The sequence below is a fragment of the Streptomyces sp. CB03238 genome, assembly GCF_002099185.1.
Lineage (GTDB): Bacteria > Actinomycetota > Actinomycetes > Streptomycetales > Streptomycetaceae > Streptomyces.
Map to the genome: position 1 here is coordinate 1 of NZ_NBCN01000020.1, position 115343 is coordinate 115343.

65 protein-coding genes, 1 tRNA gene and 2 pseudogenes (1 of these 68 running past the window's edge) are annotated in these 115343 nt (G+C 72.0%); 57 read left to right on the forward strand and 11 right to left on the reverse strand.

The genetic code is table 11. The features are described from left to right. From BKD26_RS29445 to BKD26_RS29495, 11 genes and pseudogenes are all read left to right on the forward strand, one after another. Positions 1-1993: pseudogene (locus tag BKD26_RS29445) on the forward strand (hypothetical protein); the annotation flags it as partial. Positions 1994-2013: 20 nt separating this feature from the next. Then, positions 2014-2304 (forward strand): hypothetical protein, encoded by a 291-nt coding sequence (locus BKD26_RS29450; protein ID WP_084904419.1) that lies wholly within the window; start codon positions 2014-2016, stop codon positions 2302-2304. Positions 2305-3149: 845 nt separating this feature from the next. Next, positions 3150-3378: pseudogene (locus BKD26_RS29455) on the forward strand (MmcQ/YjbR family DNA-binding protein); the annotation flags it as partial. Positions 3379-3586: 208 nt separating this feature from the next. Then, the gene (locus BKD26_RS29460) at positions 3587-5206 is read left to right on the forward strand and encodes an extracellular solute-binding protein (protein ID WP_084904422.1); all 1620 of its coding nucleotides are present in this window, start codon (positions 3587-3589) and stop codon (positions 5204-5206) included. A gap of 71 nt (positions 5207-5277) precedes the next feature. Next, positions 5278-6177: a sugar ABC transporter permease gene (locus BKD26_RS29465; RefSeq protein WP_084904425.1), complete on the forward strand. Its 900-nt coding sequence runs from the start codon at positions 5278-5280 to the stop codon at positions 6175-6177. Further along, the gene (locus BKD26_RS29470) at positions 6161-7084 is read left to right on the forward strand and encodes a carbohydrate ABC transporter permease (RefSeq protein ID WP_179166753.1); all 924 of its coding nucleotides are present in this window, start codon (positions 6161-6163) and stop codon (positions 7082-7084) included. Before BKD26_RS29465 ends, BKD26_RS29470 begins: the two co-directional genes overlap by 17 nt. 193 nt (positions 7085-7277) lie before the next feature. Next, entirely contained in the window at positions 7278-10535 is a 3258-nt protein-coding gene (locus BKD26_RS29475; protein WP_206603733.1) for a DUF11 domain-containing protein, read from the forward strand. Between the two features lie 125 nt (positions 10536-10660). Further along, the gene (locus tag BKD26_RS29480) at positions 10661-11344 is read left to right on the forward strand and encodes an SUMF1/EgtB/PvdO family nonheme iron enzyme (RefSeq protein WP_206603734.1); all 684 of its coding nucleotides are present in this window, start codon (positions 10661-10663) and stop codon (positions 11342-11344) included. Positions 11345-11355: 11 nt separating this feature from the next. Further along, the gene (locus BKD26_RS29485) at positions 11356-12105 is read left to right on the forward strand and encodes a hypothetical protein (protein ID WP_084904428.1); all 750 of its coding nucleotides are present in this window, start codon (positions 11356-11358) and stop codon (positions 12103-12105) included. 43 nt (positions 12106-12148) lie between these two features. Further along, positions 12149-14296, forward strand: a complete 2148-nt coding sequence (locus BKD26_RS29490; RefSeq protein ID WP_084904431.1) for a glycoside hydrolase family 36 protein — start codon at positions 12149-12151, stop codon at positions 14294-14296. Further along, positions 14293-16470 (forward strand): family 78 glycoside hydrolase catalytic domain, encoded by a 2178-nt coding sequence (locus BKD26_RS29495; RefSeq protein ID WP_084904434.1) that lies wholly within the window; start codon positions 14293-14295, stop codon positions 16468-16470. Before BKD26_RS29490 ends, BKD26_RS29495 begins: the two co-directional genes overlap by 4 nt. A 9-nt stretch (positions 16471-16479) precedes the next feature. Here the strand turns inward: BKD26_RS29495 and BKD26_RS40580 are convergent, their stop codons facing one another. Beyond that, entirely contained in the window at positions 16480-16644 is a 165-nt protein-coding gene (locus BKD26_RS40580) for a hypothetical protein (protein WP_179166754.1), read from the reverse strand. Between the two features lie 70 nt (positions 16645-16714). On the opposite strand from BKD26_RS40580, the gene BKD26_RS29500 reads away from it, so the two are divergent. Next, positions 16715-17413, forward strand: coding sequence for an AraC family transcriptional regulator (locus tag BKD26_RS29500; RefSeq protein ID WP_179166755.1), 699 nt, complete (start codon positions 16715-16717; stop codon positions 17411-17413). 194 nt (positions 17414-17607) lie between these two features. On the opposite strand, the gene BKD26_RS29505 is transcribed toward BKD26_RS29500, so the two are convergent. After that, positions 17608-18369: a phytanoyl-CoA dioxygenase family protein gene (locus BKD26_RS29505; RefSeq protein WP_084904440.1), complete on the reverse strand. Its 762-nt coding sequence runs from the start codon at positions 18367-18369 to the stop codon at positions 17608-17610. Positions 18370-18483: 114 nt separating this feature from the next. Between BKD26_RS29505 and BKD26_RS29510 the strand changes: the two genes are divergently transcribed. Then, complete coding sequence (locus BKD26_RS29510; RefSeq protein WP_084904443.1) at positions 18484-19386, forward strand: AraC family transcriptional regulator; 903 nt, start codon at positions 18484-18486, stop codon at positions 19384-19386. 50 nt (positions 19387-19436) lie between these two features. Here BKD26_RS29510 and BKD26_RS29515 read toward each other — a convergent pair whose 3' ends face one another. Beyond that, complete coding sequence (locus BKD26_RS29515) at positions 19437-22595, reverse strand: alpha-L-rhamnosidase (RefSeq protein ID WP_241518903.1); 3159 nt, start codon at positions 22593-22595, stop codon at positions 19437-19439. Between the two features lie 405 nt (positions 22596-23000). Here BKD26_RS29515 and BKD26_RS29520 point away from each other — a divergent pair, with 405 nt between their 5' ends. Continuing rightward, positions 23001-23978: a phytanoyl-CoA dioxygenase family protein gene (locus tag BKD26_RS29520; RefSeq protein ID WP_084904446.1), complete on the forward strand. Its 978-nt coding sequence runs from the start codon at positions 23001-23003 to the stop codon at positions 23976-23978. 214 nt (positions 23979-24192) lie between these two features. Next, complete coding sequence (locus tag BKD26_RS29525; protein ID WP_084904449.1) at positions 24193-26313, forward strand: CehA/McbA family metallohydrolase; 2121 nt, start codon at positions 24193-24195, stop codon at positions 26311-26313. Positions 26314-26399: 86 nt separating this feature from the next. Here BKD26_RS29525 and BKD26_RS29530 read toward each other — a convergent pair. Beyond that, positions 26400-26472, reverse strand: a tRNA-Pro gene (locus BKD26_RS29530). Positions 26473-27628: 1156 nt separating this feature from the next. Continuing rightward, positions 27629-28600 carry a WYL domain-containing protein gene (locus BKD26_RS29535; protein ID WP_084904452.1) on the reverse strand — a complete coding sequence of 324 codons (972 nt, stop codon included), beginning with the start codon at positions 28598-28600 and terminating at the stop codon, positions 27629-27631. A 62-nt stretch (positions 28601-28662) separates the two neighbouring features. On the opposite strand from BKD26_RS29535, the gene BKD26_RS29540 reads away from it, so the two are divergent. The 6 genes from BKD26_RS29540 (at position 28663) to BKD26_RS29575 (ending at position 38159) form a co-directional block, all read left to right on the forward strand. Beyond that, on the forward strand, positions 28663-30165 hold the full coding sequence (locus BKD26_RS29540; RefSeq protein ID WP_084904454.1) for an MFS transporter: 1503 nt from the start codon (positions 28663-28665) through the stop codon (positions 30163-30165). 149 nt (positions 30166-30314) lie between these two features. After that, complete coding sequence (locus BKD26_RS29545) at positions 30315-31136, forward strand: VOC family protein (protein ID WP_084904457.1); 822 nt, start codon at positions 30315-30317, stop codon at positions 31134-31136. A gap of 74 nt (positions 31137-31210) precedes the next feature. Continuing rightward, on the forward strand, positions 31211-32176 hold the full coding sequence (locus BKD26_RS29550; protein WP_084904460.1) for a Gfo/Idh/MocA family oxidoreductase: 966 nt from the start codon (positions 31211-31213) through the stop codon (positions 32174-32176). Positions 32177-32192: 16 nt separating this feature from the next. Further along, positions 32193-33029: an aldo/keto reductase gene (locus BKD26_RS29555; RefSeq protein WP_206603735.1), complete on the forward strand. Its 837-nt coding sequence runs from the start codon at positions 32193-32195 to the stop codon at positions 33027-33029. A 281-nt stretch (positions 33030-33310) separates the two neighbouring features. Then, complete coding sequence (locus BKD26_RS29560) at positions 33311-33970, forward strand: NADP oxidoreductase (RefSeq protein WP_347105798.1); 660 nt, start codon at positions 33311-33313, stop codon at positions 33968-33970. Positions 33971-35666: 1696 nt separating this feature from the next. Continuing rightward, on the forward strand, positions 35667-38159 hold the full coding sequence (locus BKD26_RS29575; protein WP_107418033.1) for a penicillin acylase family protein: 2493 nt from the start codon (positions 35667-35669) through the stop codon (positions 38157-38159). 75 nt (positions 38160-38234) lie between these two features. Here BKD26_RS29575 and BKD26_RS29580 read toward each other — a convergent pair whose 3' ends face one another. Next, entirely contained in the window at positions 38235-38882 is a 648-nt protein-coding gene (locus BKD26_RS29580; RefSeq protein WP_143662727.1) for a 2OG-Fe(II) oxygenase, read from the reverse strand. Positions 38883-39099: 217 nt separating this feature from the next. On the opposite strand from BKD26_RS29580, the gene BKD26_RS29585 reads away from it, so the two are divergent. Further along, entirely contained in the window at positions 39100-39495 is a 396-nt protein-coding gene (locus BKD26_RS29585; RefSeq protein ID WP_084904472.1) for a VOC family protein, read from the forward strand. A 21-nt stretch (positions 39496-39516) separates the two neighbouring features. Next, complete coding sequence (locus tag BKD26_RS29590; RefSeq protein ID WP_084904474.1) at positions 39517-40329, forward strand: thioesterase domain-containing protein; 813 nt, start codon at positions 39517-39519, stop codon at positions 40327-40329. Here the strand turns inward: BKD26_RS29590 and BKD26_RS29595 are convergent. Further along, a complete protein-coding gene (locus BKD26_RS29595) occupies positions 40280-41533 on the reverse strand; it encodes a cytochrome P450 (protein WP_206603736.1) in 1254 nt (417 codons plus the stop codon). The genes BKD26_RS29590 and BKD26_RS29595 overlap by 50 nt on opposite strands. Before the next feature lie 186 nt (positions 41534-41719). Here BKD26_RS29595 and BKD26_RS29600 point away from each other — a divergent pair, with 186 nt between their 5' ends. The 22 genes from BKD26_RS29600 to BKD26_RS29705 all read left to right on the forward strand — a co-directional run bounded on the left by BKD26_RS29600 (position 41720) and on the right by BKD26_RS29705 (position 95319). Continuing rightward, a complete protein-coding gene (locus BKD26_RS29600) occupies positions 41720-48157 on the forward strand; it encodes a non-ribosomal peptide synthetase (protein ID WP_084904480.1) in 6438 nt (2145 codons plus the stop codon). Further along, positions 48154-51462 carry a non-ribosomal peptide synthetase gene (locus BKD26_RS29605; protein WP_084904483.1) on the forward strand — a complete coding sequence of 1103 codons (3309 nt, stop codon included), beginning with the start codon at positions 48154-48156 and terminating at the stop codon, positions 51460-51462. Before BKD26_RS29600 ends, BKD26_RS29605 begins: the two co-directional genes overlap by 4 nt. After that, positions 51459-56897 carry an SDR family NAD(P)-dependent oxidoreductase gene (locus BKD26_RS29610; protein ID WP_084904486.1) on the forward strand — a complete coding sequence of 1813 codons (5439 nt, stop codon included), beginning with the start codon at positions 51459-51461 and terminating at the stop codon, positions 56895-56897. The genes BKD26_RS29605 and BKD26_RS29610 overlap by 4 nt, the downstream gene beginning before the upstream one ends. Next, positions 56894-58813, forward strand: a complete 1920-nt coding sequence (locus BKD26_RS29615) for a condensation domain-containing protein (RefSeq protein WP_179166756.1) — start codon at positions 56894-56896, stop codon at positions 58811-58813. Before BKD26_RS29610 ends, BKD26_RS29615 begins: the two co-directional genes overlap by 4 nt. Positions 58814-58845: 32 nt before the next feature. Next, positions 58846-67002, forward strand: coding sequence for a non-ribosomal peptide synthetase (locus BKD26_RS41655; RefSeq protein ID WP_241518908.1), 8157 nt, complete (start codon positions 58846-58848; stop codon positions 67000-67002). Next, the gene (locus tag BKD26_RS29625; RefSeq protein WP_084904494.1) at positions 66999-68816 is read left to right on the forward strand and encodes a condensation domain-containing protein; all 1818 of its coding nucleotides are present in this window, start codon (positions 66999-67001) and stop codon (positions 68814-68816) included. The genes BKD26_RS41655 and BKD26_RS29625 overlap by 4 nt, the downstream gene beginning before the upstream one ends. Further along, positions 68813-69775, forward strand: coding sequence for an NAD-dependent epimerase/dehydratase family protein (locus BKD26_RS29630; protein WP_084904497.1), 963 nt, complete (start codon positions 68813-68815; stop codon positions 69773-69775). The genes BKD26_RS29625 and BKD26_RS29630 overlap by 4 nt, the downstream gene beginning before the upstream one ends. Beyond that, positions 69768-71342: a glycosyltransferase family 2 protein gene (locus BKD26_RS29635; protein ID WP_084904500.1), complete on the forward strand. Its 1575-nt coding sequence runs from the start codon at positions 69768-69770 to the stop codon at positions 71340-71342. Before BKD26_RS29630 ends, BKD26_RS29635 begins: the two co-directional genes overlap by 8 nt. Positions 71343-71346: 4 nt before the next feature. Further along, on the forward strand, positions 71347-73257 hold the full coding sequence (gene asnB / locus BKD26_RS29640) for an asparagine synthase (glutamine-hydrolyzing) (protein ID WP_084904503.1): 1911 nt from the start codon (positions 71347-71349) through the stop codon (positions 73255-73257). Continuing rightward, positions 73250-81163 (forward strand): non-ribosomal peptide synthetase, encoded by a 7914-nt coding sequence (locus tag BKD26_RS29645; RefSeq protein ID WP_084904506.1) that lies wholly within the window; start codon positions 73250-73252, stop codon positions 81161-81163. Before asnB ends, BKD26_RS29645 begins: the two co-directional genes overlap by 8 nt. Next, entirely contained in the window at positions 81144-83687 is a 2544-nt protein-coding gene (locus BKD26_RS29650; protein ID WP_084904507.1) for an AMP-binding protein, read from the forward strand. Before BKD26_RS29645 ends, BKD26_RS29650 begins: the two co-directional genes overlap by 20 nt. After that, positions 83684-84745, forward strand: coding sequence for a TauD/TfdA family dioxygenase (locus BKD26_RS29655; protein ID WP_241518904.1), 1062 nt, complete (start codon positions 83684-83686; stop codon positions 84743-84745). Before BKD26_RS29650 ends, BKD26_RS29655 begins: the two co-directional genes overlap by 4 nt. Then, positions 84742-86154, forward strand: a complete 1413-nt coding sequence (locus BKD26_RS29660; protein ID WP_084904510.1) for a hypothetical protein — start codon at positions 84742-84744, stop codon at positions 86152-86154. The genes BKD26_RS29655 and BKD26_RS29660 overlap by 4 nt, the downstream gene beginning before the upstream one ends. Beyond that, entirely contained in the window at positions 86151-86762 is a 612-nt protein-coding gene (locus tag BKD26_RS42130; RefSeq protein WP_084904513.1) for an MbtH family NRPS accessory protein, read from the forward strand. The genes BKD26_RS29660 and BKD26_RS42130 overlap by 4 nt, the downstream gene beginning before the upstream one ends. Next, a complete protein-coding gene (locus BKD26_RS29670; RefSeq protein WP_084904516.1) occupies positions 86759-87913 on the forward strand; it encodes a glycosyltransferase family 9 protein in 1155 nt (384 codons plus the stop codon). The genes BKD26_RS42130 and BKD26_RS29670 overlap by 4 nt, the downstream gene beginning before the upstream one ends. Continuing rightward, a complete protein-coding gene (locus tag BKD26_RS29675) occupies positions 87910-89538 on the forward strand; it encodes a carbamoyltransferase C-terminal domain-containing protein (protein WP_084904519.1) in 1629 nt (542 codons plus the stop codon). The genes BKD26_RS29670 and BKD26_RS29675 overlap by 4 nt, the downstream gene beginning before the upstream one ends. After that, positions 89535-89798, forward strand: a complete 264-nt coding sequence (locus BKD26_RS29680; protein ID WP_084904522.1) for an acyl carrier protein — start codon at positions 89535-89537, stop codon at positions 89796-89798. The genes BKD26_RS29675 and BKD26_RS29680 overlap by 4 nt, the downstream gene beginning before the upstream one ends. Next, entirely contained in the window at positions 89795-91291 is a 1497-nt protein-coding gene (rfaE2, locus tag BKD26_RS29685) for a D-glycero-beta-D-manno-heptose 1-phosphate adenylyltransferase (protein ID WP_084904525.1), read from the forward strand. Before BKD26_RS29680 ends, rfaE2 begins: the two co-directional genes overlap by 4 nt. Continuing rightward, positions 91288-92559 (forward strand): coproporphyrinogen-III oxidase family protein, encoded by a 1272-nt coding sequence (locus BKD26_RS40940; protein WP_084904528.1) that lies wholly within the window; start codon positions 91288-91290, stop codon positions 92557-92559. Before rfaE2 ends, BKD26_RS40940 begins: the two co-directional genes overlap by 4 nt. 65 nt (positions 92560-92624) lie before the next feature. After that, positions 92625-93173 (forward strand): ankyrin repeat domain-containing protein, encoded by a 549-nt coding sequence (locus tag BKD26_RS29695; RefSeq protein ID WP_206603738.1) that lies wholly within the window; start codon positions 92625-92627, stop codon positions 93171-93173. Then, positions 93170-93967, forward strand: a complete 798-nt coding sequence (locus BKD26_RS29700; protein WP_179166757.1) for an SDR family oxidoreductase — start codon at positions 93170-93172, stop codon at positions 93965-93967. The genes BKD26_RS29695 and BKD26_RS29700 overlap by 4 nt, the downstream gene beginning before the upstream one ends. After that, entirely contained in the window at positions 93964-95319 is a 1356-nt protein-coding gene (locus BKD26_RS29705) for a condensation domain-containing protein (RefSeq protein WP_084904534.1), read from the forward strand. The genes BKD26_RS29700 and BKD26_RS29705 overlap by 4 nt, the downstream gene beginning before the upstream one ends. Before the next feature lie 18 nt (positions 95320-95337). On the opposite strand, the gene BKD26_RS29710 is transcribed toward BKD26_RS29705, so the two are convergent. Then, complete coding sequence (locus BKD26_RS29710) at positions 95338-97110, reverse strand: non-ribosomal peptide synthetase (RefSeq protein WP_084904537.1); 1773 nt, start codon at positions 97108-97110, stop codon at positions 95338-95340. Between the two features lie 281 nt (positions 97111-97391). On the opposite strand from BKD26_RS29710, the gene BKD26_RS29715 reads away from it, so the two are divergent. From BKD26_RS29715 to BKD26_RS29760, 10 genes are all read left to right on the forward strand, one after another. Further along, on the forward strand, positions 97392-98336 hold the full coding sequence (locus BKD26_RS29715) for an aspartyl/asparaginyl beta-hydroxylase domain-containing protein (protein WP_084904540.1): 945 nt from the start codon (positions 97392-97394) through the stop codon (positions 98334-98336). Further along, the gene (locus BKD26_RS29720; RefSeq protein WP_084904543.1) at positions 98326-100257 is read left to right on the forward strand and encodes a condensation domain-containing protein; all 1932 of its coding nucleotides are present in this window, start codon (positions 98326-98328) and stop codon (positions 100255-100257) included. Before BKD26_RS29715 ends, BKD26_RS29720 begins: the two co-directional genes overlap by 11 nt. Then, positions 100254-101501 carry a non-ribosomal peptide synthetase gene (locus tag BKD26_RS29725; protein ID WP_084904545.1) on the forward strand — a complete coding sequence of 416 codons (1248 nt, stop codon included), beginning with the start codon at positions 100254-100256 and terminating at the stop codon, positions 101499-101501. Before BKD26_RS29720 ends, BKD26_RS29725 begins: the two co-directional genes overlap by 4 nt. Further along, positions 101498-101764, forward strand: coding sequence for an acyl carrier protein (locus tag BKD26_RS29730; protein ID WP_084904548.1), 267 nt, complete (start codon positions 101498-101500; stop codon positions 101762-101764). The genes BKD26_RS29725 and BKD26_RS29730 overlap by 4 nt, the downstream gene beginning before the upstream one ends. Positions 101765-101767: 3 nt before the next feature. Continuing rightward, positions 101768-103363 (forward strand): AMP-binding protein, encoded by a 1596-nt coding sequence (locus BKD26_RS29735; RefSeq protein ID WP_084904551.1) that lies wholly within the window; start codon positions 101768-101770, stop codon positions 103361-103363. Beyond that, positions 103360-104139, forward strand: a complete 780-nt coding sequence (locus BKD26_RS29740; protein ID WP_084904553.1) for a thioesterase domain-containing protein — start codon at positions 103360-103362, stop codon at positions 104137-104139. Before BKD26_RS29735 ends, BKD26_RS29740 begins: the two co-directional genes overlap by 4 nt. A gap of 67 nt (positions 104140-104206) precedes the next feature. Then, positions 104207-104785, forward strand: a complete 579-nt coding sequence (locus BKD26_RS29745; RefSeq protein ID WP_084904556.1) for a biotin transporter BioY — start codon at positions 104207-104209, stop codon at positions 104783-104785. Between the two features lie 6 nt (positions 104786-104791). Next, positions 104792-105472 (forward strand): ATP-binding cassette domain-containing protein, encoded by a 681-nt coding sequence (locus tag BKD26_RS29750; RefSeq protein ID WP_084904559.1) that lies wholly within the window; start codon positions 104792-104794, stop codon positions 105470-105472. Continuing rightward, positions 105466-106065, forward strand: coding sequence for an energy-coupling factor transporter transmembrane protein EcfT (locus tag BKD26_RS29755; RefSeq protein ID WP_084904562.1), 600 nt, complete (start codon positions 105466-105468; stop codon positions 106063-106065). The genes BKD26_RS29750 and BKD26_RS29755 overlap by 7 nt, the downstream gene beginning before the upstream one ends. A gap of 115 nt (positions 106066-106180) precedes the next feature. Continuing rightward, positions 106181-106663: a hypothetical protein gene (locus BKD26_RS29760; protein ID WP_084904564.1), complete on the forward strand. Its 483-nt coding sequence runs from the start codon at positions 106181-106183 to the stop codon at positions 106661-106663. Between the two features lie 92 nt (positions 106664-106755). Here BKD26_RS29760 and gmd read toward each other — a convergent pair whose 3' ends face one another. Next, entirely contained in the window at positions 106756-107829 is a 1074-nt protein-coding gene (gene gmd / locus BKD26_RS29765) for a GDP-mannose 4,6-dehydratase (RefSeq protein WP_084904567.1), read from the reverse strand. Positions 107830-108040: 211 nt separating this feature from the next. Between gmd and BKD26_RS29770 the strand changes: the two genes are divergently transcribed. Further along, complete coding sequence (locus BKD26_RS29770) at positions 108041-111259, forward strand: AMP-binding protein (RefSeq protein ID WP_084904570.1); 3219 nt, start codon at positions 108041-108043, stop codon at positions 111257-111259. Here BKD26_RS29770 and BKD26_RS29775 read toward each other — a convergent pair. Both BKD26_RS29775 and BKD26_RS29780 read right to left on the reverse strand, forming a co-directional pair. Next, a complete protein-coding gene (locus BKD26_RS29775) occupies positions 111196-112875 on the reverse strand; it encodes an amidohydrolase (RefSeq protein WP_107418030.1) in 1680 nt (559 codons plus the stop codon). The two genes, BKD26_RS29770 and BKD26_RS29775, sit on opposite strands and share 64 nt — an antisense overlap. Continuing rightward, positions 112869-114134, reverse strand: coding sequence for a cytochrome P450 (locus tag BKD26_RS29780; protein WP_084904573.1), 1266 nt, complete (start codon positions 114132-114134; stop codon positions 112869-112871). The genes BKD26_RS29775 and BKD26_RS29780 overlap by 7 nt, the downstream gene beginning before the upstream one ends. A 352-nt stretch (positions 114135-114486) precedes the next feature. Between BKD26_RS29780 and bioB the strand changes: the two genes are divergently transcribed. After that, on the forward strand, positions 114487-115343 hold the 5' portion of the coding sequence (gene bioB / locus BKD26_RS29785) for a biotin synthase BioB (protein ID WP_084904575.1). 319 nt of this gene lie beyond the right edge of the window; 857 of the gene's 1176 nt are visible here — the first part of the coding sequence; it begins with the start codon at positions 114487-114489; its stop codon lies beyond the right edge, outside the window.

Sequence of the window (115343 nt, forward strand, 5' to 3'; positions counted from 1 at the left end):
GGCGGCTGCCGAGGCCACCGCGCACGCGGCACGCGCCAACGCCGCCGCCAACAAGGCCGAGGCGGCCGCCTTCGCGGCGAACGCCGCGGCGACCAAGGCCGAGGCCGAGGCCGCCGCCACCCGCGCCGCCGCGCAGCGGGCCAACGCCCGGGCGGCGGAGGCCACCGCGCAGGAGGCCCGGGCCGGAATCGCCGCCCACGAGGCGTCCCGGCTGGCCGGGATGGCCGCCGTGCACGCCAACCAGGCCCTCCAGGCGGCCAACCGCACCCGCGACGAGGCCGACGGCGCCACCCGTGAGGCGGCAATGGCCCGCCTCCAGTCCACGATCGCGGTCCAGGCCGCCACGTCGGCCCGTACCACCGCGGCCGGCATCGCCGACCCGGCCAACACCGCCATCCTGCTCACCGCGCCGTTCACCGGCACGGACGTCGACGCCGACTTCGCCGTCGAGGTCGCCAAGGCCGCCCAGGCGATGGGCCAGGCCGAGGTGACCAAGGCCGAGGCGAGGGCCGCGGAGGCGGTCAAGGCGGCCGAGGCCGCCGAGGCCGCGGCCAAGCGGGCCAACGCCCAGGTGGCTCCGGCCTTCAAGGCGGCGGCAGCCGCCGCCCGTTCCTCCGCCGACGCGGCACGCTCCTCGGCCGCGGCGATGAAGTCCGCCGCCCAGGCCGCAGAGGACGGCGCCAAGGCACGGGCCGCCGCGGCACGCGCCAACGAGGCGGACGCCCAGGCCCAGGCCGATGCCAAGCTCGCCCGCTCGGCCGCCAACCAGGCGTTCGCGGACGCGGCCGCCGCCCGCAACGCCGCCACCCAGGCCGAGGCCGAGGCGGCTCGCGCCCGGGGCGCCGCCGCCGACGCCGAGAACCAGGCGGCCGCCGCCAACAGCGCCGCGAGCCTGGCCGAGAAGGAGGCGAGCGTCGCCCAGGGCGCCGCCGCCCAGGCGGAGAAGGACGCCGCCGACGCGAACACGTTCGCCGAGTCCGCCGAGAAGCACGCCACCTCCGCCGAAACGGCCGCCAAGAACGCCGGCACCTACGCCAAGGAGGCCGACGAGGCCGCCAAGAAGGCCGAGGAGTACCAGCGCGAGCTGGAGCGCAAGGAGCGCGAGGAAGCCGCCAGGGGCGGGAAGGACGTCTCCGGCGGCGACCTGACGGAGGCGCAGCGCAAGGCGCTCGAAGCTGCCGGCATCAGCGTCGCGGAATTCGAGGCGGCCAGGGCACTGGCGCAGAAGGACCTGCTCGACTACCTGAAGGAGAACGGCGGCGAGCTCCTCGTCGAACTGTTCGCCGAGGACATCAAAGAGTGCTGGGACGACCCCGACGTCGGCATCTGCATCTGGGCCATCATCCAGAACCTCGGCCCGGTCAAGGCTCTCAAGATCGCCAGCAAGCTGCCCAAGATCGCGAAGGCAATTGCGGGGATCGACGAATTCCTCGACAAGACGGCCAAGGCGAGGAAACTCGTCGACAAGGGCGAGAAGATCATCGAGCGGGCCCAGGCCGTCCTCTGCCCCACCAAGCCCAAGCCCAAGTCCGCCCAGAGGGCGGCCTTCATGGCGGCCCCTGCCTCCGGCGGGGGAGGATTCGACGGTTGGGACGGCTGGGACGGCTGGGACGACTGCGAGTTCATTCCCACCGGCCAGAACCTCCCCGAAGGCGGCATCGAAGTCGCCCTCGACACGCTCGCGCTGAGGAACCTCCGGGACTACCACTTCGAGGGCGGACGGATGGTCACCGACAAGAAGGGGCTGTTCAACTCCGACCTCACTCTCGGGGACCTGAAGGACATCTTCAACGGGGCGATCACCGACCAGGGAGGGTGGAAGCACGCGAGCGGCGGCTCCGCCTACCGTGAGAAGAACGTCTGCCTCGACCCCAAGAAGAAGTTCGGCAAGTCTTCCAGGCAGAGCGGAGAGCAGGAGACCCACTGCCTCACGATCGTGGTGAGTGTGCACGGAGACCTGGTCACGATGTACCCCATCCTTCCGACGAGCTGAGACGAGAGAGGAGACCCGGCATGGGTCTGGGAATGCGGCGATTGAACCGCGCGCAGGACGTCGTCGAGCAGTTCGACGACGACGCGGAGGACACCTTCCTCGCGCTGTGCGGCCGAGCGCCGGACACCAGTCTGCGGCGGGGCATCTCGCCGTACGACCTGACCATGTTCAACACCCCCCAGCTGGAGCGCCTCGTCGTCGAACTCGAAGAGCTGCCGGAGAACGAGAAGACCCCTGTGGTGAGACGGGTCATCGAGGAGGCCCACGAGGCGATCCGTCGCTCGGGCTACCTGTTGTTCATCGGGGACTGAATCGCTGCGCGCGGAGGGTCCGGCAGCTTTCGCTGCCGGACCCTCCTTCCTGTGAGGGAGTAGATGTAGGCAGCGGCCCCTTCGCCGATGGCGGGATCCGCCAAGAAAATGTCCCACGGAAAAGGGGAGGGCAAGCGTGGCTGAAGGGGCAAGAAGGACGGACGGCCGTGTACACCTGCCGTATCGTGAAGTCGACGTCGCTGTGGTCGCCGCCCGCCCGTGAGGCCTGGAGGTCGAATCGGAACACAATGCCCGTGGCTTCGTCGACAACACCAAGAGCCCGGCGTGGCCGTCCCGCGACCAGCATGCTCCGGTCGGCACCGTCCTGCGACGTTCTGGCGCGACTCCTTCCGGGCGGGTGCCGCCTTCCGGTGGGCGCGGTTCATCGCGACCGGAGACCGGCGAGTGCGAGGCAGTCGGCCAGGCCGCGCGGCACCGGCCCGACACCTGGGCGAAGCTGACGGCGAAGGACGCCTGCGGATTCGTCGACTCGTGGCCGGTGGGCTGGGCCGCGGTCGTTGGGGAAGCGCATGCTGCGGAGATCCGGGCTCGGTGGGGGTCCCGGTCCTGACCGGTCCGTCGCCGGCGTCGCCGCAGTCCCTTCCTCAGTTTCGATGCCTCCCTATAGACCAGCTCGAGGACATGTTGAGCAGCGCAGCGACTTCAGAAGTGTCCAGGAGGACGGGCTCGACGCCTACAGCGCCTGCGCGACGAGTTGAAGGGAAGGGGCGCATGTCGGCCACAGGAATCTCGACTCCCCGGAAGACTCGCCCGCTTCCGCTCTTTGCGAAAGGGCGCGCACCGTGATAGTGGACGCACCGAGGAGCTGGATGGCACCTGCGATCTCGGTCGCGGTGCGCTGCCCGAAGGAGGAGCGCGATGAACTGGTTCTCGCCGAGCCGCACAAGTTCTGGATCACCGACCATGAGGCATCCTTCGCCTGGGTGCGCGTCCGGCTCGCGGCGCTCGACGACGTGGAGGAGCTGCGTGCGATCCTGACGGACTCCTGGCGTCAGGGCGGCCACGCCGAGGCTCTTGGAGCAGCATCCCGAGCTGCGTGTGACAGAGAAATAGTCCATCTGCCTTGCGGTCCTGTTGCTCCATTCGCGACAGCTAACGCAGGGTCTGCCCATGTCCTTCGAGGGGGACGAGGGGTCGTGACCCTCGCCGCCGTGGCGAACCCGTGAACGTCGGTCAGATGAGGGACCGTTCCCTCACGCGGCCCGCCAACTGCGCCTGCAGCAACGGCTTTGTGTGAATTCGGTCACTGTATTGACAGTGGATGGAGCGCGGACCTAGGTTCACGTCCAGCCAATTGAAACGTTCCAGAGCGTCGTTGGGCACCACTCCCGGACCGCACAGTCGCGGGGCCAAGAAAGGTGTACACATGCTCAGATTGGGTTTGAGCGAACGATCACGCAGCGGATTCCTGCGGTCGCGAGGTTCGGCCGCGGTGCGCCTGACCGCAACCACCGCAGCCCTGGCGTTGGGCCTGACCGCCTGCGGTTCCGGCGGGGACGATTCGTCGTCCGGGGATACCGTGACCATCACCCTGGAGGGCCCGAACCAGTGGAGCGAGAGCGGTTCGTCGTTCGGTAAGCCGTGGGAGGACCTCGTCGCATCCTTCCAGAAGGCGGAGCCGAATATCAAGGTCAAGACTGTCGTGCTGCCGCTGAACAGCTTCGCGCAGACGATCTCCACGCACCTTGCCGCCGGTACCGCACCAGAGTTGGTGTTCAGTCAGGTACCCCACAAGCCGCACATGGTGCACGCCCTCGACGAGTACCTCGCGAAACCCAACCCCTACATCAGGTCCGGACCGGGTAGCGAGAAGTGGGCCGACGCCTTCCGCAAGCGCTACTACGGCCTCGAGAATCCGGCGCTCCGCAACGCTGAGGGCAAGCTTGAGTTCGTGCCCTTCAACCTGGCCGGGACCGGGTTGTTCTACAACAAGGAGGCGTTCGACAAGGCCGGAGTGACGGGGCCGTTCAAGACCTTCGAGGACTTCATCGATGGGTGCGCCAAGCTGAAGGGAGCCGGCTACACACCGCTCGCGATGGACCGGTCCGACCTGGGCCCCGATTGGACGATGACCGCGATCAGCGGGATGTTGCTCGACAAGCACGTCGATCGGCTCAACGTCTACACGGCGGACGGCAAGCCCGGAAAGGCGACGTCGGCGACGGGCGAACCCGTCGTCACCAACAAGTCGCTCGCCAAGGCCGTGCTCTCCGGCGATCTGACGCCGAAGACGCCCGAGGCCGTCGAGTCGCTCAAGCTCCTCAAGAAGGTGTGGGACTCCTGCGTCGACAAGCAGTGGTCGGGCAACACCGAGGGGCTCAACGGTGCCGTGGTCGGACTGCGTGACTTCGCGGCCGGCAAGGCCGGCATGGCGTGGGGCGTCAACTTCGGTGTCACCTCCTTGCAGGACGTGAAGTTCGACTTCGCCAGCATGCCGTTCCCACAGATCACCAAGGAGTCCACGCCGCTCGCCAATGGCGCTCCGGCGAGATTCGGGGCCGGTGTCGGCGGCACCAACTACATGATTCCGTCGACCGTCAAGGGCAAGAAGCTCGAAGCCGCCGTGAAGTTCCTGCAGTTCGTCAGTTCGCCGGAGAACGTGCAGCCCTGGCTGAAGGCCACCGGTGGCATCCCCGCGGTCGAGGGCGCTTCCGGCGCCGACGAGACGAAGATGTTCGCCGAGGGCAGCTGGGGCGAACCGGTCCCCCTGGTCATGCCCATCGGGCCGCCGGGTGTGACCAGGCTCAGCCTCGTCGATGGCTGGCTGCTGGGCACGAAGTCACTGCCGGAGCAGCAGCGTTACCTCCAGGACCTGTGGATCAAGGGGCAACGCCAGGCCGTCAAGGACGGCACGTGGGGGAACGAGCCTTGGGCGAAGTAGAGACCGGCGGAAACAGCGGGCGGGCGACTCGGCCGGTACAGGACGAGGCGCGACACTCGGAAGGGGGAGTGATGGCGAGGGGCTGGAAACGCTTTCCCTGGTTTGCCTATCTGGCCCTCATACCACTCTTCGCGACGCTGGCCGTGTTCGCCTACTACCCGGCGGCAAGCGGGATCTGGCACTCGTTCTACGAATGGCGGCCGGGCTTCGACTCGCCCTTCGTCGGACTGGACAACTACAGGGCCATGCTGGACGACGACCTGTGGTGGCGGTCGTTCCGCAATCTCGGCGTCATCTTCGTCTTCGGTATCACCGTGGCGTGGGCGATTCCGCTGCTCGCGGCCGAGCTCATCATCAGCCTGAAGAGCAAGCGAGCTCAGTTCTTCTTCCGCACCGCCCTGATCGCGCCCATGGCGTTTCCCGGAGTCGTCACGGTCCTGCTCTGGGCAGCGATGTACGAACCCAACAACGGCGTCATCAATCGCGTACTGCGAGCCGTCGGACTTGACGCTCTGGCACAGAACTGGGTGGGCGATCCGCAGTTCGCGCTGCTGTCGCTGCTGTTCATCGGTTTCCCGTTCGTCGCCGGACTTCCGTTCCTGGTGTTTCTCACCACCCTGCAGAACGTTCCGGCCGAGGTGTTCGAGGCGGCCGCCCTCGACGGCTGCGGCCGGCTGCGGCGGCTCTTCGCGATCGACCTTCCGCTGATGGCGAGCCAGCTCAAACTGCTGGTGTTCCTGGCGACGATCAACGTCCTGCAATACGGCTTCGCGGCGTACCTGCTCACCGGAGGCGGACCCGACAACGCGACCGAGGTGCCGGTGCTCCGCATGCTCGGAGTGGCGTTCCAGGGCAGCGAGTGGGGCTATGCCGCCGCGCTGTCCACCACGCTGTTCGTCATGACGATCCTCCTGAGCATCATCATCGTGTTCGTCAGAAGAGAGGACCGGGCCGATGTCCGTCGACTCTGAGGTCCAGCTCCGCCTGCACAGCGCCCCGGACCGGAGTGAACCGGGGCGAACCGCGGCGGGGCCGGCCACGTCGCGCGGACGTCGGCGCGGCAACCAGCTCGCGATCAAAGGCGTGCTCAGTGTCATCGCGTTCGTCGGGCTCTTCCCGTTCCTCTTCATGCTCATGACGTCGCTGAAGACCAACCAGCAGTACTACGAGTCGTGGTGGTTGCCCAGCCTGCCGTTCCACTTCGACAACTACGCCAGGGCCTGGGAGCAGATCCAGCCGTACCTGGTCACCTCAGTGGTCGTGGCAATCGCCTCCAGTGTCGGAGCGCTCGCGCTGTGCATGGTGGCGGCGTTCGTCTTCGCCCGTTACGAATTCTTCGGAAGGAACGTGCTCTTCGGGCTGGTCGCGGTGCTGCTCATGGTGCCGGGCATCTCCAGTCTGATCCCGATGTTCGTGCTCATGCGCGACATGGGGCTGCTCAACACCCGCATCGTGCTCGTCATCCCGCACCTCGTAGGCGGCGCGGTGCTCGGAACCCTGCTGATGAAGACGTTTGTCGAGCAGCTGCCGCAGGAGCTCTTCGACGCCGCGCGCGTGGACGGCGCCGGCGGGCTGCGGATGTTCTTCTCCATCATGGTTCCGTTGTCGCTCCCCGTCGTCGGAACCGTCGCGTTGGTGACCGTGATCGGCGTGTGGAACGACTTCTTCTGGCCCTTGCTCACCGTCACTGAGAACGATCTGCGCACCGTGTCGGCGGGTCTGCAGTTCTTCCAGACTCAGCACGCGACGGAATACGGTCCGCTGTTCGCGGGATACGCCATCGCGAGCATCCCGCTGCTGTTGCTCTTCGTGTTCCTGTCCAAGCATTTCCTCGCCGGAATGCAGGGCGGGCTTGCGGGCGGCGGCACCGGAAAGTAGACCCCGGCCTCGGCTGATCAGACAGCCGAGTGGGCTGCGGAACTGTCCGCGACGCCCGGCTCGATGGGCCGCTCGTCCAGCCAGGGAGGTGCCCGCACCGAAGGTGTCGCGGCGTCGCGCCGGCCGAACGGCCACCCCCGCCGGCCTCGCGGCCAAGACAGCTCCAGCCGGCCTGAAACGAAAGGACCGCACCATGGGCACCAACGGCATCGGACGAAGGCAATTCCTACAGTTCGGCGCTATCGGCACGGTCGCCGTGCTCGGCAGCGGTTTCTTCCGGGTCACACCGGCCGGTGCCGCGGAGCGCGCTGACACCGGGCCCTGGGAGTTCGATTCGGCTCGTGGCTTGTTCATCCAGCCGATCACCACCACCGGCACAGCGGTGGGGTGGGAATTCAACAAGGACGGCGACGCCGAAGGATGGACGGCGGCGAAAGGCCTGGCGCCGTTCGTCGTGCGCGGCGGCACACTCAGCACCAGCGTCAACGGCTTCGACCCCTACATGACCGCGCCGCCGTTGAACCTCAACGGCATCCGCGACCGCATCCTCCGGTTCCGGATGCGGGCGACCGCCGGTGAGAGCATCTCGGTCTACTTCGCCACCGACAAGTCCCCGACGCTCGGCGTGGACAAGCTGATCGAGATACCGATCAAGGCCGACGGCGCGTTCCACGAGTACACGGTGGATCTCGCGGCGAAGAACGCGCTGTGGCAGCAGGGAACGGTGCGGGTGTTCCGCCTGGACCGGGAGCCGCCGGGCGCCGACGGCGCCCAGATCGAGTTCGACTACATCCGTATCGAACAACTCGGGGCCAGGATCGCGGTCGCGCCACTGATCGTACGGCCGGGCTCGGTTCGCCCCGGCGAAGAGGTCACCCTGGCCGTCCAGCTGTCCAACGTCGGCGGCGAACCGTCCACGGCCTTCCCCGCGAAGATCACGCTGCCGAGCGGGGTGTCCCTCGTCACCGGTGGCGCGACCCAGCAGGCTCCCGTCATCGCACCCGACGGCAAGGCTCAACTGCTGTGGACGGCGCGCCCGACGGTCGACGTACCCGGCGTGGCCACGTTCGACATGGAGGTACCCGGCAGCCGCCAGCAGTTCGGCGCGATCCTGCCCATCGTCCCGGTGCCGCCCCCGTCCGCGCACTGGTGGCCCAGCGGTGTGCATGTCTTCCAGGACCAAGCAGGGCATGTGCACCTGCAGAACAAGAACGTCCGTGCGATCATCGTTCGCGGATCCGGCGGTTATACGCAGCTCCTCCTCGACGTCCGGACGGGCCAGGAGTGGAAGCGGATGGCGACGTCGCAGCCGCTCAGTTACCTCGTCGGTCCGGCAGCCGACGGCGTCCGGCTGATGCCGATCGTCCCGGACACCGCTCAACTGGCAGCTGACGATGTCGTCTTGACGGGGCAGGTGACGGACGCCGACGGCGTGCGATGGTCCTCGCAACTGCGGCTCGCCGTCAGGCCCGTGTCCGACGACGCCGGCTCAGCCGCGCGCGCCGTCCAGGCCACGTACTCGATCACGCCCGATCGTCAGGCGAGACTGCTCGCCTTCGGCGGCCCCTCGCTCACCGCCGGCGAGGGCAGCTTCGGCAAACCCAAACACATGGGGCTCTTCCCCGGGCTGGAATGGCTCGTCGCGGGAGAGAGATCGTCGAGCACCCTCGATGTCTGGCCACCGGACAACCTCCGTATCGCACCGCATCCGTTGAGGATCACGGTCCCGGTGATGGCGATCTCCGGCGGCGGGTCCACCGTGTCGGTCGCCTGGGACACGAACCAGCAGTGGGACGGCCAGAACCGGTACCCCAGCGCACGGTTCGCCTCACCGAACTGGCTCGCCGGGCAGGCCAACCATCTGCTCTCGCTGTTCGTCCCGGCCGTTCCCCACCCGGTCCCGGAGAACGCGCCATGGGCGACGGCACCCTATTCCGCCGCGGCCGGCCGGCCGCTGTCCGTCAAGGCCGATTTCATCGTCAACCCCTCCGACGACGTCCTCACCGCCGTCGAGGACTGGTACTCGCTGCATGGCGTCCCCCAGCCCGGCACGATGCCATTCAGCTGGGAGGACGAGCTCGCCCTCGTCCGGCACGCCTACCTCAAGTCCTTCTGGGATCCGGAGGTCAAGGGGTGGGCGGCGTGGTCCGGTCAAAAGGCACTGCAATACGTACCGTACGGGGTGAACCTGCATATCGCCGGACTGTTGACCACGGACGCCAACGAGCGCACGGCCGTGTTCAACAGGGTGCACGAATTCGTCGTCAGCGTCCTCACCAACAACGGTCGCAGCGCGCTCGGCAACACGGACGGCACGTACAGCGGCTGGTTCCACGCGCCGTTCTACCTCGGCAACCTCGAAGGCGCCATCACCGAGTTCGAGAAGAACAGGGACGCCAGAATTCGCACGCAACTGCCCTCCGGCGGCTGGGCCTTCAACCCCAAGGAGGCGGAGGACGAGATCCTGGGTGAACGCGGAACCGAGATCATGGGCGTCTCGACCGTCCACGCCCAGGGCCTCCTGCGCTATGCCCGGCTCACCGGAGACGCCGTCGCCCATCAGGCGGGTATGCGGGCTCTCCACTTCATCGAACAGTTCAACGTGCCACGCGCCGTGGGTGTCTGGGAAATGCCCATCCACACGCCGACGCTGCTGGGCTCCGCGTACGGCATCGGTGCCTACACCGAGGCGTACCGGCTCACCGGCGAGACCCGGTACCTGAACCGGGCCGTCTACTGGGCGCGGACCGGACTGCCGTTCCTGTACGCGTGGTCGGCGCCCGACCGGCCGTACATGCCGTACGCGTCCATCTCCGACTACGGCGCGACGATGTTCACCATCCCGTGGTTCGGCCGACCGGTGCAGTGGGTGGGCCTGGTGTACGCCTACTTCCTGCTCAGTCTCCTCGACGCCACCGCCGACCCGAGCTGCACCAAGCCGTTCCACCTGCCGGCCGACATCGGCGGGTTCCCCTGGCGCCGGATGGCCGAGGCCATCGTGATCAGCGCGCTGCACCAGCAGCGGACCACCGAGCCGTACAAGGGCGGCTACCCGGACAGCTGGCTCCTGGTCCCGAACACACCGGTGAAGGACTTCGACCTCAACCCCGACGACATCCTCAAACCCATGGTCATGCTTCTCGGCCACCCCGTCGACGTGCAGACCGCGCTGATCCACCCGAACACCCGGATCTCCACCGCCGCCGACGTGCTCGGCGCCGAGCGCACAACATCGAGGCTGACCGCCAGGCTGGGGTTCTTCCCGGGGCACGTGTCGCAGCTTCTCATCACCGGGATACCCACCCCGCGTTCGGTCCAGGTCGACGGTCGCGGTCTCGGCCCGGTCACCGACCTCGACGCCGCACCGGAAGGGTTCAAGCACGTCGCGAACGGCACCACGTTCATCAAGATGCGCCACGCCCAGCAGTCGACGCTGACCATCGACTACTAGAGCGGGCGAACGAGACCCGAGCGTGCCGGAGGTGCGACCGCCGCCTGGGACGCCCTACCCCTCCGGCCTTATGGACCGGACGCGAAGGACCGAACCCTGTGGGTCACCGTACGAGGAGGAGCACTGTGCCGAGCAGCGAGTTGGAGCTGGATCTGGTCCCCATCCCGCCGGGAACCGCGCAGACCGGGACGCTGAGCACGCAGGTCGAGGCCCTGGCCGAGCGTTTCGGAGTGCACCCGTCCTGGTTCGACGGCGAACTGCCCGGCGCCCGGATCGAGCTGCCCGCGTACGACATCGGCCGCACGCCCGTCACCAACGAGCAGTGGGCGATCTTCGTCGCAGACGGCGGCGGCAGGGCACCCGACTGGTGGCAAGGACCCACCCCGCCGGAGGACTTGGCCGACCACCCCGTCACCCACGTCAACCTGCACGACGCCCAGGCCTTCGCCACCTGGGCCGGTGTGCGCCTGCCGTCGGCGGCGGAATGGGAGCGCGCCGCGCGGGCCGACGCACACCGCGTCTTCCCGTGGGGCGACGAGATGGAGCCGTCGCACGCCCACTACGGCGCCGATGGGACCGCCCCGGTGGGATCGCTGCCGGCCGGAGCCAGCCCGTTCGGTGTCCTGGACCTGTCCGGCAACGTCGCCGAATGGACCGCCGACCAACCCGACCCCGCGACCGCGATCGTCAAGGGCGGCAGCTGGGTGACGACGGTGCCGGCCAACCTGCGGGTGGCCGCGGTCGGGCAGTCGGGCTGGGCGCTGAACCGCACGGACTACATCGGCTTCCGCGTCGCGCGAAGCCGCTGAGGAGTGAAACGATGAAGTTCGAGCCCATCGCAGGGACCATGAGCGCCTGGCTGAGCGAGGTGCCCGCCTTTCCCGGTGCCCGCTTCTCGCTCGCTTTTCCGGAGGCCATCGGCGATGCCGCATCCGCCGTCTGGTACACGACGCTGGTGCCGAAGTGGGAGCAGCAGGAGGCCCGTACATGGCGGGCCACCGGACGCCGACCCGGCGAGCTGGCCTACGAGATGACGGTCGACCTGTCCTTGGACGACGCCGTCGTGGTGTCGTACACCTTGGAGAACGAGAGCGACCGCCACTGGGAGAACGCACTGGCCTTCAACTGCCTGTCCTGCGGCGGTGCCCGGGACGTCAGGGACCACGACTGCGAACGGCACTTCACCGGCATCGCCGGCGAACCCGTGCCCCTGCTCTCCGTCCCGCGCCGGCACAGCACCCGACCCACCGTGCAGTTCTACTCGACCGCCGGCGCGCCCCCCGCGACGGACCTGCCGTTCGTCTCCGCCTTCCACGCCACGCCCGATGTCGTCCTCGACCCGTGGGTGGCGGTGTGCAGCCGCGACGGCAGCCGGACCGTCGCCACCGTCGGCCGTCCGGCGGCGTTCCTCTTCCACAACAGGGAGTACTCCTGCATCCACGCGGCCAGCGGCTTCGGGGCCATCGCGCCGGGAGGGTCCGCCACCGCGGGCAACGACATGTTCTTCCTCGACGCGCCGCCGGCCGACGCGCTGACCCGCATTCGCTCCTCGCTGGAGGTGGGGGTATGAGACTCCCGGTGACGGGTCGCGGCGCCACCCTGGGGCGGCGGCCGTGACGCGCCCCGAGCTCGACGCCGACGGGTCGCTTCTGCTGCTCAGTACCGCCGGCGTGGTGCACGCGGTCGACATCGCCGGTACGGCGCGGCAGGTCGCGTTCGGCCCGAGCCACCGGCTCGGCGCCGAGGAACTCAAGTCGGTGCGCGGCGGCCGGCTCGGCGCCGAGGTCGAACTGCAGCTGGCCGGGGACGACCGCCCGCTCCCTCAGCACGGCAGCCGGTGGACGGGCTGCGGCAGCACAGAGAGCACCACGGTCCAAAGCCACCGGGCCGAACGCCTGGGGGACGGTGGCCTGCACGTGGTCCTCAGCGCGTCGGGCGACCAGGGTCTGGAGATGGACCTGCACTTCCTGGCGAGGCCGGGTTCCTCCTGCCTGACCCGGTGGACAAGCGTCCGCGCGACCGAGGTGCCGCTGACCGTCGACCACGTCAGCAGCGGCATGCTGCGCGGCCTGGCGGCGCACGGCGACTTCGACGCCCTGTGGCTGCACACCTACGACGGTGGCTGGTGCTGGGAGGGGACCCTGCGGTCGCGGCCGGTGACGGACATCGCGCTGTACCCGGAGTCCTGTATCAACGCCTGGTCGGTGGAGACGACCGGTTCCTGGTCGTCGAAGCATGTGCTGCCGTTCTACGTGCTCGAGGACCGCGCGGCGGGCATCTCGTACGGTATGCAGGTCGACGCCTCCGCCGGCTGGCGCATGGAGGTCGGCGCCGACTCCGGCACCGTCTACACGCAGGCCGGCGGCCCCAACTACGCCGGTGGACACTGGCGCCATGTGCTGGGCAGGGGCGAGCAGTTGGAGACGGTGCCGGTCGTGGTCGGTGCCGTGGAGGGTGACCGCGCGGAGGTGGTCGACGCCTTTCACCGGCACCGCTGGCTGCACCAGGCACCGCGGGAACCGCGTCGCGGCGTCGTCTACAACGAGTACCACGCGACGATGAACACGCTCGACGCCTCCACCGTCGCGGCCCAGACGGCCGCGCTGACCGGCACAGGCGTCGAGACCTTCGTCCTGGACGCCGGGTGGTACTCACCGCAGACGCCCGAGGGGGAGATCGCCACCTGGTGGACCCTGGCGGGGGACTGGACGCACGACGAGAGCCGCTTCCCCGCGGGTATGAAAGCCCTGGCGGGAGACCTGAGCGACGCCGGGCTCGTACCGGGCATCTGGCTCGAACCCGAGGTCGCCGGGGTCGCCTCGCGCCTCGTGGCCGAGCACCCGGACTGGCTGCTGCAGCGCGACGGCCGGCCGCTGCTCGACGCGGGCCGGGCGTTCCTCGATCTGCGGCAGCCACAGGTCCGCGACCACCTGGCCGGCGTGCTGGACGGGCTCGTCGACCACGGTTACGCGTACGTCAAGTTCGATTACAACACCGAGGTCGTACCGGGACCGGATGCGATGCCGCACGGACCGGGGCAAGGCGCGCTGGAGCTTGCCGCGGGCTGGCAGGCGGTGCTCGACGGGCTGCGCGCCCGGCATCCGCACGTCGTACTGGAGAACTGCGCGAGCGGCGGCGGGCGTACGAGCTACGGCCTGCTGTCGCGCACGCATCTCGGCAGCGTCAGCGATCACGGCCACTGGAACGGTGGCTGGCGCAGCTTCCCCAACGTGTTGCGTGCGGTGCTGGACGTACTGCACCCGTCGCAGGCCGTCAGCTGGGCCGTGCTCGAGCCGGACCTGAGCCTCGCCGAGACGCGCTACCGACTGGTCACAGGGCTGCTCGGGCGCATGACCCTGAGTGGGCCCGTGGACCGCCTCGACGAGGACCAACGGGCGCTGATGGTCGAGGCGGTGGCCTTCGCGAACGCCTCGGCCGACCTGCTCGCGAAGGCGTCGGTGCGCCGGCACGGCCCCGAGCAGCCGCCGCATCGCACCGAGGCGCTGACGGCTCTGGAGGTCTTCTCCCCGGCCGGCTGCCTGCTCGGGGTGTGGCGGCAGGACACCGAGGACGACCGGTTGCGGGTGCGCCCGCACGGGCTGCGCGAAGGACAGCGCCACCACGTCCAGACCTTCCCGGCGGGAGCGGCACCGCGGGAACTGGTGGGCGGCAGTGAGCTCACGCTCCACCTTCCCGACCGGTTCGACGCCGTCGCCGTCGCCGTACGACCTGTCGACACGGACTGCCGGGAGGCGACATGACGCACCTGTGGACCAATGGCGCGCCTGAGATCGACGCGCACGTGGGCATCCGCGCGGTGGTCGACCTGCCGGAGCGGCGCCGTCTCGTCGTGCGCTTCTCCGCCTCGTGGTGGGCGGTGCTGCACGTCGACGGCGAGCCCGTCGCCGAAGGACCGCCACGCGCCCCCGCCGGCCACCCGGAGCACGTGGAGATGGCGCTCGACCTCGGTCCCGGTCCGCACGTGTTGGCGTTCCACGTCGTGCACCCGGGCGTGCCGACCGAACAGGCGGCGGTCGTGGCGCCGCACCTGTGGGTCGAGGCCGAGGGACACCCCGACCTCGACTGGCGGGCAGCGCCGCTGCGGGCGTTCCGGCCGAGGGTCCGCCGCGTCAACGACAACCTCGGTTTCGTCGAGTGGTGCGACATGCGCGAGCTGCCGGCGTGGACAGGCCCCGGCACCGCCGCCGACACGTGGGCGCCCGCCGTATCGGTGCCCGGCCTGCCGGTCCCCGCTCCCGACATGGGCCCACCGGTGTCCCTCACGCCCCTCACCGCCGTACGGGTGGCGCGGGGGGAGTTCGTCGAGCGCCTGCTGCTTCCCGAGGACGACCCGGCCGCCACGGTGTTCGCCCGGCAGTTGGCGCCGGACGGGCAGGTGCCCGCGCAGGGGGTGTGGGCGCGCTTCGACCTCGGCCGCGTCCGGCTCGGGCGCCCGAGTGCCGAGATCAGCGCGCCCCCGGGCGCCACCGTCGATCTGCTCTACAGCGAGGACCTCGTCGATGGCCGGGTCACGCCCTGGATCTCGATGAGCAACGGCCTGTCGGCGAACCTCGACCATTACGTCGCCGCAGGCGGGCAGCAGCGGCTGGGGCCGGTGACTCCCCGCGCCGGGCGCTGGGTCGAGGTGCACGTGCTGGCCGAGGGCTCGCCGGTCCATATCGGGGAGTTGCGCTTCGACGAGCGCAGCAGCGCCCCCGCCGACCCGGTCGGCAGCCTGGCGACCGGCTCTCCCGGGCTCGATCGCATCTGGCAGGTCGGCGTCGACACGCTGCGGGCCTGCTCCGAGGACGCCCTGGTCGACTGCCCGGTCCGCGAGCGCGGCCAGTGGCTGGGCGATGCCGTGGTGGGCATGGAGATCGCCGCCGTCTCGCACGGGGATCTGCGGATCGTGGAGCGCTCGCTGCGGATGGCGGCCGCCTGTGCCGATGACGACGGGTTCGTGGCCGGTCAGGGGCCCGGCGCCGTCCGGCACCTCGCGTCGTACTCCGCGCTGTGGCCGGGGGCGGTGCTGCGGCATGCCGCGCTTTCCGGCAGCCGCAAGCTGCTCGGCGAGCTGGCACCGGCCGCGGCACGCAACGCCGCGGCGTTCTGCGCCCGCCTCGGTCCCCGGGGGATCGAGGGGCCTCTGCCGTGGCCGTTCGTGGACTGGGGCGCCGCCGACGACGGCCTGTCGATCTCGCTGCAGGCCCTCGACGGACTGGACGCCTCAGCCCGCTGGCTGCGCGAGGTGGGACACAGCGCCACCGCGGCCGTCGACGAGGCCGCCGCGGCGCTGCGCGAGACGCTGACTCGTCGCACGTCCGCCGAACCGCTCGGCTACCACGCGGCGTCCCTGGCGCTCCGCGCCGGAGTCCTGCCGTCGAGCGCCGAGCCGGCCGCCGTGCAGCTGGTGCTCGACCACCTCGACTCCTGCTTCCCCCTCGACGCCACCGGACCACGGCTGTCCAGCCACCTCGCCACGGGCGAGCGCTTCGTGACGCCGTACTTCCTGCACTTCTCGCTCATCGAGCCGGCCCGTCGTGGCCGGGCACATGAGGTGCTCGAACGGATCGAGGAGCTCTACGGCTGGCTGCTCGGCCAGGGAGCCACGACATGGTGGGAGAACTTCGACCCCCGGTGGAGCCGGTGCCACCAGTGGTCCGGAACCCCGACGTGGCTGCTGTCGCGAATGCTGCTCGGACTCTGGGTGGAGCCCGACGGCGGGCTGCGCCTTGAGTTGCTCGCCGGCGAGCGGACGGGGGCCTCCGGTCAACTGCCGCTTCCCGGCGGGGGAGTGGTGGAGGTGTCGTGGCGGCGGGACGACAAGGCGATACGCTGGTCGGCTCGTCCCACCGGACATGTGGAGCTGCGCCAGGGCGGTCTCGTGCACACGCTGGAGCCCGGCGCGCAGTTGAACCTCGTCCTGCCGATGTGACCCTCCGTCTCACACGTCCGCGGCGCCGTGCGCCTGGGCGATGACATCGGACGCACGGTTGCCGGACAATCCGCTCATGGTCAGTGGGGCGCCGTTCCCGGTCGTGAGCCAGGCGAACATGTACCAGTTCCAGCCCGGCCGGCGGCTGCGGCACGCGCGGGTCGAGTCACGCATGGTCCTCCTGTGCCGGAGAGGAGGCGGCCAGGTCTGGGTCAACGGACAGCGACATGTGATGAGGGCCGGCGTGCTTCTCGTCCTGCCGTGGGGGCGGTCGATCCGGTATGCCGCCGACGTGCCGGACCCGTTCCTGCTCGTCGGCGCGCATCTCGTACCCGAGCACGACCCCGGGCACCGGGTGGTGGCCGATGTTCCGCACGACCGCGACCACCCGCTCACGGGATGCGGGTGGCGGCGCGACGGCACGATCCTTTCCGGTGGCTCGGTCGTGGTCTCCTCCGCCGAGGAACGCCCGCGGTTGGTGGATGTCTCCTTGTACGCGGTCGAGGTGTTCCGGCGGGGCGTGCCGGACGAGGGGCTGATGCGGGCGCTCGGGACGCTGGTCCTCCATGAGCTGTCGGAGACGCTCGGAGCGGCCGGGCCCTTGTACGGGGCGCTCGTCCCCGACGATCTGCGTCGCGTGCTGCGGTACGTCGACCAGGAGCTGCACCGTCAGCTCACGATCGGCGAGCTGGCCGGCGTGGCGGGCTGTGGCGTCGCGACGCTCACGCGCCGGTTCCGCCGGCACCTCGACACCTCGCCGATGGGCTGGGTCGCCGCACGGCGCATCGCCCGGGCACAGGAGCTGCTGCGCACGAGCGGCCTCACGGTCGGTCAGATCGCCCGGCGGTGCGGCGTGGCCGACCCGTACTACTTCTCCCGCCTGTTCAGGCAGCACGTCGGTCAGTCACCACGGGAGTGGCGAAGCGCCCAGCACGTCCTGTGACCGGCTCCGGACTCCCGGGCCTTCCACCACCCACGGCCGAGCCTGCAGCCGAGTCGGAATGCGCGACGGCGCAGGCCCGGCCGAGGTCGTGCTGGTCCGGTGGGCCGGCGGCAGGGCCGGTGACGGGGATGGCACGGGTGCTTCAGCGGGCAACGCGCGGGAAGGGGGCACCTCAACAGGACGGCGCCCCAAGGTTATTCTGACCGGGACCCCGCGGCGGCCGACGTCAGCGGAGGGAAGAGGTCGCCGTCGAGGCGGTCGCCGGGCAGGAGGCCGACGCCGTCCGTGACCGGGTGCGGACGGCCGTCGTAGACCGTGTCCGCGTCCATATAGATCACGACGTGCGCGAGCCGTGCCGCGTCCGTGCGGTTGGGCAGGGCCATGTGCCCGGTGTAGCTGTTGTGGAAGGTGATGTCCCCCGCGCGCAGCGGGACGGTGACCCGCTCGCTCCACCGCAGTTCGGGGTCGATCTCGAACAAGTCCCCCTCCTTGTGCAGGTCCTGGGGCCGCAGCCCCGTGTGGGTGTGGGAGCCGGGCAGGAAGGTCATGCAGCCGCTCTCGGCCGGTACGTCGACCAGCGCGACCCAGGCGGACAGCGCGTGCCGGCAGGTCCGGTGCGGCCAGTACGGGTGGTCCTGGTGGAACTCGGTCGCGGTCTCGTGGTGCGGCGGCTTGACGAGCACCTGGTCGTGCCACAGACGCAGGGGCACACCGGCCAGCTGATGCGCCGGCGCCGAGAGCTTCGGGTGCAGGGTGAGCGCGCGCAACACCGCGCTTGTGCGCCAGACGTTGACGTACTGCCTGAAGGGCCGCATCTCCGGGCCGGTCGACGATGCGCCGGGCAGTTCGGCGGCGGCGCGGGCGTAGCCGGCGGCCTCGGCCGCCGAGAGGACTCCGGGCACGCGCACGAAACCGTGCCGCCGGTAGTGCTCCACGCTCTCTTCGGAAAGCTCCATCGTGCTCCTCACGTCATCGGCCCCTGCAGGGGGTCTCAGCGATACCCCTCATGCTGGTCGCCCCGGTGGCAGCGGGGCTAGCCAACGACTCGCACGAGGTAGCACGATACTGATGTGCCGTACCAAGACACCCAGTTCGACGGCCGGTTGCAGGGCACCGGCCTGTTCCCCGCCCAAGTTCCGGTGCACACTGGCCGGCACCGGCTGACCGGCAACGTGCCCGGACACAGCCACGACTTCTTGGAGATCGCCCTCGTCGTCTCCGGGCGGGGGCGGCACCTGACCGCGGCCGGGGGCCGGCCGCTCGCCGCCGGGGACGTCATCGTGCTCCGGCCGGGGCCTTGGCACAGCTACGTGTACTGCACCGGTCTCACTGTGGTCAACTGCTGCTTCGCGGCCGAGCTGCTCCGCGCCGACCTCGCCTGGATCCGCACCGAACCGGCCGTCAACCACCTGCTGTGGGGCGGGCCGAGCGCGCCGGGCAACGCCGGGGTCTACGGCTTCCGGCTCGATGCCGGACACCACACGCGGTGCCTGTCGCTCCTCGGTGAACTGGCCGCGGCGGCCGGGCACGACGGCCCGGTCCACAGAATCGGTGTCCTCGGCCGCCTCGCGGTCTTCCTCGACGCTCTCGCCGCGGCGGCACCGCGGGCACCCGCCCCGACCGCCCATGCGGACGCACCCTCCGCCCACCCGCTCGTACTCGGCGCCGTACGGCTGCTGGAGTCCGATCTCGCACAGGCCTGGACCCCGGCCCGGCTCGCCGCCGAACTCGCGGTCAGCACGGGCCATCTCACCCGGATGTTCACCAGCCACATCGGGCTCCCGCCGATGGCCTACCTCGCCCGCGCGCGGGCGGAGAGCGCGGCGGCGCTGCTGCGGGGCACCACACAGCCCGTGGCGCGCGTCGGCGCCGCGGTCGGCTGGCCCGACCCGAACTACTTCTCCCGCCGTTTCCGGACGCACTACGGCCTCAGCCCGACCGCCTACCGCGCGGCGGGAGATGACGCGGGATGACGGGATGAGACGCGCGCTGCACCGCTACGGTGCCGGGGCCGTCGCGACGCTCATCGAGCGAGTTGTCCGGTACTGAACAGGTGACAGCCCGAACCGGCGGCGAAGACCGCGCAGCCGTCGTCCATCCGCAGGAACTCCGTGTCGCCGGCACTGACATCCGCCGCGGCACGGGCGGGGACCCACACCTCGGCGGCGGTACCCACCGGCAGGCCGAGACGGAGAGTGAAGGAGCCGCCGCCCGCCTCCCAGCGGGTGGTGACCGGGCCGTAGAGCGAGTCGAAGCGGGCGCGCGCCGCCGTCACCGTACCGCCGGGGCGGGGGCGGACGACCAGGCGCCGGAAGCCGGGCGCGGTGGGCGCGATGCCGGCGATGGTGGCGTACATCCACGCGCCGACCGCGCCGTAGGCGTAGTGGTTGAAGGAGTTCATCCCCGCGTCCTGGAAGCCGCCGTCCTCCCTTATGGAGTCCCAGTGCTCCCACATGGTGGTGGCGCCGCGGGCGATCTGGTAGCCCCAGCCGGGGAACGACTCCTGGAGCAGCAGCCGGTACGCCACGTCCGTGCGCCCCGCGGCAGTGAGGGCCCCGAGCAGCCGCGGCGTGCCGAGGAAGCCCGTCGACAGGTGCCCGTCCCGCGCCTCGATCAGCTCCACCAGGCGGTCCGCGGCCCGGCCACGCTCCGGATCCGGCAACAGATCCATGGACAGGGCGAGTACGTACGCGGTCTGGGTGTCGCCCGTGATACGGGCGCCGTCCTGCGAGACGTAGGCCGCGCAGAAGGCGCCGCGGACGGCGGCGGAGAGCTTCTCGTAGGGGGCCGGGTCGTCACCGAGAGCCCGCGCCATGCGGGCGACGAGGTGGGCGCTGTGGGCGAAGAAGGCGGTGGCGAGGACGTCCTTGGGCGTCTCGTCGCGCATGTTGAGCCAGTCACCGTAGCCCGTGGCGGGACGCAGGTAACCGTCGCTGTGCCGGTGCAGGTAGTCCAGCCAGCGCTTGGCCGGCTCCCATGCCTCCTGGAGGACCCGGGTGTCCCCGTACGCCTGGTACAGCGCCCATGGCACGGAGACACCGGCATCGCCCCAGCCCGCCGTGCCCGCGCCCAGCATGCCGATCTGCGGCGCCACATCGGGGAACGCGCCGTCCGCCCGCTGGGCGTCGTACAGGTCCCGCAGCCACTTGGTGAGGAAGCGCGCCGACTCCATGACGTAGGCCGCGGTGGGGGCGAAGACGCTGATGTCCCCGGACCAGCCGAGCCGCTCGTCGCGGGCCGGGGTGTCGGTGGGGACGGACAGGAAGTTTCCGCGCTGGCCCCAGGTGATGTTGGAGTGCAGCTGGTTGAGCATCGGGACGTCGGTCTCGAAGTCCATGGTGAACGGGGCCGAGGTGTGCATGACCCGGCCGGTCACCGCGTCCAGGGGCGGCACCCCGGGGTAGCCGGTCACCTCTGCGTAGCGAAAGCCGTGGAACGTGAAGCGCGGCTCGTAGACCTCCACCGAGCCGCCTTTGAGGGTGTAGGTGTCGGTGGCCCGGGCCGACCGCAGGTTGGCGGTGTGGAGCGTGCCGTCCGGGTTGAGTGCCTCCGCGTGGCGCAGCCGCACCACCGTGCCCGCCGCGCCGGAGACCTTCAACCGCACCGAACCGACCATGTTCTGGCCCAGATCGAAGACGAAGACCCCTGGGGCGACTTCGGTGACCTGCCGGGCGGGGAGCTCGCCCGCCACCCGGACCGGGGCATCGGCCTGGGCCACGATCGCGGGTGGTGTGGTGACCGCCGCAGATTCCGCCGGCTGCCATCCGGAGTCGTCGAAGCCGGGCTGTGTCCAGCCGTCCGTCTCCCGCCGGGCGTCGTAGTCCTCGCCCCCGATCAGGTCCGCGGAGACCAGCGGGCCCGCCGCCGCCCGCCACTCCTGGTCCGACACGATCCGCTCGGTTGAGCCGTCGGTATACGTCACCTCCAACTGCGCCAGCAGCGACGGGCGTTCGCCGTAGTGGTGCCGGCCGAAGGAGGCGATGGTGCCCGCGTACCAGCCGTCCGCCAGGTGAAATCCGAGCGTGTTGGCCGCGCCGCCGCGCAGCAGGTCGGTGACGTCGTAGGTCTGGTACTGCACCCGCCTGCGGTAGTCGGTCCAGCCCGGGGCCAGCTCGTCGGCGCCGACGCGGCGGCCGTTGAGGTGCGCCTCGTACAGGCCGAGGGCGGTGGCATACAGTCGGGCGCGGGCGATCTGTTTCGGGGGGAGGCGGAACTCGCGCCGCAGCTGGAAGGCGGGGGATGCGGCGGGGGCCACCGCCCCTCGCGGGGCCACACCCCAGGGGGCCCACTCGTCGGCGGCCGCCCAGGCGCTGTCGTCGAAGTCGGGGCCTGACCAGTCACCCGCGGGTTCGCTACCGGTGGTCTTCCACGTACGGCCTGTCCGCACGCGGCGTACTGCGTCGGCGGTGGTGAACTTCAGCACTCCGAGGAGGCCGGCCTCCCCGGATCCGGTGCTGCTCGTGTCGACGCGGACTGCTACGGCGGTGCGTCCCGGCCGCAGCTGGGCGGTGACCTCGGCCACGGCTGGACGGCGCCAGTTCTCCGCGGTGGGATCGGCGACCGTGTGCAGGACCTGGGTGCCGCCGACGTAGGCGGTCAGGCCGCCGTCGGCGGCGAGCACCAGACAGGCCCGGCGGACACCTGCCGGTACGTCGACGACGACGCGGAACCAGCGGATCGCGGCTGAGGCTCCGGTCTCTGCCAGGCCCCGCGCGCTGCTGCCCGCCAGGCGTATCCACTGGGCCCCTCCCAGGGTCGGCACCCCTGGCAGCGGGGCCGCTGCTGCCGCGTCCACGAGGGCCGCTGGGGCGCCGATCCAGCGGCCGGTCCAGTCCGAGCCGTCCATGAGTCCGGTCTCCCACCAGGAGGGTTCGCTCCATTCGCTTGCCACACCGTCCGCGTCCCAGACCCGCACCGACCAGTGGTATCGGGTGCGGGGGGCAAGCGCGGGACCGGCGTAGGGAACCAGCACCGACTGGTCGGATGTCACCCGTGAACTGTCCCAGATGTCACGGTTGTTGATCCGCTCGGCGCTGGTCGCGACGTGTATCCGGTAAGCGCTCTGCGCCTGATCCGGTCGGTCGGAGAGCAGCTGCCAGCTCAGCCGCGGCCGTTCCGTATCGAGCCCGAGAGGGCATGTGGTGTACTCGATGGTGGGCTTGACGACGTGCAGAACCCCCACGGGAGTGCCCCTCTCGGACGACATCGCCGACAGCACGGATGGTGAATCGTTTCAGGCACGCTAGGAGGGGGCGCTGCGACGCGTCAACCCGGCGAACCCCGAAGTCCTCGAGCGGCCGCGCGTCCGGAAAGCCGTCACAGGCAATGGAGTTGACGCGACCGGAGGCTTCTCGGCGGGAGCCTCCTCGGCCGGAGCCGGCAGGTGTTGCAGCGGAGCGAGGCTGAGGACGCCTGCGGCCTGCCGAGCCGCGGCCTCCCGAGCCGCGGCCTGCCGACCGGTGCGTCACGCTCGGGGCGGCCGGTGAGCTGTGGCGCGGCCCAGAGTCGAGAGCGCCGATCAGATCGTCCATGAACGGAGCGTTTTCCACATGGCGCGGCGAGGAGGCGAGTTCCTAGCCTGTGGGCCATGAGCGAAACCATGTCTTCGGTTCCGGTGAAGGTCCAAGCCGCTGATCTGACGCCGTTCGAGGAATCCACCGCACTCCTCGACCGCCCTGACGAGCTGCGGGCCCGAGCCGAGCGCGACGGGTATCTGTTCTTCCGTGGACTGCTCGATCCGGAGCCGCTTCTGCAGCTACGCTCCACAGTCCTCGACGTACTGTCGGAGCATGGTCTACGGGCACCGGATGCCGATCCGCTCGACGGGAAACTGGATCTCGCCCGGCTCAACCAGCTGCCCGCCGACCAGATGCGGGTCGATATCGGCGTCACCGCGGAGCTCTACGCCGCCATGCAGAGGCTGCCCGAGCTGCATCGGCTGCCGCACCAGCCGGCGCTCCTGGACCTCTATCGCAAGCTCTTCGGCACCGACGACGTGTTCGTCCATCCGCGTCACATCATGCGCGCCATGACGGCGCACCCGTCGACGGGCGCGACCCCACCCCATCAGGACTTCCCGCTCGTTCAGGGCAGTACCGAAACGTGGACCTGCTGGTTTCCCGTGGGGGACTGCGGTCTTGCGAGCGGTCCGCTCGTCATCCTGCGTGGTTCCCACCGGCAGGGCCGCCTGCCGGTGGGAACCGGGGACAGTGACGGCTACTGGACCAACTGGGGTGCGCAGTTGTGCGCGCATGAGACCAACTGGGTCGGCGGCGACTTCGCCGTGGGCGACGTGGTGACCTTTCCCAGCCTCACGGTCCATCAGTCGTTGCCCGCAGTGGTCCGCGACGAGGTCCGCATCTCCATGGACGTCCGCTACCAGCGCGGCGACGACGTGATCGAAGCCCGCTCACTGACGAACCATGCGGAGCGTTCCTGGGACGAGATCTACCAGGGATGGTCAAGCGAGAACGCGGACTTGATGTACTACTGGAACCCGGATCGGCTCTCGTACATCCCGTGGGACGAATCGCTTCTCGAGCCGGGCGCCCGCAGAATCTGCTGACCAACAGCCCCGGATGCACGGTCGGTTGGCCGCTCCGTCCGGCTGTTGCTCGGGGTCGCTCCCCGCGCCTTCGCGGTTGCCCGCGCCGGTGCTGGAGGTGCAGGGGCCGGAGGGCTGAGACGCGGGAAGCCCTCCGCCTCGTACGCGGGCTGTCATCCGCCGACGCAGACGCCGCTCAACAGGCCGGTCCTCGCGCGGACATCATCGAGTTGCCGTGATCTCACAGGTCACGCTCGGCAAGAGAGGGACCGCCATGTGCTGCGACGACGAGCTGCCCCCCGCGGTCGGCGAGGCGCTGGCGCGCTACCGCGCGCTGCTCGCCGAATCTCCGCTGGACTGGGGGGCCGAAGCGCCCGACGTCATGCTGGACGTCCTTGATCTGGCCCGCCGCTGGGGTGTGCCGGCGCTCGGCCCGGTCCTCGCCGCCATGGGGGAGGACCGGCGCGTCGACCGCGCCGCCGCTCTCCGGCTGCTGGTGACCGCGGACGCGCCGCTGCCTCCCGGTGTCGTCGTCGTCGACGTCCTGACCGGGACCGTGCGGTACGGCGAACCGCTGCACGTGCTTGACGGCTCTCGCGGCCCCGCGACCTGGTGCCCCGGAGGTGTGCTGGTGGTCGTCGTGAACGACATGCCCCACGCGGTCGATGTCAGGGGCGCGGCCCGTGCGTGGACGGTGGCAGCCGGTGCGGTCGGCCGGATGGAGCTGGAGCCGGAGCCGGGGCTCGCGTCGCTGCGCGCCGGTACGGTGACGGTCGACCTGTCGGCCGCCGTGCGCCGCGTGCCTCCGGCCGTGCTGGAGCTCTCGGCCACCACGCCCGTCCGATGGAGCGTCGTCGACGCGGCGGGGCAGCCGTGGGCGCCCACCGGAGGCCGGCTGAAGTACGACGTCCACGACCGGCCGTTCTTCCACGCGCAGGAAGCGACGCTCGAGGTGCCGGCCGGTGTGGTGCGGGTGACGGCGGCGCGGGGTGCGCAGTACACCTCGGTCTCGGAGCGGGCCGAGCTGCACACCGGCGGCACGACACGGCTGCGCCTCGAGCCGGAGCGCTGGTGGGACGGCGACGGCGGCGGCTGGACCGGCGCGGACCTGCACGTGCACGCGAACTACTCGGGTGACCAGGTGGTCTCGCTGCACGACGCGGTCCTCATGCAGCAGGGCGAGGGGCTGGATCTGATGGGACTGGTCGCCGGCAACTGGCACGGCGACGAGATCTACGACCAGGCGCTCGTGGAGAGCCGGCTGGGCCGTCCGCTGCGGCACGAGCACGGCACGACAGCCTTCGGGGTCGAGTTCCGCAACGACCTGCTGGGCCACTTCCACGCCACGGGCGGGCACACCTCACCCGCTCGCTGGGCGACGGGGCACGAGGGCAGCTCGCACCCTTGGGACTGGCCCGCGAACGCGGAGACGGCGGCCGAGCTGCGGGCGGGAGGCGCGGCCATCGGCTACTGCCACCCCGTGGTCCGCCCGTTCCCCCCGGATGCCGAGTCGGCGCCGGATCATCTCTTCGACTGGGTGATCCGGTCGGTGGAGGCGCGGGAGCTGGTGGTGGACGCCGCGCTTGGCCTGGTCGACAGCATCGACCTGCTGTTCTCGGTCGACCCCTCCGGCCCGGCCGAGCTCTGGTACCGCCTGCTGGGCTGCGGGCTGCGGCTCGCGCCGACGGCCGGGACCGACGCCTTCCTGTCCTTCAGCCGGGCCGGTGCCTTCTCCGGCCCGCCGGGCTCCGGGCGGGTCTACGCGTGGACCGGGGGCGACCACGACCCGGAGGCGTTCAGCCGCGCTCTGCGCAGCGGCCCCGTCGTCGTCACGAACGGTCCTTGGGTCCGGCTGCGGGTGGACGGACAGGACGAGGGCAGCCGGATCGACGGCGCGGCCGGGCGGAGCGTTCACCTGTCGGCAGCTGCGTACGGGCCCCAGGCACGCCGGCTTGAAGTGGTCACGGCAGGCGGGCGTGTGCTCAGCTCCGCCGAAGGCGACGGGCCGCTCGCGGTGTCGCTCGACCTGGAGGTGCGGGAGCCGACCTGGGTGGCGGCGCGCTGTACGGGCGGAGCGCACCCCGACGTGCTGGCCGAGCGGGCGTGGTCGCACACCGGTGCCACGTGGCTGGACGTGGACGGAGCCGGCGTACGGCGCGAGCCCGACCTCGCCTTCTGCCGTCGGTGGCTCGACCTGCTGGCGGGCTTCGTGCAGAAGCACGGCCGGTTCCACGACGACCAGCAGCGGATCGACGTGCTCGCCGCTGTCGACGCCGCCCGCCCCTTCTACGCCGCCGGTCCCGAGGTTGCGAGCGAGGTGACCGCTGCGCCGGTCGACCTGCGCGACTGGCCTTGATCGTCAGCGTTCGGCGAAAGAGGGAGGCCGTGCCCCCGGAAATGATCAGAGGAGCCCGAAGGGCCCCTCTGAACTGCTTTTCACCGTCGGGACGACGGGATTGAACCTGCGACCCCTTGACCCCCGGTCAAGTGCGCCACCAAGCTGCGCCACGTCCCGGTGCGCGGGACTTCCCGCGCTCACATCCCGGTCTGCGGCTTCGTCCACGCTCACGCCGCGATCGCGACATGCTGCCGACGGACGAAGCCGGACGGCGCCAGCGCGCCTTCGTGGTCAGCCAGTCTGTCGACGACTACCGCGCCCCGCTGACGTACCGCGAGGAGCAGGTCGACGTGGAGGTCTGAGTCGTCAGCTGTCGTGGGGCTCGGCTCGAACTTGGATACGCCATCCGGACGCCAGCGTACGTACGCGGAAGCCGTGACGAAGATGGCCGCGTACGACCTCGACACCGGCCGGCCGCTGGGTATCTCCGAAGCCGAGCTGGAGTTTCTCGCTCGTTGCACGCAGTCCTGAACCCAGGGTGCTGGGGTCAGCCGGTCGCCGTCGACCCCGTACTCGCGGTGTCTCGCCTGCACAGCGGGGCCGCTGCCCCGGCCTCGGTCAGGTGCGGCGCGCTGACGACCGACTTGCAGTCCCGAGGATCAGGTCCAGCTGGTATCCGACCGTCGTGGACAGCCCGTACGGCTCAGGTCGAAGTGCTGTCTGCGCGGCGGCGCTCCGTCCGTCTCCGGATCGGAGCCTGCGGGCGCGGCTGTCTTCGGCCGTACTGGGTGTTCATCAGGTCGGGTCCTCTGGGGACCGCAGTTTCGTGAGCATGGGTTCCTGTGGAAACGGCGAATTCCGCCTGTGATGAGCACTGCTCGTGGGCGCGGATCGTGCGCAGAACGCCCCGTTGGGTTGTCCCTGGACGGTCGCTAGACGCAGCGCTGCCGTCTTCACCGTGCGGGTATTGGCAACAAGTCGTGGTGGGCGGTGCGTTGCGTCGGATGGGCAGAGGACAGGGTTGTTGTGCATTGATCCTCGCGACGGATCCCCGGGTTCGCCAGCAGGTGCTTGGCGGCTATGTTCCGCCCAGCAGGGTGGGTGTATGAGGGCACCAGTGCTTGTGGCCTCGGCCGCCCGCCACCTCAGCATCGCGGTTCGACAGGCCTTCCTGGCGGTGCTTGCTGCCTGTGACTGAGAGCTTCCCGAGGTGCACACAGGCCGTGCACGGCCGGGACGAGAGTGGTTCTCGACGCAGTCCTCGACCGCCGCAGAGACAGTTCGTCCCGCCCAGCTGCACACCATCCAGTCCAGGACCATCAGATGTGTGGTGTCAGGCTGGGCCCGTGGCGTCCAGGGTGCGTGTGGCTGAGAGGCGCAGGTAGTCGACGACTGCAGGGTCGGCGTCGAGGGTGTAGCTGGTGTCTAGGGTTGCGAGGGCCTGGGCGATACGGGGCAGGGAGTCGTCGGAACAGTCGACGGTGCAGTTGCTCTCGCTGATGGGCTGGATGCGGGAGGCCAGGGCCCAGGTCCGGACGCGGATGCTGTCGGCGGTGGCGTGCACGGTGGCGACGGCGCGGTAGCGGACCGGTGCTGTGGCGATCTTCGCCGCCACGTAGGCGGCGGGGTCGGGGCCGGGGTCGGGCAGCGTACGGGGCGGGACGCGGCGACCGGTGGGTGAGGGTGCGGTGAGGCGGTCGAGGCGGTAGATGCGCCAGTCGTCGCGGGCGGTGTCGTAGGCGACGAGGTACCACAGGCCGCCGGAGGCGACGAGGCTGTGGGGCTCGACGCGGCGGGAGGCCCAGGTGCCGTCGCGGGTGGTGTAGTCGAAGGTGACGATTTCGTGGTCGCGGCAGGCGGCGGCGAGGAGCGTCAGGGTGGTGGCGTCGGCGCGGGGGCCGCGGCTTTCCCAGGTGATGGTGCTGGTGGCTTCTTGAAGGGCGGTGACCTGGCCGCGGAGCCGGGTGGGCAGGACTTGTTCGAGTTTGGCCAGCGCCCGCAGGGCGGTTTCCTCGATGCCGCCGAGTCCGCCTGCGGCGGTGCGCAGGGCGACCGTGATGGCCACGGCTTCGTCGTCGTCGAGCAGCAGCGGGGGCATGGCCGTGCCGGAGGCCAGGCGGTAGCCGCCGGCGTGGCCGGTGGTGGCTTCGACGGGGTAGCCGAGTTCGCGCAGCCGGTCGATGTCGCGGCGGACGGTGCGGCCGGTGACGCCGAGCCGTTCGGCGAGTTCGTGGCCGGACCATTCCCGGCGGGTCTGCAGGAGGGACAGCAGGCGCAGCATCCGGGCGGGCATATCGGTCGTCATGGGATCCACTGTGCCGGACTTCAAGGACGTGAGGTGTCCTAAAAGGGTCCTAGCGTGGAGACATGTCCGAGAACAAACCCCCCATTTCCTCTGCAAAGACGGCCGATCCGCGTCGCTGGGCGGCCCTGGTCGTCGTTCTGATCGCCGCGTTCATGGATGCGGTCGACGTGACCGTCGTGCACATCGCGATCCCCGACATCCAGGCCGACACCGCCGCCTCGATGTCCCAGATCCAATGGATCACCGGCGGGTACGCCTTGGCCTACGCCCTCGGACTGATTACCGGCGGACGCCTCGGCGACTTGTTCGGCCGCAAAAAGGTCTTCCTGCTTGGCGTGGCCGGCTTCACGCTCACCTCTTTGGTCTGCGGCATCGCGGGCGGCCCAGAGGTTCTGCTGGCGGGGCGTATCGCCCAGGGCGCGATGGCCGCGCTGATGGTGCCGCAGGTCCTGTCGATCATCCACGTCACCTTCCCCACGAACGAGCGCGGCAAGGTCTTCGGCGTCTATGGCGCGGTGATGGCGCTGGGCACTCTGGCCGGCCCCCTGGTTGGGGCGCTGCTGGTGCAGTGGAACCTCTTCGACCTGGCGTGGCGGCCGATCTTCCTGGTCAATCTCCCCCTCGGCGTCGCGGGCCTGCTCGCGGGCTGGCTGCTGATCCGTGAGTCGAAGGGTGAGCGGGCGCAGCGGCTGGACGGCGTCGGTGTCGTGCTGGCCACGGTGGGTCTGCTGATGCTGGTGTTGCCGCTCACTCAGGGCCGCGAGCTGGGCTGGCCGGTGTGGACGTACGTCTCGATGGCCGGTTCGCTGCCCGTACTGGCGCTGTTCATGGCCTGGGAGCGGCGCCTGACGCGGCGCGGCGGTTCACCGTTGGTGGTGCTGTCGCTGTTCACCCGCCGAAGCTTCACCGGTGGGCAGAGCGTGCAGCTGTTGTTCGGGCTCGCCTCGGGAGTGTTCTTCCTGGCCTGGACGCTGTACCTGCAGCTTGGCCTGGGCTTTTCACCGCTGAAGGCGGGACTGTCGGGGATGCCGCTGTCCGCGGCGATGATGGCCGGTGCGGGCCTGTCCATGCAGGTCCTCGTACCGCGCTTCGGCCGGCGTGCCCTCCAGGGCGGCGCGTTGCTCGCGGTGGCCGGAATGCTGCTATTCGTCGTCTTCGCCACCCGCTACGGGCAGGACATCACGCTGTGGCAGACCATGGTGCCGCTGATCCCGATGGGTCTCGGCATGGGACTGATTATCGCGCCCCTGACCGATCTGATCCTGTCCGAGGTGCCCCATGAGCACGCCGGGTCCGCCTCCGGGCTGACCAACACCACCATGCAGCTCGGCCAGGCCGTCGGCGTCGCCCTGTCCTCGGTGGTCTTCTTCGGCCACCTCGGCCCCGGCGACCCGGCCACACAGGCCCACGCCATGCCCGACGCCTTCACCGGATCCCTCTGGTACGTCGCCGCAGCCTTCGTGGCCTCGTTCGCCCTGCTGTTCACGCTGCCCCGCCGTGCTGCCACCACCTCCCCGGAGCGTACGGCGAAGAAGGCAGAGCCCCAACCACAGCCCATTTCCTGACCGCCGCGCCCCTGACACCCGCACGGACCACACAAGGGCCCGCCCGGACCCTGACCTGGACACGATGCCATCGAGACCTGCAAGGGCTCCCTCGTTCTCCGGCCGGCTGCCCCAGCCGGACCGGCCCACCTCAGCGAAAGGCTTCGTTCATGCGTTTCATGTCCCCCGGCTCCGTCGTCTGGTTCGAGATCGGCACCGCCGACCTCCAGACGGTGCAGAACTTCTACGGCCCCCTCCTGGGCTGGACCTTCGAGGTCGACCCGGACTCCTCCTTCGACGGCCGCACCTACACCCGCATCATCGCCCCCGGCGCACCATGGCCGATGGGCGCGATCCAGCAGGGTGAGACCGGCGGGGAGGTCATCAACCTCTCGATGCTGTCCGCTGACGTCGGAGCCGACGTCGACAAGCTCACCGCGCTCGGGGCCGAGGTCGTCGTCCCGGCCACCGCGGTCGGGGATGTGACGGTCTTCGCCCGCCTGAAGGACCCGCGCGGCAACACCTTCTCCCTCTTCTCCCGCGGCAGCTCCGAAGACCTGGCCGAGCGGGCCCAGGCCACCGAGGAACACATGGAGGCATCCGCCTTCCAGCCGCAGCCCGGCTCCATGGCCTGGTTCGAGATCGGCACCACCGACCCCCAGGCCACCATTGACTTCTACAGCAGCGCGTTCGGCTGGCGCTTTGAGAAGGACGAAACCGCGGGCGGCAAGCCCTACTTCAACATCTTCACCGGCGGCGACCGGCCCGGGGGCGGACTGTGGGAGCACAGCTCAGGCACGGGCGATGGCGACTACATGATGCCGTCGATCCTGGTCACCGACGTACCCGCCACCGCTGCCGCAGCGACGGACGCGGGAGCACGCGTCGAGCACGGCCCGGAGACCAACCCTGACGGACTGGTCTTCGCCCGCCTGCTCGACCCGCACGGCAACCACTTCGGCCTGTTCTCCCAGCCCGCCCATAGCGGCTGACCCCCTGCGGGCGGAGCAGCCCTACGGCCGGCCCGCCCCGGCCCGCCATCCCCAAGACGTCCAAGGAGATCCTGATGAAGATCGCACTGCTCGGTACCGGCTTCGGCGAGGCCCACGCCGCCGTCTATGCCAACCGCCCCGACGTCACCGACGTCGTCGTCTTCGGCCGCACTCCCGCGAAGCTGGAGAAGTTCGCCGACGACTTCGGCTTCACCATTACCACCGACCTGGACGTCCTGATCACGGATGCGTCGGTGGACCTGGTGGACATCTGCCTACCCACTCACCTGCACGCCGAGGTGGCGGTGCGCGCGATGGAAGCGGGCAAGGACGTCCTGATCCAGCTGCCGCTGGCCACCACCATGGACGACGCCCAACGGGTCATCGACACCCAACGCGTTACGGGCCGACAGGTGTTCGTGGACATGTTCTCCCGCTTCAGCCCCGCCAACGCCTATCTGCGCGAGGCCGCCGACGACCAGCGGTACGGCGCGCTGCTGTCGCTGGAGACGGAAAACCGCACAGCCCTGCTGTGGCCGGGCTACGACCTGGGCCTGGACGCGATGGCGATGGACGTGATGCATGGCGACTTCGACCTGGTCACCAGCCTCCTTGGCACTCCCGACACCGCGCACGTCACCGGCACCGAAGGCCCCGGCGGACGCGGATCGGCCGCCGACGTCCTCCTCGGCTACCCCCACGCCACCGCCCGGTGCAGCGCCTCCTCCCTGATGCCCCAGCCGTACGCCATGCGCGGCGGCTACCGCGCCACCTTCACCGGCGCCGTCCTGGAACACACCACCACCGCCGGCTTCACCGGCCAGGGCACCAGCACCCTGACCGTCTGCTCCGCCGACGGCGAGCACGTCATCGACCTGCCCGACGGCCACGCCTACGCCCTGATGATCGACCACGTGCTGGCCTGCCTCGCCGGCCGTGAGAAGAACCGCATCGAACCGGCCAGCGCGCTGGAGGCCCTGCGCCTGACCCTCGATGTCCACCACCGGCTCACCACCCCGCCCGCGGCCCACCAGTCCTGACCGGAGACCCGAACCCATGAGCAGCACCCCCGTTGCCACCGCGCCGGTCGCCGGCGGCGCCGCCATGCCGATGATCGGCTTCGGCACCTGGCGGCTGTCCGGTGACGACGCCTACCGGGCGGTTCTGACCGCGCTGGAGGCCGGCTACCGGCACATCGACACAGCCGCCGGCTACGGCAACCACCGCCAGGTGGGCCGGGCTCTCGCGGACAGCGGCATCCCGCGCCACGAGGTTTTCGTGACCACCAAACTGCTGCCGAACAGCGCAGGGCGAGAGCGCCAGGCGCTGGAGCGGGCCGTGGACCAGCTTGGTGTGGCGTACGTGGATCTGTGGCTGCTGCACTACCCGCCCCGCCAGGACCCGCTGCCCGCCGTATGGCAGGCCATGGCCGAACTGGCCGACGAGGGCACGGCCCGGGCGGTAGGGGTGAGCAACTACACCACCGCGCTGATCGACGCCCTCACACGGGAAACCGGCCGCACCCCAGCCGTCAACCAGATCCCCTTCAGCCCCACCCGCTTCGACCCCCAGGCCCTGGTGGAACACGCTGAACGCCATGTGGTCATCCAGGGCTACAGCCCATTGCGCCACACCGTCCTGACCCACCCGGCCCTGACCGCACCAGCCGCCCGGCTCGGCGCGACCCCGGCCCAGGTGGTTCTCGCCTGGCACCTGGCCCGGCGCGTGACCACCCTGCCTTCCTCCACCCACCCCGACCACATCCGGGACAACCTCACCGCCGCCCGGCTCACCCTCAGTGCTGCCGAGATCCACGCCATCGACACCCTCGACCAGCGCACAGCCGCACCCTCCGCCAGGCCCGCACAACCTCATCCTGTGCCGCACAGGTGAGCACCGGAAGTCTTCCTGCCAGGCATGCAGGAAGGCAGCCGCCGCACCAGGGCATGGCGGCCATGGCCTCCGCTCGGCCGCGCGATTAGGGACACCCACTGTCCTAAGGCCTTCATGGTGTGGAAGTGCACAGACGCAAAACGGGAGGTTCCTATGAAAATCACTGTTCTCGGTACCGGCGGCGGCGCCCGAGCCCACATCGCTCGGCTGGCCGAGCTGGGGCACGAGGTCCATGTCGGCACCCGTGACCCGCGGCCACGCTGGCCCGGACCGAGCCCGACATGATGGGCACCGCGCCGTTCGGCTCCTGGCTCGCCGACCATCCCGGCATCGAACTGCACACGTTCGCCGACGCCGCTGAGCAAGGCGAAGTGGTCATCAACGGTATCGAAGGCCGCAACGCTGTCGCCGCCCTGTCCGGCGCGGCCCAGCAGCTGTCGGACAAGACACTCGTCGATTACGCCGTGCCCTACGTCTACAACCCCGACATCGAACACCCCTGGCCCACCCCCTGGGGCGTGATGCCGACGCGCGACCCATGCGACAGCGACAGCCTCGCCGAACAGATCCAGCGCACCCTCCCCACCACCAAGGTCGTCAAGGCTTTCGTCACCCAGGAGCAGGACACCGTCGTCGACCCGAAGGCCATCGGCCACGGCGACCACACGATGTTCATCGCCGGCGACCACCACGACGCCAAGCGGGCCGTCACTGACCTGCTCACCGCCTACGGCTGGAACGACGTCCTCGACCTTGGCCCTCTGGTCGCCGCCCGCGGGATGGAGATGTACGCCCACATGCACTCCGCGATCGGCTTCGCCCTCGGATTCGGCACCCATTCCGGCATCAAAGTCGTCCGCCAGCCGGCAACTACTGAACGTAACCACTGCTCGCGATCACGCGGGAATGCTCGATCGGTGCTCATGGCCATGCGGAAATGATCGCGAATGTGCGGAACCTACAGTGGCACGGGCATGCCGGTCAGTTGTTGGGCATGCCGCGCTGAGTGCGAGGCGAGTTCCGGATGGCCCCCGCGTCCGACGACTTGGAGGAGCTGGGCGAGCGCAACGAGTTCACCGGTTCTTCCCGCCGGCGTGGAACCGCTTCCATGGTCATGAGAATCGCCGGTTTGGCCACCTGGCGATCCGCTGCTATGTTGCCGCGCCCCTTCGACACTCAGGATCTGATGAACCTTGGGTGCTCCCACTTACGGGCGTTATGGGGGCGCTTGGGTCAGCTGACCCAAGGCGGCCACGGTCCGGCTCCCGGTCGACCGCCTTCGCCCCTGACTGCCGTCCAGTCCGCCCGAGTGACGGTCATCACGGATGCCCCTGAGAGGGTGCTGCGTAGGCTTGTGCCGTCGTCGCGGTGCGGGACGGGAGAGCGGGCGAAACCCTCCTCCAGTCGCCTGATGACGCGTCAGGAAAGTCGGCAAGTGGTCAGCATGAGTCCTGAAAAAAGAGGCCGGCTACGGCACGCAGGACGACGCGATCGAGCGCGTAACGCAGATCCGCGGGTAGAAAAAGAAGACAGCGCCGTCGGTGGCCGAGGCCCGCCGAGCTCGGTCAGCAGACGGTTGCGGAATACGCGAAGCAGTGGCGGCCCCCGCAGAGCATGACGGAGTACTCCACGGACTGGCACGTGAACAGCTCCATCGACGTGCACATCACCCCTCCGTCTCGGATCGAGAAAGCTGAACTCGGTCACGCCGATCGTGGTCGGGCGCTTACTGGACGAGCTGGAGGCCGACGGTGCCAGGCCGGCGAAACTGAGCATCGCAAAGCAGGGGAGTTCGGGGAGGCCCCCCGCCGCGCTCGTGCGGGATCGCCGCTGGTCTACCGTCGGCGGTGGGGGCGAACGTGGTCCGGATTGGCGTGCGCACGGCGGCGTCCCTGCCGTGGCCCTTCCCGGCCGACGTGGCCGAGATCGCCGTCCTGAAGCCGGGGTGCAGGAGGCGGAGGACTCCACGCGCCTGTCCCCGCGCGTGCGCAACGATCGCCATGTCGCGCGGATGCTCCTGGCCGCCGGCGGAGACCCGGAACCTGGACCCCTGGCCGCCATTGAGGAGGAGCTCTCGGTCGGCCAACACCACCACCAGCGAGCCGCGCGCCGCAGGGGTCACACCCCTGGAGCCGGCGCCGTTCCGCCGCGCGGCTGCTGCGCCCTGGCAGGTTCCGCCGGGCTGCCGTCGGCTGCCCCTGTTCCGCTGTGCCGGACCAGAGCTTCGGGGTGTCTGGTGCTGTGCCGGCGCCCGCCGCTGGCCGTTGTGAGGCTTGTGCGCCGCCGTCGGTTGGCCGCCGGTGGGGGCGCGGTGGCGCTGGCGGCGTGCCATGTCGTGTGCCGCCTCTTACGCGGCCCCTCCTGCCCGTCGGCCGTCGGCCGCTGTGCCGCGGTACGGGCGTGGGCGTGGTCGCCGTCCCGGCGTGCCGCCCTTCCGGCCGTTTGTCCCGGTCTCGTGCCGCCGTGGTGTTCCTGGTGTGGCCCCGGACGGAAGCCGCCGACGAGAGCGATCGCCAAGGACTGTAGCGTGCCCTCTGTACAGACGGACCGTCACCGACCGTCCGTAGACCGCTCGATGCACAAGAGGGGGAACCATTGGGCTCTCTGTCCACGAGGCTGCGACGGACCGTGCCGACCATGGTGATCGTCACCTCGACGCTCCTTGCCACCGGGACGGCGACCGCCGGCTCGACGGCCGCGGACGCACGGCACAACACCGACGAGAGCGTGGTGACGGCCCAGCAGGGGCGCTACCGCGCGGTCATACGCCGGACGGAGCACGGTGTACCGCACGTGCTCGCCGCCGACATCAAGAGCGCCGGCTTCGGTCAGGGCTACGCCTACGCGGAGGACCGCGGGTGCGATCTGGCCGACCAAGTGGTCAAGCTTCGTAGTGCGCGGTCGCGTTGGTTCGGTCCGGGCAGCGGCAGCGAGAACCTCGCGTCCGACCTCGGCTACCGGGCTCTTGACATCAGGTCGAGGGCCGAGCGGGAACTGAAGACGCTGTCATCCGACGTGCGTTCCATGGTCACCGGGTATGTCGCCGGCTTCAACGCCTACCTCGAAAACAGGGGCGGGCTGGCCGGATGGTGCGCCGGTGCCCCGTGGGTGGGGAAGATCGACGAGGTCGATCTGCTGTCCCGGGAGAGGGACCTGGCCATCACCATGGGCGGCGCGACCTTGCTGGGCGCGATCGCCTTGGCCCAGCCGCCCGCCGGCCCGGATGCAACTGAGGGTGGAGCCTCGCCGCGGAGCGGAAGCCGTGCCGGTGGGGATGACGCGACGCCCCGTCGGGATCGGGTCGCGGAGCAGGCGGGCCCGGTGCTGCGTGGGGAGCGGCGTACGGCGTCCCTCGGCAGCAACGGCTGGGCGGTCGGCTCGGAACGCACCGCGAACCGCGCGGGACTGCTGGTCGCCAACCCGCACTTCCCGTGGGAGGGCGAGAACCGTTTCTGGGAGTCCCAGCTCACCGTACCCGGACGCCTTCAGGTGTACGGAGCGAGCCTCGGCGGCCTGCCGGGTGTCCAGATCGGCTACAACCGGGACGTCGCCTGGACGCACACGGTGTCGGCCGGATGGCACACGACGGTGTACACGGTGAAGCTGACGGAGCAGGATCCCACGCGGTACCTGGTCGACGGCAAGCCCGAGGCCATGACATCGCGCACCCACACCGTCCAGGTGAAGAGCCCGGACGGCAGCCTGCAGACGGTACGGCGGACGCTGTGGCAGACGAGGTACGGCCCGGTGATCGACCTGTCACCGGCTGACCCGTCGCTCGGCTGGTCTTCGCGGCAGGCCGTCACCTTCCAGGACGCCAATATCGGCAACGACGCCTTGCTGGAGCAGTACGCGGACATGGCCGTGGCGCGTTCCGTCGGCGAGGTGAGGGCGGCCCATCGCCGGCACCAGGCCATTCCGTGGATGAACACCATCGCTGCGGACAAGTCGGGTGCGACCTGGTACGCCGACTCCTCCGCCACCCCCAATCTGTCGGCCGAGGGCATCTCCGCGTGGATGTCGCATCCTTACGGCGTGCTCGACGGCAGTGACTCACGCAACGCGTGGCAGAAGGAACCGGGTGCCCGGGAGCCGGGGCTCGTGCCCTTCGGCCAGCAGCCGCAACTCGGACGCCGGGACTACGTGTTCAATGCCAACGACAGTCACTGGCTGGCCAATCCCGCGAGCCCGCTGACCGGGTACTCGCCGTTGTTCGGGTTCGAAAAGGTGCCGCAGAGCGCACGTACCCGGCAGAACGCGTTCATGCTCCGCGAGGGCGGGCCGGGGGCGGTCTCCGGTGCCGACGGGCGTATCAGCCTTCCGGAGGCGGAGAACGGCCTGATGTCCACCCGGGCGTTCACATCGGACCGGTTGCTCGCGCCGGTGGTGAAGGCCTGTCGAGCCCAGGCAGGGGCACCCGTTGTCGTCGACGGGACGAAGGTGGACGTCAGCAAGGCATGCGACGTCCTGGCCGACTGGGACGGCCGATTCGCCGTCGACAGCCGGGGAGCCGTGCTGTGGCGGGAGACGATCGCCGCTGTCGAGCGGGCCAGGCCCGGGGCGGTGACGAACGCGGGACCCCTGTTCGGGACGGCATTTGATCCGGCGCGCCCGGTGGACACGCCCGCCGGACCCGCAGCGGACACCGCACCGGTGCTGGAGGGCCTGGCCAAGGCGACGCTGACGCTGGAGGCGGCCGGTCTGCCGGCGGACGTACCACTGGGGCAGGTACAACAGGTCACGAAGGGCGACGTCAAGCTGCCCGTTCCGGGTACAGCGGGGTTCCTGGGCGCCACGAATGTCGTCGAGCACATGGCCCGGCCCGGCAGCTCGCTGGAGCCGGTGACGCCGGGCGGCACGCCCGTGCGGTACGGGGACCTGACGGACCGGGGATATCCGGTAAACACCGGCTCGAGCTTCATGCTGGCGGTGAGCTTCACCCCGCAGGGACCGGTGGGCAAGGGGCTGCTGACCATGGGACAGTCCATCGACCCCCGCTCCCCCCACTTCGGCGACCAGACCGAGGCCTTCGCGCGGCTGGAGCTGAAGAAGCGCCCGTTCAGCGAGCGGGAGATCCTGGCGGACCCCCACCTGGACACGGAGGTCGTGACAGCACGCGTCGCACGCTGACCTGGGTGCGCGTTCGCACATGGGTGGACACGGGGGCGGCCGTCGACAGGACGGCCGCCCCTGTGGCGTGCAGCGTCAGGTGGCGAACAGGTGGTCGTTGAGGTCCGTGGGACGCTGGGTCTCCGGACTGGTCGGCGTGTAGAAGTTCATCGCCACCACGACACGCCGGGCATCCGGACGGGTGAGGGCCCGCACGTAGTGCGGGTGTTGCCGAGCGTCGAAGAAGAGCAGATGCCCGGCCACCGGGTGGATGACAGAGCAATCGGCGTCGACCTCGGGAACGCTGTGCGCGGCCGGGTCGTGGCCCACCACCAGCTCGCCGCCGTCACCCTGCGGGTGGTCGGTGACGTACAGCAGGCCCTGCAGCGGGTTGCTGTCCACATGGCACTCGTACCGCATGTCCGTGCCGTACTGAATGTTGAGCACCGCCCCGTACAAGTCGTCGCGCGCGGTGGAGAGCCGTTCGTGGGAGACCCGCTGGCCGAGGTCGCGGAAGGGGCCGTGATAAGTGGAGAGCAGCCAGGGTGCCTGTTCCGCGAGTATGTTTCCGGGAACGGTCACCGACTTGATGGGAGGGGTCCCCTCCGCCTCCCTCGAAGTGAGGGAGGTGGGCACCAGCATCTTCTCCTGGGCGTAGGCGTCGGCAATCGTGAGAAGTTCTTCCCGCCATTTCTCCGGCAGCATTCCCCGGACATCGAATCCATGCCAAACGAAAGGTGCCACGGCGTCTCTCCTAGATAAATGTGAGGTGGCCAACTCCTCGCTGCGGAGATCTGGTTGAGGCTGCGTCGGCCTCGGGCCCCTCCGGGTGCTGACCGAACATAAAGTCCTCGTGCGAGCGTAAGTCAGCCCTGCTGGGTGGTCAAGCCGCCGGGTTCGGGTCGTATTGGTCGTGTGCTAGCATCCGGAAGGCTCTTTCAATTGCCGAGAAAGGTCGACAATGGCTGATCTGGTTTCGGGTATCCCGGTTCTCACGGCCCTCGATGTCCCCGCCACGCAGAAGTTCTGGACCGAAGTCCTCGGTTTTTCCGAAGAATTTCGGGGTGATGGATTCGCGGGTGTGAGCCGCGACGGCGTGGAGCTGTTCATCTGTTCCGTCGAGGACCAGACCGTGCCCGACAACACGCAGGCGTGGGTGCGCGTGCGGGACGTCGACGCGTTCCACGCCGAATGGTCGGCCCGCGTCTCGCTGAACTACGGGGACCCTTCCCATCCGGCCATGACGGAAATTCAGGAGCTGCCCTGGGGCAGGGAGTTCGGCGTACGCGATCCGGCGGGCAACCTGGTGCACTTCAGTGAGCTGAGCGAGACCGAGCCGGAACGGACGGACGGGTGAAGGCGGAAGGCAGCTGAGCCGGTGGCAGGAGGACGGTGGCTGACACCCGTTCCGGCGGACGACGAGTCCATCAGCGCGCGGCTGCTGTGCATCCCCTACTCCGGGGTGGGCGCGTCGTCGTTCGCCGCATGGCCGACGCGCATGGGCAGGGTAGAAGTGCTGCGAGTCCAGGCGCCCGGGAGGGAGACACGGCTCGCCGAGCCGCACTACGGCACCTATGAGCGTTTCGCCGACGGGCTGACCGAGGCTCTGCGTACGGTCGCCGACCGCCCCTTCGCGATCCTCGGTCACTGCAGCGGGGCGCTCGCCGCCTATGAGACGACGGCCGCTTTGCGGCGGGCCGGCCTGCCCGGACCCACCGTGCTCGTCGTGTCCTCTCAAGTCGGACCCCAGGACGGCCCGTACGGCCGCTATCTCGCCATGGACGACGAGGGCCTGCGCGCCGAGGTGGTGGAGTCGACGGTGCGCCGGGGAGTCCGTCCGCACCCCGGGATGGTCGACCTCAGCGTGGAGATCCTGCGCGCGGACGTGGAGGCGAACCGCCGGTACCGGCGGCCCCGCCCCGAACGGCTCGTCGGCACGCGGGTCGTCGCTCTCGGGTGGGAGGACGACGTCGAGATCGAGCCGTCCCGCATGACCGGATGGGATGCGTGCGCCGACGAGGTGCGCCGGGTCGTGCTGCCCGGAGGTCATCAGACGATCTTCGAGGCACCCGAGGCGCTGATGGCGCTGCTGCGTGCGGAACTCTGTGATGCGGCCAAGGACGGAGCCACCGCGGATCCGGTCAACGCGGCATCCGGCGACGGGACGCCAGACGCACGGGGAGCCGGCTGATCCCCGCGATGAAGTGCGAGTTCAGGTGCTCGACCCGTCCGCACACCTCCACGCCGCCCACCACGTCGAGCAGTTCGGCGAAGACGGCGGTCAGGGAGGCGCGGGCGAGGGCGGCGCCCAGGCAGTAGTGGGGCCCGTAGCCGAACGCCAGGTGACGGTTGGGGGTCCGTCCGGGGTCGAAGCGGTAGGGGTCGGCGAAGACGGCCTCGTCCCGGTTGGCCGAGCCGAGCCAGACCACCACGGCCTCACCCGCCGGCAGGCGCGCGCCGGCCAGCTCCACCGGCCGTGTCGTGTGCCGCATGACATGACTCGCGGGGGAGGACCAGCGCAGGGCTTCCTCGATCCCCGTCGTGAGGGCCTCGGGCCCCTGCCGCATCGCCTCGGCGACACGGGCGTCCTCACTCATCGCCAGGACCGTCGCCGACACGGTGTGCGGCAGGGTGGTGGCCGCCCCGAGCAGAAGGCTGTAGCAGTGGTGGACGGCCAGCTCCGCCCGGGCCCGGGCGTCCTCGCCGGGCCCGGGCAGCAGCCGGGTCAGTAGGTCGTCCGCCGGCGCGCGGAACCGCGCCCTGAGGGTGGTGCGGAAGTAGGCGAAGATCTCGTGGTGGACCGCCGCGAGCGTGGTGCGGGTGCCGTCCGGGGCGTCCGCGGCGTACGCGGGATCGTCCGGGGCCACCGCGGCCGACGCGAGCCGGCCGAGCCGCGGCCAGTCCTGCGCCGGCAGACCCATGACCGGGCCGAGCGCCATCAGAGGGAGCCGGGCGGCTGTCCGCGCCAGGTCCACGGGGGCGCCGTCCAGTGCCGGAGCGATCAGGGAGCGCACCGCCTGGCGCATCCGCGGACCCGCCGTCGCGTGCACACCCTCCGTGAGGGCGCGGATCTGCGGCTCACGCAGCTCGGCGTGGCGCGGCGGGTCCGTGACCGTCACCATGCGCCCGCTCGCCACGTCGTCGGAGCCCAGGGTGGTGAGCAGATTTCCGCGGGCGGACGTGAACGCCCGGTGGTCGCGCAGGACTCGCATCGCGTCCTGGTGGCGCGTCACGGACCAGAAAGGCCTGCCGTCCGCCGTGACATGCCGGTGCACCGGTGCGTGCCGGCGCAGATGGCGCCACACCGAGTGCGGTTCGCCCTCCCCGTGGAGCACCGGATCGTGCAGGTCGACCTCGTCCGGCCCCTGTGGCGCGGACGTCGTGGAGACGGTCATGCGCATACGGGACGTCCTCGCGTCGCGCTCCATCGCCGTCCGTGGATCATGTGCTCGGAGTCTGCCCCGGTCGCCGCAGCGGGGTCAAGTGGTACCGGACGGCTCAAATCCGTTGCCTCGGAAGCCTCTTGACGAGCCCTTGTGATCATGAACTAATGGGCCCACTTGCGCTTGGACATTTGACCGATGTCAACGGGCCGCAGTGCAGCGCGGACAGCCCGTCAGGCTGTCGCAAACTCTCTGGGGGAGTGTCACACATTGCCGGCAGTGGTTCCTGGGTTCTCAGCCTCCCCGATCCAGTCCGCACTGTGGGCCAGGATCACCCGATCCCACCCCGATGCCCCTTCTCCACGGTGCGAGTCGTCATGGACGCTGCGGGGCACGTGGGACGCCGAGCGTCTGCGTGAGGTGTTGGCGTCGGTCGTGGAACGGCACGAGGCGCTGCGCACCGTCGTGCGTGCCTCGGCCGCACGCACCGAGCCCGTGCAGAGTGTCGCCGAGGTGCCGGCGGACCTCCTGGACGTTATCGACCTGTCCGACCGGTGCGAGGCGGGTGACGCGGACGGGGCCCTGCGCACCGCTCGCGCCGCCTGGTCCGCCGCCGTCCCCGGATCGCACCCCGCCCCCCTGCGCGCGCTGCTGCTCGTGCGCTCCACCGACTCCGCCCAGTTCGTGCTGAACGCCGACGTTCTGTCGGCGGACCGGCTGACCCTGCGGCTCGTCGCCCAAGAAATCGCCCTGTCCCTCGCGGGGGAGGAGCCGGGGGGCGAAGTCCTCCAGTACCCCGAAGTGGCCGCATGGGGACGCGAGCTGCTCACCGACGAGGATTCGGCCGAGGACCGCGCCCACTGGGCGGCGCTCCTCGAACCGGCCAGGGGCTGGGCCACCGCACACCTGCCCGCCGGGACCGGGACCGACCCTGCTGCGCCCGGCTGCACCGCGCGTCTCGACGCCGGCCGCACCGCTCGGGTCGCCGCCCTCGCCACCGCCCGCGGGACCTCCGCGCAGGCAGTGCTGGGCGCGGCCTGGACCGTGGCCGCTGCCCGTCTCGCCGGCGGCCCGGTGCCCCTGGCAGTGACCCACGACGGGCGCGCCTTCGACACGGTACGGAAGGCGGCCGGGCCGTTCGAGCGCCCCGTGCCCGCCGTCGTCGACGCCTTGGCCGCACCCTCCTTCCACGCGGTCGTCGACGAGGTCACCGCCCAGTGGACTCAGGGCGCCGACCTCGTCGACCACTTGGACCCGAGCCGGTTCGACGCGCTGATGGACGAGGGTCTGTGGGCCGGCTTCACCGCCGTCCCCGCCTCGCCGGTCCTCGACCACGGCACGGCGGCCTGGCACCCCCTCGACGAGCGTGTCCCCTGCCTCGCCGGCACCCTGACGTGCACCGAGGCGGCCGACGCGGCGACCTGGCAACTGACCTACTCCGGTGGGGACATGGCGGCGGTGCCCGCCGAGGCGGTGCTCCCCGCCTTCGTCACTGCCCTGGACGCCCTGGTGGCCGATCCCGGAGAGCCGCCCGCCGACTGCCCTCTCACCGACTCCGGCGACCCCGGCAGCGTCCTCGTCGGCCCCGCCGCCGACACCACCGCCCGAGATCTCGCCGAGGCCGTGGCGCTGACCGCCGGCCGCGCACCCGACGCCGAGGCCGTGCGCTGCGGTGACGACCGCCTCACCTACACGGCCCTGGACACTCTCGCCAACCGCTGGGCGCGGCGCCTCACCGACGCCGGGGTGAACGCGGGCGACCGCGTGGTCCTCGACCTCGAACGAGGCGCCGCCGTCCCGGCCATCGTGATCGGCGTACTTCGCGCCGGTGCCGTGTTCGTGCCCCACGACCCCACGCACCCCGACGAACGCCTCCGGTACGTGCTCGACGACACGGCCGCCGCGGCCGTGATCACCCGGCGCGGCCTCGGTACCGACGTGCGGCCCGTCGTCCTGGCACCCGACGACGAGCGCGTCGCCGGTCTTCCGCACACGGACCTCCATGTGCGCAGGGCGCCCAGCGACCCGGCGTACGTCCTCTACACCTCGGGCACCACCGGACGGCCCAAGGGCGTGGTCGTCCCCCGGAGCGCCCTGAACAACTATCTGACATGGGCCGCCGCGACCTACCGGCTGGCCGAGGGCACGGGCAGCCTCGTGCACTCCTCCCTCGCCTTCGATTTCAGCCTCACCGCCCTGCTGGCCCCGCTCACGGCCGGCGGCCGCGTCCTGCTCCTGCCCCCCGGCGCCGGGCCGTTCGGGCTGGCCACCGCCCTGCGCTCCTGCGCCGACCTGACCCTGCTCAAGCTGACGCCGACCCACTTGGACGCCCTCCAGCGGCTGACCGGCGGCACGGAGTGGGCCCACCGGGTACGCACGCTGGTCATCGGCGGCGAGCAGCTGCACGCCGAAAGCCTGAGCGCGCTGCGCTCCCTACCCGGCCTGCGGATCTTCAATGAGTACGGACCTACCGAAACCGTGGTCGGCTCCACCGCGCACAGGGTCGGCACCACGACGCCCGTCCGCGGCCGGGTGCCCGTCGGTCGGCCCGTTGCCGGTACGGTGATCACCGTCCGCGACCGCCGGGGCCGCCCGGTTCCCGCCGGTGTGCCGGGCGAGATCTGCATCGGCGGCGCAGGGCTCGCCGACGGATACCTGGGCCAGGAGACCGCCACCCGCGAGCGTTTCGTGACCGACACGCACGGCCCCCGCTCCGGGCAGACTCACTACCGCACCGGTGACCTGGGACGCCTGCTTCCCGACGGTGAACTGGAGTACGTGGGACGCCTCGACGACCAGCTCAAGATCCGCGGCGTACGTGTCGAACCGGACGAGGTGCGCAGCGTCCTCCTCGACCACCCCGGTGTCGCCCGCGTCGCCGTCGTCGCCCGCGCCGCCCGCGAATCCTCCGCGGAAGCACGCCTCGTCGCCTACGTCGTGCCCGCGGCCGCCGCCGGCACCGCCCCGGTGCACCCCGCCGGCCTGGTGGAGCACGCCCGTCGCTTCCTGCCCGACGTGATGGTGCCCGTCGTCCTCCTCGTCGACGAGCTGCCCACGACGGCCAACGGTAAACTGGACACCGACGCCCTGCCCGACCCTGACCGCGACCTGCTCACGGCGCGTCCCTACGTGGCGCCGCGAGACACCACGGAGGAGGTCCTGACCTCGGTCATCGCCGAGGTGCTGGGGCTGGAGCGCGTTGGTATCGACGACGACTACCCGGCGCTCGGGGGCGACTCGATCCGCAGCGTGATGATCGCGGCCCGTGCCGCCCATCGGGGCGTTGGTGTGGGTGTCGCCCAGCTCCACGAACACGCCACGGTCCGTCACATGGCCGCCGCGCTCGCGGAGCAGCCCGGCACGACGTCGTCGGCCGCCCGTCCGAGCGAGCCGTTCTCTTTGGTGAGCGCCGAGGACCGGGCTCTGATGCCGGAGGACGTCGAGGACGCCTTCCCGCTGAGCCTGCTCCAGGAAGGCATGATCTTCCACCGGGACTTCGCCGCGAAGTCGGCCGTGTACCACGCCATCGCCTCCGTGCGGCTCGAAGCGCCCTTCGACCTGGCCGCCTTCGACACGGTTATCCGCGGGCTCGTCGAACGTCACCCCATGCTGCGGACCTCGTTCGACATGTCCACCTTCAGCCGCCCGCTGCAGCTGGTCCACCGGACGTTCGACACCCCGCTGTTCCACGAGGACCTGCGGCGCCTCGACGCCGAGGAGCAGCAGGCCCACGTCCGGCGCTGGGTCGAGGGTGAGCACGAGCGTGGCTTCGAACTCCACGATTACCCCCTGATCCGCTTCATGGTGCAGCGGCTCAGCGACGACGAGTTCCAGTTCACCTACGGCTTCCATCACGAGATCGTCGACGGGTGGAGCGAAGCCCTGATGATCACGGAGATCTTCGACCCCTACTTCTCGCTGGTGTACGACGAGCCGATCGAGCTTCGGCCCCCCGTCGCCTCGATGCGTGACGCCATTGCGCTCGAACTGGAAGCACTGGAGGACCGGGGCAAGTACGACTTCTGGGACACCTATCTTGCCGACGCGTCCCTGATGCGGTTGCCCCGCATGGGCGGCGGCCAGACCGCCGACAAGGGCGCCCGGGAGATCGTCCGGCTCACCGTGCCGATCGCTCCGGAGCTCTCCGACGCTCTCAAGGCCCTCGCCCGCGACGAAGGCGTCCCGCTGAAGACCGTGCTGATGGCCGGCCACATGCGGGTGATGTCGGCGTACGGCGGACACACCGACACCCTGAGCTACACCGTCACCAACGGGCGTCCGGAGGACACCGACGGCAGTACCGCCATCGGCCTGTTCGTCAACAGCCTCGCCCATCGCGTCGCGATGCCAGGAGGCAGCTGGCGCGACCTCATCGCCGCGAGCCTGGCCTCGGAACGGTCCACCATGCCGCACCGCCGGCTTCCCATGGCGGAACTGAAGCGCCACCAGGGCAACGAGCCTCTGGCCGAGACGCTGTTCTTCTTCACGGACTACCACATCTTCCGCGTGCTCGACCGCTGGCGTGCGCGTGGAGTGCGGCACGTCGCCGACGAGTTGTACGGCGAGTCGACGTTCCCCTTCTGCGGCATCTTCCGGCTGGGCCGCGACACCGGAGACCTGGAGGTGCGGATCGAGTACGACAGCCTCCAGTTCTCCGCCGACCTCATGGACGGTGTCGCCGACGCCTACGTCGAGGTTCTCACTGCCATGGCCGGTGATCCCGACGGACGCTACGACGCCCGGGACTTCGTCTCCGAGGCCGACCGGAGCACCCTGGAGGCCCTGCGGGGACCGGAACTGCCCGCCGTCGAGGAGCGCTGCCTGCACGAACTGTTCGAGGAGCGGGCCCGCTCGCGACCCGACGCCATCGCCGTGCAGTGGCTCGGCGGCTCGATCTCCTACGCGGCACTCGACCGGCGCGCCACCGCTCTGGCCCGCACCCTGCGTGCCCATGGGGTCGGTGCCGAGGTGCCCGTCGGTATCCTCGCCGAGCGCTCCGCCGAACAGATCGTGGCGATGCTCGGCATCCTCAAAGCCGGCGGTGCGTACGTCCCGCTCGACCCCGCCCTTCCCGAGGCCCGGATGGCGTCCGTCGTGGCCGAGTCGGGCACCCACCTCGTCGTCGCCCAGCAGGCCCGGGCCGACATGGTGCCCGCCGGCCCCGCCGTGCTGACCCTCGACCCGCTGGGCCGTGTCGGCTCCGTGCCGGAGTCGACCGGAACGCGCCCCGCTCCCCGGCCCACCCCCGGCAGCGCCGCCTACGTCCTGTTCACCTCCGGCTCGACGGGCGTGCCCAAGGGCGTCGTCGTCGAACACCGCAACGTTGTCGCCTCCCTGCGCGCACGTACCCTGGCCTACCCCGACCCCGTCGACCGGTTCCTGCTCCTGTCGTCGTACGCCTTCGACAGCTCCGTCGCCGGCATCTTCTGGACGCTCACTGAGGGCGGCACCCTCATCCTGCCGCCGGAAGGAGCCCAGCTCGAACCGCTCGACGTGCTCGATCAGCTCGCCCGCGAGCGGGTCACGCACACCCTCGCCATCCCCTCCCTCCTGCTGCCCGTGCTGGAGGAGGCCGGCGACGGCGAACTCGACGCGCTGCGCGTGGTGACGGCCGCCGGTGAACCCTGCCCCTCCGTCCTGGGCGACGTGGCCCTCGACCGGATCCCCGGCGCCACGGTCCACAACGAGTACGGACCCACCGAGGCGACCGTGTGGAGCACCGTATGGACCGGCCCTTCGCGGACCGGTCGGCCCCACATGCCGATCGGCCGGCCCATCGCCGGCACCCGCGCCCGCGTGGTCAACCCCTACGGCCATGACGTACCGGTGGGCGTCGCCGGCGCACTCCTGGTGGCCGGCACCGGCGTGGTGCGCGGTTACCTCGGACGCCCCAGGGCCACTGCCGACGCCTTCCGGCCCGACCCGTACGCCGTTGCGGCCGGCGAGCGTGTCTACGTCACCGGCGATGTGGCCCGCTGCCTGAGCGACGGGGACCTCGAATTCGTCGGACGCGACGACCAGCAGGTCAAGATCCGCGGATTCCGCGTGGAACTGAGCGAGGTCGAGGCCGTTCTCGACGCCCACCCGGACGTCCAGAAATCCGTGGTGGTCGCCCATCGGAGCGACTCCGGCAGCACGGAATTGATGGCGCACGTCGTCCTCCAGCCCGGGGCATCGCTCGACGCCGTGCGTGTCCAGCAGTTCGTACGCGACCGGCTGCCCCGCTACATGGTCCCCGCACACTGCATGATCCTCGACGCCGTGCCGCTGACCGCGACCGGCAAGGTCGACCGTGCCGCCCTGCCCGCTCCCACTACCGCGAAGCGGCCCGACGCACCGCACGTCGAGCCGGCCACCGAGAGCGAACGGATCGTCGCCGCCGTATGGTGCCGGGTCCTGGGTCTGGAACGGGTCAGCGCACGCGCCGCCTTCTTCGACCTCGGCGGCGAATCACTGCGCGCGATGCAAGTCACCACGGCCGTAAACAAGGCCCTCGGCACCCGTATCACCGTACGCGCCCTGTTCGACGCCGCCACCCTCGCGGAGTTCGCCGCCACCGTCGACGCGGCCCGGCGAGGAGAGGGACCGGTGGCGCGCGGTATCGCAGCCGCATCGGCCGAGGCGACGGGCCGATGACGCCCGTGCACGACGGCGCCCTACTCCACTCGCTCACCCCGGGGCAGCGGCGCCTGTGGTTCCTGCACCGGCTGGCTCCGGACAACCCCGCTTACAACATCGTGATCGCGCTGCGGCTGCGCGGCCCGCTCGGTGTCCCCGCCCTGCGGGCAGCCCTGGCCGACGTGACCCGCCGCCACGCGGCGCTGCGCACGGCCGTTCCCGAGGAACCCGGCGGGCACGGTCCGATCGCCCGTGTTGCCTCCGACGGGCCGCCGCTCGCGCTGGTGGACCTCACCGGCCTGTCCGGGGACCGCGCCCACGACGAGGCACGCCGGTTCGTGGACGCCGCTTCCGCCCGCCCCGTCGACCTGATGCGGGGGCCCATCACCCACTGGACCCTGCTGCGTGTCGCCGCCGACGACCACGTGCTGGTCCTCCTCACCCACCACATCGTCTTCGACGGCGGGTCGCTGCCCGTCGTGTGCGCGGAGCTGGAACACGCCTACCTCGAACGCGTCCATGGACGTCCTGGGGGCCCGGGATCACACGGCGGCACGGCGCCCGATGCCGACGGGGACGTACCGGAGGAGAGCCTGGAGTACTGGCGCGCCGCACTGGCGGACGTGCCGGCGCAACCCCTGGTGCTGCCCGTTCTCGCCGGACGCCGCGACACCACCGGCCGCACACCGGCGCACACCGCCCTCACCAACGGAGCGTGCACCCTGTCGGGCAGCGCGCTCCGCCGGCTGCGTACCCTCGCCGCCGAGGAGGGCTGCACCACCCAGCTCGTGCTGATGACGGCTCTGATCTGCGTGCTGCACCGCTACAGCGGTCAGGAGGACGTCGTCCTCGGCACCCCGGTCACCCTGCGCGAGGAGGCCGAGGAGGATGCACGCGTAGGCATGTACGTCAACCTGCTGCCCATCCGGGTCCGCATCAGCACGGGAGCCCTCTCGTTCCGTGAGGTGCTGCGGCGCACCCGCCGGGCCTGGCTGGACGCCCATGAGCACCGCCGGGTGCCCTTCGAGCGGCTCGTCGAGGAATTCCACACCGACGCGGCCCCCACCGTCCACCCGTTCTTCTCCGCGCTCTTCGCCTACCAGGAGGCACCGCCGCTGCCCCGCCTCCACGAGGTGGAGACCACACTGATGCCGGTCGCGCCCACCGCGCCCAAGTACGAACTGACCGTCACCGCCACCGAAGGCGAGCGGCAGGTCGACTTCGACCTGGACGTCGACAGCCGTAGCGCGAACCGTGCCGAGGCGGACGCCACCGCCCGCCACTTGCGCGCCCTTCTGGCCTCAGCGGTCGACGACCCCGAACGGGCCGTCGCAGACCTGTCGTTGCTGGACGGCACCGAACGCCGAGCACTCGGCCCGTACTGGCCGGCCACCCAGCGCGCCGCCCACACGGTCGCCAACGCACCCGACCTGTGGACCCCGGCCCACCGGCTCTTCGAGGAACAGGTCCGGCGCCGCCCCGACGCCGTGGCCGTCGTCCACGGCGCACACAGCCTCACCTACCGTGAGCTCAACCGGCGGGCGAACCGGCTCGCCCGGGAACTCGTGGCACGCGGCGCGGGCCCGGAGCGCGTCGTCGGTGTGTGCCTGTGCCGCACACCGCTGCTGCCCGTCACCCTGCTCGCCATCCTCAAGGCGGGTGCCGCCTACCTCCCCCTCGACCCGGCCTATCCCGTCCAGCGGCTGGGCGGCATGATCGAGGACGCGGGCATGAGCCTGCTCGTCACCGAACGGGAACTCCTGCACCGCACCGGCCTGGACGGCATGACGGATCCCGCCGAGGTGCTCCTCATGGACGACGACGCGGACCCGGCGACCGGGCACCCCGGGCACAACCTCGTCGGCCCGGCGACGGACGTCCACCCGAACAGCCTGGCCTACGTGCTGTTCACCTCCGGCTCCACCGGCCGGCCCAAGGGCATCTCCCTCCAGCACGGCAACCTCGACACCTTCTTGCGCTGGGCCGGCCGTACCTTCTCGGCCGAGGAGCTGACGGCCGTCCTCGCCACCACCTCGGCGTCCTTCGACGTCTCCGTCTTCGAACTCTTCGCGCCCCTGACCCACGGCGGCACGGTCCTGCTCGGCGACAACGCCCTGCACGTGCCCCACATGCCCGCCGCGGCCACCGCGACGCTGCTCAGCACCGTGCCCACGGCCGTGGACGCCCTCGCCCAGGCCGACGCGATCCCCCGCTCCGTGCGCACCGTCAACATCGGCGGCGAAACCCTGCAACGCGGTGTCGTGGACCGACTGGCGCGGCGGGTGCCCGGCGTGCGGGTGCACAACCTGTACGGCCCCTCCGAGACCACCACGCACTCCGCCAACGTTCGAGTACCCCTCGACTCCGATGAGCCCCCCACGATCGGACGCCCCCTGCTCACCGTGCTGATGTGGGTGGCGGACCGTTGCAGTCGCCCGGTGCCCGTCGGCGTCGTCGGCGAGATTGTCATCGGCGGAGTGGGCCTCGCACGGGGCTACGTCGGCCGCCCCCGACTGACGGCCGAGCGCTTCGCGCCCGACCCCGCCAGCGGCACCGGCGGCGGACGCCTCTACCTCACGGGTGACCAGGCCCGGGTGGACGGCAACGGCGACATGATCTTCCTCGGCCGCCGCGACTCCCAGATCAAACTGCGCGGGGTGCGGATCGAACCCGAGGAGATCGAGACCGTCACCCGCGCCCACCCGGCCGTGCTCGACGCCGCGGTCGTGGTGGAACGCCACAACGGTATTCCCCAGCGCCTGGTCGCCTTCGTCAAGGTGCGGCCGGAGGACCTGGCGTACGCCGACTCACTCACCCCCGACCTCCTGGCCCACCTGCGGGCCCGGCTGCCCAGGGCGATGATCCCCGCCGACATCCGCCTCCGGGCCGAGCTGCCGCTCAACGCGAACGGCAAGCTCGATCGCGGTGAACTGACCCGACGGTTGGCCCAGGAGCCCGTCCAGACCGAGTTCGCCACCCCCTTCGCTGCGCCGCGCACCGAACTGGAGAAGGCCGTCGCGGCGATCTGGTGCGAGGTGCTCGACTTGCCCCACGTCGGGCTCCACGACAACTTCCTCGAGATGGGCGGCAATTCGCTGCTCCTGCTCAAACTGCACCGCGCCCTGTGCGACACCGTCCACCCCGACCTCACGCTCGTCGACCTGTTCGCCTGGCCGACCGTGGCAGCCGTCGCTGAGCGCTTCGCCGCTGGCACGGGCCACGGCGGCGGGCGCGTCGGGGAAACAGCCGACGCCGCCGAGCGCGGCCGTAAACGGCGGCGTTCCGTGGCCGCGGCCCGCCGCTCACCGGAGGCCGGCCGGTGAGCACCAGCACGTACGAAGAGGCCAACGATGCCGAGGACGTCGAGAGCATCGCCGTAGTCGGCATGGCGTGCCGGCTGCCCGGCGCCGAAACCCCCGAGCAGTTGTGGACCAACCTACGGGCCGGGCGGTCGGCGGTGCGCCGCTTCGCCGCCGAGGAGGCGGCCGACGTCCCCGGCCGCCCCTCCGTCGCGGGCCACCCCGACTTCGTCGGCGCGGAAGGCCTGCTCGACGGGGTGGACCTCTTCGACGCGGACCTCTTCGGCTACGCGCCCCGCGAGGCGCAGATCATGGACCCGCAGCACCGGATCGGACTGGAAGTCGCCTGGGACGCCTTCGAATCAGCCGGTTACGACCCCGCCGACGCCGGAGGCCCGGTCGGCGTGTTCCTCGCCGCGAGCTTCAGCTCCTACCTGGTGCGCAACCTGCTGGCCGACCCCGAGGCGCAGCGCACGCTCGGCGGACTGTCCCTGCTCGTCCACAACGACAAGGACTTCCTCGCCACCGGTGTCTCGCACCGCCTCGGACTGCGTGGACCGAGTATCGCCGTCGGCTCGGCCTGTTCCTCGTCGCTCGCCGCCGTCCACCTCGCCGGGCGCAGCCTCCAGTCCTACGAGTGCGACATGGCGCTCGCGGGCGGGGTCTCCCTCCAGGTGCCCCAACGGCAGGGCTACCTGCACAGCCGTGACGGCATCTACTCCCCGAGCGGCGCCTGCCGGCCCTTCGACGCCGCCGCCGACGGCACCGTCGGCGGCAGTGGCGCCGGAATGGTGCTCCTCAAGCGCCTGTCCGACGCCCTTCGCGACGGCGACCACATCCACGCGGTGATCCTCGGCTCGGCCCTCAACAACGACGGCCGCGACAAGATCGGCTTCACCGCCCCCAGCGTGCGCGGACAGAGCGAGGTGATCGCCGAGGCCCACGCGGTCTCCGGCGTGACCGCCGACACGCTGGGCTACGTCGAGGCGCACGGCACAGGCACCGCGCTCGGCGACCCGGTGGAGATCCAGGCCCTCACAAAGGCGTTCCGTCACACCACCGACCGGCGCGGGTTCTGCGGCATCGGCTCCGTCAAGGCGGCCATCGGCCACCTGGACGCGGCGGCCGGCATCGCCGGGTTCCTCACCGGTGTCCTGGTCGCCCGCGAGCGCACGGTGCCGCCCAGCCCGTACTTCCGGGCCCCCAACCCGGCGATCGACTTCGCGGACAGCCCCTTCTTCGTCACTACCGACACGATGCTGCTGCCCGGTCCGCCCGGTCGGCGCCGAGTCGGAGTGAGCTCCTTCGGCGTCGGTGGCACCAACGCCCACGTCGTCCTCCAAGAACCCCCGGCACCCGTCCCCCGCCCGGAACCCACGGGCGACTCCCTGCTGCTGCTGTCAGGCCGTGACCCGCGCTCCGTGCGGGAGGCCGCCGACCGCCTGGTGCGCCACCTCACCGACAAGCCCGAGACGTCCGTCGCCGACGTCGCGCGCAGTCTCGCGGGCAAGCGTGCCTTCCCGCACCGGCGCGCCGTGCTCGCGACGGACACCGCCACCGCCACGCGCGCCCTCACGGCGCAGCCGGACCGCACCCCCGCCGCCACCCGCCGTGTGGTGTTCACCCTGCCCGACCTGACGGCCCTGGCTCCGGCCGACCTCGCCGCGCTCGCCGCGGAACCTGCCGTGTCCCGGGCGCTCGACGCCCTGCTCCTCCGGGCCGCTCGCGCCGGCATCACCGTGCCCCGCCCCGCCGCCGAGCGAGCCCCCCGTACGGCTACCGTCGCACCGGGCACCGCCTTCGCCGTCCAGTACGCCATGGTGGAGGCCCTGGCCGACTGGGGAGTGCGCCCCACCGCCGTCAGCGGGTCCGGCACCGGCGAACTCACCGCGGCCGTGGCCGCCGGGATGCTCACGGCGACACAGGCCCTGCGCCTGCTGGCGGCAGGCACACCCGCGGAGCGCGCCGCAGTCCTCGCCGACCCGGCACCGTCGGCATCAACGCTGCCCTGCCTGGGCACCCGCGCCGGTGGCCCGGTCACCGAACGGCACCTCTGGGAAGCCGAGTTCGCCGCCCCGGCGCGCGGAGACGGGACCGGACCGCTCACCCACCCGGACACCGACCCCACCACGCCGCTGCTCGACGTCCACCTCGGTGCCCCCGGCGGACCCACCACCGGCTCCCCGGCACACATCTGGTCGCCCCCCGGGCCTGGTGGGGGAGGCCCGGCACTCGTGCTCGCCGCCCTGTGGGAAGGGGGCGCCGACCTCGAACTCGACGCGTACCACCGCGACCGGGGAGCCCGGCGCGCCCCGGTGCCCGGGCACGTCTTCACCCGCGCCCGCCACTGGATCGGTCCCCCCGCCGTCCCCGCCGACACACTCGCCGCCGCGACCGAGGAACTGCGCGCGGCAACCGGTGCGACACCTCCGCGCTCCTTCGCCGACCGGCCCGCGGAGCGCGCCGCCCTGGACACACTGTGCACGGAGCTCGCCCTGGCGCACCTCGCCGGCGCCCTGCGCGGCGTCACCCCGCCGTCCGGCACGACCGTCGACGAGATCGCCGCACGCCTGGGCACGCTGCCCGCCTACCGGCCCTTCCTGGAGTACCAGCTCGATCTGCTCGTCGAGGACGGTCTCGTGGCGCGCGACGGGGACCGCCACACCCTCCTCACCACCCGCCCCGCCGACCCCGGGCAGGCCGCCGCACGGGTCCGTGAACACCACCCCGATGTCGCGGGGATCGCGGAACTGCTGCTGCACTGCGGGCAGGACTACCGCGAGGCGCTGCGCCGGCCCGGAGCGGGACTCGCCCTGCTCCACCCGCCGGGCGACCGCGGCCTGGTGGCCCGGCTCCTCACCGAGCGGACCGCACCGTACTCCTGGGCCGACCCCCTCGCCCTGACCGTGGCACGCACGGCGCGGCGGGTGGCCACCGCACGGCAACGGCCCCTGCGCGTCTTGGAGGTGGGCGCGGGCGGCGGACGGCTCACGCAGCACCTCGTCACCGAGCTGGAGGGCACCTCGGCCCGCTGCACGATCACCGACATCAGCCCCCACTTCCTGGCGGCGCTGCGCGAACAGGGCGGGGCGCGCGGCCACCGGTCGGTCGAGACGAGGGTCCTCGACATCACGGCCGACCCCGTCCGCCAGGGCATCGCCCTCGGCGCCCACGACCTCGTCGTCGGACTCGACGTGGTGCACACGACGCCCGACGTCGGCCACACGCTGCGTCGGCTGCGCGCACTGCTCGCCCCCGGCGGCACGCTCGCGCTGGTCGAGACGGTTGCCCGGGACCGCTGGATCCCCATGGTCTGGGGTCTCACCGAAGGCTGGTGGGGCGCACGCGACGGCCGGAGGGGCGGACCACTGCTCTCCACCGAGGAGTGGGCCGCCGCACTGCGCGACGCGGGCTTCATCGCCGACCGGCCCGTACCAGGGGTGGCCGAGCCGAGCGCGGACGCCGTGCTCCTGCTCGCACACCAGCCCGCGGGCGCGTCCGCGACCGCCCCCGGGGCCGACGGGGCCTCCGACCGGCCGGCGCTCGCGCGGGTCACGGACCCCGCCCGGTGGACCTACCGCACCGGCTGGCACAGCGCCTCCCTACCCGTCCCCGCCCCTGATCGGCCCGGCCGCACCTGCCTGGTCTTCGTGGACGGAGACCTCGGCGAGCGGGTGTGCCGGTCGCTGGCGGACCGCGGCCTGCGGGTGGTGCGGGTGCACCCCGCCGGACGCCCGGCCGGCGACACCGTGGACGTGCACCACGTGGACCCGACCGATCCCAAGGCTCACCAGCGGCTGGTGGACACCCTGACCGACCGGGCCGTGACCGTCGACCTCGTCGCCCACCTGTGGAACGCGGACCGGCCGGTCACCGGCCTGGAAGCCGTGGACGAGGCCCTGTCACGCGGTCTGCACAGCGTGCTGGACACCGTCCGGGCGCTGGCGCGTACCGACCGGGGCACCTCGGTCCGTCTGCTGATCGCCACCGCGGGCGGCCAGGACGTCCTCGGCGGCGACCTGCGCCACCCTGAACAGGCACTGCTCACCGCGGCGGCGAAGGTGCTGCCACGCGAGTACCCCGAACTCGGCTGCACGGTCGTCGACCTGCCGCCCGAGATCGCCACCGACCCGCATCGGCAGGCGGATCAGGTCGTCGCGGAACTGCTGGCCCACGACTGCCCGCCGCTCGTCGCCCACCGGGGCCGGCGCCGCTGGCTGCCGCATGTGCGACCGCACCCGCTGCCCGCCCCCGACCCGTCACGTCCCCCGGTGCGGCCCGGCGGTGGTTACCTGGTGTGCGGTGGACTCGGTGGCATCGGACTGGCCGTCGCCGAACACCTGCTGCGCGAGGGCGGCCAGGTGCTGCTCACGCGCCGTACGCCCTTCCCGCCCCGGGCCAAGTGGGCCGGCCTGCCCGCCGACACCTCGGACGGGCGCATCGCCCGCCGGCTCCTGGCCGCCGAGCGCTCCGGGGGGCGCGCCGTCGTCCTCCGTGCCGACCTCACCGACCTCACCGCGATGCGCGAGGCCGTCGCCACCGCACTCCGCGAGTTCGGCAGCCTCGACGGCGTGGTGCACGCCGCCGGAGTCACCGACCCGGCCGGCGTGGTCCAACGCCGCAGCCGCGCCGCGACGGACACCGCCGTGGCCTCCAAGACCACCGGGACGCTGGTACTCGAACGAGCCCTCGCCGGCACCGCGCCCGACTTCGTGCTGCTGTGCTCCTCCATAGGCACCGCGCTGTACAAGCTCAAGTACGGCGAGCTCGGCTACGTGGCGGCCAACGAGTTCCTCAACGCCTTCGCCCATAGCCGACGTGCCCTGGGCGTGCCGGTGGTCGCCGTCGGCTGGACCGACTGGCTGGAAGGCGGCATGTGGACCGCGGCCCGCCGCGAGCTGGACCGCCGCTACCGCGTGGACGCACCCGGTGGGGTCCACCCGGCCGACGACCTGCTCCTGGGCCTCACCGACGCGGAGGGTGTCGAGATGTTCCGCCGTGCGGTGCGGTCCGACGAGCCCCATGTGCTCGTCTCGACTCAGGACCTGGAAACGCTGCTGGCGCGGCACGAGGACTACAGCGTCGACGACCACCGCCGGGCCGTGGGCGTCCTGCAGCGGGCGCGCGCCGACGACGGGCCGGCGCCCCGGCCGTCCACCGGCGGCACCGGAGGCCGGGACGCCGGCCGGGCCGGAGGGACGACCGAACGGACCGTCGCCGGATGGTGGTCGCACCTGCTCGGCCTGGACGACGTGCGGCCCGACGACGACTTCTTCGCCCTCGGGGGCGACTCGCTCATCGCCCTGAGGATGCTGACCATCGCCGAGGAAACGGCGGGTGCCGAGGTGTCCCTGCCGTGGTTCTTCGAGCATCCGACCGTTGCCGAACTGGCGGCGGAGATCGACCGGCTGAAGCGGCCCACGGGTGCCGCCGGAGGCGAGGAACGAGTACTGCTGTGACCATCGAGGACTACTATGCCGACCTCGTGGCGCGCGGTGTACGGCTCGCCGACGAGGACGGCCGGCTCCGCTGCGCCGCCCCGGCCGGCGTGCTCACCGACGCCCTCCTGAAAGAAGTGTCGGCACGCAAGGACGAGTTGCTCGCCCACCTCGCCGAGCGCAGGGTGCCGCTGTCCTACCCGCAGGAACAGCTCTGGGTGGCCCACCGCCTCGACCCAGCCGGCTGCGCCTACCACGAGCCCGTGCTGGTCGAGCTGGAAGGCCTGTTGCAGCCGACGGCGCTGCGCCGGGCGCTCGACGCGGTGTACCACCGGCACGAGGCCCTGCGCACGGTCTACCCCACCCACCGTGGCCGCCCGCACCAGGTCGTCCTGGAGCCCGGTCCCTGCCCGCTCACCGTCGCCGACCTCACGGACCTGCCCCCGGAAGCACGGGAAGAGGCGGCACGACAGTGGGTGGAACGGGAGGTGCGTCGCCCCTTCGACCTGACCACGGGGCCCGTGCTGCGCGCCGTCCTGCTCACGCTGGACGCCGAGCGGTACCGGTTGCTGCTGACGCGTCACCACATCGCCGGCGACGGCTGGTCCCTGGGACTGCTGCTGCGCGACCTCGGTGACGCCTACGGCGCTGCCCGGTCCGGCCGACCCCCGACACCACCCCCGAACGACGTGCGCTACACGGATTTCGCCGAGTGGCAGCGCGCCGTCCGACGCCGCGACCCGCTCGGGACACGGGGCGCCGAACGCGTCCGCGCCCTGCGCGGGGCCCCCGTCGGGCTGCGTCTGCCGGCCCCGGAGGACCTCGCGCCCGGCACGCGGGAGGCGCCCGTCGCCCGGACCGTCGACGTGCGCCTGGAGGCCGGGCCGGCCGCCGGAGTCCGTGCCCTGGCCGACCACGCCCGGGTGACGCCGTTCACCGTGCTGCTCACCGCGTACGCGGCCGTCCTGGGTCATTGCTGCGACCAGGACGACATACTGATCGGCAGCCCGGTGGCAGGGCGTCCCCGGGCCGAGTACGAGGACGTCGTCGGCACCTTCGCCAATCTCCTGCCGATCCGCGTCCGTCTCGACGGGGACCCTTCCCTCGACACGCTGCTGCGGCGCGTCCACACGGAGGTGATGGACGCGCTCGAAGCCCGTGACGTGCCCTTCGGGGCGCTCGTCGCCGAGATCGCACCCGGCAGGAGGTTCGACGCCGAACCGTTGTGCCAGGCGACGTTCTCCCTCCAGAACCTGCCGTCCACGGAAGTTCCGCTGCCCGGGCTGCGCGTCACGCTGCTGCCCGCCCCGCAGGTGGCACCCAAGCACGCGCTGGCCGCCATCGCCACACCGTCCGACGGCGGCTACGCCGTCACGTTCTCCGTCGACCCGGCGCGTGTCACGGAGGAGACGGCGCGTGCCGTCGCCGACGGCTTCGTGAGGGTGCTGAGCGGCGCCGCGGCCGACCCGGGGCTGACCGTCGCGGACATCCTAGGCCCCGCCGGCCCCCGCCCCGTACAGGGCCACACGGTTGCCGTCGACGCCACAGGGGCGGCGAGGACCGAGCCGTCGCACTCCGACAGCGCCGGCGCCACCGCGCCTGCCGGGCCCATGACGCCCACCCAGCGGCGACTGGCCGAGTTGTGGCGGGACCTGTTGGCGCTGCCCGAGGACGTCACCCCGGACGTCCACGCCAACTTCTTCGACCTCGGCGGAGACTCCATCAAACTCACCCAGCTGCTGGCCTGGGTGATGGACGCCTTCGGCATCGATCTGCCGGTCCGGCGTATTCACGCACTGCTGGACATCGCGTCGCTCGCCTCCGCCATCGACGACGCCGTGAAGGATCGGGACGAGGCGGCCGATGCCACGCTGGCCGCCCTCGTACGCGATGTGGAGGAACTGACCGAGGAGGAGCTACGGAAACGTCTGAGCTGACCCGACCCCCTTCCGGGCGGGCCACCCACATCATCGGGGCGCTCCTCCGGCACGCCGACGCCACACCCGACCGCACGGCCTACGTCTTCCTCGAGGACGGGGAGAAGGAGACCGAACGGCTCACTTTCGCTGCGCTGCGCGACCGGGTCGCGGCTGTCGGCCGGACCCTGGCGGAGCGCTGCCCCCCGGGATCGCGCGCGGTGATCGCATACCCTTCCGGACCCGCCTACGTGCTGGCCTTCCTGGGCTGCCTGTACGCGGGCGTCGTGGCCGTGCCCTGCGACGTGCCGAGCCGTGGCCCCGGCCGGGAGCGGTTCGCGTCGATCGTCGCCGACGCCGAACCGGCCGTCGTCCTGACCGACAGCCCCGTGGACGGCCATCCATGCCTGGACGTCTCCGTCTCCGTGGCGCCCGGCGGCGCGCCGCGCCCCGCCTGCACGCCCGACGGCGACGACCCGGCCTTCCTCCAGTACACCTCCGGCTCCACCCGGGAGCCGCGCGGCGTCGTCGTCACCCACGCCAACCTCATGGCCAACGAACGCATGATCGCTGAGGCGTGCGGGCACGACGCCGAATCGACCTTTGTCGGCTGGCTGCCGCTCTTCCACGACATGGGCATGGTCGCCAATGTCCTCCAGCCGCTCTACTTGGGCGCGTGCGGTGTCCTCATGCCACCGGAGGCGTTCCTGCGCGACCCCGTCCGCTGGCTGCGCGCCATCTCCCGGTACCGTGCCCACACCAGTGGCGGCCCCAACTTCGCGTACGAACTGTGCGCCGGACGCATCCGCCCCGAGCAGACCGAGGGCCTCGACCTGAGCAGCTGGCGGGTCGCCTACAACGGCGCCGAGCCCGTACGCGCGGACACCCTCGCACGCTTTCACCGGCGCTTCGCGCCACACGGGCTGAGCGCCGAGGCGGCCTTTCCCTGTTTCGGTCTCGCCGAGGCCACCTTGATCGTGAGCGGCACACCCAAGGACTCCCCGGCCCGCGTCCTGGCGGCCGACGCCGCAGCGCTGCGCGCCGGCGAGGTACGCCCGGCCGAACCGGGCGCCGACGCCGTGCCGTTGGTCAGCAGCGGCCGTGCCGTGCCCCACACCGACATTCGCATCGTCGCCACCGCCACCGGCCGCGCCTGCGCCCCGGGAGAGATCGGCGAGATCTGGGTCGACAGTCCCAGTGTGGCCCGTTCCTACTGGCGCCGGCCCGAGGAGTCGGAGGCGCTCAACGCGCGGCTGGAGCCCGGCGGACCGCGCCATCTGCGCACCGGCGACCTGGGTGCCCTGGTCGACGGGGAACTGTACGTCACCGGCCGGCACAAGGACCTGATCGTCGTACGCGGACGCAACCACCACCCCCAGGACCTGGAGTGGACGGCGGAGCGCGCGCATCCGCTGCTGCGGCCGTCCTGCAGTGCCGCCTTCTCCCTGGAAAGGGGCGACGCCGGTGAAGCGGTGGTACTGGTCTGTGAATTCCGTGACGGCGCGGACCCCGGCGAGGCCGCCACGGCCGCCGCGGCGGTGCGGGCCGCCGTCCTCGCCGCACACGGCGTGGAGATCGACGAGGTCGCCTTCGTGCCCCGGGGCACCGTCCGCAAGACAACCAGCGGCAAGGTGCGCCGCCAGTGGTGCCGGGACCGCCACAGCGAGGGCGTGCTGCCCGTGTCGGCCGTCTTCACCCGGGTACCCCTGCCCGGCTCGTCGGCCGACCCTGGCTGGCCGACCCCGGCGACCCTACGCTCGGTGACACGCGACCGGGCCCTGGTCCTGCTGTCCCGGGCGCTCCTGCGTACGGTCGCCGCCCCGGACGGTGCCGGGGCCGGGGCCACCGCCCCGGACACCACCCTGGTCGCCGCGGGCCTGGACTCACTGGCCGCATTGCGTACGCACCAGGACCTGGAGGACCGCTACGGCGTGGTGCTGCCGCTTACCGCCCTCCTCGGCGACGCGTCGGCGAAGGACGTGGCCGCCCTCATCCTGAGCGCTCTGGCGGCGGAGCCCGAGGACACCACGGGCGTAACGGCCCGTCACGAGGCCCCGGACACCCCGCGCACGCCACCCGGCGCGGCCGTTCGGGAGTTCCCGCTTTCGCCGGGCCAGCGAGCCGTATGGTTCGAGCACCACGCGGTGCCCGGCAACACGGCCTACCACCTGGCCAGGGCACTGCGCGTCGAAGGGCCGCTCGACGAGCCCCGGCTGGCCGCCGCCGTGGACCGGGTGGTCGCCCGCCACGCGATGCTGCGCACCTGCTTCCCCGACCGGGACGGCGAGCCGGTCAACCGGGTGCTCCCGACCGGACCACGACTCGTGTGTGTGGACGCGTCCGGGATGACCGAGACCGCCCTCACCCAGACCCTCCAGCGCGCGGCCACCGCGCCGTTCGCCCTCGAGGACGGCCCGCCGGTCCGGTTCACCTGGTTCCGCCGGGGCCCGGGCGACGGCGTCCTGCTGATCAACGCGCACCACCTTGTCGCCGACTTCTGGTCACTCGTGACGATTCTGCGCGAACTGTTCGGCCCCGAGGAGCCCACCGCCGCTGATACTCCAGCGACCGAGCACCAGGGGGCCGCCGACTTCGCCACCCACACCGAGGCCCGGCGGAGGAGCCTGGAAGAGGACGGCGACCGGCTGTGGGCCCACTGGCGCGACGTCCTCGGCACCGCTGACCGCGCCGCCGCCCTCCCGGTCGACCGGCCGCGCCGTGCCCATCGCTCCTTCAAGGGCGCCCGCAGCGCCTTCCGGCTGCCCGCCGCGGCCCTCACCGCCGTGCGCGCGGTCGCCCGGGCACACGGAGCAACCCTGTTCCAGGCCCTGTTCGCCGCCCACCTGGCCGTACTGCACGACTGCACCGGACAGGAGGACCTCGTCGCCGGCATGCTCGCCGCCGACCGCCGGCGCGCCGCCACCGCCGACCTCGTCGGCCACCTGGTCGACACCCTCCCTATACGCTCCCGACGTGCCCCCGGTGACACCTTCAGCACCTTCCTGGAACGCACACGCGCCACCGTCCTGGACGCCCTGGACCACGCCGTGCCGTTCCCCGAACTGGTCGCGGCACTGCGGCCCGCCCGTTCCACGGCCCACGTGCCGCTGGTCCGCACCCTCTTCGTCATGCAGCGGGAACAGGGTGACGCCGATGACGGCTTCCGAGCCCTCGCGCTGAACGTGCCCGGCACCCTGCACGTGGGTGAACACACACTGCACAGCGTGCCCGTCGAGACCGGCGGAGCCCAGTTCGACATCTCCCTCTCAGTGGCCGAGGTGGGCGGACAGCTGGTCGGCGTCTGGGAGTACGACACCGACCTGTTCGACCCCGCCACCGTGGAGCTCCTCGGCGCACGCCTCACCACCCTGCTGCGCGCGTGTGCCGCCCACCCGGAACAGCCCCTGGTGCGGCAGCCGGTCCTCGACCCCGCGAGGACGCACCGACTGCGCGCGGCCCAGCACGGGCCGCACCGGGACCGGTCACCCGCCGACGCGCTGCACCTGCGGGTGGCGCGCCGGGCAGCAGTCGTGCCCGACGCCGCCGCCGTCACCGCCGAGGAACCGGACGGCACCGCGCACACCCTCAGCTACGCCGCCCTGGAGCGCGCGACCGCCGCGCTGGCCGCCCGCCTGCGGGCCGCCGGCGTCGGCGCCGAGGACCGGGTCCTGGTCCTTCTGCCTCGCGGCGTATGGCTGCCCGTCGCCTACCTGGCCGCCTGGCGCGCCGGTGCCGTCCCGGTCCCGGTCAACCCGGACGACCCGCCCGCCCGATGGGCCCTCATCGCCGAGGACAGCGGTGCCCGCGCCGTGCTCACCCAGGAGCCGGCCGGCCACGCGCTGGCCCCCGTCGCGCTCGACCCGGCGGACGTGACAGCCGCCCCCGCCCGTACGCGCCGTGGGACGCTGGGCCCCGTCCACCCACAGGCCGCCGCCTGCGTGCTCTACACCTCGGGCTCCACTGGGCGCCCCAAAGGCGTCGTCCTCACCCACGGCGGCCTCGCCAACCGCGTCGTCTGGATGGACGAGGCCTTTCGGCCCGGTGCCGACGAGCGCGTCCTGCACAAGACGCCGGTCACCTTCGACGTCTCGCTGTGGGAACTGATGTGGCCGCTCACCATCGGCGCCACCCTGGTCGTCGCGCCGCCCGGAGCGCACCGCCACGCCGAGCGCCTGCGGGACCTGATGGACCGACAGCAGGTGACCACCGCCCACTTCGTCCCCTCGGTGCTGGTCGGCTTCCTCGACGCACACGACCCCACCCGTCGGCCGCGCAACGCCGAAGCGCTGCGCAGGGTGTTGAGCAGTGGCGAGGAACTGTCCGAGAGCGCCGCCTCCCGCTTCCACGAGCGCCTCACCGCGGAGCTGCACAACCTGTACGGGCCCACCGAGGCGTCGATCGACGTCACCGCCTGGCACCGGGAGCCGGGGGAGCGGGGGCCGGTTCCCATCGGCCGCCCCCTCGCCAACACCGTGATCAGGGTGCTTGATGCCCATGGCCGGCTTGCTCCGCCGCCCGCGCGCGGTCAGGTGTGGATCGGCGGCGCCGCCCCCGCCCGCGGGTACCTCGACGCCCCGGCCGCCACAGCCCTCGCCTTCCGCCCGGACCCGTACGCCGAGGAATCCGGTGCCCGGCTCTACGCCTCCGGCGATCTCGCCCGGCTTCGCCACGACGGCGCCCTGGAGTTCCACGGCCGTACTGACGACCAGGTGAAGATCGCCGGAAACCGGGTGGCCCTCGGCGAGGTCGCCGAGGCGCTGCGCGCCCTGCCGGCCGTCCGGGACGCCGCCGTGGTGGCCCACGACGGGCAGTTGCTCGGCTACGTCGTTCCCGGAGGCGGGGCCGAGGACGAAGATCCTCAGCGGCTGGCCACGGCCGCCCGCGAGACGCTCCGTACGACCCTGCCGTCCTACCTCGTCCCCGCCGCCGTACGCACCCTGCCCTCACTGCCGCTCACCGGCGCGGGCAAACTCGACCGGAGCCGGCTGCCTCTGGCGGCCGCCCGGCCCGGACGAACCCGTGACGCGGACCAGCCGCCGGCCACCGGTCTGGAGCGCCGGCTCACCGCCCTGTGGGAGCGGGCGCTGTCGACCGAGGGGATCCGCGCCGACGACGACTTCTTCGTCCTCGGAGGCGACTCCATCACGGCGCTCCGAGTCGTGGGCGCCGCACAGCGCGAGGGCATCTCCTTCTCGGTCGGTGACCTCTACGACCATCCGACGGCTGCGGAACTGGCCCGGCACGTCACCGCGGCGGACCTCGGGCCGGCGACCGCCACGCCGCCGTTCGCCCTGTGCCCGCAGCCCCACCCCGCCCACGTGGAGGACGCCTACCCGCTGTCGACCACTCAGCGCGCCCTGCTGTTCCAGCGCGAGCACCACCCGGGCTACGAGGTCTACACGACCACCGTCACGGTCGGGAGGCCCCTCGACGCGGAAGCATTGCGCACGGCGATCCGCCGGCTGACGCTCCGGCACGCCTACCTGCGCTCCACCTTCGATCTGGCGGCGCGGCCCGAACCCCTCCAACTCGTCCACCCGTTCATGGACGTTCCCCTCACGGTCCGCGACCTGACCGTCCTCGGCACCGCGGCGGCCGAAGCGGACATGGCCGACTGGCTGGAGGAGGAACGGGGGCGGCCCTTCGACACCGCCCGCGGCCCGCTGATCCGCTTCACCGCACACGACCTGGGCGCGAGCCACCACCTCACGCTCGCCAGCTTCGGCCTCGACGGCTGGTGCACGGCGACCGTGCTCACCGAGGTCCTCACCGACGCCGTCCGGCCCACCGGCCCCGGAGCACCCCCGCCCCGCCTCGGCTACGCGGACTTCGTCGCCCTCGAACGCCGTGCCCTGCGGGAGCCGCGACACCGTGACTTCTGGGAACGTACGCTCGCCGGCGCCGCCCCGTGCCAACTTCCGCGCTGGGAACCAGTGCCCCGCCCCGTCCCCGCCCGGGTCCGCCGCGTGGTGCTGCCCGTGGACGACCCGGTCACCGAACGACTGCGCGCGGTGGCCCTCGAGTTGCGGGTGCCGCTCAAGTCGGTGCTGCTCGCCGCGCACCTGCGCGTGGTCCGGGTGACCGCCGGCACCGAGGACGTGACGACCGGTCTGGAGACCCACGGCCGCCCGGAAGGCCCCGACGGGGACCGCGTGGTGGGCGTCTTCAACAACATCGTGCCCCTGCGCCTGCCCGTGCGGAGCGGCACTTGGGCGGACCTGGTGCGTGCCGCGCACACGGCCGAACGGGCCCTCCTGCCACACCGGCGCTACCCACTGGCCCGACTCGACCGCGAACGGGGCGCCGCCCGCCTGTTCGACACGCTGTTCGTGCACACCCACTTCCACCTCTACGACCAGGTGCCCGCCGAGGTGTCACTCGACCCGACGAGCGTGCGGGCGCCGGACCAGACGTACGTCCCGCTCACGGCCCACTTCAACGTGGAGTCCGGTACGGGCCGACTCAGGGTCCTGCTGGAACACGACCCTCGCGAGTTCTCCGAGGAACAGACGGCCTCCCTCGCCGCCTCCTATGCCGACGCCCTGTCCGCCGTGTCCGGCGATCCAGGGGCCCGCTGGGACGCCGACATACGGGCCACGCCCCGAGTGCCCGTCGCCGAACCGCCGTTCCTCCCCGTCCACCGGCTCGTGGGCGCCGTCGCCCGCCGCCTCCCCGACCGCACGGCCGTCAGTGCCGGCCGCGACCAGCTCAGCTACGCGGGACTGTGGGCGGCCTCGGGCCGTCTGGCCGCCGCCCTGCGCGCCCGGGGCCTGGGGCCGGAGGACGTCGTGGCCCTGCACGGCACCCGGAGACCCGAAACCGTCGTCGCCCTCCTCGCCGTGCTCCGCGCGGGAGCCGCCTACCTGCCCATCGACCCCCGCTGGCCCGCCGCGCGCGTCGCGCTCCTCCTCGCCGACGCGCGGGCACGGCTGTACCTGGCCGCGCCCGGCGAACGGACCGGACCCCTGCCCGCCGACGTGCCCGTGCTGCGCACCGACACCGCCCCGCCGGCCGGGTGCGGCCCGGAACCGGACGTGCACCCCGAATCCCTCGCGGACGTGATGTTCACCTCCGGTTCCACCGGCCGCCCCAAGGGCGTCGGTGTGCATCACCGCGGCCTCGCGGGCTATGTGCGCTGGGCCGTCCAGGAGTACGGCATCGACGCGGACACCCGGTCTCTGGTGCACTCCCCGCTCGCCTTCGACCTCACCGTCACCACCTTGCTAGCCCCGCTCACCACCGGCGGAACGGTCGACCTCCTGCCCGACGACGACCCGGCCGCCACCGGCCGCGCGCTGCGTGCCGGTGGCCACACGCTGCTGAAGGTCACCCCGGCGCATGCCGACGCCCTGGCCGAACAGATCGCCCCGCTGGGCGGGGCTCCTGCCCTGCGGACCCTCGTGATCGGTGGTGAGCAACTGTCCACGAGCACCGTCGACGCCTGGCGCCGCATGGCCCCGTCGGTCGCCGTGTTCAACGAATACGGGCCCACCGAGACGGTCGTCGGCTGTGCCGTGCATCACTGTGCCGACGGCCCCGGGGACGACGCCCGGGTTCCCATCGGCACCGGTGCGGCGGGGGCGACGCTGACGGTGGTGTGCGCCCATCTGCCGGCCGCCGCACATGCCGTGGGCGAGCTCCATGTCGGCGGCCCGGGAGTGACCCGCGGCTATCTCGGCCGACCCGCCGCCACCGCCGCGTCGTTCGTGCCCGACCCCGGCGCCGTACGCTCAGGCGCCCGCGCTTACCGCACCGGCGACCTCGTGTCCCGCCGCCACGACGGGCTGCATGTCTTCCACGGACGCCACGACGACCAGATCAAGGTCGCCGGCCACCGGGTGGAGCCCGGCGAGATCGAAGCGGCGCTGCGCGCCCACCCCGGCATCCGTGCCGCGGCGGTCGTGCTGTCCGGCCGTCAACTCCACGCGTACATAGCCCCGATGACGCCGCAGCGGCCCCCGAAAGCGTCTGTGATCTTGAGCTGGTTGTCGGTTAGGCTGCCCGCACACATGATTCCGCACCGGTACGTCCCGCTGCCGGAACTCCCCCTCACGCCGAACGGAAAGGTGGACCGCGTCATGCTGCCGTCGCCCGAACGGCGTTTCGCCGAACTGCGCGACCGTGTACGCGGCTTGAGCCCGGAAGAGCTCCGCAGCCGGCTCGCCGCCGCGCGGGCCGCCGCCGACCGGGGGGAGCGGGACCGAACATGAGTTCCGACGACGCGGCCCTGACCCCCGCCCAGGAGGAACTCCTCGGACTCTGGCTCGCCGAGGAGGTTCCTGGTGCGCGGCCGGGGCCCGAGCGCCATGTCCCCCCGCGCAACCGGGCCGAGGCCGTCCTCGCGGACATCTGGGCCGAGGCGCTGGAGGTGCCGTGCGTCGGAGTGGCCGACGACTACTTCGCCCTGGGTGGTGATTCCGTGCTCGCCATCGTGGTCGTGGCGCGCGCCGCCGAGGCCGGCCTCGACGTCTCCGTACGCGATCTCTTCGAAGCGCGCACCATCGCCGGGCTCTCCCTGACCGACGACCGGCTCCGCACCGCACCCTTCCTGGTCACGGCCGCGGACGGTCCGTCCGCCACCGCGCCGTACGCCGCAGCCGACGTCGACCTGCCGCTCACCCCTCTCCAGGAAGGCATACTCTTCCACTCGTTGACGTCCGGCCGGCAGCGGGACGGCTACCTCGTCCAGGCGCACTGCCTGGTCACCGGACCGGTGGACCTGCCGCTCCTGCGCAGGGCCTGGGAGGCGGTGCACGCCGCGGAACCCGCGCTGCGTACCGCGTTCAGGCTGAGCGGGCCGGAGGGACCGCGCCGGTGGATCGCCCCGGTCGCGACCCTGCCCTGGACCGAGGAGCACTGGCACGACCGCGACGTGCGGGCCGCCCTCGCCGAATACCTGCGCCGTGACCGGGCGGCGGGGTTCGACCTGGAACATCCGCCCCTGTCGCGCGTCGCCGTGTTCCGGGAGGCCAGGGACCGCCACCGCATCGTGTGGACGCACCACCACCTGCTGCTGGACGGCTGGTCCCAGCAAATCGTCCTGCGCGCCGTGCTGGACCACTACGCCGCCCTCGCCGGGGCCGCTCTCGGGAGCACGCAGCAGCCACCTGCCACCAACGAGCCGGGCCCCGCGACGCCCGCCGAGCCACACGCCGTACCGTCCCCGGACGAGGAGGCCCACTGGCGCGGCCTGCTCGCTGGTGCGCGTCCCACCCTGCTCGCACCGGACCGGAACGACACCGGGGAGCCCCAGAGCCCGGTGCGCGCGGTGGCCACCGACGTCTGGCCGACGGGTCTCGTCACAGCCGTGGAGGCGTTCGCGGCTGACACCGGCGTTACCGTCGCCACCGTCCTCACCGGTTGCTGGGGCCTGGTCGCCGCAGCCCGCACCGGCGCCGAGGAAGCCGTGTTCGGCCTGACGGTGTCGGGCCGTAACCCGGAAGAGCCCGGCGTCGCCGCACGTGTCGGCATGTTCGTCAACACAATGGCCACCCGCGTGACCGCGAAGGGCCCGTCGACGGAGGCCTGGCTGCGGACACTGCAACGACGACTGACCGATTCCCGGCGGCACTCCGGCACTCCACTGAGCCGGGCCGTCCGCTGGTCGGGCCACGACCGGCTGTTCGACTCCCTCCTCGTCGTGGAGAACTTCCCCATGTGGCTCGCCCAGGGCACCCGGGTCGCCGGACTGGTCGTCGACGACATCGACGTGGTGCTGGACGAGGGCTACCCCCTGGTCGTCGAGGTGGCCACGTACGGCGGACTGGCCGTGCGGCTGCGCCACGACACCTCGGCCGTCCCCCCGACGGCGGCGCACGACATCCTCGGGGAACTGCGCGCCTGCGTCGAGCAGATGGTCACCGGCGCCGTAGGCACCCCGGGGGGACTGCGCACCGCGGTGGTGGACCACCGCGCCGGCGCGCGTGACCGGGCCGCCCACGCCCGGCGGGCCAAGGCACGGGATCTCCTGGCCACCGCACGGCGACGCCCGGTGCGCGGCGACGAACCGGGGGGCACGGGATGACGCGCGTCCTCGTCACCGGATCCTCCGGCTTCATCGCCGGCCACCTCGTCGAAAGGCTGCGACGCGACGGCCACCTGGTGCGGGCCGCGGGCCGCCGTGCCACGCCGGCGGACGAGTTCGTCGAGGCCGACCTGCGCGACGCCGAGCAGTGCCGCCGGGCGGTCGAGGGAACGGACGTGGTGTTCGCCCTCGCCGCCAACATGGGCGGCATCGGATGGACCCACCACGCTCCGGCGCAGATCCTCAGGGACAACCTCCTCATCTCCACCCACACTGTCGAGGCGGCCCGGGCCGCGGGCGTGTCCACACTGGTCTACGCCTCGTCGGCCTGCGTCTACCCCCGCTACCTGCAGAACCACCCCGACAGCCCGGCCCTGCGGGAGGACATGGTCTTCCCCGCCGACCCCGACATGTCGTACGGTTGGGAGAAGCTCACCGGCGAACTGCTGTGCGAGACCTACCGCGACACCTACGGCATGGACGTCAAAGTCGCCAGGCTGCACACCGTGTACGGGCCCGGGGCCGCCTATGCCGGGCCGCGCGCGAAGGCACTGATGGCGCTGTGTGCCAAGGTCGCCGCCGTGGAAGGTGACGTCGGCACCATCGAGGTGTGGGGCGACGGCAGCCAGACCCGATCGTTCTGCCATGTCGACGACTGCGTCGAAGGGCTGGTGCGGCTCGCCGCCTCGGACGTGACCACCCCCGTCAACATCGGTTCCGACGAACGCGTCACCATCGCCGAGGCGGTCCGGCTCATCGCGGACGCCGCCGGCAAGGACATCACCATGGGCTTCGCCCCCGACAGGCCGGTGGGACCCCTCGGCCGCAGTTCCGACAACACGCGGTGCCGCGAACTCCTCGGCTGGGCGCCCGGCGTCCCGCTGGCCGAGGGGATCCGCGGCACCTACCGCTGGGTCGCCGCTCACATGGCCGCCGAGAGGAGCCGAGCCGATGTCTGACCACGACGCCCCGAGCGCGGAGCGGACCCTGGCCCGGCTGCTGCTCGGGCACCTGCCCGGCAGACGTGACAGAAACCTCCAGGACCTCGCCACCGCCGTCCTGCGCGAGCAGGGTGCGCGCAGCCCCGTCCTCGCGACGGTCAACGCCACTCTGGCCGTGCGACGCGACCTCGCCTACTGGCTGCGGCTGGAGCCCCGCCGCCATTGGTCGCGGCTGACGTACCGCCCGGTGCCCCACGCCGGACCCGACCGCGTGCTGTCCCTGCTATGCCCCAGTCGAGGCCGCGTCGACAACCTCGGCTTCTTCCTCCGCAGCCTCCACCGCACCGCCGTCAAGCCCGGCCGCGTCGAGGTGATGGTGTACGTGGACGACGACGACCCGGCCCTGCCCGCGTACCGCCGGCTGTTCGCCCGTGCCGCGAGGATCTGGCCCCGGCTCGGCGAGTGCCGACTGGTCGTGGGTCCCCCCGAGGGCGTGCCGCAGGCATGGAACGCGCTCGCCGCCCAGGCATGTGGCGACCTGCTGATGATGGCCAACGACGACCAGGTCTACGTCGACCACGGCTGGGACACCACCCTGGACAACCGGGTCACGCAGTTGAGCGCGCTGCACGGGGACGACGTGCTGTGCCTGTACTTCGACGACGGCCAGTACACCGACGGCGGCCGCGACTTCCCGATCGTCTCCCGCACGTGGCACGACGTGCTCGGCTACTTCACTCCCACCCTCTTCCAGCAGTGGGAGGTGGAACGGTGGGTCTTCGACATCGCCCTGCGCCTGGACCGCTGCCACCCGGTGCCCGGTGTGTTCGTGGAACACCGCCACTACCAGGATTACAAGGCGCCCTTCGACGAGACCTACCAGCGCCACCGGATGACCCGTGAGAAGTCCCTCGCCGACCACGCCCTGTTCCTGAGCACCGAGCCGCAGCGCGCCGCCGAGGCCGAGCGGCTGCGCCGGGTGATGACGTCCAGGCCCAGGCGGGCCTTCACCGCCCCGGCGGCCCCGGACACCGTTCTGCCCGCCGCCGCCACGGTGCCGGTGACCCCGGCCGCACCCCTGGAGACCCCGGGCACGGTCGAGCTGCCCGAGCCCTGGTTCACCGGGCACCTCACGGCGTCCCGCGCGCGCGTCGCGTCGGAGGCGACCGCCTGGAAGGACCGCCTCACACCCGGCCAGACCCCCCACACCCTGCCCCTCTGGAGCGAGGGACGGCCCGCTCCGGGCCGTGACGACCACTTCCCGGCCACCCTCGACGTGCTCGCCTCGATACCCGAGATAGGAGCGACGAAGGACGGCACCGCCGTCCTCGAATGGTGGCCTGCCGGGAGCGGCGCCCCCGGATCCGTCGGCTCCCCGCAGCGGTCGACGACCCTGCTCCGGCTGTCCGGAGGCCCGGACCTCGGCCTCCGGCTCGACGGGCGCCCCCACCCCTGGCCGGCGGACGGCTGTGTCACGGTGCCCGGTTCCGTACGGCGGGAAAGCCGGAACGACGGTCCGGACGGCGTACTGCTGCTCGTCCTGAACACGGCGCGATCGCTCGCCGACGGTCCGAGCGAAGGATGACACCGTGTGCGGAATAGTCGTCGCGGTCGACCCGGACGGTTCCCTCGGCCCGGACTCCGTGGCTCCCGCACTGCGGGTGCTGCGCCCGAGGGGACCGGACGGTGAAGGCGTCTGGGCGTCCCCGACCGGCCGTGCCGTCCTGGGGCACACCCGCCTGGCGGTCAACGACCCCGACGGCGGGGCACAGCCCATGGGCACACCCGACGGCGAGCAGTGGCTGGTGGCCAACGGCGAGTTCTACGGACACCGCGAGCTGCGTGACCGCTTGCGCCGTCTGGGCGTACCGGTGCGCAGCGGCAGCGATTCCGAGGTCGCCCTGCACCTCTTCCACGCGCACGGTGAACGCGCCCTGAACGAACTGCGCGGCGAGTTCGCCTTCGTCGTCTGGGACGAACGGCGCGGCCGGCTGACCGCCGTACGCGACCGGTTCGGGGTCAAGCCGCTGTACCACGCACGCCTCGGCCGCAGGCTGCTGATCGCCTCCGAGATCAAGGCGCTCCTGGCTCTCGGTGTGTCCCCCGAGTGGGACACGGCGGCCTTCGCCGACCACCTGCACCTGGCCATGGGCCCGGACGCGACTCCCGTACGAGCCGTACGCCAGATACCCCCCGGCTGTCTGCTGCGTGCCGACGCGGGCGGGGTACGCGTGCACCGGTACTGGGACATCGACTACCCCCGCGCGGACGAGTTCCCGGGCGTCCCGGAAGAGGAGCGCCCCGCGCACCTGGAGGAGGTGGAGGCCGCCCTCTCCCGGGCCGTACACCGCCGCACCGACGTCGACGGGCCCCTGGCCTGCCACCTCAGCGGGGGACTGGACTCCTCCTCGGTCCTCGCGCTGGCGGCCCGCGGCCGGGACGTCACGGCCTTCACGGTGGCGTTCGACGGTTCGGCCCTCGACGAGAGCGCCCTCGCCCGCCGCACCGCCGACCACATGGGCGTACGTCACCATGTCGTCCACCACTCGGCCGACGACCACATCACCGCGCTGGTGGACACGCTGCACGCCGGCGAGATGGTGCAGGAGAACGCGCACGGGGTGGCGCGGTTCGCCCACGCCGGTGCCATCGCCGCGTCCGGTCACAGGGTCGCGCTGGCGGGGGAGGGCGGTGACGAAGTCCTGGCCGGGTACCCACAGTTCGCCAAGGACCTGGCGCTGACGCTGGACCCGGCGCAGCTCGCGCGAACCCGCTCCGCATACGCGAAGCTGACGGCCACCGCCGACGTGCCCCACCACCTGCGCACCCTCGTGACCGGCCTCGGCTTCGTCCCCGCCTGGATCGTCGAGCGGCACGCCACCGTGGCGCGGCCGATCGCCCCCCTGCTCACTCCGGAGTTCACCCGGCTGTTCCGCGAACGCGACAGCGCCACGGCTCTGCTGGCCGACGTTGGAGAGCGGCTCGCCGGCAGGACACCGTTCCACCAGTCGCTGCACCTGTTCGCGCGCAGCCGGCTCGCCAACTACATCCTGACCGCCGAGCGGCTCGACGCGGCGCAGGGCATCGAGGTCCGACTGCCCTTCTTCGACGAGGATTTCTTCGACGTGGTCCGGCGCACGCCGCCGCAGTGGTACGCGCACGACGGCCGCCCCAAGCACCTGCTGCGCGCCACGGTCGGCAGGCGGCTGCCCGCCGAGGTCCGCGACGGCTCCAAACGGGGCTTCTTCGCACCCCCCGCGGCAGCCGACGAAGTGGCGTTCGCCGCTCTGTGCGACGTACTCGACCGCCCCGCACTCGACGACAGCCCCTTCTTCGACCGCCGCGCCGTCCTGGCGTGGCTCGACCGGCTCCGTGCCCTGCCCGCCGCCCGGCGCGCGGCCCACGACCCGATCCTCCAGATGATCGCCGGGACGATCCTCCTCACGGAGGTCTTCCGGCAGGCCGGGCTCGCCGCCCACGGAAGGAGCGCCCGTGTCTGACGGCACGACCGCCGACGACCTCCGCACGCGCATCGCGGCGCTCTCCCCGGAACGGCGAGCCCTGCTGGAGGACCTGTTGCGGCAACGGGAGGGCGAGCGTCACACCGGCATCGCGCGCCGCCCCGATCCCGCCCTGCCCGCCCCTCCCTCCTACGGCCAGGAGCGGATGTGGGTGCTCTCCGAACTCGGCCAGGACGCCTACCGCTACGGTGCCGCCGTCCGGTTGCGCGGTGCGCTCAACCACGCGGCCCTGCGCACCGCCTTCGATCACCTCGTGCGCCGCCACGAGGTGCTGCGCACCGTCTTCGACACCGAAGGAAGCCAGGTGGTGTGGCCCGCCTCGCCCCAGGACCTGCCCCTGGTCGACCTGGCCGCCACCCAGCCCGCCGCACTGCGGGAGACACTCCTCGCCGACGCCCTGCGCACGGCCTCCTTGCGTCCCTACGACCTCGCCGCCGGACCACTCCTGCGGCCCGTCCTGTTCCGGCTCGCCCCGCACGAGCACGTCCTGCTCCTCGCCGCGCACCACGCCGTCACCGACGGCTGGTCCCTGGGCCTGCTCACCCAGGAGTTCGCCGCGCACTACCGCGAGGCCCTGGCCGGTCGGCCCTGCGCGCTGCCAGAACCCCCCGTCCAGTACGCCGACTACGCCATCTGGCAGCGCGCACGGCACACCGGCGCCGAACGGGAACGGCTGCTGGACTTCTGGCGTCCTCGCATCGCCGGACACGCCGTGCCCCGGCTTCCCTGGGACCGCGCCCGGCCGGGGGCCCCGGAGGCCGGCGGCGCAACCGAGGTGTGGACGGTCACCGGGGCGCGCCTCCACGCGTTGCGGGCCGTCGCCGCGCGGGAGAGCGCCACCCCCTTCATGGTCACCACCACGGCGTTGCTCACAGCGCTGGCCGCCGTCACCGGACAGCGCGACCTCGTCGTGGGCACCCTCGTCGCCGGGCGCACCAGACCCGAGCTGACCGGCCTCGTCGGATACTTCGCCAACGTCCTGCCCTTGCGACTGGACACCGGGAACCACCCGACCCCGCGCCGGCTGCTGCGCGCCGTGCGCGACGAGACCCTGGACGTCCTCGCCCACCAGGACCTGCCCTTCGAGGTGCTGCTGGAGGAACTGCGCCGGGCCGGCGAGCGCACCGCGTTCACCCGGCCGGTGAACGTCCTGTGCGTCGGCCAGCAGCACGTCGGCACCCTCGACCTGCCGGGCCTGCGGGCCGAGCCGATCGACATCCCCCTCGGCGGTGCCGAGTTCGACCTGACCGTGGAGATCCGTGACCACGGCGACTTCTGGCAGGTCGCCCTCCAGTACGACCGCGACCTCTTCGACCGCGCCACCGCCCGCGCCCTCGGCGATCAGCTCCTGACCGCCCTGGACGCCCTCGCCGACGCCCCGGACACGCCGGAAGCGGCCACGCACCGCCCGACCCGGGCGGCCCAAGACCCTGCCGCGGAAGACCTCACCGCGGTGGTGCACCGGGTCTTCGAGCGACGGGCCGCCGAGACCCCGGACGCCGTGGCCGTGGTGGACGGCACCCGACACCTGACGTACCGCGGGCTGAACGCGGAGGCCAACCGCCTGGCCCGGTTGCTGGTACGGCACCGCGTCGGAGCCGAGGACCGCGTGGCGCTGCGGCTTGGCCGCTCCGCCGAGAACATCGTCGCCATGCTCGCCGTCCTCAAGGCGGGGGCCGCGTTCGTCCCCCTGGACCCCGGCTTCCCACCACGGCGCATCGCCGCACTCGTGCGAGACGTCCGTCCGTCGTGCCTGATCACCACCGAGGCGCTCGCCGCCGGCTGGGAAGGGCCGACCCCGCCCGTGCCGACGGTGCTGCTCGACGCCCACCGGGGCGAGCTCGACCGGCTCCGGGCCGACGACCTGCCGGTGCCCGCCCACCCCGCGCACGCCGCGTACGTGATCCACACCTCCGGCTCCACCGGTGACCCGAAAGGCGTCGTCGGACTGCACTCCGCGCTGGTCAACCGCTGCCGCTGGGCGGCCCGTAACACGCCGTACGCCACCGACGACACCTGCGCCGTCCGGGCGCCCGTGGGCTTCGTGGATTCCGTCGCCGAGACCTTCGCGCCCCTCCTGAACGGTGCCCGCCTGGACATCGTCGGGCCGTACGACGGAGCCGACCCCACCGCCCTCGCCGACCACGTGGCCATCCGTGGGGTCACCCGGCTACTGACCGTGCCTTCGCTGCTGGAGCCCCTCCTGGCCACCGTGCCCGACCTGGCGACCCGGCTGGCCTCCCTGCGCCTCTGCGTCACCAGCGGTGAGGCACCCGGCCCCGGCCTGCCACGCCGCTTCGCCGAAACCCTGAGCGGCACACGGTTGTTCAACCTCTACGGCAGCGCGGAGGTCGCCGCCGACGCCACCGCCGCGGAACTCGCCCCCGGCACCCCCTACGCGATCGTGCCGATCGGTACACCGCTCGACGGCGTCCGGGTGACCGTCGCGCATCCCGCCACCGGGCGGCCGGTCGACACCCTCGCTCAGGGCGAACTGCTCGTAGGTGGAGCCGGGCTCGCACGCGGCTACCACGGGCGGCCCGCCGCCACCGCCGAACGCTTCGTGCCCGACCCGGCCGGACCGCCCGGCGCCCGGACCTTCCGCAGCGGCGACCTCGGCCGCCGCCGCCCCGACGGGACCCTGGAACACCTCGGCCGCTCCGACGACCGGCTGAAGATCCGCAGCATGCAGGTCGAACCAGCCGCCGTGGAGCGGGCCCTGTGCGCCCTGCCCGGCATCCGGGACGCCGCCGTTCACCCCGCCCCGGACACCGACGGGACGGTCACCCTCGCCGCCCTGGTGGTCACCGACGCCCCCCTGGACACCGCCGCCGTGCGCCGGGCACTGGCGCGCCGGCTGCCCGCGCACGAAATCCCGTCCCGGCTGAGCGCCGCCCGCGCCCTGCCCCGTACCCCCAGTGGCAAGCTCGACCGCGCGGCGCTCACCGCCGACGGCCCCGGCCCGCACAGCGCCGCCACGGCAGGCCCCGCCCGGTCGCAGGCGGCGCCCCCGCACGAGACGGCCGTGCCACCGTCGCCCGCCGTACAGCTGGTGTGCGAGGTCTTCGCCGCCCTGCTGCCCGACGCCGACGGCCCGGTGGGGCCCGACGACGACTTCTTCCACCTGGGTGGCCACTCCGTCCTCGCCGTACGCGCCGTCCACCGGCTGCGGGCGCGCACCGGGGCACGCATCGCGCTGCGCGACGTCATCGAGGGGCCCACCCCGCGCGCTCTCGCCCAGCGCATCGACGGTGCAGCCAGAGTGGCCCCAACAGCGCGCTCGCAGGCCACACGAGTGGCCACGGACCTCGCCGAGCGGCACGCGCCCTTCCCGCTCACCGAGGTCCAACAGGCCTACTACATCGGCCGCTCGGCCGGGATGGAACTCGGCAACGTCTCCACCCACGGCTATGTGGAGATCGAGACGCAAGCCATGGACCTGCCACGCTTCACCCGCGCGCTGCACCGGGTCATCGACCGCCACCCCATGCTCCGCGCCGTGATCGACGACGACGGTACCCAGCGGGTCCTGCCTGAAGTGCCGGCCTACGCGGTCGCCACCCAGGACCTGCGCGACCGCACCAAGGCCGAGGTCGAGCAGGCGTTGCGCACCACCCGGACGGCCATGTCCCACCAGGTGATGTCCGCCGACCGATGGCCCCTGTTCGACGTACGGGCCTCCCTGCTGCCCGGCGCGACGACCCTCCTCCACATCGGCGTCGACTCCCTCGTGTGCGACGCGCACAGTTTCGGCCTCGTACTCGCCGATCTGGCCGACGCCTACCGCGACCCCCGTACCCCGCTCGCGCCGCTCGAACTCACCTTCCGCGACTGCGTTCTCGCCCGCCTCGCGGAACAGAGCGGCACGGAACACCAGCGGGCCACGAACTACTGGCGCGAGCGGCTCGCCGAGCTGCCGCCCGGGCCGGAAATGCCCTTCGCCCGTGCCCCCGAGACCCTGGACCGGCCCGAGTTCAAGCGCCGCGCCGCACGCCTGGAACCCGCGCACTGGGCCAGGCTGAAGCAGCGCGCCCTCCAGCACGGACTGACCCCCTCGGGCGTCCTCCTCGCGGCCTTCGCCGAAACGGTCACCCTCTGGAGCCGTCGGCCGCACTACACCCTGATGCTCACCCTCTTCGACCGGCTCGTCGACCACCCTGACGTGGACGCGGTCGTGGGTGACTTCACCTCCCTGATCCCCCTGGAGGTCGATCACCGGGGCCCGGGCACCTTCGCCGAGCGCGCCCGCAGCGTGCAGCGGCGCCTGTGGGAGGACCTCGACCACGCCCGGGTCAGCGGGGTCACCGTCATGCGCGAGTGGCTCAGGGCACGAGGCGAGGCGCCCAGGGCCGTCACCCCCGTCGTCTTCACCTCCAACCTGGTGGACTCCCGACCCCGCCCCGAGCGGGCGGCGCCCGGCCCCGACTCGCCCTTCGGACCGGTCGTGTACGCGGTCAGCCAGACACCACAGGTGGCCCTCGACCATCAGGTCGCCGAGGTGGAAGGTGCGCTGGAGTACAACTGGGACGCTGTCGACGCCCTCTTCCCAGCGGGACTCCTGGATGACGCGTTCGCCGCCTACACGGACCTCCTGCACCTGCTGGCCGGCACCGGCCAGGCCGACTGGGACTTTCCCCCGGAACCGCGGATGCCGGCCGGGCAGACCGCCTGCCGGGCCGCCGTCAACCGCACCGGCGCGCCGGTGCCCGACGTCTGCCTGCACGACCTGGTGAACGAAACGGCCCGCGTCCGCCCCGACGACCCGGCGGTGATCACCGACACGGTGCGGCTGACCTACCGGGAACTCGTCGACGCCTCCCTCGCCGTGGCCCGGACCCTCCACCAGCGGGGCGTGCGCCCCGGCGACCTGGTGGCGGTGGCCGCCCGCAAGGGCTGGCAGCAGGCCGTGGCCGCCCTTGGCGTGCTCCAGAACGGAGCTGCGTTCCTGCCCCTCGATCCCGGCCAGCACGCCACGCGGGTACGGCGTCTGATCGACAGCAGCGGTGTTCGGCACGTCCTCGTCGAACGCGCGGGACGAGCAGCGTTCACCGACACCGGTCAGGCCCGCCTGATCACCGTGGAGGACTGCCTGACCTCCACCGGGCACACCGGGGTCAGGCCGGACGCGCCCAGCGCCCCCGGCGATCTGGCCTACGTCATCTACACCTCGGGCTCCACCGGTGACCCCAAGGGCGTCGTCATCGACCACGCCGGCGCCGTCAACACGATCGTCGCCGTCAACCGCCGCTTTTCCGTCGGTCCCGCCGACCGCGTTCTCGCCGTCTCCTCCCTCCACTTCGACCTCGGTGTGTACGACCTGTTCGGAACCTGGGCCGCGGGCGCCGCGGTCGTACTGCCCGAACACGACCGCCGCACCAGCCCCGCTCACTGGGCCGACCTGATGCGGCGCCACGACGTGACCGTCTGGAACTCCGTGCCGGCCCTCGCCGGTCTCCTCGTCGAGTACGCGGAGTACGCCGACGGTCCCGCGCGCACCGCCCCGGCCGGCCTGCGCCTGGCGATGCTCAGCGGCGACTGGATCCCGCTGGACCTCCCCGACCGCCTCCGCGCGGTCGCCCCCGACTGCCGCTTCATCGGTATGGGCGGCGCGACGGAGGCGTCGATCTGGTCCGTCTGGTACCCGGTGGAACACGTCGACCCGTCCTGGCGCAGCGTCCCCTACGGCCTGCCCATGGACAACCAGACGGTGCACGTCGTCGACGAGCTGGGCAGGCCGCGCCCCGACTGGGTCCCCGGCGAACTGCACATAGGCGGCCGGGGCGTCGCCCTCGGTTACTGGCGCGACCCGGAGCGCACGGCGGAGAAGTTCCCCACCCGTCCCACCGGGTCCGGCACCGTCGAACGCCGCTACCGCACGGGCGACGTCGTGCGGTTCCTGCCCGGGGGCCTGCTGGAGTTCCTCGGCCGCGAGGACTCCCAGGTCAAGATAGCCGGGCACCGGATCGAACTCGGCGAGATCGAGGCGGCCCTCACCCAGGTCCCCGGCGTCCGCGCCGCCGTCGTGGTAGCTCCCGGCACGGCCGACCGGGAACGCCGGCTGGTCGGCTACTACCTCCACGACCAGGGCTCCGCCCCGGATCCCGACGCGGTGCGCGACCGGCTCACCGAGGTACTGCCCGGCTACGCCGTGCCGCCACGTCTGATCCCCCTCGAACAGTTCCCCCTCACGTCCAACGGGAAGGTCGACCGGGGACGGCTGCGCGACCTGGCGGCCGCTCCGGCCCCCAGCCGCTCCGGGCGCCCCTCGGGGGAGTGGGAGCAGCGTGTCACCGCGATCTGGGCCGACGTGCTGCGCGTGGACGACGTCGCTCCGGGCGACGACTTCTTCCTCCTCGGCGGCACCTCCCTGGGCGCCATGCGTCTGACGAACCGGATCCAGTCCGAGTTCGGCACCTGGTTCACCCTGCTCGACCTCTACCGGGCGCCCACCGTGGCGGCGATCGCCGAACGGCTCGCGTCCGCGGCCGGGGCCGCCCCACCCACCGCGGTTCCGCCCCGCCCGGCCCTCCCCCTGCGCCCCGATCCGGCCGGCCGCCACGAGCCGTTCCCGCTCACGGACGTCCAACAGGCCTACTGGCTGGGGCGCCTGGCCTCGGCCGAACTCGGCAGCGTCGCCACCCACACGTACGCCGAACTCGATGTCGAGGACCTCGACGTCGCCCGGCTCGAGCACACGGTGCGCCGCCTGGTGGCCCGGCACGAGTCGCTGCGGACGGTGATCCTGCCCTCCGGCCGGCAACGGGTCCTGGAAGCAGTCCCCGACTTCACCGTCGACCATCTCGACCTGCGCAGGCGCAGTGCCGAGGACGTCGAGGAACTGCACGCCCGCACCCGCGCAGAGCTGTCGCACCGCGTCACCCCCGCCGACCAGTGGCCGCTGTTCGCCCTGCGCGCCCACCGCCTCGACGATCGCCGCACCCGGCTGTTCGTCAGTCTCGACCTGCTCATCGCCGACGCGCACAGCGTGCACGTCCTCACCGCCGAACTCCTCACCCTCTACCAGGAGCCGCGGCGGGAGCTACCCGCACTCGGCGTGACCTATCGCGACTACGTCCTGGCCGTCGAGCGGGCCCGCACCTCGCCGGAGCGGGCCCGCGCACTGGACTACTGGCGCGGCGAGGTCCGCCGGCTGCCTCCGGCACCCGAGCTGCCACAGCGCGTCCACCCGCGCTCGGTGGACCGGCCCCGTTTCGAGCGGTTGACCACGTCCTTCGCACCGGAGGTGTGGGGACTGCTCGTCCGCCGGGCTGCCGCGGCGGGCATCACCCCCTCGGCACTGGTGTGCACCGCCTTCTGCGACGTACTACGCACCTTCAGCGGCCGGGAGGACGGCTTCACCGTCAACCTGACCACCTTCAACCGGGAGCGGGTGCACCCGGACATCGACCAGGTGATCGGCGATTTCACCACGCTGACCCTGCTCGCGGTCGGCCCCGCCCTGCCCCGCTTCCAGGCACGCGCCCAGGACCTGCAACGACGGCTCTGGGAACGGCTGGAGCATCGCGCCGTCAGTGGCGTGGAGGTGCTGCGCATGCTGCGCGACGACCCCCTGCGCCGGCACGACAGCATGATGCCCGTCGTCTTCACCAGCATGCTGATGCCGGAGCTGATGACGGACGAGGAGGAGCCCGTCCCGTGGCGCAGCGAGACTGTATACGCGGTCAGCCAGACGCCCCAGGTGCTCCTCGACCACCAGATCAGTGAGCGCGCCGGAACGCTCACCTGCACCTGGGACTACGTGGTCCAGGTCTTTCCGGACGGCCTCGTCGCGGCCGTGTTCCACGCCTTCGACGAGCAGATGCGACGGCTGGCGACAGACGACGACGAATGGGGAACGGACACGGATGTCCAGCACGACGCATAACCAGGACGAGATTCCCCCGGCGGGCCGGGCCGCGGCGGGCGCCGCCGCTCCGGCTCGTCCGGTCACCGCCCTCGTCCACGCAGGGGCGCTCCGGCATGCGGGCCGGCCCGCCCTGATCAGCTCCCGCGCCACCCTCACGCACCAGGAGCTGGCCTCCCGCGTCACCGGCATGGCACGACGCATCAGGAGCGCGGGTGCCGGCCCGGGCAGCCGGGTCGCCGTGTGTGCGGAACCGGGCTGGGAGCACGTCGTGGGCGCTGTCGCCGTCATGTGGACAGGGGCGGCCTACGTACCCGTGCCCCCGGAGCTGAACCGGGCCGCCCGCTGGCAGCGCCTCGCCGCCGCCGGAGCGGACATCGTCGTCACCCAGCCGTGGCTGCGTGAACGACTGGACTGGCAGGCCGACGTCACCGTCCTGACGGTGGACGGCGCGGACGGCACCGACGCGACCGGGCCCGCCGAGCCTCCGTGCGCCCAGGGCGACACCCTCGCCCTGATCGGCTCGCCGGAAAGCGGCGCCGAACCGCTGAAGCTGTCGGCGCGAGCTGTCGCCCGCACCGTCGAGGACGTCAACCGGCGTCTCGGCCTCACTGCCGCGGACCGGCTTCTCGCCGTAACCCCCCTGGACAGCGAACGCGCCCTGTACGACATCCTGGGGCCGCTTACGGCCGGCGGTGCCATCGTCCTGCCGGACGACATCGACCTGCGCAACCCGACCGCCTGGATCGCGCTCGCCGCCCGTCACGCGGTGACGGCCTGGTCCGCCACGCCCACTCTCACCCGTATCTTCCTCGACTACGCCGAGGCGGCCGGTGACGCCCTGCCCGAGCCGCCTCGCCTCTACGCGGTCAGCGGCGAACCGCTGCCCCGGGCGACGGCCGAGCGGCTGGGCGCCCTGGCCGGGCCGGACGGCCGGGTGCTCTACTTGGGAGAGGGGGCGGACCCCGGCATCTGGGCCACCTGCATGCCGGTCGCGGACCTCGACGACGACTGGGGATGGGTGCCCTTGGGCGGACCGCTTGCCCACCGCTCCGCGCACGTCCTCTCCGACTCCCTGAGCCCCTGCCCGGCATGGGTGACCGGCCGTGTGCACCACGACGACCCGAGCGCGGACGCCTCGGGCGGACGCCTGTTGCCGAGTGGCTTTCTGGGACGCGCACTGCCGAACGGTGTCATCGAGTTCGTGGGCGACCAGGCGGCCCGCGCATGGCTCAACGAGCGTCCGCTGAACCTGCTCGACGTCGAACTGCCCCTGTGGCGGCACCCCTCGGTCGCCGCGGCGACCGTCGTCAGCCCCACCGGCACCGGGACGGTGGCACACGTCAAACCGGTGCAGGGCGCCGCCGTCACGGGTGAGGAACTGCGCGAACACCTGCGGCGCAAGGTCTCCCCGTATCTGCTGCCCGAGCGCGTCGAGCTCGTCCTCGACTTCCCGATGACCCCCGACGGCCGCGTGGACCGGACAGCCCTCGCCCGTTCCGCCCCGACGCCGCCCCGGCCGGCCACCACCGGGACCGGGCCCACCGGGCAGGCCGGCGCGCCTGCCCCGGCTCCGGCCACCGACCTCCTCGGACGGGTGGCGCCGCTGGCGTCGCGCGTCCTCGGCGTCAGCCCCATCGAACCTCACATGAACCTTGTCGACCTGGGAGCGACCAGCGTCGACCTGGTGCGCCTCGCCACCGTCGTGGAGGAGGAACTCGGCATCCTCGTCGACGTACCGGAACTGCTCCAGTTCCCCTCACTCGCCGTCCTGGTGAGCGGACACGGCACGGCCGACACCGGCGACGCTCCAGGGACGCCGGCGCCCGGCGCCCGGCCGGCCGGCCCTCCCGCGGATGGTGACGTACTCAGCCGGTTGCAGGACCGCCAGGCCTTCAAGGACCGGCGGGCCGGCCTGCGGCACGATCTCGACGATGCCGACGGCATCGAGCTGGCCGCCGAGCACACCGACCGCATAGCCCTCCGGCGCACGGTCCGCCATTTCGGCCCGGGGCCCGTGCCCGCCGCCGACTTCGGGGCTCTCCTGGCCGCCCTGAGGGAAACCGACACCTCCTCCGGCCCCCGCCGCGGCTACCCGTCGGCGGGAGGGGCCTATCCCGTCCAGGTGTACGCCGTGATCAAAGCGAGTGCCGTCGACGGGCTGCCCGGCGGCTGCTACTACCACCACCCCGTGCGCAACCGTCTCGTCCCGCTCACGCCCGTCCACGCCCTGCACCCCCAGGACCACCACGAGACCAATCGCGCGGTCGCCGAACGGGCCGGTTTCGCCCTCCACCTGGTCGGGCGTCCCGAGGCCATCGCCCCCCTGTACGGGGCACACGCCGAGACGTTCACGGCGTACGAGGCGGGCGCCATCGGCCAGCTCCTGATGACCGTCGCGGGTGAGCGTGGCATCGGTCTGTGCCCGGTCGTGGGAGTGCGTTCGGACGCACTCGCCGGACCGCTCGACCTGGCGGCCGGGGACGTGGTGCTGCACACCCTCCTCGGCGGCCCGGCCCCGGACGGGGGCGGTGAGGCGCCGTGAGCCTGCGCAACGGCCCCGGCCAGGTGCCCCGGCGTCCGGTCGAGGACCGGCCCACCGCCCTGGCCCGCCTCGGCCCCGCCCCCGACGACCGCGGCCTCCCGGTACTCGTGGAGGCCGTGGACGCCACGGTCGACCCGGCCGCCTGGGCCGCTCACGAGACCGACCGGCTGCGCGCCCTGCTGGACCGGCACGGAGCCGTCCTCCTGCGGGGCTTCGCCGCGACCCCGGCCGACCTGCCCCGCCTGCTGCGCCCCCTGGCCGGGGACCCGCTGCCCTACCGGGAACGCTCCACCCCCCGCACCCCGATCGGCGACGGCGTCTACACGTCCACCGACCATCCCGCCGACCAGGCCATCGCCCTGCACAACGAGAACTCCTACCAGTCGTTCTTCCCGGCGCTGCTGGCGTTCCACTGCGCCCTGCCGGCCCGGGCCGGGGGCGCCACGCCCCTCGCCGACTGCCGACGCGTGCTGGCGCGCCTCGACCCGGCCGTCGTCGAACGCTTCGCCCGCCGGGGCGTGTGCTACCTGCGCAACCACCACCCGGGGGTCGGCCTGTCCTGGCAGGACGCCTTCGGCACCGACGACCGTGCAGAGGTGAGTGCCTACTGCGCCCGCAACGGCATCGAGGCGCACTGGCGACCGGACGGCGGGCTGCACACCCGTCAGGTACAGCCGGCCCTGGCTCGTCATCCCCGTACGCGGGAGGACGTCTGGTTCAACCACGCGGCGTTCTTCCACCCCGACGGCCTGGACCCCGCACTGCGCGATGCGTTGCTCGACCGCTACCCGCGTGAGGACGAGCTGCCCCACCACGTCACCTTCGGCGACGGTGGCCCCGTCCCCGCCGCCGACCTCGCCCACATCCGCGCCGCGTACGCAGCCGAGGCCGCCGTCTTCCCGTGGCGGGCCGGCGACGTGCTGCTGGTGGACAACCTGCTCGTGGCCCACGGCCGTGAACCGTACCGGGGCGATCGGCGGGTCGCCGTGGCCATGGCGGGTTCCCTGGACCGGCAGGCGGTGGGCACGGGCCACCGGTCAGGAGAGGAGACACCATGAGCCATCCCGCACCCGACGGAGCCCCCTGGCCCCTTCAGAGCCGCTGGTGGCCCCTGCTGGACGAAGCCGCGTCCGGTACCCCGGTGCGCTGCCGCGCCCTGCTCCTCACCGGCCGCGTCGACGTCCCCGGGCTCGTCGACGCCGTGCACCGCGTCGTCGACCAGCACGCCGTGCTGCGAGCCCGCCTGTCCGACGACGACGGCACCCTGCGGCTGAGCACCGCCGAGGAGCCCGTGCCCGTCGCCGTATGGGAAGCGCACCGCGCGGACTGCACCCGAGCCCTGCGCGAGGCCGCCACCACGGCGCGCGACCCACGCCACGACCCACCGGTCACCTTCGACATCGTCCGCATCGCGCCCGACCAACTGGTCCTCGCCATGACCGGGCACTTCCTCGCCGCGGACCTGGGATCGATCTACGCGACCCTTGGAGCCGTCCTGCGCGCCTACTTCGGCCGCCACCGCCCGGACGCCGGCCCCGCACAACCGCCACCGCTCGGTCCGGTGACCCCCGCGAGGACAGCCTGGTGGACCCGACGGCTCACGGAGTGGCAGCGCGAGGCCACCCTGGCCTCCGCGGTCGGTGCCCCCGCTCCCGCCCGCCGGCGCACCGCCGTACAGGTCCAGCCCGTCGCCGGAGCCGCCTGGCACCGCCTGGCCGAACGGGCCACCGCCGCGGGCTGCGGCGCCGAACTCGCCGTCGTCGCGCTGCTCGCCGCCTGGCGGGTGACAGTGGCGCCGGACACCGGGACCGCCGTGTTCGCCGCCTGGACGGACCTGCGCCACACCCACGGTGGCGAAGGAGTCGTCGGACCGCTCTCCGACCAGATCGCCTTCGGCGTCGACCTCGAGGGACACGCCGACATGACGTTCACCGACCTCCTGCGCCGCACCCATGCGGGGCTCCTCGACACCATGGTCCGTCACGTCCCCTACGACGAGCTGCGCCGGCTGCACCGCACGATCCACCCCGGCGCACCGCCTCCATGGGACCTGCGCGTGCACTTCTGCCGCATCCCGCCACGCAGTTCGCTCACCCGTGACGAGAGGACGCTGGCGGAACTCGGCCTTTCCGTCGAGCTGTTCGACGAAAGTGAGCTGCTCGCGGTCGCACCGCCGGTGGTTGGTGGCGCCTGGGACGGGGTCAACGCCGACCTCTTCCTCACCGAACACGGCCGCGACGACGTGGCGTTGACCCTGCACTACAACGAGACGGCACTGGACGAGCACACGATCGGCTTGATGCTGCGCGCCATCTCGGACATGATCATCCAAGTTGGTGAGACTCCCAACGAACCGCTTGCCCACCTGTGGCGGTCACGTGGAGCACACGATCACACCGGACCGGATCGCCAGGGGGCAGCGGCACGCCCCGCGCTTCCACATACAGCGAAGGGACACATCCGATGACACCCCGCGAAGAGGACGACGACAACCGCGTGTACGCCGTCGTGGTCAACCACGAGGAGCAGTACTCGATCTGGCCCGCTGACCAGGAACTCCCCACCGGATGGCGCGCCGAGGGCACGACCGGCTGCAAGGACTCCTGCCTCGACCACATCGAGACCGTGTGGACCGACCTGCGGCCGCTCAGCCTGCGGCTGTTCATGGAGGAGCAGGCCCGTCGCCCGACCGACGAAGAGCCGCTGGCCGAGGATCAGGAGGAGCCCGAAGAACCGTCCCTCCTGGACCGGCTCTCCTCCGGCGACCACCCGGTCGAGCCGGGACTGCGCCCCGAGCGCACCGCTCTCGCCCTGCGCGAGAGCCTCGAACGCGGCTACGTCCTCGTGCGGTTCACCGACACCCGCGGCGGCAGTGAGATCGGCGTCACCGTCGACCCCGAGGCCACGGACGCGTCCGCCGCCGACTTCGACGCGGGCGCGGGGACCCTCCACCTCGTGGGTGACCTCATCCTCGACTTCGAGTCCGCCCGCTGCCACGCCGACATCGACCTGGCCACCCTCCAGGGCCGCGGACGCCTGGAGCGGATGGCTGCCGCGGGACAGCCCCTCACATGAGCCACACCAGGTCGGCGCGGGCCGGGCGGGTCCGCCGTGTGTGCGTCTTCGCACGGCTCGACGCGCCCGGCATGGGGGACCTCGTCCAGCGCAACATCTTCCTGAAGCTGCTGCGCGACGCCCACCCGGACGCCACGGTCACCATGGTCGTGGGCGAGTCCACCGCTCGCGCCCACCGCACTCTGCTCGAGCGCCACGGCTACGCGGACGACATCCTGACGTGCCCCGACCCGGCCCGTCCCCCCGCCGACCCGGCCCTGCCCGAACACTTCCTGTGCCTGCTGCGCGAGCGGGAGTTCGACCTGTGCCTCGTCGATCCCGACAGCACCGGCCTGGACGCCTCCCACGCCCATGCCGCCGGGATACCGCACCGGGTCGCCCTGCCCGACGGCGGACCGGGCGACGCCCGCATCACCCGTCCCGTCCACCTGCCACGGCCGTTGTTGGGCCGTACCGACCTGTACGAGTACGCCACCGGCCTGGCCGCCGCCCTCGGCCTGCCCACCCCCCTGCGCGCCGCGTCCGTCGTCCCGCCCTTCCCGTACACCCCGGGCACCGACCCCTACCCGCCCGGAGACGGACCCCGGGTCGCCGTCCACCCCGGCGGCGCCCCGCACTGGAACCGGCGCTGGCCCGCCGAACGGTACGCCCGCCTGTGCGGCAGGCTGCTGGCGGCGGGCGCACAGGTGATGCTGATCGGCTCGGCCGACGAGCGCGCCGAACTGGTGGAGCTGCGCGACGCCTGCCCGCCCGCCGGCGAGCGCCTCCAGGTCCTCGTCCCCGCCGGCCTCGACGCACTGGCCACCACCCTGGCCTCGGCACATCTCCTGGTCGGCAACGACTCGGCGCCGGCGCACATCGCCGCCGCGCTGCGTGTGCCCACGGTCGTCCTCTACGGCCCGACCGACACCGAGTACCTCTGGTCGCGCATCTATCCCCGGCACCACGGCGTGTCCCTGCAATACGCCTGCCGCACCCTGCGCCGTTCCGCCCACGCCCCTGCCGCCACCCGGTGCGACCGCGGCTGCGCGACCGCGTACGCACCGGACGCCGGATACCCCCACTGCCTGGCCGACCTGGACGTCGCCACGGTGTGGTCCGCCGTGGCCACCCGGCTCGGCACCGGACACGAGAGGCAAGCAACGCCATGACCGGACCACTCCCGCACGGTTCCGTGCGGACCCTGCTGTCGGTCAACTTCAACCACGACGGCGCCGCCGTGTTGCTGACCGACGGACAGATACGGGCGTTCGTCACCACCGAACGCCTTTCCGGCCTCAAGAAGCACCCGGGGTTGCGCGAGGAGGATCTCGACGAACTCCTCGACCAGGCGGGCGCGCGCATCGACGACATCGACCATGTGCTGCTGTGCAACCTCCACCTCATGGACTCGCCCGACGTCGCCACGCTGCACGGAAGCGATCTGAAGGACACCTGGCTGGAGTTCTGGGTCAATCAGCGCAACGACACCGTACTGCTGCGCGGCCGACGCATTCCCTGCACGGTCAACCCCGACCACCACCTGCTGCACGCCTCCGCGGCGTACTACACCTCACCGTTCCCCTCCGGTGTCAGCGTCGCCATCGACCCCACCGGCTGCCGGGCCTTCCTCGGCCGCGACAACCGGCTGTTCCCGCTGCGCCGCGACTTCGACCGCTGGTTCAACGCCAACTACGGCTACGCGCATGTCGCCCACCACCTCTTCGGCTCGGCGATCGTCGGTGCGGGCAAGGTCATGGGCCTGGCCCCCTACGGTGCCCCACCGGACGGCGCGGACGCCCCGCTGACGGAGGTCTCCTCCTTCGCCGAACTCGTCGAGCTGGCCGACGCCGACCCGGTCACCGTCGAGGCGGACGGCCGCGCGCTCAACGCACGCCTGGCGTACTACATCCAGCGGGGCCTGGAGGCTCAGGTGGACCGGCTGTTCACGGAGCTCGAACCGCTGTGCCGGCGCAACGGCTACGCGTCCACCATCTGCCTCAGCGGCGGCACCGCCCTGAACGCCCCCGCCACCGAGAAGGCCTTCACCCGCTCCGGGTTCACCGGCCTGCACCTCCACCCCGCCTGCGGTGACGACGGCACCGCTCTGGGCGGGGCCCTGTGGTACTGGCACGAGGTCCTCGGCCACCCCCGACGCGAGCACGCCAACGCCCAGCTGATGTACGGGCGACGGGACTACGGCCGCACCGCGGTCGAGCACGCCTTGCGCGCCCGCGCCGGAGCCCTGCACGTCGAGACCACCGGTGACCACGCGGCACGCGCCGCCGAGCTGGTCGAACGGGGCGCCGTGGTGGGCTGGTTCGAGGGAGCCGCGGAGATCGGCCCACGGGCCCTGGGGCACCGGAGCATCGTCGCCGACCCCCGCGATCCGACGATGCGCGACCGGCTCAACACCCGGGTGAAACACCGCGAGCGCTTCCGTCCGTTCGCCCCGTCGGTGCTGAACGAGCACGCCGCCGACTGGTTCGGCCTCAAGGACAGTCCCTTCATGCTGCGCGCCGCCACCGCCCGCCGCGACGGCATCCCCGCCGCCGTCCACATCGACGGCACCGCCCGCATCCAGACCGTGGAGCGCGCCGACAATCCCGCCTTCCACCGGCTCGTCCAGTGCTTCGCCGACCGCACCGGCGTGCCGATGGTCGTCAACACCAGCCTGAACACCCGGGGCCGCCCCATCGTCGAGACCCCCGAGGACGCGCTCGACGCCCTGCTGGACTCCGGACTGACCCACCTGGTCTTCCCCGGTTACGTCATCGCCAAGGAGGCCCCGAAGTGACCGGAAGCCCGGCCACGCCGGACGAGGACCGGCTGATCGAACCACTGCGCGCCATCTGGGCCGAGGTGCTCGGGCGGGACGTCGAACCCGACGACGACTTCCTCGACCTCGGCGGCGGTTCCCTTCACGCCATCCGCATCGTCCACCGCGTCGAGGAGGAGTACGCCACGGAGCTGTCGGTGCGCAGCGTCCTGGAGACCCGCACCGTCGTCCGCATGGCCCGCCATCTCGCCCGCGTCCTCCACACGGAACGCCCATGACCGTGGACCTCCTGGAACTCGTCCGGGCCCTCGCCGGCCGGCGCCTGCTGGTAATCGGCGACGCCGTCCTGGACACCTACGTGCGCTGTGCCGCGCACGGACTGGCCCGCGAGGCGCCGGTGCCGGTGCTGCGGGCGGAGAAGACCGTGCACCGGTGCGGCGGCGCCGCGAACCTGGCCGCCAACGCCGCCACCCTCGGCGCCGAGGTGGAGATCGTGACAGCCTGCGGCACCGACGACGCGGGTGACCGCCTGGTGGCCCTTCTGCGCGACGCGGGGGTGGGTGTCGACGGCGTGCTGCGGCTGCCCGACTACAGCACGCCCGTCAAACGCCGTCATACCGTCCGTGGCCAGCTCCTCATGCGCGTCGACAGCGGCGACGGTCCGGTGGACCTCCCCTTCGACGCCGGCCGGTGGACGTCCGTCCTGGCCGAGCGGATCATGTCCGCCGACGCCGTCGCGATCTCCGAGTACGGCGGTGGGATGGTCACCCGCCCCCTGGTGGCCGCTCTCGCCGCGCTGCGCCGGGTCGGCCCCGAGACGCTCGTCGCCGACGCCCGGGACATCGCCGCCCTGCGCGACCTGCGACCCACGGCCGTCACTCCCAACCGCGAGGAAGCGGCACGGCTGCCGCCCGTGCGGGGCGAGGAGCCGGCCGGTGAACAGGACGCCCCGCGCCGGCTGGCCGAACGCGCCCTCCGGGCCTCCGGCGCGCGCATCGCCGTCCTCACGCTGGGTGCTGACGGGGCCGTGGCCGTCGAGCACGACCGGCCGCCCGTGCGGACCTACAGCCGCTCGAACCAGGTCAGCAGCACCGTGGGCGCCGGCGACACGTTCGCGGCCGCACTCACGCTGGCCCTCGCCACCGGCGCGGACACCGCACCCGCCCTGGAGCTGGGTTCCGCCGCCGCGGCCGCCGTCGTCGCTCGTCCCGACACGGCGGTGTGCACCGCGGACGACCTGGCCGCCAGGCTGGGCGCCACCAGCAAGGTCGTCACCCCGGGCGCACTCGCCGCCTGGCAGCACGCCCACGACCGGGCCGAACGCCGCCTGGTCTTCACCAACGGCTGCTACGACCTCCTGCACGCCGGGCACGTCTCCAACCTCAGCCGTGCCAAGGAACTCGGCGACCTGCTCGTCGTCGGCGTCAACTCCGACGCCAGTGTCCGCAGGCTCAAGGGCCCCGAGCGCCCGCTGACCCCCTTGGACGAGCGGCTGCGCGTCCTCGCCGCGCTGAGCTGCGTCGACGCCGTGGTTCCCTTCGACGGGGACAGCCCCGTGGACCTCTTGGAGGCGCTGCGCCCCGACGTGTACGTCAAGGGCAGTGACTACACCCCGGAGACGCTGCCCGAGTGGTCGCTGGTCACCCGGCTGGGCGGCCGGGTGCACCTTCTCGAGAACGTGGCCGACCGCTCCACCACCCGGCTGATCCACCGCATCCGGGCGCTGTCCGGACCCGGTGGCCCCACTTCCGACGAAGGGAGCCCGCGATGACCCCGATGGGACCGGCCCAGCTGCTGTCCGCGGCGGCCGGCGTGGTCAAGGACGACACCCACCGGCCGCTCGCGATCTACCTCCACGTGCCCTTCTGCCGGTCCAAGTGCCACTTCTGCGACTGGGTCGTGGACATCCCGGTGCGCCGGCTGCGGTTCGAGGAGGAGGAACGCCGTGCCTACCTCGACGCGCTGAGCAAGCAGATCCGGCTGTACGGGCCGCTACTCACCGGCCTGGGCTACCGCCCCGACGTCATGTACTGGGGCGGCGGCACCCCCACCCGGCTCACGCCACGGGAGCTGACGCGCCTCGCGGAAGCGGTCCGGGACTCCTTCGACCTGTCCACGCTGCGCCAGTGGTCCGTGGAGACCACTCCGAACGACCTGACCGAGGACAGGGTGGCGGCGCTGCGCGAGGCCGGGGTCGACCGCATGAGCGTCGGCGTGCAGTCGCTGAGCGACTACCAGTTGCGGGTGTCGGGCCGCGTCCATGGCCCCGACGACGTGACGCGGGCCGTGGAACTGCTGCGCGCGGGCGGCATCGACAACTTCAACGTGGACCTGATCTCCGGCTTCCCGGGAGAGACGCTCGCATCGCTGGGGGAGACGTTCGACCGGCTGCTTCCGCTCGACCCACCGCACGTGTCGGTCTACCCGTACCGGGCCACCCCCAAGACCGTGATGGCCATGCAGCTGACGCGCCGTCAGATGGAGGCGCACAACCGGACCGCGATGACCCGGGCATACGAGTTCGCGATGGACCGGCTGCGCTCGGCCGGCTACCACGAGTACTGCCACGGCTACTGGGTCCGTGACGCCGCGCACGAGGACCAGGACGGCAACTACAAGTACGACCTGACCGGGGACAAGATCGGATTCGGGAGCGGTGCCGAGTCGATCATCGGCCACCACCTGCTGTGGAACGAGAACCGCAAGTACGAGGACTACCTCGAGAACCCCGACCGGTTCACCTTCGCCCACCGGTTCTCCCTCGACGACCCCTCCCGGCTGACGGCTCCCGTCGGCGGGGCCCTGATGACCCGGGAGGGCGTGGTCTTCGAAAGGTTCCGCCGGCTGACCGGCCTGTCCTTCCACGACGTCCGCGACACCCCGTACTTCTCGCGCTGGCTGACCGTGCTCACCGACTGCGGCGCCCGGCTCGTGGAGACACCGACCGCGCTGCGCATGGAGACGGACACCATCCACCGCGCCTACATCACCCATCTCGCCTACACGATGTACTCAGGGCTCACCCCCGAACGCGCCTGAGCGCCGTGCCACGGCCCTCGGACGCCCACCGCGGGCGACCCATCAGCGACGAGGAGCGACCGACCTTGGAACACCTGCCGGAACCCGACGCGCGCCTGTTCGCCGCCGTCCAGGCGGCCGACGCCGCTGGGGCCCGAGCCGCCCTGGCCGAGGGGGCTTCGCCCACGGCGCGGGACACACACGCCTGGACCCCGCTGCACTGGGCGGCCGGACGCGGTGAAACGGAGCTGGTGGACCTCCTGCTCGCCGGCGGCGCCGATCCACGTGCCGAGGCCGACGGACGCACACCCTACGACGTGGCCCTGGCGGCCGGCCGTCCCGCCGTGTCCAGGGCCCTGGCCCGCTTCCGGGACGGCACCGGCGGATGGCATCCGTACTGCCGGGCCTACCCGCTGGGGGAGCTGCGGCGCTTCGCCGCCTGGCACGACACCACCGGCGAGGACGACCGATCCGTCGTGTACCTGCACGACGACCTGACGGTCACCGCTTCGGTGATCCCGGGCGACCGGCCCGTCTTCCCCGGTGGCGTACCCGGCTGGAAGGAATTCTGCCGCATCGAACTGGGCTTCGCCGTCCCGGACGAACTCGACCTGTGCACCGGAGGGCCGCAGTGAGCACCACCTTCGAGGGCAAGCGGATCGTCGTCACCGGAGCCGCTCGCGGCATCGGCGCCGGCATCGCCGAGCTGTTGCTGGAACGGGGTGCGGAGGTCATCGGCACCCACTACGGTGCCGTCGGCGAGGCGGAGGAGCTGTGTGCCCGTCACAGGCGTCTCACCCTGCACCGTGTCGATCTGACACGCACCGAAGAGATCGAGGCGCTCGCGCGGGACGTCGCCGCGGGCGGAGCCGTCGACGGGCTCGTCAATCACGCGGCCACCCTCTCCCCGCAACTCTGGGAGGACTTCCGGCCCGAAACGTGGCGCCGGGTCTTCGCCGTCAACGTCGACGCGCCCGTCGTACTCGTGCATGCCCTGCGCGGCGCGCTGGTGCCGGGTTCCGCCGTCGTCAACGTCTCCAGCACCGACGGACTCACCGGGTCCTTCGCCAGCATCGCCTACTCGGCCGCCAAGGCGGCCCTCATCAACGTGACCAAGAGCCTCGGTAACCTGATGGGCCCCACCGGCGTCCGAGTGAACGCCGTCGCCCCGGGCTGCGTCGACTCCGACATGGCCACCACAGCCTCACTGGCCGCCGCCGAGCAGACCCCGCTGGCCCGCAACGGCACCCCCCGTGACGTCGCCTCGGCGGTGGCCTTCCTGCTCACCCCCGAAGCTGCGTTCGTCAACGGCGAGACACTCGTCATCGACGGCGGGTACGGAAACGTCGATCCCATCATGCGCAGCGAACTCGCCGACTTCACGGCCGCGTTCGCCGCCGCGGCCGATGACGGGGGAGCGGACCGGTGAACGCCCGCCATCCGGACGCCCATCCCCTGACGGCCAATCAGGAATGGGAATGGGACTTCGACCACAGCATCGGCTCGGCTCCCTATCACCGTCCCGTCCTGTTGCGCCTGAAGGGGCCACTACGGCCCCTGGCCCTGCGCGACGCCGTCGCCGCGGCCGTACGCCGCCACCACAGCCTGCGCACCCGCTACCCGCTCGTCGACGGGCGCCGGATGCAGGTGGTCGACGCGCCCGAGTCCCGGCCCCTGCCCCTGGTCGACCTCAGCCGTCTGCCCGCGGACGAGCAGGAAGAGGCACTGCTGCGCATCGGCCGCGACGACGCCGCCACCCCCTTCGACATGGCGGGCGGCACGACGGTCCGCTGGGCCCTTGCGCGGCTCGCGCACGACCACCACGCCCTGCTCGTCTCGCCCCACCACGTGGCCGTCGACCTGTGGTCCATGTCGGTGCTCGCCGCCGACATCGCCGCCCACTACGGCCACGCCGCCGCGGGTGAGCCTCCCCCCGCAGGCCCTGGACCGCTGCAACCCACCCAGTGGGCGCACGCGGAGCGGGAGCGCTGGACCCCTGAACGACTCCACGCCGCCCTCGCGCCGTGGCGGGACGGGCTCGCCCGCCTGCCGGCCCTCGACCTGCCGGCCGACCACCCGCCCGCGCCGAGCCGGCTGCCCGAGTGCTGGCTCCTGAGCACCCGTCTCGACACCGCTCTGAGCGACGGCGTGCGGGCGTTGAGCCGACGCCACGGCGTCACCGTCTTCGTCGCCCTGCTGGCTGCCTTCCATTGCATGCTCGCCCGCGCCTGCGACGTCGACCGGCTGGTCACCTACAGCCTGACGGCCCGCCGGCACAGCCGCGCCATGGAGGACGCCGTGGGCCTTTACGCGGACTACATGCGGATCTTCGCCGATCTGACAGGTGATCCCCCGTTCACCCAAGTGCTGGCCCGCACCATGGACCGGATCCTGGACGGCCAGGACACACAGCGGCTGCCCAACGAGTGGCTGCTGCGCGCCACCGACGACGGCACCCGTCCGCACCCGCTCGAACGCGTGGGGTTCAACATGCACAACACCCCGGCCATCGCGTTTCCGCTGTCGGACGGCGTGCGGGCCGAGGCCATCGACTACGACGGACACGACGGATCGGCCGGCCTCGCCACCACCTACTGGCGGGCCCATCTGTTCTTCGACACCTTCGACTTCGGCGCCGGCCCCATCGCCATGGAAGTCCTGACGGCGAAGGAACTGTACGCGAGCACGGCTCCGGCCGACTGGGCGCGGCGATTCGCCGCCGTACTCGCCCGGGTTGTCGAGGACGACCAGGTTCCGTTGTCCCGGCTGCCGGGACGCTGATCGCGGGCCCGGCCGGTCTCACCCCGGAGCACCGGCCGGGCCCGCGCCCTCCTCCACGAGCCGCGCCAGCGCGGCCACCGTGGGCGCCGCGTAGAACCGCCGGGCGGGAACGTCGACGCCGAACGCGTCATGGACCTCGCCCGCCAGGCGCATGCCCAACAAGGAGTCGCCGCCCAACTCGAAGAAGTCGTCGTCCGTCCCGACCTCCGCCAGTCCGAACAGATCGGCCCACAGCCCCGCGAGCAGCTTCTCCACCTCGGTCACGGGCGCGGTGTACGCAGCGCCGACCTCCCGTCGCGACGAGGGCGGCCACGCCTCCAGTGCGGCGCGGTCCACCTTGCCCCCCACGGTCAGCGGCAGCGCGTCCACCACGTGCACCGCGGCGGGCAGCGCGTAGCCGGGCAGGTGGTGTGCGAGCTCCCGGCGCAGTGTCAACGAGCCCTCGACGAAGGGGTCGTCGTACACCACGAACGCCGTCAGCACGCGCTCGCCGTCGCTTCGGCGCGGCGCCACCACAGCGGCCTCTCCCACACCCGGTACCCGTGCGAGAACGGCCTCGACCTCGGCCGGCTCCACCCGGAACCCACGGATCTTCACCTGGCGGTCCATGCGTCCCTCGAACTCCAGCACCCCGTCCCCGCGATCGCGCACCGCGTCGCCCGTCCGATAGGCCCGGCTCCCGGGGGCGCCGGGCGCCGGGACGAAACGCTCTGCCGTCAGCCGGGCGTCACCGAGGTATCCACGCGCCACTCCCGGTCCCCAGGCCAGGAGTTCGCCCGTTTGCCCGTCCGGCACGGCACGCAGGTCCGCGTCGACGACCCGCGTCGCGGCGCCCGGCAGGGCGGTTCCGATGGGCACGCCTGGGCCGGTCACGGGCGCGGTCACCGGATGCAGGCAGGTGAACGTGGTGTTCTCCGTCGGCCCGTAACCGTTGATCACACGGGTGCCGGGCAGCACCGAGACGGCCCGGTTCACCTGCTCGGGTGCCACCACGTCGCCGCCCGCCAGTAGTCGGCGCAGTCCCCGAAGAGCTGCCAACTCGCCCGCCGAAAAACGGTGGAACAACCCGGCGGTCAGCCACAGGACGGTCGCCCCCTCCCCGGCGACCCGTCCCAGGGCCGCAGGGGCGCGGTCCGTGTCGTCCGGCAGTACCAGCCGGCCGCCGTTGACGAGCGGGGCCCACACCTCGAAGGTCGACGCGTCGAAGGCGAGGGACGACGCGTGCACCACGACGTCGTCACGTCCGGCACCGGCCCCGTCCGGATCGGCCACCAGGTGCAGCACCGCACGGTGCGGCACCACGACGCCCTTGGGGACGCCGCCGGTGCCAGAAGTGAAGCAGATGTACGCAGCCGCTTCCGGGTGCGTCACGGCTCCTCTTCGGTGTTCCTGTTGCGCCTGCGCCCCCGCCAGGAGCGGCGGCGCAGGACGGACCACCCGCCGGCCCAGGTCCTCCTCGCCATCCGTGACGAGCACCCCGGCCCCCGCCAGGTCGAGCAGGTTCCGTCGGCGTGCGGGCGGCATCCGTGTGTCCAACGCCAGGTAGCAGGCACCGCACTTCAGCACCGCGAGGAGCGCGACGACACGGTCCGGTGACGGGTCCATCAGGATGCCGACGGCCCGGCCCGGACGTACTCCCGCCTCCCACAACAGCTGTGCCAGCCGTTCGGCCCGGCGCTCCAGGCCCCGGTAGGACAGGTGGCTGCCGCGCCGGCTCACCGCCACGGCGTCAGGCGTCACACGGGCCCAGTGCCCGACCGCCTCGTGGATGCCGTCGAAGGCCGGGGACATGAACGCTCCTAGGTCACGGGGCCGTTTCACCCGAGCCTGCCAGGGCGAACTCACCCCTCGCAAGATCGTTTCGCGCCCCATTTCGAAGATCGACAACGGTGGCTGTCGTCACCACCCTTTGCTAGTGTGCGGCACGTTGGTGCCGGGCCGAACGGGGGAAGGCGGAGCGGACGGCCGCTCGCCACACGGTCCACGCACGGACCGCCGGGCGGCCAAGGGCTTCACGTGCGCGTCACCCCTTTCATGGCCCCCGCCCCTGCACAACGGACAGGAGACCTGGCATGGTTGGGACGCCCCGCCCTCAGCGCGGAGAGACCGTGCGCCGACGGTACGCGGATCTGATCGACGCCTTCCTGGCCCAGGAGGATCCCGTGGCCGCCGACGAGTGCGCTCGGCTCGCCGTGGGGCAAGGAGTGTGGCGAGATCCCCTGCAGCGCCCCGTGCACTACCTGCCCTCCCTCGACCCGGTACCCGTGCACGACCCGGCCGACTTCTGGTTCGTGCCGTACCTCGAGGAGAACTACCCCCTGATACGCGCCGAGTTGGAGCAGGTACTCGGCACGGCCGACAACGGATTCCTCCCCGTCGAGGAGCCCCTCCTCGCCACCGGCGACTGGAAGCAGGTCACCTTCTACGAAGGCGGACAGCGCTTCGACGAGGCCTGCGAACGCTTTCCCGTCACTGCCGGCATCATCGAGGCCATCCCGGAGGCGACCCTGGCCGGACCCGGTGTCGTGACGCTCTCACGTCTCCAGCCCGGATCCCGCATCGTGCCGCACTGTGGCGCGTCCAACGCCAAGCTCCGCGTCCACCTGGGCCTCCACGTCCCCGAAGGTCCACGCATGCGGGTGGGCGACCGCACCCTGCGCTGGAACCAGGGCTCGTGCCTGGTCTTCGACGACTCCTTCGAGCACGAGGTGTGGCACACCGGTGACGCTCCCCGCGTCGTGCTGCTCATGGACGTCTGGCATCCCCGCCTCGACCCGGCCGTGCAACGACTGATCGCCGAGGACCGGGGCTCCCTGGCCACCCGCGTCCGCGACTTCATGCGGGCCCAGGGCCTCGTCCGCGCCGAGGACACCGGCGACACGATCCTGCTCCACCCGGACGAACGTGTGGAGACCCTCATCCGCCGCCACATGCGACAGGCCGGCACCCGGGTCGTCGACATCCGCCACGAGCACACCCTCCAGGAGACGCCGAAGGGACCGGGCCGTGCCGACTGACCCGTCCAGCACGACCGTTCCCCTGACACGCGGACACTTCCACGCCCTGTGCCGCGCGGTGGACCTCCCGGCGGAAGAACGCCACACCCTGGCCGTCACGCTGTTCGCGCCGCTGCCGGAGGGCCTCGGCATCGAGGCGCCGGCCAGAGCGCTGGAGCTCCTCGTCGCCCGGCACGAGGCCCTGCGCTCCACCGTCGTGCGCACCGCGGGAGGCGAGTGGGCCCAGCGCGTCCACCCGCCGGCCCGGCAGGCCTTACGAACCGCGGAACTCGGCGCCCTCGGCCCCGACGGCGTGATCGGCCTGTCCGTCGCCCTCGCCGAGGAAGTCCAGGAGCTGCGCGGCACCACCCCTCTGCGCTCCGTCGTGATCACCGACGCCGGCACGCCCGTGTACGTGCTGGTGGCCCTCCACCACTACATCGTGGACCTGGAGGCACTGCGCCGGCTCCAGGACGAGTTCGGCCAGCTCCTGATGAACGTCGTTACCGGCGCCGACCCGGATGCAGGCCTGCGCCCGGCCCTGCCACTGGCCGCCCGCACCGCCCTGGAACGCTCACCGGAAGGACGACGCGCCGACGACGAGGCCCAGGCCCACTGGTCGCGGCTGCTGCGCGACGCCGCCAATGTCGCCTTCCCCTACCACCGCGACGACCGGTCCCCGCGTACCGCACGCGTCCTGTCCCTCGCCTCCCCGGCCGTCGACCACGCCCTCGCCCGCCTGTCCGCCGAAGCCGCCCCCACCCCCACCGCGCTCGTTCTGGCCGCCTTCCACACGATGCTCTCCGCCTACACCGGCGGCCCCCTCGTCTGGTCCCTCCTCATGGGCAAACCCGCACCCGAACGCGGCGCCACTCTCGTCGAATGCACCCTCGAATCCGTGCACGTGCCGCTTCCCGCGGTGCGGTCCAGCACCGGCGGCGGGCCGTCGGTGCTGGACACCGCCCAGGACACGCTGACCCGCCTCCTGGAGGCCACCCGCCACCGCGACTACGACTACGCCCGCTTCCTGGAGTCCCGCGCCGCCCGTGCCGCCGACCGCGGCGCGCTGATCGCGTGGGAGGCGACGTTCAACAGCCGGCTCGTGACCAGGCCGGTCCATCGCGACGCCGGACCGCCGCCCCGGACGACGGCCGACCTGCTCCCGCGCTCGCGCACCCGCTGGTCGCTCCAGTACACCGCCCAGCCCGTGGTCGCCGTATCGGCCGGCTCCGACGGCCGGGTCACGACCCTCGACCTGGCCTGTGACACCGACCTGCTCGACAAGGACGCCATGACGGCCGTCCTACGAGGCGTGGAATCCCTGCTCGTCGCCGCGGCCGACGGAAGCACCACGCCACCCCTCGAAGCCGTCCGCCCGGCCAACTGGCCCCGCCGCCCCGACTGGACCCTCGTCGACGGGACGACCTGGGCCGACCTCACCGCCTCGCGCGACCTCCTCGCCTCCCACCCCGGAGTCTGCGGCGTCGACCTCACCCTCACCCCCGGCCCCCCTCCGGAACTCCGCGCCGTCGTCCACGCCCGCGCCGCCACGCTGACGGGTGAGGGCGTGCGGCGCCACGCCCTGCACGCCCTGCACCGGCCGGGCCAAACCGTTCCCCGGACCATCGACGTGCGCCCCTGCGCGACCCCCGACTGCCTCCGGTGCGCCACGGGCACCCCCGCCCACCCGACGCCCCCGCGGCCGGACGCCCTGGCCGCACTGGGCCGCACCGTCACCGAGGCCCTCGGACGGACGACCGCCGACACCGGCGCCGGTTTCCTGGAACAAGGCGGTCGGGCCGCCGCCTACCCCGGTATCAAGGCCTCCCTGGAACGCGCGGGCTGGACCGGGCTCACCGCCGACGCGCTCCTCGCGCCCCGGTCCCTCGCCCACGTCGCGGCCTCGCTGCGTCCTGTCCGAAGGGAAGGGGAGGGCCGATGACGCCATCCCTGCACGCACTTCTGCGGGACCGGGCCCGTCGCGTCCCCGACGCCGTGGCCGTCACCCGCGCCGAGGCTTCCCTGACCTATCGCGAACTGTGCCGACGAGCCGATCGGCTGACCCGGTCGCTGCGCCACCGCGCACTGCCGGAAGGCGCACTGGTCGGTCTGCGCATGCCCGCGGGTCCGGACCTCGCGGTCGCCATCCTGGGGGTGCTCGGAGCGGGTGCCGCCTTCACCGTGTCGGACCCCGCCGGCCCGTCCCACGGCGACATCGTGCTCGACCGCACCGGCCTCGTCCGGGCCGTCACCACCCCACCACGCGGCCCCCGGCCCACGCCACCGACGGCGGACCCGGCCCGCCCGGTGTGTGCGATGACCGGCCCCGGCCGTACGGCTGCCTTCCTGCCCGGTGAGGCCGACCTGTTGTGCGCCCTGCTCGCGGAACGCGACGCACTGGGGCTTGCGCCCGGCGACACTGTCCTGCACCGCACTCCGCCGCACGAGGCCTTCGGCGTCATCGAGATTCTGCTCACCCTGCTGGCCGGCGCCCGCCTCGCCGTGCCCGACATACCCGACGACGACGTCGTCACGGCCGCACTCGGCGACATGACGCTGCACCACACCACACACGTCCGATTGCCGGGCACGATGCTGTTCGACGCCCTCACGCTGAGCGGCATGGCCGCCTTCCACCTGCTGCGCGCGGGCTTCTCCCACAAGGCCGTGTGGACCACCCCGGACCTGGACCCCGGCACCCGTGCCCGCATCCAGATCCGTACCCGGTTCCCCCTTCGCCCGGTCGCGCTCGACGACGCGGGACCCGGCGACCCGGCGACGGCCGTCCACCTGGCCCGCCTGCTCACACCCCCGGAAACACCCCCCGCACCGGCACTCCCCGCACCAACGTCCCCCGCACCGGAGGACGCACCCTCGGCGCCCGCGCAGGCCATCACCCGCGACGACGCCACGCCGGCCGTCCTGCGGGCGGTCATCCGCGCCTGGGAGGAAGTGCTGGAACACACCGGCATCACCGCCCACGACGACTTCTTCGCCCTGGGCGGCAATTCCGTCACGGCCGTCCTGGCCACGGACGCCGTGAGCGGGCGGATCGGCCGTGACGTCCCCTTCGACCTGCTCTTCCAGCACCGCACGCCGTCCGCGTACGCCGGTGCCCTCACCACCACGCACGAGGCGGACCGCGGTTCGCACCGCCCGAAGCCCACCGAAGGAGACCACGCGTGAGCGAGACCGCGCAGAACACCGAGGACCTGGTCCTGGAACAGTTCCGGACCTACTCCGGCAACGGGGGCATGACGGCGACCGACGACTTCTTCACCGCCGGAGGCGACTCCTTCACCGCCGTCCACGCCTCCACCGCCATCTCGGCCCTCACCGGCCTGGACCTGGCGCCCTCCCTCCTGTTCGCCCACCGCACCGCCCGTGCCCTCGCGGCGCGGATCGACGACGCCCTACCGCCGGGCGGCACCACCGAGGGGACCGGCTGACCCATGCCCTTCGCCGCATCCGTACTACGGGCCCACCGCACCGCCCCGGACACCGTCGCGGTCGTCCTCGACGGCAGGAGCACCACCTACCGCGAACTGGCCGCACGCGCAGCCCGTGTCGCCCGCGCCGTGCGCGCCCTGCCCCGCCGCCCGCGAGCCCCCTTCGGGGACATCGACCTGCCGTGTCTCGTCGCCGTGCTCACCGACAACGCGGCCCAGCTGCCCGAACTCCTGGTGGGCAGCACGGCCGGAGACGGCGCCTGCGCGCTGTTCGACCCCAAGTGGTCCGCCGACCAGGTCACCGAGGTGCTGCACCGCCTCTCTCCCGACCTGCTCGTCACCCAGCGGGCCCACGGCGCCGCGGCCGACGCCGCGGCCGCCCTCGGAATCCCCACCGTGCTCCTCGACACGGATCCCACGGACGCGACCTCGTACACCCGGTGGCTCGCCCCGCACCCCGATGCCGACCCCGAGCGGGAACTGACGCCCGGTGAGGACGGCTCGGTCTTCCTCGTCGGCTTCACCTCGGGCACCACCTCCACCCCCAAGGCCTTCGCCATGGCACGCGGATGCTGGCGCACCAGCCTCGCGCTGGGCACCGGCCTCTTCGACACCACCTCCGCCTCCGTCTCGGTGGCCCCCGGCCCCCTGCAGCACGGCGTCACGCTCTACGCCCTGGCCGAGGCCCTCCACGCCGGCCACACCTTCGTCGGCGCACGCCGCTTCGACGCCCAGGAACTGATCCGCGCCATCCGTACCCATCGGGCGCACCGGCTCTCCCTGGTGCCCAGCATGCTGCACGCCCTGTGCCGGGCAGCCAGCCCCGACGACCCACCCCTGGACACCGTCACCATCTGCATCAGCAGTGGTGCCCGTCTGGACGCCACGCTCGTCGACAACGCCGCCCGGTTGCTGCCCGAAGCCCGCTTCGTCGACTACTACGGCGCCTCGGAAACCGGTTTCGTCAGCGTCCTGGAGCACCCTCGTGGGGGCCGGGCCGAAGGCGTCGGTCGTCCCTTCCCCGGCGTCGAGGTCGAAGTACGCGACCCGCACGGCCGGACGTGCGCTCCCGGAGCCGTCGGCGAGATCCACGTCCGCAGTCCGTACCTCAGCCGTGGCTACCTGTGGGCGGCCGACGACACCCGGCTCTTCCGTCCGGACGGCTGGGTCTCCGTCGGCGACCAGGGCCACCGCGACGCCGAGGGCAACCTCCACCTCCGCGGCCGCAAGGGCCGCATGATCATCACGGGTGGCTGGAACGTCTACCCCGACGAGGTCGAAGGCGTGTTGCGTACCGTCCCCGGTGTCGACGACGCCGTCGTCGGGGGAGCGCCCGATGCCTTCCTGGGGACCGCCCTGATCGGCGTGCTCGGCTGTTCCGACCCCGACCGGCTCCCCACGTACGCCGAGGTGGTGCGTGTCTGCCGGACTTTCCTGCCGTCCCACAAGGTGCCCACCCGCATCTACGCGGTCCCCGCTCTGCCACGCACCACCAGCGGCAAGGTGGCCCGCGCCGAGGTGGACGACTGGCTCGCGCGGCCGGGGTCCGCCGGCCACCCCCTCGTCGAAGTCCTGCCGCGTCGCGGGGAGGAGGGGTGAGCGCCCGTGCGGTCGTGGTGCCGCTCAGCGACAGCACCGCGCCCACGACGGCGCACTTCCTCCCCGGCGTCGACGGAGGCCTTCGCCCCGCCTGTGCCTTCGCCGAGCTCGTGCGCGACCGGCTCGCGGTGCACGGGGTGATGCTCACCGGCACCGACCACCCGGACGCACATGACGTCGAACCGCAGGCGCGGCTGGCACTGGACGCCGTGGTCCGCAAGACCGGCCGGGCGCCCGACCGGCTCATCGGCTATTCCTACGGCGCGCTCGTGGCCCTCGAAATGGCCCATCAGGCAGTGGCCCGGGGCCTGTCCGCCCCTGCGCTGCTCCTGCTGGACACACCGGTCACGCCCGGCCCCCAGAAGGCCCCTTCACCCGTCACCATGTTCTGGTACATCGGCCAGGGCGCCGGTCTCGACCTCACGCTGGCCGAGTTCGCCGCTCTCGGTCCGGAGCGTCGCGAGGCCGAGGTGGCGCGCTGGTGCGCGACCCGCTCCCCGGGGTTCGACCTGCGGGCGGCACGTACGGTGTACGCGACCATCGAGGCCAACTGCGCCGCGTGGGCCGGTCACACGGCCCGCCCCTGGTCGGGTCCGGCCGACGTGATCATCGCCGAGGACTCCGCCGAGACGGGCGGTGGCCGGGGGGACTGGTCGGCGGTGTTCCCAGGCGGCTATCGCACCCGCACCGTGCCGGGCGGACACCGTGACGTCCTTTCGGAGGCCGGTGCCGTTGCCCTCGCCCGTGCGGTGACCGACCTCACGGCACCGTTGTGACCCGGTTGTCCGCGCCGGTTGCCCGTACCCACGCCCTTGTGGCGATCCCAGAAGAGGAACCCCCACAGTGAAGACCAAGGACCTCGTCCACATCGCCCTGTTCGCGGCCATCGTGGTCGCACTGGGGCTGTTCCCCGCCGTGGAACTGCCCTTCAGCAGAGTGCCCATCACCGCGCAGTCCCTCGGTGTGATGCTCGCGGGCAGCATCCTCGGCTGGCGGCGCGGTGGACTCGCGCTGCTCGTGTTCGTCCTGCTCGTCGCGATCGGCCTGCCCGTGCTGCCGGGCGGCCGCGGCGGTCTGGGCATCTTCTTCCTGCCGAGTGGCGGCTTCGTGCTGAGCTGGCCCGTCGCAGCCGTCGTCGTCGGCTACCTCACCGAGCGGCTCTGGAACCGTTACAACCTCGCCGTCGCCCTCGTCCCCAACTTCGTCGGCGGTGTGCTGGTCGTGTACGCCATCGGACTGCCGTTCATGGCCGCCGTGGCGGGCATCAGCCTCGAGCAGGCGTTCACGATCATGTGGGCGTTCGTGCCGGGTGACATCGCCAAGTGCGTCCTGGCCGCCCTGGCCGGTGTGGCCGTGCGCCGCACGCATCCCCTGCTCGCTCCCGTGGCGGCGTCCGGCTCCCCTCGCACCGGCACCCGGTAAACCGCCGTGTTCCGGATCAAGGACGTGGAGCACCGCTACGGCGAGCGCACCGTACTGCGGGACGTCTCCGTCGAACTCTCGGAGCACCGGGTGGCCGTGATCGGCGCGAACGGCTCCGGCAAGAGCACCTTCGCCCGGCTGCTGAACGGACTGGTGGTGCCCACCTCCGGCACCGTGACGGTCGACGGTCTGGACACCCGCAAGGAGGGCAGGAAGGTCAGGGCCAGGGTGGGGTTCGTCTTCCAGGACCCCGACCTCCAGATTGTTATGCCCACCGTCGGCGAGGACCTCGCCTTCGGTCTCAAGCACCGTGGTCTGAGCAAGGCGGAGATCGCCGAACGGGTCGACCGGGCTCTGGACACCTACGGTCTCCGGGACTTCCGCGACCACCCCGCCCACCTGCTCAGCGGCGGTCAGAAGCAGCGGCTGGCCATCGCCTCGGTGCTCGCCCTCGCGCCCCAGTACGTCGTCTTCGACGAGCCGACCACCATGCTCGACCTGCGGAGCAAGCGCCAGGTCACCGGGATTATCGCCGCGTTGGAACAACCGGTGGTGGTCGTGTCGCACGACATGGACCTGCTGGCGGACTTCGACCGCGTACTGGTCTTCGACGAAGGACGTCTCGTCGCCGACGGGAGTCCGGCCACGTCCATCGCCGCCTACCTGGAGCTGATGGACGCGTGCTGAGCCTCTACCGCCCCGGGGACAGCGTCCTCCATCGCGCGCGTGTCGGACCCAAACTCGCCGTCCTGCTCGGCACCTGCCTCGCCGTGTTCGTCGTGGACGAGTTGTGGTTCACGGCCCTGTGCGGCGCCGTCGTCCTATTGTTGTGGCGGCTGGCCCGTGTGCCGTACCGCGAACTGGGCCGTCAGTTGCGCGGGTTGTGGATCGTGGCCGTACTGCTGGCCCTGTTCCAACTGTGGGCCAACGGCTGGTACGAGGCCGCCATGACCGTTCTGCGGCTGCTGACGCTGCTGCTGCTGGCGAGCCTCGTGACGATGACGAGCCGTACCTCGGACATCGTGGACGCGCTGGAGACCGCGGCACGTCCCCTCGCCGTCGTCGGGCTGCGGCCGGGCCGTCTCGCGTTCCTCATCGGACTCACCCTCAGATTCATCCCGCTGATCAAGGAGAGGGCCGACGAGGTCCGGGCCGCCCAGCGCGCCAGAGGTGTCGAACACCGCCCGCTGGCCCTGCTCCTGCCCTTGCTGCTCAACACCCTGACCATGGCCGACGCGGTGTCGGAGGCGTTGGACGCGAGGGGCTTCGAAAGTGGCTGAAGGGCCGGGAGTGCGCGACAGCCTGACGACAGACCCTGCGGTCACACGGAAGTCCGGGACGAACTCTTTCCTCGCTGATCGACATCGGACTAAAGTATTTGTGGGAGGGAAGGACATGACCGAACTCGATGCCGGACCGCTCGACGGCACGGCGATGGTGGCGGATTCGTTCGCCCTCTACGCTCTGGCGACCGAGCACAGCGACGCGGCCCGGCAGTTGTACGCCGCCCTGCAGCGCGGCCGGCTCACCCTCACCGTTTCCACCCTTGCCGTCGCCACGGCCAGCGCCATGCGCACCTGCTGGGACGAGTACTGCCCCGAGCGGCACCGGCCGGACAGTGCCACGCTGGTGCGTCGCCTGTGCACCGGCCCCGGAGTGGAGGTCGCCGACATGTCCGTCGAGGCCTCCGTCGCGGCCGGACGGCTGTACGCCTCCAGTTCGGCCGTGCGCATAGAAGGCCCCGAAGTGTTGTCCAGCTGCCATTCCGTCGTGCTGGCCCAGGAGTTGGGCCGTGACGTCCTGACCGTCCCGCGAGCCGCCTACTGCTACAGCGGATCCGCCGTCCAGGAACTGCGCTGCCGCACCGTTCTGTTCTGACCCCTACGGGACGCCGCGAGGCCGGGGAGGACGGCCGCGTCCCGGCGCCGGCCACCGGACGCCCGTCATCGCGGTTGGCCGCGCCGCGGCCGTCACCCGATCCGTGTTGTGGCGGGAGCGTGGTCGGTGGTGCGCAGGCGAGCACCCTCCCCGTCCGGTCCGCAGTCGCCCGCCCCCGCCGTGCGGGCCCGCCCGGCTGCCATCTCCGCGTCCGCCATGATGCGCGCGAGGTCCGGGGCGAACACCACCGGCTTCCAACCCAGTTCCCGCTCCGCCTTCGAGGCGTCACCGACCAGCTCGGACACGTCCGACGGCCGCAGATAGCGCTCGTCGACGCGCACATGGCGCTCCCACTCCAGCCCGACATGCTGGAAGCAGAACGCCACGAAGTCCCGCACGCTGTAACTGGTTCCCGTGGCCACCACATAGTCGTCGGGGCTGTCCCGCTGAAGCATCCGCCACATCGCCTCGACATACTCCGGGGCGTACCCCCAGTCCCGCCGGGCATCGAGGTTGCCGAGGTACAGGTACCTTTGCTCACCTCGTGCGATGCGCGCCGCGGCCCGGGCTATCTTCCGAGTGACGAACCCTTCGCCGCGCCTGGGTGACTCGTGGTTGAACATGATCCCGTTCACGGCATGCACGCCATAGGACTCACGGTAGTTACGAGTGATCCAGTAGCCGTACACTTTCGCCGCCGCGTACGGTGAACGCGGCCGCAGGGGCGACTCCTCGTCCTGCGGGGGAGGTGTCGCCCCGAACATTTCCGAACTCGACGCCTGGTAGAACCGGGCAGGCAGCCCGGTGACGCGCAGGGCCTCCAGCAACCTCGTCGTGCCCAGTCCCGTGACGGCACCCGTGTACTCGGGCTGCTCGAAGGACACATGGACGTCCGACTGCGCCGCCAAGTGGTAGATCTCGGCCGGTTCCACCTGCCCGAGCAGCGCGATCAGCCGAGCCCCATCGGAGAGGTCCCCATGATGCAGCCGCAGGCGGCGTTCGGTGGCGCGGCCCTCCCCGACCAGGTGCGCGATGCGGTCCAGACCGGATCCGGAAGAACGCCGGACCACCCCATGCACCGTGTACCCCTTGGAGAGCAGCAACTCCGCGAGGTAGGAGCCGTCCTGGCCGGTGATACCCGTGATCAGCGCGGTCTTCGAGGTCATGCCGGGAGCCTATGCGATGCGGGTCCAACGGTCCGTACCGCCTGGGGAAACCGATGTGACGCCCATGCGGTGCCGCCTCCGGCTTTCATGGTCAACTTTGCGGGGCGCTGCTAGGGTGACGCGATGAACGGCCTGGCCGTATCCGTGCGCCGCCCACGTCCGCGTGCCCCCCGGCGCGGGCGCCGCCAAGGCAGCACAGGACGGAGTGGCGATGCAGGATCCCCCGCCCATCGAACCGCAGGCACACGGCGTCGCCCGCAGCGCCGAACGCCCCGCACGTGCCGCTGAACGGGCCCTCTGGCTGCTGGACCGCGTCGCTCCCGACCGCCCGGTGAGTAACATCACCCTCGCGATTCGCAGTGCGACGCCGCTGAACGTCGCCCACCTGCGTCGCGCCCTCGGCATGGTGATCGACCGTCACCATGCCCTGCGGAGCAGGTTCGTGGTGATCGACGGCATGCTGACCCGCCACGTCGTCGCCCCGGCCGGCGATTCGCCCATCGAGGTCGTCACCGTGCCACCGGAGGAGGCCGACGAGACCCTTCGCCGTTTCGCCGAGCGTCCCTTCACCATGCCCACCGACCAGCGGACCCCGAGCACGCACCACGACGCCTCCGCCGGACCGCTCATCCGCGCCGCGCTCGTAGTGACCCCGACCGCTCAGACTCTCTGCGTAGTCTGCCACCACACGGTCTTCGACGGCACCTCCGCCCTGGTGCTGACCAGGGAACTCGTCCACGTGTACTCGGCACTCTCCACCGAGGGGGTGACGCCACCCGAACCGCACGCCCCCGCGGCCGAGTTCACTCCGCCGCCCCCCGGCGCCGAAAGCCTCGCCCACTGGCGCGACCACCTGGCCGGCGTGGACGTCCGCTCCATGGAGCTGCGCTGCGAACGGCCACGACCGGCCGAACCCACCTTCCGCGGCGAACAGCACATCCATCCGCTCTCCGACGAAGCCCACCGCCTCCTCGGGACATCGGAATCCGCGCTCCAAGCCACACGCAACCTGATCCTCCTCGCGGCCTACCTCCTCGTGCTCGCCCGCCACGGCGCCGGCCCGGACCTCACGGTGGGCGTGCCCGTCGACATGCGCGGGGCCCGCGGGCGCGGCGCCATCGGCTACCACACCCACACGATCGTCCTGCGCCTGAACCTCGAGAACGCCGCCACCTTCAAGGCGCTGGTCGCACTCACCCGTGACGCCTTCCTCACCGCCCTCCGGCACGCCGACGCGTCCATCGACGACGTACTCGACCATTACGGGCGCCACGGCGGTACCGCCGAGAACCCGTATTTCCATCACATGTTCAACTACTTCGACTTCCACACGTCCGTGGAGGAGGCCACTTGGACGCCCGGCGGCCCCGAGGTCGAAGTCGTCGAAGTCGCCCCCCGGCACAGCGTCGCCGACCTGGAAATCGTTGTACGCACACGGCCGCACCGCACCGAACTCGTCATGCTCCACAACACCGACGTCCTCGACCGCGCCGACGTCCACGCCATGACCGAGCGCTACGACACCCTGCTGCGCTCCGCGCTGCGCGACCCGGACTCCCCACTGGCGACCCTGGCCTGGCACACCGCACGCGACCGCCGGGCCCGCACATCCTCCGTCGCACCCCGCTCCGGGCCCTGGCACGGCGGCATACCCGCGGCGATCGTCGCCCACGCCCGCAAGGCCCCCGCATCGATCGCCGTCGTCGACGCCGACACCGGCGCCACCACTGGCTACGCCGCACTCGTCGACGCGGCAGCCCGTCTGCGCGAGACCCTGCGCGACGCCGGCATCGGGCCGGGTGACACCGTCGCGCTCGACTCGGCCCGCACCGCGCCCACCCTCGCCGGCGCACTTGCGCTCTGGTCCCTGGGCGCCGCCTACCTGCCGGTCGACCGCGCCCACCCGACCCCGCTCACCGCCCGTCGCCTCGCCGAAGCACGCATCAAGGCAGTTCTCGGCCCGCCGCTGCACACGGACGCCGCCCCCGGCGTCCCGACGATCGCCCTCCCCACGCCGCGCCCCGAGGGTCCCTGGCGCGATCTGGCCGGAACGGACACCGTCGCACCCGGCACACCCGCCTTCGTCATCCACACCTCGGGGTCGACCGGCCGGCCCAAAGGCGTTCGCCTTACCCACGGCAACGTGCACCATGCCGTCACCAGCCTTGCCGCGCACCAGGGGCTCGACGCCGAGAAGGCCGTCCTGTGGCTGACCACGCTCACCTTCGAGCCGTCCTCCCTGGAGGCCTTCACCCCGCTCCTGCTCGGCGGCCGTGTCGTCGCCGCCCCCGACGCGGCACGCCACGACCCCGCGCGCCTGGCCGACCTGCTCGCCCACCACCGCGTCGGCCTGATCCAGGCGACACCGACCGTGTGGCGCGTCCTCGCCCCGGGGCTGCGGGGGCGATGCAGGGGCATCGACCTCATCACCGGCGGCGAACCCCTCAACGAAGCCACCGCGCGCGTCCTGCTGGCCACAGGCGGCCGTGTCGTCAACGCCTACGGCACGACCGAGACCGCCGGATGGCCCGTGATGGGCGAGGTCGCTCCCGATGGCCTCACGGGTGGGCTTCTCCCCGTCGGCCGTCCCACCGGCGGCAACCGCGTCGACGTCGTGGACGACACCGGTGAGCCACTGCCTCCCGGCCTGCGCGGCGTCATCCGCGTCAGCGGACCTTCGGTCGCCGCCGGCTACACCCACGCCCCGGAGTGCGGCACCACCGACGGCACGGGCCACCGCACCCATCGCACGGGCGACACGGGACGCTTGCTCGCCGACGGCACGCTGGAAGTGCTGGGTCGCGCCGACCGCCAGGTCAAACTGCTCGGCGTCCGCATCGAACCGGCCGAGGTCGAAGCCGTCCTGGAGCATCACCCGTCCGTGCTGCGCTGCGGCGTGATCGTCACCCGGGACACGGAGTCCCCGTCACTCGTCGCCTTCGTGGAGGCCGCCACAGCCGCCGATCCGGCAGCTCTACGGGACTACGCCCGCCGGTACCTTCCCGCGCCCGCCGTCCCGTCCCGCATCGTCCCCGTAACGGCCCTGCCCCGTACCGACACCGGCAAGGTGGCCCACGACGCCCTGCACGCCCTGCTGCGCGAGCTCCGGCCCGCTGCCGACACCAGCCGCCCGGACCAGCGCGAAACCCCCCACGAGGGCGGGACGGACACACTCACCGACCTCCTCACGCGCGCCTGGCGAGCCGTACTCGACGACGACACCGCCGACTCCTCCACCGACTTCTTCGAGGCGGGGGGCAACTCACTGCTCGCCGTCCTGCTCAGCGAGCGCATCGAGGAACTCACCGGGCACCGCGTCTCCCTGGGCACGCTGCTGCACCGGGTGACTCCCGCCGCCCTCGCCGTTCACCTCGGTGACGCGGCCCGGTCCTCGGCGTCACCGTCGACGACGAAACCCACCGAGTCGTAGACGAACCGCCCGTCGACCATCGTCGCGAGAACCCCGATGTCCTTGATCGTGTCCCGCGGAACCACCGTCGGGTCGCGCTCCAGGACCGCCAGGTCGGCGAGTTTGCCCGGCTCGATGCTGCCCTTGACTCCCTCGTCGAACCCGGCACGCGCGGAACCCATGGTGTAGGCGTACAGGGCCTCCCACGGTGAGACGGCCTCGTCCGGCCCCAGCACGCCACCCGTGTCGGTCGTACGGTTCACCATGGCATGGATCCCGCGCAACGGGGCTCCCGGTGCGATCGGGCGATCCGAACTCCCCGGGACCGTCAGACCGGCGTCGAGGAAGCTCCGCTGGCGGTGGGCCCAGTCGGCCCGCTCCGTACCCAGAGCCGCCACCAGGGCGCTGCCCGACCGCTCGACGAACACGGGCTGCGGAACCGGCACCACACCGAGGCTCCTCAGCCTGTTCAGCTGATCGGGCCGCGCGAGTCCGCAGTGTTCGATACGGGGGCGCGCGTCGGCCCGCGGGTATGCGCGCTGCGCGGCCTCGAAGGCGTCCAGTACGGCGTCGACCGCCCGGTCCCCCAGGGCGTGAACGGCAACCTGCCACCCCGTGGCATGGGCCCGGACGACGTGCCGCGTCAGCTCCTCGGCCTCATGGCGCAGCTCCCCCCGCCGACCGGGAGCTCCGGCGTAGCTCCGGCTCAATGCGGCCGTACGGCCGGACAGCGACCCGTCGGCGAAGATCTTCACAGCGCCCAGCCGCAGCCAGTCGTCGCCGAACCCGCTGTGCAGCCCCAGGTCCAGCCACGCACCGGCGGGGTCGGCCACGTGGGTGTCGAACTCGCGCAACGCCTCGTGCGCCACCATGAGCTGGACGCGCACGTCGAGCGCCCCCATGGCACGTGCTCGCTGATACGCCGCCGCCTCGACGGGGGAGTGTCCCACCCAGCCGCTGCCGACCCCCGCCTCCGTACAGGAGGTCACCCCCTCCCGCAGGTAGTCGCGGGCCGCCCGGACGACCGCCTCGGTGAGCTCCGCCGTCGAATGCGGGTAGGTGAGGGAGCGTACGAGGTCGATGGCGCCCTCCTCGACGAGCCCGGTGGGCCTTCCGTCGCCGTCGGTGACGATACGCCCCCGTGCGGCGGCGGCACGCTCGACGGCCGACGGCCCCATGCCGTCCAGAACACGGGAGTTGACCACGGCGAGATGACCCGAGGCGTGGCGCAGCCACACCCGGTGCCGTGGCGCGATCCGGTCCAGGACACTCCGGTGCGGATGCCCGCCGAGGCGGTTCTGGTCGTAGCCGAACCCCATGAGCCAGTGGTCCTCGGGCGTGGACCGGGCGCGTTCCGCCACGGCGTCGTACAGGTCGTCCAACGTCTTGATCCGGGCGTCGGACAGGTCCAGCTCCCGGCGCGTTAGCCCGTACAGGGCCATGTGGTTGTGCGCGTCGTTGAACCCGGGAACCACACAAGCTCCGAGCAGATCCACCGTCCGCCTCGCCCGGACCCCCTCCAACTCCTCGTCGAGCGCGACGATCCGGCCGTGGTGAACCCCGATCCTCCGTGCCGTCGGACGAGTCGGATCCATCGTGTGGGCGGTGAGCCCGGTCAGAACCGTGTCGATCAGCATCCGGGCTGCCGCCGGACCACCCGTACCCGCCGTGGTGCCCGGAAGGACAGCAGCCCGAGCATGTCGGGGTCGTCGTCCAGGAGCCTGATGCCGGGCAGGGCCGTGGCCGCCGTACGGAGAGCGGTCGCGGCCTCCGTACGGGCCAGGAGGGCTCCTGGGCAGCGGTGCCGTCCGGCACCGAAGGACAGATGGCGGCGCACGTTCTCCCGCTGCGGACACAACCGCTCCGGCTGGGGGAACACGGACGGATCGGACCCCGTACCCATCAACAGCAGGAGCAGCTCGGCTCCGGCCGGGATCCGGACACCCGACAGCTCGGTGTCCCGTGCCGTCACCCGGCGCCACGTGGTCACCGGTGGCTCGCGGCGCAGCACCTCGTCCACCCAGTTCCGCGCGAACACGTCGTCGGTCGCCCGGGCCCATGCCGACGGGTCGGCGCAGCCGGTGCGGAGCACGGTGGCGATCAGCTGCCCGGTGGTCGACTGTCCCGCGATGAAGACGAAGAAGCAGGCCGCCACCGCCGTCGGTACGTCGAGCGGTGTGCCGTCCGGCAGCCGGTGCTCTCGCAGCGCGCCGATCAGGCCTTGCCGCGCCGCGCCGTCGGTGACCTGCCCGGTGAGCCACTGGTGGAACTCGCCGACCAGCCCGGCCAGCGCGACCTGGCGTTCGGGATCCGGCCTGCCGTAGAAGAGTTCCAGCGCGGCGTCGCTCCACTCCACCAGGGTGTCCGGCGCGACCTCTTCGATGCCCAGCATCCGCATCATCACCCGGCACGGGAGCAGCCTGGCGTAGTCGGCGGCGAGGTCGTAACGGCCCTGGGCGTCCAGCTCGCGGTCGGCGCCGGTCAGCAGTTCACGAGCGGTCTCCTCGATCAGCGGGACCGCGGCGGACACCCGTGCGGCGCTGAAGAAGCGCGTGACGAGACGGCGCAGACCGGTGTGGGACCGGCCGCCGTTGTTGGCGAGGGCGGGAGGCAGGCTGAAGCCGGCCCGGGCCAGGACCCGCAGGGCCGGGATCGGGAGCCGTGTCACGGCGTGCTGGGCGTTGTCAGGCAGGAAACCGGCCGGGTCCAGGAGGATCCGCTCGACGTCTTCGTACCGGCTGATCAGCCACAGACCGGTCGCGGCGTCGAAGTGCACCGGTGCGGACTCCTGCAGCCCGGCGAACACCGGGAAGGGATCCGCGACGAAACCGTCGCCGAAGAGGTCGAGGTCACCGAGGACATCGCCGTCGGTCACCGGGATGGTCCCGCCTGCCATGATTTCCTCCGCCGAGGGCGGCGACGCGCGGCCGCACCGCACCCGGGCCGTTCTCGATGGACGATCACGCGCGGTGTTCGCCCACAGCGCGCCTTGCGACGTCAGTATGCACGGTGGCCGTCGTCTGCCGGCGGGCGGGAGCGTGAGAACCGGGGCGCCGGGGCGGCCGCCCCGCGTGCGCGCGGGTGTGAGGGAACCGCTCCGCCCGAGTTCTGGTGGGGTAGTGATCGTCCCATCACAACTCCCGTTGCTGGTAAAGCGATTCGGGCTGTTGTGAGTGTCACGCTCCCGTCACCGCGATTCGATTGGTTACCCTTGGTCGAGCAGGGCCTGATGAGCGAGGATCAGCGTCATGGACCTGCTGAACACGCTGGTGGACAAGGGGCTTCGGCGCGAGCTGCCGACCCGCGAAGAAGCGCTCGCCGTGCTGGCGACCTCGGACGACGAGCTGCTGGATGTGGTGGCCGCGGCCGGGAAGGTACGCCGTCAGTGGTTCGGGCGGCGGGTGAAGCTGAACTACCTGGTCAACCTCAAGTCCGGTCTGTGCCCGGAGGACTGCTCGTACTGCTCGCAGCGGCTCGGCTCAAAGGCGCAGATCCTCAAGTACACCTGGCTGAAGCCGGAGGAGGCCTCGAAGGCGGCCGCCGCGGGCGTCGCGGGCGGCGCGAAGCGGGTCTGCCTGGTCGCCAGCGGCCGGGGCCCCACGGACCGGGACGTCGACCGCGTCTCGAAGACCATCGAGGCCATCAAGGAGGAGAACGAGGGCGTCGAGGTGTGCGCGTGCCTCGGGCTGCTCTCGGACGGCCAGGCGGAGCGGCTGCGGACGGCGGGGGCCGACGCGTACAACCACAACCTCAATACGTCCGAGGGGACGTACGGGGACATTACGACCACGCACACGTACGCGGACCGTGTGGACACCGTGCAGAAGGCGCACGCGGCGGGCCTGTCGGCCTGCTCCGGGCTGATCGCGGGCATGGGTGAGAGCGACGAGGACCTGGTCGACGTCGTCTTCGCGCTGCGCGAGCTGGACCCGGACTCGGTGCCGGTGAACTTCCTGATCCCGTTCGAGGGCACTCCGCTGGCCAAGGAGTGGAACCTGACCCCGCAGCGGGCGCTGCGCATCCTGGCGATGGTCCGGTTCGTCTGCCCGGACGTGGAGGTCCGGCTGGCGGGCGGGCGCGAGGTGCACCTGCGGACGCTCCAGCC

Bases quoted from the DNA above. Each gene is read 5' to 3' on its own strand.
- BKD26_RS29450 (WP_084904419.1), top strand. From the start codon at position 2,014: ATGGGTCTGGGAATGCGGCGATTGAACCGCGCGCAGGACGTCGTCGAG.
- BKD26_RS29460 (WP_084904422.1), top strand. From the start codon at position 3,587: ATGGAGCGCGGACCTAGGTTCACGTCCAGCCAATTGAAACGTTCCAGA.
- BKD26_RS29465 (WP_084904425.1), top strand. From the start codon at position 5,278: ATGGCGAGGGGCTGGAAACGCTTTCCCTGGTTTGCCTATCTGGCCCTC.
- BKD26_RS29470 (WP_179166753.1), top strand. From the start codon at position 6,161: ATGTCCGTCGACTCTGAGGTCCAGCTCCGCCTGCACAGCGCCCCGGAC.
- BKD26_RS29475 (WP_206603733.1), top strand. From the start codon at position 7,278: ATGGGCACCAACGGCATCGGACGAAGGCAATTCCTACAGTTCGGCGCT.
- BKD26_RS29485 (WP_084904428.1), top strand. From the start codon at position 11,356: ATGAAGTTCGAGCCCATCGCAGGGACCATGAGCGCCTGGCTGAGCGAG.
- BKD26_RS29495 (WP_084904434.1), top strand. From the start codon at position 14,293: ATGACGCACCTGTGGACCAATGGCGCGCCTGAGATCGACGCGCACGTG.
- BKD26_RS40580 (WP_179166754.1), bottom strand. From the start codon at position 16,644: ATGCGTGACTCGACCCGCGCGTGCCGCAGCCGCCGGCCGGGCTGGAAC.
- BKD26_RS29505 (WP_084904440.1), bottom strand. From the start codon at position 18,369: ATGGAGCTTTCCGAAGAGAGCGTGGAGCACTACCGGCGGCACGGTTTC.
- BKD26_RS29520 (WP_084904446.1), top strand. From the start codon at position 23,001: ATGAGCGAAACCATGTCTTCGGTTCCGGTGAAGGTCCAAGCCGCTGAT.
- BKD26_RS29535 (WP_084904452.1), bottom strand. From the start codon at position 28,600: ATGACGACCGATATGCCCGCCCGGATGCTGCGCCTGCTGTCCCTCCTG.
- BKD26_RS29540 (WP_084904454.1), top strand. From the start codon at position 28,663: ATGTCCGAGAACAAACCCCCCATTTCCTCTGCAAAGACGGCCGATCCG.
- BKD26_RS29545 (WP_084904457.1), top strand. From the start codon at position 30,315: ATGCGTTTCATGTCCCCCGGCTCCGTCGTCTGGTTCGAGATCGGCACC.
- BKD26_RS29550 (WP_084904460.1), top strand. From the start codon at position 31,211: ATGAAGATCGCACTGCTCGGTACCGGCTTCGGCGAGGCCCACGCCGCC.
- BKD26_RS29555 (WP_206603735.1), top strand. From the start codon at position 32,193: ATGAGCAGCACCCCCGTTGCCACCGCGCCGGTCGCCGGCGGCGCCGCC.
- BKD26_RS29560 (WP_347105798.1), top strand. From the start codon at position 33,311: ATGATGGGCACCGCGCCGTTCGGCTCCTGGCTCGCCGACCATCCCGGC.
- BKD26_RS29575 (WP_107418033.1), top strand. From the start codon at position 35,667: ATGGTGATCGTCACCTCGACGCTCCTTGCCACCGGGACGGCGACCGCC.
- BKD26_RS29585 (WP_084904472.1), top strand. From the start codon at position 39,100: ATGGCTGATCTGGTTTCGGGTATCCCGGTTCTCACGGCCCTCGATGTC.
- BKD26_RS29595 (WP_206603736.1), bottom strand. From the start codon at position 41,533: ATGACCGTCTCCACGACGTCCGCGCCACAGGGGCCGGACGAGGTCGAC.
- BKD26_RS29600 (WP_084904480.1), top strand. From the start codon at position 41,720: ATGTCAACGGGCCGCAGTGCAGCGCGGACAGCCCGTCAGGCTGTCGCA.
- BKD26_RS29605 (WP_084904483.1), top strand. From the start codon at position 48,154: ATGACGCCCGTGCACGACGGCGCCCTACTCCACTCGCTCACCCCGGGG.
- BKD26_RS29625 (WP_084904494.1), top strand. From the start codon at position 66,999: ATGAGTTCCGACGACGCGGCCCTGACCCCCGCCCAGGAGGAACTCCTC.
- BKD26_RS29630 (WP_084904497.1), top strand. From the start codon at position 68,813: ATGACGCGCGTCCTCGTCACCGGATCCTCCGGCTTCATCGCCGGCCAC.
- BKD26_RS29635 (WP_084904500.1), top strand. From the start codon at position 69,768: ATGTCTGACCACGACGCCCCGAGCGCGGAGCGGACCCTGGCCCGGCTG.
- BKD26_RS29650 (WP_084904507.1), top strand. From the start codon at position 81,144: ATGTCCAGCACGACGCATAACCAGGACGAGATTCCCCCGGCGGGCCGG.
- BKD26_RS29660 (WP_084904510.1), top strand. From the start codon at position 84,742: ATGAGCCATCCCGCACCCGACGGAGCCCCCTGGCCCCTTCAGAGCCGC.
- BKD26_RS42130 (WP_084904513.1), top strand. From the start codon at position 86,151: ATGACACCCCGCGAAGAGGACGACGACAACCGCGTGTACGCCGTCGTG.
- BKD26_RS29670 (WP_084904516.1), top strand. From the start codon at position 86,759: ATGAGCCACACCAGGTCGGCGCGGGCCGGGCGGGTCCGCCGTGTGTGC.
- BKD26_RS29675 (WP_084904519.1), top strand. From the start codon at position 87,910: ATGACCGGACCACTCCCGCACGGTTCCGTGCGGACCCTGCTGTCGGTC.
- rfaE2 (WP_084904525.1), top strand. From the start codon at position 89,795: ATGACCGTGGACCTCCTGGAACTCGTCCGGGCCCTCGCCGGCCGGCGC.
- BKD26_RS40940 (WP_084904528.1), top strand. From the start codon at position 91,288: ATGACCCCGATGGGACCGGCCCAGCTGCTGTCCGCGGCGGCCGGCGTG.
- BKD26_RS29710 (WP_084904537.1), bottom strand. From the start codon at position 97,110: ATGTCCCCGGCCTTCGACGGCATCCACGAGGCGGTCGGGCACTGGGCC.
- BKD26_RS29715 (WP_084904540.1), top strand. From the start codon at position 97,392: ATGGTTGGGACGCCCCGCCCTCAGCGCGGAGAGACCGTGCGCCGACGG.
- BKD26_RS29725 (WP_084904545.1), top strand. From the start codon at position 100,254: ATGACGCCATCCCTGCACGCACTTCTGCGGGACCGGGCCCGTCGCGTC.
- BKD26_RS29735 (WP_084904551.1), top strand. From the start codon at position 101,768: ATGCCCTTCGCCGCATCCGTACTACGGGCCCACCGCACCGCCCCGGAC.
- BKD26_RS29760 (WP_084904564.1), top strand. From the start codon at position 106,181: ATGACCGAACTCGATGCCGGACCGCTCGACGGCACGGCGATGGTGGCG.
- gmd (WP_084904567.1), bottom strand. From the start codon at position 107,829: ATGACCTCGAAGACCGCGCTGATCACGGGTATCACCGGCCAGGACGGC.
- BKD26_RS29770 (WP_084904570.1), top strand. From the start codon at position 108,041: ATGCAGGATCCCCCGCCCATCGAACCGCAGGCACACGGCGTCGCCCGC.
- BKD26_RS29775 (WP_107418030.1), bottom strand. From the start codon at position 112,875: ATGCTGATCGACACGGTTCTGACCGGGCTCACCGCCCACACGATGGAT.
- BKD26_RS29780 (WP_084904573.1), bottom strand. From the start codon at position 114,134: ATGGCAGGCGGGACCATCCCGGTGACCGACGGCGATGTCCTCGGTGAC.